Below are 115,343 nucleotides of genomic sequence, written 5' to 3' on the forward strand. Positions count from 1 at the left end.
CTGTACAATTATCTTCTTTATTTGCGCGGCGGGCGATGTCTTCGTTAAGTACCCGCATAAACCAACTAATATCTGCGAGCCTTTCTCTGTACTTATCAACTAGCTCATCGAGTATCAATTGCTCCGACTCGCTGAGAGGCTCTCTTTCAATAAATTTTTGGCTTATCCAATTACCTTTAAACAGCTTGTGCCACCGTATCACAACTGCTTTATCCGACAGGCGCCTAGCCTTTTTATCATCAACATATAAAACAATGTGGGTGTGATTACTCATCACGGCATAAGCACAAATATCAATACAAAACACGGAGCCCAACATCGAGAGCTTTTCCTCAACCCAATCCCGGCGGTGTTCGTATGATTTGCCTGTAAATTTATCTTCACCACAGAGAAAAGCACGCCTTACGCAACGGGAGATACAGTGGTAGTATTTGGTGTCGGTTAAACTGATTTGTCTTTTACGGGCAGTAGCCATAGTTTGGTTTCCTCAATCCATTGAGTGCAGAGCTAAAGCTTAGGTGGTATCTTAGGAAGGTGCAAATTAGAGGTGGGTGTCAGCGATTTGTATCATCAGCGATTTGTATCAGCGATTTGTAATTTGCTACCTCATCGATTTGCTACCTTAACAAGGCGTTATATTTTTAACCAAGATCGGGGAAGTGATGAAACTAGCGATTGAGCATCAATCTCAAAGAATAAATGATGAAAGCCAATATCTCTTCGAGCGAGGAGAGTTTGCACAAAACCTGACAAATATTTTCCTTAATACAAGCGAAGGTTTTGTATTAGCTATAGATGCCAGCTGGGGTGAGGGTAAAACATCATTTATCCATCAGCTCATTCGTGATCTAGAAAGTACGAGCAATTTGATTCCTATCTACTACGATGCTTTCGCAAATGATTTTTCTAGCGATACTTTCTTATCAATTGGGGCGACTATTGCTTTTGAAGTGGAGAAAAAGTTTGAGGCTAAAGGAAAAAGCCCCAAAGTACATAAGCAAATTGAACATTTAAAATCAGTGACTAAAAATACAGCCGTAGAGCTTGTAAAATTAGGAACGAACCTTGGTCTTAAAGCATTAACAGCAGGTGTTATTCAGAATTCAGACCTAGAAAAGCTAACAAACAAAGCTTTTCAATCAGCGACGTTCGGAACCTTGGAACTAGATTTAAACGAAAAATTTAAAGCTTACCAAAACGCAAAATCCAACATTGAATCATATGTTTCAGCTTTAGAAAGTGTCTGTGAAAACAACGAAAAAGTAGTGTTTTTCATCGATGAACTAGATCGTTGTAGACCTAATTTCGCAGTGGAAGTCTTGGAAAAGGTAAAACATCTTTTTCCTGCCAAAAATGTTATTTTTGTCGTTTCCTATAACAAAGCGCAGTTATCAAAAATAATATCTAGTGTTTACGGTGTCGATCCTGAGGATTCACTGAAGTACTTAGAGAAGTTTATTCATATTGAAGCTAAATTACCTTCAATTGATAGTACCTCTCGGTCTTATGAGATTTTGTTTGATAGTTTTATGTCTGAATTTGAGATTGCATTAGAATTCGACGAAAATAAGTCTTCTCGAGTAAAAGAAATGTTTGTTGAGTTGTGTCATACGAATCGTTTAACTATGAACAGCCGTGAAATCGAGCGAGCATTTAGCTATATCAGCTTTTGTTCCGCAGCTTTACCAGAAAGTAAGAGGGTGGAGCTATTTGAGTATTTCTTGCCTGCTGCGATGTTCAAGGTAAAGAGCAATAAACTCTTTAATCATGTATCAAATGGTAAGTTCAATTCTCACGGTGAAAATAAATGGATGTATGATTTTTTTAAGGACTACTATGGTCACTCATTGGAAAATCAGGCATCAAATGTCTTTTTTGTTCAAGGATTTAAAGATGCTTGTGAAATCGTCTCCATGTTTAAGCTTCCGGCAGATGATGGGTAAAAATATAACAAACGATTTCAGAGTGATTAAGCTCTAGCAATCAAATCTGATAGATACAGTTTAAATGCGCCAAATAAAAGCCAGCAATTTGCTGGCTTTTTGATATTTTCACATTTACATGGCGTCGTACTCGTCCTGCCAGAAGAATTTTTCTTCCCCAAATGCTGGCTTTAAGTCATCCAGCCAGTGGGCATTTTCGTCGAACTTGGCAAAGAACGGACGCTGTACCCAGTCTGGATTTCGTGCTTGAATAAAGCGCAGCACAAATACTTTTTCACCCGCGACTTCGGTTACGCCAGACACTTCAACTTTTCCAGGACCCGCACTCATTGATGGTCCTCTAACTGTACGACTCACACCGGAGACTTGCTTATAAGCTTCACGGAAAGTTTCCCACGTTTTATGTAACGGGATTTCAAAGTAACGCTTAGCGCCGGTATCTCGCTCGATAAACATGTAGTAGGGGATCATGCCAAGCTGTGTTTGCTCTTTCCACATGTCAGCCCACATATCAGCGTCTACGTTTATATTATTTAAAAGCGGTGCTTGTGTTCTGATCTGTGCACCAGTTTTGCGGATAAGTTTAATCGCTTCACGTGTGACTTCAGTACGCAGTTCTTGTTTGTGATTAACGTGCGCCATAATTGATACATGCTTTCCGGCATCAACCAACTCTTTTAATAAGGTTAACAACTCTTGCGCGTCCGGATCGGTGACGTATCTAAACGGCCAAAAAGTGAGAGATTTAGTTCCTATCCTGATGGTACGGATATGGTCAAACCTTGGTTCTTTTAGTGCCTCAAGGTATTTACGCAATTTAACGGTGCGCATTACCATAGGATCGCCACCAGTCATCAATAGATCGGTCACTTCAGTGTGTTCGGCTAGGTAATTGTGGAGTAGCTCGGCGTCGTTATTGTTAAATCGGGTAGCTTTGCCAACAAACTGCGCCCAGCGGAAGCAGAAAGTGCAATACGAGTGGCAGTATTGTCCTTGAGACGGGAAAAACAACACTGTTTCTTTATATTTGTGCTGGATGCCGTCTACGCGTTCACCTTCATACTCAGGAACATTTTTTTCCATTTGACCCGCGGGGTGCGGGTTTAACTTTAGACGAATTTTGGTGGCAAGGTTAAACACTTCTTCTGGTGTATGTTCGCGACTTAACAAGTTGGCCATTTGCTCGTATGACTCGTCATCTAGCATGCCACGCTGTGGGAAAGTTAATTGAAAAACGGGGTCGTTGGGCACTTTATCCCAATCGATGAGCTCTTCAATCACAAAGTTATTAACGCGAAAAGGGAATACATTGGCGACGACTTTCATTTGAAAGCGAAGGTGTTCAGGCAGTTTATCCAGTTGCTCTATCTTATCGATTTGGCGGTGTTGGTAAACTGTAAAACGAGGGGGCTGGTAAGCTTCAGCTGGCTGCAATTTGACGGTTTGCTGCATATCTAATTTGTCTCTTCTCTCACTTGCTAATAATAAAAACGACCATGGTAACATGCCATTGATATCATTTCAGGTACAAAGCGAGGAAAGTTCGAAATAGCGCAATTTTGTTGATTATGCGCCATCGTTTTAGGTTACATTGTCGGAATTAGGTCAAAAAACAGACCTAATTCCAAATTTAATGCATTTTAGAAGTGTTCGCCTTCAATGGCAGCGTAAATCGCGTCAATGAGTGATTCAATATCTTCATTTGAGGTGATATAAGGCGGCATAATATAAATTAGCTTGCCAAAAGGTCTAATCCATACACCTTGTTGAATGAAGAATTTTTGGATTTTTGCAACATCAACAACCCTTTCTACTTCCACCACGCCAATCGCACCAAGGACTCTAACATCTGTGACTGCACTTAGATCAAGACAGCGCTTGAGTGCGTTAAGCGAGCTCGCGACTCGTTCAATATTGGTCATTGTTTCTTGGCGCTTTAAGATTGTGAGACTAGCTACAGCGGCGGCACATGCCAGCGGATTTCCCATAAAAGTTGGTCCGTGCATTAACACTTTCGCTTCGCCTTGGCTAATACCCAAAGCCACTTCTTCTGTTGCTAAAGTGGCCGCGAGCGTCATATTTCCGCCAGTAAGTGCTTTACCAACACACATAATGTTCGGTGCGATATCTGCATGTTCACAGGCAAACATTTTACCTGTACGGCCAAATCCAGTCGCAATTTCATCTAAAATCAGTAGCACCTCATACTTATCGCATAGCGCTCGAAGCGCCTTGAGATATTCTGGGTGGTAGAAGTTCATGCCGCCCGCATTTTGTACTATCGGTTCGATGATAAATGCCGCGACCTTTTCATGATGAGCAGCAAATGCGGTTTCTAACGCGCTAAGTTCATCTTGACTTTGGCTGCCGTAAAACTCACTTCTAGGGGCATCGACAAACACCTGCTCAGGTAAAAAGCCTTGGTACATGGCATGCATCGAATTCACAGGATCGCAAACGCTCATCGCCGCGAATGTATCTCCGTGATAACCTTTTTTGGCTGTCATTATTTGCGTTTTATTCTTTTTGCCTTTACTCAACCAATATTGGATCGCCATTTTGATTGCAACCTCAACACTGACCGAGCCACCGTCGGCTAGGAATACTCGATTAAGTGGAGCTGGGGTTAGCTCCACGAGTAGTTTGCATAACTCCACGGCAGGCTGATGAGTTAGTCCTCCGAACATGACATGGCTCATCGTGTCCGCTTGATTTTTTATCGCAGCGATTATTTCTGGATTACCATAACCATGCACAGCACTCCACCAGGATGCCATACCGTCAATGAGAGTTTCGCCAGTTTCAAGCTCAATTTTGTTCTCGAATGTTCTTGCGGCTGGATAGACGGGCAGAGGGTCAATCATTGATGTATAGGGGTGCCATATATGCTTGCGATCAAATTCAATATCGATTGTTTGTTTATTGCTCATTTGTAAACCTTGTGGGCGCATGTAACGTTGACAATACTAAGCTAAGAAGTAGACTAAGCCAATCACCGTCAGTTTGACTGCGCTAAATTTAATCACTAGAAAATACTCGTGTTGTAAATTTAGGCAAGAATAAAAAGAGAATGAAAATATGGAATTAGGCGCGCTAAGACACGATTGGACACATGAAGAAGTAAAAACACTGTTCACCATGCCTTTTAACGACTTACTTTTTTATGCAGCAAGTATTCACCGCAAAAACTTCAATCCCAATGAAGTTCAAATCTCCACTTTGCTGTCTATCAAAACGGGTGCCTGTCCTGAAGATTGCAAATACTGCCCACAGTCAGGTCATTACAAAACGGATCTTGAACGTGAGCGTTTGATGGAAGTGGAAAAGGTTGTAACTCAAGCTAAGTTGGCGAAAGAAAAGGGCGCGACGCGTTTTTGTATGGGTGCCGCTTGGTCTGATCCAAAAGACAGAGATATGCCTTACATCGCCAAAATGGTGAAAGAAGTTAAAGAGCTAGGCCTAGAAACCTGTATGACTTTGGGTAAGCTGGATAATCAAAAAGCGCACACGCTAAGAGAAGCTGGCCTTGATTATTACAACCATAATTTGGACACCTCGCCTGAATACTACGAACAAATTATCACGACAAGAACTTACCAAGACAGACTCGATACCCTTGATCACGTCAGAGATGCAGGAATGAAAGTGTGTTCTGGTGGTATTGTGGGAATGGGAGAGCAGGCATCTGATCGTTATGGCTTGCTGATCCAATTAGCAAACCTGCCAAAACAACCAGAAAGTGTACCGATTAACATGCTTGTTAAAGTTAAAGGCACGCCACTTGAAAATGTTGATGACCTCGATCACTTTGAATTTATCCGTACTATCGCGGTTGCGCGTATCATGATGCCACACAGTTACGTGCGTTTATCTGCAGGTAGAACGGCAATGAATGAACAGATGCAGTCTATGTGTTTCTTCGCTGGCGCTAACTCAATTTTCTATGGTGATAAGCTATTAACCACGGAAAACCCAGAAGCAGACGCCGATATGAATCTCATCAGAAAACTTGGGATGAACCCTGAAAAACGTGAAGATTATTCGGATGAGGCCTATGAGGCATCGTTAAGCTCTGCAATTGCAGACAAAGCGACATCAGAGCTATTTTACGAAGCCAACTAATCAATGTCGTTTGAGTATATTCAATCTGCCTTAGCAGCTCGTCACGCTGAAGGGTTGCTAAGAAAACGCATTGTGGTTGAAAAGGCCTCTGCAAGTAGAATAAAAATTGCTGATCAGCAATATATTAACTTTGCCAGCAATGACTACCTGGGACTTGCAGACTCGTTGGAGTTTAACACGCTCGCATGCACTGAAGCCGGAAGCAGAAGTTCGGCGCTTGTTACGGGTTATCTTGATATTCACCGTCAGCTAGAAGATAAGCTTTGCAGCGTTTTGGGTTATGATGCAGCACTGTTATTTCCAAGCGGTTTTGCTGCAAATACCAGTGTGTTAAAAACATTGTTCACGCCTCAAGAAAAGCAATTAAGCGCTGCGGTATTTCAAGATAAGCTCAACCACGCCAGCCTGTTAGACGGTGGTTTAGCGGGCAGCGCTAAGTTTGTTCGCTTTAATCATAATGATTTGACGCACTTAAGGTCTCGATTAGAAAAAACCAAAGCCGACAGTAAACTCATCGTGACTGAAGGGGTGTTTTCTATGGATGGAGACAAAGCGCCAGTATCTGAAATCAGTGTGCTGGCTAAGTCTCATTCTGCGTGGCTCATGGTCGACGACGCTCATGCGTTTGGCGTTGTGGGAGCGCAAGGACTTGGTACGATTGAAAGCGGCATTAAACCTGAAATTTTGGTGATCACCTTTGGCAAAGCGATGGGCTGTCAAGGAGCTGCGGTATTAGCGAGTCATGATGTAATAAATTACATGACGCAATTTAATCGTGAGTTTATCTATACAACGGCGTTGTCGCCTATTATGGCAAGCGTTGCATTATGCCAACTGAATAAATTGCTTGCTGCATCTGAAGCGAGACACAAATTACAAGTAAACATCGACTATTTTAAGTCGTTAGTTGCACAAACCTGCTTATCTCCCATTCCAAGTGATACGGCCATACAGCCTCTTGTGTATGGTAGCAGTGAAAATGTATTAGCGGCGCAACATAAACTTAAGGAAAAGGGACTTTGGGTTGGGGCTATTAGGCCACCAACGGTGCCGCAAAATACTGCACGATTGCGAATAACAATAACGGCACAGCACAGTCACGAAGATCTAGATAAATTAGTTTCGGCCTTAGTGGAGGGAGCATGAGCAGAGCACAAAAGACGCAAACAGCAAAGTGCTTTTCAAAAGCCGCGCAATCATACTCTCAACACGCTAACGTGCAAAAACAGGCCGCAGATGTACTCTTTTCACGTTTAACACAGCAAAATAGCGAGCTAGGTGCTGTGCGTATGTTTCCTCGGTTGCTCGATTTAGGATGCGGGCCACATGAAAACTTTCATAGATTAAACGCCTTCACGAATCATTATGTTGGAGCGGATCTTAGCTTGGCGATGTTGGCAAGCGCTGAAAATACGACAAATAGTGTTTGCTGTGATATGGATAAACTCGCTATTCAGTCAAATTGTATCGACTTAGTCTTTAGTAATTTTGCAATTCAGTGGTCTAATTCCCCACAAGCGTTGTTTGCGCAATTGTATGAAGTACTAAAAAAAGAAGGACGAGTGTTGCTAAGCTCAGTGCTAGACGGCTCGTTAAACGAAATCGATAGCGCATGGCGAGCCATCGATCAGTGTGGCCATATCAATTCATTTTATTCGCTGTCTGCACTTAAATCCTTTGCGCTACAGGCCGGATTTGCTGTGACGTGGGCGGATGAAGCGTTATTGATTGATAGTTATGACACGCCATTAAAGGCGTTGCGCTCGGTAAAAAATATCGGTGCCAACGATGTAAAAACCGCTTCTCGTCGACAAGGTTTGTTAGGAAAATCAGCCTACGCTCAGCTGCTGAGCAGTTACCCTGAGAGTGAAACTGGTTTTGATGTAAGTTATCAAGTCGGATTTTTGGAGTTAAGGAAATGAATCAAGCATATTTTGTAACTGGGACCGACACTGAAGTAGGTAAAACTTATATTTCTACTCTATTACTGAAACTGTTAGCCAAGCACGGCAAAAAGGCTTTTGGCTTTAAGCCGATTGCGGCAGATGCTGAAGAGGCATTTGGTGAACTAGTGAACGTTGATGCTATCAGTTTAATGGAAGCTGCGACGGTGCACGGGACTTACGAGCAAGTTAACCCATTTTGTTTTGCACCACCAATTGCGCCGCATATTGCAGCCAAACAGGTGAATGTTGACATTACAGTCGATAAGCTACACGAGCGCTTTAGTGAAATTCAGCAACTGGGCGCTGAGTATATATTATGTGAAGGTGCAGGTGGCTGGGCACTGCCCATTAACGATAATGAATATCTGTATGATTGGGTCGCCAGAGAACAACTTCCCGTTATTTTAGTGGTTGGCATGAAGCTAGGCTGTTTGAATCATGCGTTTTTAACGGCAGAGTCTATCAAGCAAAAAGGGTTGAATTTGGTGGGGTGGATAGCAAATCAGATTGACCCTGAGATGTCTGTATTTGAAGAAAACCTTGAAAGTTTAAAGCTTCGCCTAGACTGTCCGCTGCTTGCAACAGCGCCTTACAGTGAGGGCACACCAAAGCTACAGCTTCGCTCAGCGTTACTAGAGTTGTTTGAGCTTAAATCAGGCACCAGTTAGAACTAAATAAAGCGGCTTCTAAAAGTAGTAAGCCGCGTTGAGTCTGTTAGTTACAACCTTTTTGAATCGTTTGCGTTGTCACACTGACCTCAAAGTCATTGTAATCATTATCGTTTTGATCTTCCCAACGTTGGTTGGTACCTGAGACTTGGTACTTGGTTGATAGTGTATTGCTGTTACCATCAATAGCGAGCACATAGGTAAAGGATTGTCCTTGAAGGATGTCATAGCTGCCGGCACTTCCGTATTCATCAAGCAATTTAATATACTGGCCATTTACTTTAATACCCCAGTCATTATTGAATAATGAGTCTTCTCTGACGAACGCGTAATTGATCCGCATGTAATTGTCAGGCACACATGCAGTTTCATTGTCGAGTATGTTTCCCGATAGGGTTTCACTGCCTGAGGTATTGCTCACGCCTGTTACGCTCAAAGAGAGTTCCCGATCGCCAGTGTACTCAGCATCGTCTATTGTTGCTATTTGAATGGTAGCAGTTGTGCTGCCCGCAGGTATTACCAATGAAGTAGATGGTGCTACGTAGTCATTTGATTGCGTTGTCACATCATTGACCGCTACTGAAAAGCTGACGTCCTGCTCGAAGGCCTTACTTAAGGTAATTTGATAGCTAAGGGTACTTCCTTCATAAACCGTGTTTTCAATACTCGTTAACGTAAAAGACGGTGGCGAAGGAGGGGTTGGTGTGCCGCCGCAACCAGAAACGGTATAGCATGTACTGCTACCATTTGGGTTATATGCGAGGTCATTTACTCGTATTGGTAATGTATTGATATAACAGGTGCTTCCTGTATCAGGGTTTAGCTTATAAATCGCGCTTTTGTTGGTGTGTCCGGCGTCATTAATGATAACGCGACTGATAATAAGCTCTCCGTTACTATTAAGGCTTGCCCCTGTAACGGCAGTTAAGTCGTGATCAGATAATTTAGTCACAGAAAAGTCATTGGTATTAACTTGGTAAACGGCTGCACTAGTGACTAGGATTAAGCGACCATTATAAAACTCAAGATCGCCGCGGTATTTTCCCGCCAATGAGGGGAGATCCGAGAGCTTAGTTGCGTCGCCTGTGTTTTTATCTATGCTGTAAATAGAATCGTAACTCGTTCCAATGAGTCTATCGTTTGTGCTGTCATATGCCAATCCCACCAAATAAGCCGTTCTACCGACAATGGTATGAGAGGTTCCATCAAAGTATGCTAGTTGAATATAGCGATGTTTTTTACCTTCAATGGGAATATCTGCGTCAGCTGGTAAGTTTAGATGACTGGTATCAACTTTATAGTCGATTGGCCTTGGTGCGGATGCATAGTACCAACGTGCACTGCTAGTATCATAGGCGAGTGCAGCCGAACTAAAAGCGGCTAAACTATTGGCGCTGGCTTGTCCTGCACCTTCATCTAGGCCAAACAAAATACCAATATCGCCGCGGCCAGCGTTAATACCAAAAACCTGACCTGGGCAACTATCTGCATAGGTGTATGTGGAAAGTAATGTTGAGATTAAACCAAGTGTTGTGAGTGATGCTTTTAACATAGCAGGAACCCTAAAAAGTTTACGTCCTGTAACTTAAAACAACACAAAGCAATGTCTTCGCAATTAAGTCCAACTCAATGCGATGACTTAATCCTTTAAGGCGGGCGCTTCCATTATTGACTTTGCAATCTAGCGCTATAATTGATCATAATTTACACTTTTACAACAGTAAAATAATTAAAAAGTATTAATTATTTGATTCTTGCCTATTTTTAAAGTTTGGTAATAATGACTCAACGATTTCTTTTGCTGAGATGGTATAGCGTACGCCAGAGAACATCACTGATGCGTTTTCATCGATCCCTGTAATGCCCGTTAACGTCCAGCCTTCACCTCTTTGTGGGCAGTAAACCTTTGTCGTTGGGGGGATAACGGTGAACTCTTGACTCATATTCATTCTCCAAAAATGCTAAATTATAAAGCAATGCAAGCGATCATAATATTGAAAGGTGTATTTGCTGCAATAAGTGCTACCATTGCGGCAGAAACATAGACCTGAGCATTTTATGGAATTTGAAACACCAAGGCTAGTCATCAGGCCTATAAGGCACAAAGATAATCCGCAGTTATTGGCGCTACTTAATTTACCGCAGGTAAAAGTGTATAACGATTACGGTGATAACCTCACTGAAGTAGACCTTAAATGCATGATCCAAATGGATATTGAGCGTCAATATGAAGGTAGAGGTGGACGCTTTTGTCTTGTGTGTAAAAACACTAAAGCGGTGATTGGTTGTATTGGTTTCTATCACGAAGACGGTGATATTGAGGGCCTACATATTGGCTATGAATTACTGCCTGATTATTGGGGTAAAGGCGTGATGTTTGAAGCTTTACGTTGTCTATTTGCAAACAAAAGCCAGATTGAATTTAGGCTCAATGTGATTCTGGCGCATGTATCGGCTGCTAATCACCGTTCATTAAACCTACTCAAGCGTTTAGGGTTTAGCGCTGTTGGAAATAATCTGTATAAAATTGAACTATAAAAAAGGGCAACTAATCGTTGCCCTAGTATGAATGTGAAAAGAGTTACGAAAGTGCTCGAATTCTTTCATCAAGTGGCGGGTGAGACGCAAAGAAGTCTGCAATAGACTTACCTGAAGCAATACCAAAAGCCATCATTGAGCCTTCTAATTGCGATTCATGGTTGTGCTTCAAACGCTCTAGTGCTGAACGCATTTTTTGCGCACCGACTAAATCCGCTGCACCTTTATCAGCTGCGAATTCTCGTTTACGGCTAAAGTAAGCGACAACAACAGAAGCCAAAATACCAAAGAGGATCTGGAATATCATATCAAAGATAAAATATGTCCAGCTTCCACCTGACTCTTCTTCATCGCTATTCAAGAAGTTGTCAACAATACCCGCCAATACTTTAGCGAAGAATATAACAAAGGTATTTACAACACCTTGGATCAAGGTAAGTGTAACCATGTCGCCATTTGCAACGTGCGACACTTCGTGCGCAAGAACTGCCTCTGCTTGATCCTGACTCATGTTGTGGAGTAGGCCAGTACTTACAGCAACTAAGCTGTTATTTTTACTCGGCCCGGTTGCAAACGCATTCATTTCAGGGCTGTCGTAAATCGCAACTTCTGGCATTGCAATTCCTGCCTTTTTAGCTTGCTCTGCGACAGTAGAAACTAACCAATGTTCAGTTTCGTTTCGTGGTTGCTCAATAACATGGGCTCCTGTAGATTTTTTTGCAATCCACTTAGACATGTAAAGAGAGATAAAAGAACCACCGAATCCAAATACGGCAGCAATAATCATAATGCCTGTATAGCTTCGGCTAGAAATACCAAATACAGACATTAAGATAGATAACACAATTCCTAACACAAGCATCACTGCTAAGTTAGTGATAAGGAATAAGATGACGCGTTTCATTTTGACCTCGTTAGACAAAAATAAGGAACTAAGTAACTTTTCCCAAGCACTTGCTTATTACACTAGTCCTAGATGCTTTATATGGTCAGAAGTTCAAAAGCACAAGTAAATTCGTATGAATATTCAATGAAGAACACATCATACAGATTATTGGCTAATAAGTTTCAGCTTCTGAGATAGGGAATGCAGCATCTGATCAACAGAGCTATGCTCATTGCTTAACCCTTCTAATAAGGTCATAAAGTAGCAATCCATCATAACGGTTGCTTTCAACTCATTGTATTCCTGCTCACTGAATAACAAGTGTTTGAACAAATTGAGTTGTCCAGTAAAGAATTCGCTATGCCAAATAATCCCACAAAGCAGCTCCTTACTGAAATCTCTATTGCTAAGATAAAAAGCAAATAAATACTTTGCATAGTGGCGTAACTTTAAGCTGGCACTATGTTGCTCATCTGATGTTTTCGCTTCATTAATTAGTTCATCTATTTGGTTATGCATTGCGACTTTGAGCATGTCGAGCTTAGTGGGGAAGTGAGAGAAAACCGTTCCCGTTGCCACGTTTGCTGCTTGGGCAATTTGCCGAGTAGTAGTGTTTTCAAAACCATTGTCTTGAAAAAGTTGCCAACTAGCACTGAGAATTTTATTGTACGTAATTTCTCTTTTTTTCATATGGTTACCTTTTTATTTGCGAAAAGAGTGTAGCACAATTCCAGATTATTTAAGAGATAAAGTTTGCAAAAAATGAGCGCGCTCACTATCATGATTGAGCGTGCTCATTAAATTTCAATAGGAGTTGTTATGCAATATTTGAGCTTATTCATCGGATACATTCTGTTCATCCCTTTTATCTTTTTTTACAGCTATATTCTTGGTCCAGCTTTAAAAATGGTGCTGATCCCAGGTGGTCTGGCGGTGTTATGTTTAATTATGGGTCCTAAAACGTTTTTCTCTCACTTTAAGCGTGCGAAAGCATTAAGTATTGAAGAATTGGTGGTGTCTAAATAACTCAGGACGCCATCGCGTGATAATTGCAATAAGTTGATTCTTCGCATTAAAGACGAACTCAGGTATAATGCCCGCAGCTAAGGTGTGAAGGACCTTAGCCCTGTATCGTTCAAAATTAGTCGAGGAATTATTATGACCGTTGGCATCATTATGGGCTCAAAATCAGATTGGCCTACAATGCAACATGCAGCTGAAATGTTAGATAAATTTGGTATTGATTATGAAACTAAAGTGGTTTCAGCTCACCGTACTCCACAGCTTTTAGCGGATTATGCTTCGACAGCAGCAGAACGTGGGATCAAAGTTATCATTGCCGGTGCTGGCGGTGCTGCACACCTACCAGGTATGGCGGCAGCATTTACAAGTCTGCCTGTACTTGGCGTTCCAGTAAAATCAAAAACGCTAAATGGCGTGGACTCATTGCTATCAATTTGCCAAATGCCTAAAGGTGTTGCGGTAGGTACGTTAGCGATTGGCGACGCTGGTGCTGCAAACGCAGGTTTGCTAGCAGCTCAAATTTTAGGTTGTCAGCAGCCAGAAATTTTTGCAAAAGTAGAAGCGTTCAGAAAAGAACAAACAGAAACTGTACTAGCTAATCCAGATCCTGCGAAATAACATGAATATTCTTGTTTTAGGGGCGGGACAATTAGCCCGTATGATGAGCTTATCGTCAACTCATCTTGATATAAAAGTGTTGGCTTATGATGTTGGCAGTCAAACGGTAATAAACCCCGTTACCTTTGCAACAACACCAGAGTCATTACAGCAGGCCATTGACAATGCTGATGCCATCACTGCCGAATTTGAACATATTCCACATGATGTTTTAGCGCTTTGCGAACAAAGCGGTAAGTTCTACCCTGGCGCAGAAGCAATCGCCACCGGTGGTGACCGCGCGAAAGAAAAAGCGCTACTAGATAAAACATCTGTTCCTTGTGCTCCTTTCAAAATCATTACGGATAAAGCGCATTTTCTCACAGCGATTGATGAATTAGGCATGCCGTTGGTCGTTAAAACCTGTCAGGCAGGCTATGATGGGAAAGGGCAATGGCGAGTAAAATCAGAGTCTGAAATAGATAGTACTTGGGACGAAATGTCCGAGTTTTTGCAAGCAGGCACTGAAGCACAGCCTCACTCTATCGTTGCTGAAAAAATGATACCGTTTGACCGTGAAGTGTCGATTATTGGTGTGCGCGCTAAAAATGGTGAATGTAAAATTTATCCGTTGACTGAAAACCAGCATACCAATGGTGTACTGACCCTATCAATTGCCGGGAAAGAGAAAGGCAATATTCAAGCGCAAGCGGAAGACGCATTTGCGAAACTTGCGAATGCACTCGATTATGTTGGTGTACTTGCTATTGAGTTTTTCGATGTTGAAGGTCAATTATTAGTTAATGAAATAGCACCTAGGGTACATAACTCAGGACATTGGTCTCAACAAGGTGCCCATGTAAGCCAGTTTGAAAACCATATTCGTGCCGTTGCCGGTTTACCGATTGGTGATACAAACCTGCTTCGCCCAACCGCGATGATAAATGTGTTAGGGCAAAGTCACATTCCATCGCAAGTTCTTGCTGTCTCAGGGACAACCAGTCACTGGTATGGCAAAGATGCGAAACCGGGCAGAAAAATGGGGCATATTAACGTGTCAGCTGACTCACTGCATAAGTTAGGTGAAGCACTGGCAGAGCTTGCTGACATCTTGCCTGAAGCAGACTACCCAGGGGTCATGGAAACCGCTCAGCAATTAATTTTGAATTAGTACTACTGTTTCTAGCTAAAAAGGTCCATTGTTAACTAAAAACCTAAGCTTCTGATAACTATTGAGTTAACTCATTCCTAGTAACAGAGCTCAGGGAAGATATAAAAAATTTAATTTTTTTACTGTTATTTTTGGAACTCTTTTCTGATAGTGCGGTCTACTATTGTGAGGCGCGGATAGGCCTCATTTCATACTCGTTGTCCATCAACGACTATGTGAGCGCAGAGAGTATTTGGCCAGCATCCCTATGCTGGCCTTTTTTTGTCCCACCCATCGTGCTTTTAATCTTAAATCTGTCGATATTCCGCTGGCTTTCTGCTTAAATTAAGCAAATTTAACTATTATAAGAAAGTCACATGTTGAAACTCTCTCTTATCTCGATGGCAGTCGCTTCAGGTTTATTCCTTTCCGGTTGTCAAACCACAGAAGTAAGCCCAAAACCACAACAAGTTGAATCCAACTCGCCAGTTCCACAAGTCGTTGCTACTCCCGTTGATTTTGGTGGTGAGCAGATCACCTTAAAACAAGCAATGGCGCATCCTGATTGGTTGGGAAGACAACCAGAAAGCGCGTACTGGGGAGCTGATAGCAAAGCCGTTTTCTATAAGCGTAAGCAAGCTGGTTCAGAGTTAAGAGATCTATTTAAAGTCAGTAGCGCACAAACAAGCGAAGCGGTTTCGCTGTCAGATTTGCATGCCGTTGGTGCTGCAAACGCGATTTATAATAAAGAGCGGACGCTACAATCTTATGAATTTAAAGGCAACATATTCGTTAAAAACCTGAAGTCTGGCGCTATGACACAAGTTACTCATTCTTCAAACTATGAGTATGCACCGCAATTCTTAAGTGATAACCGATTAGCTTACCGTTCAGGCAATGCGCTATTTGCATTCGATTTAGCCACTGGCTTAACTAAAGAACTGGTAAAGTTACATTTAGCGGATAAGCCTGAAGGGGTGAAAGAGCCAAATGGATATATCGCTGAGCAGCAACACAAACTGATTCAATTCGTCGCGCTAACGCTCAAAAACAGCAAAGATCGAGAAGCAAGAAATCAAGAGATAGAAGCAAATAACGCAAGCATCCAAGATAATCAGTTTTATCTAGGTAAAGGAAAAACGCTTATCTCAGTTAGCTTAGCACCGACAGGTGACAAGTTAATCGCCGTGATCACAGATGATAAACCAAGTCGTTCCGATTCTGACATCATGCCTAACTATGTGAGTCAAAACGGTGACATTGATCCGGTAAAAGCTCGCCGCCGTGTTGCAGACACTAAACCAATGAGTTCTGATGTTATTTTCATTGATTTAGCAAAGTCAGAACAAGTCACGCTGAGCTATGATACTTTGCCTGGCTTTGATGAAGATGTACTAGCCGAGGTGAAACGCGAAAATGCTAAGGCAAAAGGTGAATCATATAAGAGTGAAAAAACACCACGTGATATCAACTTGATCGACACATGGGGCTGGAGTCAATCCGCTATCCAATGGAATAGTGACGGTTCTCAAGTCGCAGTGATGCTTGGTGCTTGGGATAATAAAGACAGATGGTTAGCAACTGTTGATTTTGATAAACAACAATTCGTTTCTCAGCACCGCCTACATGACAATGCTTGGATCAATTACACCTACAATGATTTTGGCTGGTTAAACAACCAAGATGCTTTGTACTATCTTTCAGAGCAAACTGGATATAGCCAGCTTTATGTTAAGCCGCTTAACGGCAAAGCAAAAGCAATGACTTCAGGGAAGTTTGTGGTTTCTGAACCAACCTTAACCCAAGATAGTCAATTTGTTTATTACAAAGCCAATAAAGATCACCCAGGTTTATACGAAATTTATCGCGTCAATTTAGCAAGCGGTGAAGATGAGCAGTTAACTGATTTAGATGGCCTGACTGATTACCAGCTAAGCCCAGATGAGCAAAAGCTGTTGTTAACTCACTCAAAAATCATGATGCCTCCTGAGCTTTATGTGGCGGATGCAGCGCCAAAAGCAGCGGTGTCACGACTCACTAATACGGTCTCAGATGCGTTTTTAAATAAGAAGCTAATTGCACCTAAGATTGTCGCGGTTCCTTCAAGCCATCAAGATGAGCCTGTCTACGCAAAAGTATATTACCCGGCAGATTATCAAGAAGGCGAAACAGGTAAAAATCGTAAGGCTGTGATCTTTAACCATGGTGCGGGTTATTTGCAGAACTCTCATATGGGTTGGTCTAACTACTTTAGAGAGTTTATGTTCCATTCACTCCTCGCGAGCGAAGGCTATGTCGTCATGGATATGGACTATCGCGGCTCTAAGGGCTATGGCCGAGATTGGAGAACGGCAATCTATCGTCATATGGGTAAACCAGAAATCGAAGATTTGGCAGACGGTGTCGAGTGGATGGTGAACAACGCTAATGTTGATCGTGGCGCTGTAGGAACTTATGGTGGTTCATACGGCGGCTTTATGACATTTATGGCGCTATTTACTCAGCCAGATCTATTTCAAGCAGGCGCGGCTTTACGTCCAGTCACCGATTGGGCCTATTACAATGACCCGTACACCTCAAATATTCTTAATCGCCCAGATGTAGACCCAATTGCATACAAACGCAGTTCGCCTATCTATCATGCTGAAGGTTTGAAAAACAAGCTTCTGATCAATGCACCTATGGTTGATGATAACGTGTTTTTCCAAGACGTTGTACGTTTGGTGCAACGCCTGATTGAGCTAGAAAAGGAAGACTTTGAAACGGCGATTTATCCAGTTGAACCCCATGGCTTTAGACAGCCATCAAGTTGGTTAGATGAATACCGTCGTATATACAAGTTGTTCAAAGAAAACTTGTAATCAAATGAGTGGATAAAAAGCCAGCTTAAGCTGGCTTTTTTGTTTTAAAAAATAAATAGATAACAGCTAAAACCACACCACCAACCGCACCAAATAGATGTGCTTCAATGGCGACTCTCGAGTCTATCAGTTTGGCTACATCTGCGCTTGCACCCGCATATTGCTCCCAACATACCTTTGCCCACACACCAATAAACAACAGATATCCAGTTGTTAGCTTGCGCTTAATATCTTCAAGTGCTCCCCATACGATAAGCCCATGTAATAAGCCACTCAAGCCTGTATATACAACAATGTTTGGCGAAAATAGTAAAATCATGAGTCCAGTAAAGAGGCCAAGGAAAAGCACATTCAGCCAATATTTTCTTAGTGTTGTATACTCGGCATGTAATAGCCAAATAAATAAGATACCAAGCAGGTTTAGCATCAAGTGATACCAATTGCTATGGGTAAACTGGCCGCTCAAAATCCGCCATAATTCACCTTCAGCAATCGCATTTCTGTCAAAATCTAAGTGCGGGCCAAGCCCGAACAACATCAGTATTGTTGACAATATCGCCAAAGACACAGGGCCAATGAGATATTCTTTGTTCGTTGGAAGTTCAAACATACGATTTCACGTTATTATTTTTGCATATTGTGCCTAATTGCTTTTATGATGCCAAATATAAGACGTAAGCAAAGTGGGTATTATGAAACATACACTTGCATCACTAACCGTGATTGCCGCATTCAGCTTTTCAACCAACACCTTAGCTGAGCAACAAAAAATCGAAATTAGAGAGCCGGAAGCCGCAACCGGCTTCCAATCTAAAGAAGCACGCACCGCAGAAAAGTACATGGTCGTTGCTGCCAACCCCTATGCGAGTAAAGCAGGTCAATTAATGCTCTCAAAAGGGGGAAGTGCGGTTGATGCCATGATAGCGACTCAACTTGTGCTTACTTTGGTTGAGCCGCAATCTTCGGGCGTGGGTGGCGGGGCGTTTATCCTGCACTACGACAAGAAAAGCAATGAATTAATTAGTTTTGATGGAAGAGAAACTGCACCAAAACTTGCAGGTCCTGATCTATTTTTAGATGATACGGGTAATGCGGTTAGATGGATTGAGGCTGTGGTGGGCGGTCGCTCTGTTGGTGTGCCTGGTATTCTACACGCGTTTAAATCAGCACATGACAAATACGGTAAACTGCCATGGCAGGAATTATTCAAACCAGCGATTGAATTAGCTCGAGACGGATTTATCGTCTCTCCACGTTTAAATATGCTGCTTGAGAAAAAACTCAACCCAGGTTTGACAAAGCTCAGTCCCGCAAAAGAGTATTTTTATCCGGATGGTAAAGCACTACAACCAGGGGCCCTTAAAAAGAATCTGCCTTTGGCAAACCTATACTACAAAGTAGCAACACAAGGGATCCAAGCCTTTTATGAAGGGCAAAATGCCACCCAATTAGTAGAAGCTGTGCAAAAGTCTGAAATCGCACCTGGAAAATTGGCGCTGAGCGACTTAGAACATTATAAGAGCAAAACTCGAGACGCTATCTGTACGGAATATCGTGTATATAAAGTTTGCTCTATGGCACCGCCTAGCAGTGGTGGTATTGCCGTTTTGCAAATGATGAAGCTGCTGGAACCGTACAACCTAGGTAAGTATAAGGCAAATGACCCTGAAGCCTTGCACCTCTTTACTCAAGCATCTCGCCTAGCGTTTGCCGATAGAGATTTTTACGTTGCGGATCCTGATTTTGTTGAAGTGCCAGCAAAAGCATTGCTTAACGAACAATATCTATTAGGCCGTAGCAAACTTATCGGTGAAATGGATAATCACGACTTTCCAGTAGGCGATCCAACTTCGGGTACACTCGCTTATGCTATGGATGATAGTTATGAATTACCTTCGACTAGCCATGTATCGATTGTAGATGCAGAGGGTAATGCCATTTCTATGACAAGCTCGATTGAAATGGCATTTGGCTCAACGGTGATGGTCAACGGATATTTGCTCAATAACCAATTAACCGACTTTGCACTTTCTCCAAAAGTAGGGGATAAATGGGTCGCTAACCGGGTAGAAGCAAACAAACGCCCAAGAAGTTCTATGGCGCCTGTAATGGTGTTTAACAAAGATGGGTCGCTTAAATTGATAGTCGGCTCACCGGGTGGCAGCCGTATTATCAACTATGTTGCTCAAACCTTAGTTGGTGTACTGGACTGGGGATTATCTGTGCAGGCTGCGATTGATTTACCAAAAATCACCAACCGCAATAAGTATACAACGCTGGAAAAAGGCACTGAGCTGACAAAACAAGCGGCTTACTTAGAGAAAAAAGGCCATGAAGTACAGATCCGCGACTTAAACTCTGGACTACATGCCATTGAGGTTCGTGGAACACATTTAATCGGTGGTGCAGACCCAAGAAGAGAAGGTGTTGCACTTGGCGAAAGCAGCGAATAAGCCGTGGTTTCTTAAGTGCTTTTAGGCTATAATTTTGCGTTCCAGAAAAATGCGTTTAACGTGCTCTGGAGCGCGTTAATAATGGTCTGATGAGCACTAAATTCATTGTAATTTAATCCTTTTCGACAATAATGAACCCTTAGACTAAAAAATTAGTGTCAAGCTTGTAAATATGACTAAACAAACCGATCCAAATTATCTCTACATTCCCTATTCAGGTCCTACACTATTAGAAACACCACTGCTTAACAAAGGGAGTGCATTCTCTCAACGCGAGCGTGAAAATTTCAACTTAGCAGGACTACTACCTCCTCGTTATGAAACAATTGAAGAGCAAGTCGAGCGTTGTTATCAGCAATATTCAAGCTTTAGCGACAACCTAAACAAGCACATTTACCTGCGTGCCATTCAGGACAACAACGAAACGCTGTATTACCGCTTAGTACGCGATCATTTAGAAGAAATGATGCCAATCATCTACACCCCAACTGTAGGTGATGCATGTGAGAAGTTTTCTGATATCTATCGCAGCTCTCGTGGTTTGTTTATTTCTTATGAAGACCGTTATCAAATCGACGATATTTTACGAAATGCCACTAAAGGCAAAGTAAAAGTTATCGTGGTTACAGATGGTGAACGTATTTTAGGCCTTGGCGACCAGGGTATTGGTGGTATGGGTATTCCTATTGGTAAGCTGGCACTTTACACCGTATGTGGTGGGATCAGCCCAGCTTACACGCTGCCTGTAATGCTTGACGTAGGGACAAACAACGAGAAGCTACTCAATGACCCAATGTACATGGGCGCAAGACACCCACGTATCGGCCAAGCTGAATATGACGAATTCCTAGATCTATTCATTAAAGCGGTTAAACGCCGTTGGCCTAATGTGCTGTTACAGTTTGAAGATTTCGCACAACCTAACGCAATGCCACTATTGAAACGTTACCGCGATGAAATCTGTAGCTTTAACGATGATATCCAAGGTACCGCTGCGGTTACTGCGGGTTCGCTGTTAGCCGCTTGCCGTGTTAAAGGGGCAAAGCTCTCTGAACAAAAAGTGGTGTTTGTAGGCGCAGGTTCTGCTGGCTGTGGTATTGCAGAGCAAATTATTAGCCAAATGATTTCAGAAGGGATAACCGATGAGCAAGCGAGAAGCCAAGTGTTTATGGTGGACCGTTTTGGCCTTCTGACAGAAGGCATGGAAGGGCTAAGAGATTTCCAAGAAGCGCTAGTTCAACAACAAGCAAACCTCGCGGATTGGACATACAGTGGTGAATTTGCATCTTTATTAGATGTAATGCACTGTGCAAAACCAGACATTTTAATTGGTGTATCAGGTCAAGCGGGTCTATTCACTGAGCAAGTGATCCGTGCGATGCATGCAGGATGCGAGCAGCCAATTATTTTCCCATTGAGTAATCCATCACGCCAGGTTGAAGCGCATCCAAAAGATGTGATTGAGTGGACTGATGGTCAAGCAATTGTTGCTACGGGAAGCCCATTTGAACCGGTTGTACATGGTGAGCAAACAATCATCATACCGCAATGTAATAACAGTTATATCTTCCCTGGGATCGGTCTTGGTGTACTTGCCGCTAAAGCGAACCGTATTACAGATAGCATGTTGATGGTATCTAGCGAAATGCTTGCAGAATCATCACCACGTGCTAACACCGGCAAAGGTAGTCTACTACCAGCACTAACTGAAATTGAACCGTTGAGTAAACGTATTGCTTTTGCAGTTGCTAAAAAAGCAATGGAAGAGGGCGTTGCACTTGAAATGGAAGACGACGCAATTTGGGCAGCGATAGAGAAAAACTATTGGCTCCCTAAGTATAGAAACTACAAACGCTGTAGCGTCTAATTACTTTTACTTAGCTAAAACAGAAATCGCCGCCAACTCACATTGGCGGCGATTTTATTTATTAATCACTCGTAAGTCTAAGTTTGAGAGCGTTACATATGACTTCTCAAAGTGACAACCGCACATTTTGTTAAAGTTTGTTACCCTGAAATCCAATTCAGTAGTTGTTAATTGAAATATGCTTGAATATGCAGGTATCACATTTTAGGAGCAAAAGATGCGAATTTTAACTGGCTTACTGGCATTATGTTTATCTGGATTTAGCTTTGCAGGCGCATTGCCTGACTCGCCGCATTTATATGTTAAAGGCACATCATTTATTCAAGTACAACCCGATATTGCAACCATCCGCGTTGCCATTACCGAAAAGCAAAAGTCGTTGCCCACAGCTAAAGAAAACGTCGATAAGATTATGGCTAAGGCCATCGAAATCGCAAAACGCTTCGATATTAAAGAAGACGATATTCACGCAGAACAGCTGAATGTCTACAGACAGACACGCTACAATCGCGAATCAAATGAAGAAGAGTTTGATGGTTTTCGTGTGAGCCGAAGCTTGACTGTGAAGCTTAAAGACATCAAAAAATACCCAGAGTTACTTCAAGAGTTTGTAGACAGCGGCATCAATCAGTTCAATAACACGGAATTTGGTGTTGAAAATGAAGGCAAGTATTTGCAAAGCCTCAAAAAAGCCGCCATCAAAGATGCAAAGAAAGCAGCTAAAGAGCTAGCCGGCGAGTTTGATGTTGAATTGGCAAAACTGTACTCAGTTTCATTCCAACCAATGCAAGCGCCAGTTCAGCCTTACGTGCGCTCTGCGGCAATGGCGATGGAAGCAGATCAAGGCGCATACAAAAATGCGTATAACACAGGTGCAATTACATTAAACGCGGAAGTTTATGCTGTTTACTTAATTGAGTAATACTAGCTGTTAACTAATTAAACTTATACACTAAGCCCTCCATTGGAGGGCTTTTTATGATCACCGGTTTATATGCGGCATTGCTGGCACTAATCTATATTAAACTCAGTTTTAACATAATATCACTCAGACACAGACACAAAGTATCGCTAGGAGATGGCGGTATCGATGAACTGCAAAGTGCAGTACGGATCCACGGCAACTTTATTGAGTACACACCTTTCGTACTGTTAATGATGTTGTTACTCGAAACTCAACAAATCAACCCATACCTACTTCATGCTTTTGGCATTGCTTTTTTGTTTTCTCGAATTGCACACTATGTTGCGCTCGGTAAAACTAACTTTTCAATCAGAAAAGTAGCGATGGCGACAACATATGGAGTAATACTTATTTTAGCGTCATTTAACCTCGTGTATTACTTTATCTAACTATGACAAAACACAAATTTTTGGTAACGGGTTTACCACGAACGGGCACAACAAGTTTGTGTATTGCCGCATTAGGTGCTGGATACAAAACAGCACACACGGCATACACAAGGCAAGCATTAGACTGCGCTGAATTTATTGCTGACACACCCGTTTTCGCTGATTATGAAAAATTATATGCTTTATATCCTGAAGCCAAAATAATCCAGTTAACACGAGAATTTGAGCAATGGCTTCCCTCAATTAAGCGTTTGATGAGGGCAATGAAAGAAAACTTACTGTCACAAAGAGGGGGCTTTAACGACACCATTAAGCGTTGTTATTTGGAAACTTTTCCTGATTTTGACAAACATTTTGAAGATGATGGTTATTGGCAAGATTGTTATTACAAGCATCATGATAGGGTGCTTAGATTCGCCAAAATGAATGATATTCCTTTTATTACGGTCAACCTAACCGCCGCTGATGCCGAGCAAACGCTTGCCGAATTTATAGGCGTGACTCAAGAAAAAGTGATCATCCCGCATGTCAATATCGGTGGTAAAGTAACTGCATGGAAGTGGTTTTCACACTCCAATAAAGTGGAATCGACACGTAATGGCAAAGCAGATAAAGACACCGCGCTCTTTAGTATGCAAGTTCGCTCGAGCGCGTGAGTTTGTTATACTCACTACAAGCTGTATATACAAGATAGAATTATGTTTGAATTAAAATATCACACACCTTTTAGCTGGACTGAAAAAGTCCTAGCCGACTTTGATACCTTTCTTCAAGACCACGCCGCTGCAGAAAAAAAAGCAGCTGGAATGGCGATGGCAATGCTTGGTCATTACCCAGACAGGATCAAGCTAGTAAAAGCGATGGCTGATCTCGCAATAGAAGAAATGATCCATTTTAAACAGGTACTTAAGATCTTAACCGAGCGTGGTACACTACTTGGGAACGATCAAAAAGACCCCTATATAAAGCAAATGCGCGCATTGTTCCGCCAAGGCACTGACGAATATTTAATTGATAGATTACTGATTGGCGCAGTAATTGAGGCTAGGGGCCATGAACGTTTTTCTTTAGTTGCAGAAGCGCTTCCTGAAGGCAAAGAGAAAGATTTTTATGTTGCCATTGCCAAATCAGAAGAAAAACACAAAAATCTCTTTGTAGAGCTTGGCTACGAGTATTTCGACAAATTAACGATAGATAACCGCCTAGAAGAAATTCTCATTGCAGAAGCGGATATATGTAAGCGCATTCCATTTAGCGCAGCGCTTCATTAGCATGAAATAACTGGGATTAAATAATAACAACAAGGACATAAAAATATGAAATTAAATGTTTTTTTATGTGCTAGCTTCCTTCTAACGCCAAATTTTGCTGCAAGTGCTGAGGCTTTTAGCGCGTTGGATGCTTGGAAAGAGCTCGATCATAACTTGCAAACCCATTACGCGTATCTAGATGACTTTAAAGGTTACCAGCAAACCCGGCAACTATTTGAGAATAAGTTAAATAATTTAGATTCTAAGCAAGCCTTTATTGATTTAAGCCAAGCATATTTACGCCACTTCACAGATCCGCATCTCAATCTTGGTCCATTAAATGAAAAGGATTACAGCGTGTATCCAACGGGTGCAGATATGTATGTCGAATTTAACGATAACAGCGCACTTATCATTGACGTAAAACGTAGCAGCGATGCAGACGTTAAAGGACTAAAACCCGGAGATAAAGTGACAAGGGTAGATGGCAATACAATACCGGAGGCCATACAAGACGTAATGCAGGTGCCATTGAGTCAATTAAATAAGGCTCAGAAGAGTTACGCACTGAATATTGCGTTAGGAGGGAAACGTTATCAAAAACGAGAAATTGAATTCCAACGGGATACAAAATTAGTCACTGTCGAACTTGCCGCAAGTTACGATGCAATAAATGCGCTAGGCAATGGACCTAAAGTATCCTACGCAAAAATAGATGAATTTGGTCATATTCGATTTAATAACGCCATGGGCAACACCCAAACTGTTGATGAGTTTAAAGCAGCATTAAAATCCTTAGGTAAAGTGAAAGGTTATGTTATTGACCTTAGAAATACACCCAGCGGCGGGAATACAGGTGTCGCAGAACCCATACTTGGACATTTTACTGCTGCGCCAAGCGTGTATCAAAAGTACCGTACGCAAACGAAAGCTGTACAATTCAACAAAGCAGAGTTAAAAGACGCGTTCACTAAACCAGCAAAGCAACAAATAAAGGTACCGTTTGTTGTACTTGCTGGGCGCTGGACCGGCAGTATTGGAGAAGGCATGACAATTGGCTTTGATGCTTTGGGTGCGGACGCAGTAATTGGCGCACCGATGGCTGATTTGCTTGGCGGCATCAAACGTCTCGACCTTGCTCAAAGTGACGCTTGGGTTGAAGTTGGATTTGAACGCTTATATCACGTAAATGGTAATTTTCGTGAAGACTTCGAACCAAATATACTCGTAGCTGGCGACATGGACAAATATGGTGAGGACGTAGCATTAGAAACAGCAGTGTCAGTTCTACATTCGAAAACGGATAAACACGTCAAAAAGTAGCCCATAAGATCCAGCGAAATTTTGATTGTACAAGAGAGTAAGATAGTCTCTCTTTTAATTTACTTTATTTAACATAATATAAATTATGGGATGTAATTAATCCCAGTATTAGCAGTATCAAGGAGCTAAATAAATCACCTATTAATGTCCAATACTAGACGGTATCGGACATTAATGAAAGTTTACTGTATTTTCTATTGAGCTATGGTTTCGCTTTTTATAGTATGTGGTTGAATTTGTAATTTGAAGTATCGACATATGGAATTTGTAAGACCGCTAGAACCAATCTTGATAATTGATGACGCTGTTGAGATCAGAGATTTTCTGACACAGATTTTGGAGAACTTAGGGTTTGAAGAAGTTTATGGTTGTGAAGACTTTGATTCCGCAAAGCCGCTACTAAAGCATAAACAACCCAGTGTTGTCTTTTTAGATATTGAGCTTCCCGATACAGATGGCACCGAAATTCTTTCCTACATCAACGAAAATTTTCCTGTGGCCCATGTCATCATGTGCTCTGGCCATAATAGTATGGAGAATGTTCAAAATACTTGGGAACTTGGTGCTAAGGGCTTTATCGCTAAACCTTTCAATGCACATAAAGTGGATTCGGTAATGAAGCGTTTAGAGCTGGTTACATGAATGAAGAGATAAAGAAACTTACCGATGCGCTCTCTACCGTTATTTTAGAAAAGCCTGAACAAATAAAGCTCGCGATCTGCAGTCTTTTGTGTCGCGGCCATCTTCTAATCGAAGATTTACCAGGTATGGGTAAGACGACGCTATCTCATTCTCTTGCTGATGTGCTAGGTCTGACATATCGTCGAGTGCAATTTACGAGCGATCTGCTCCCAGCTGATATTACCGGTACTTCCATTTTTAACCGTGAACATCAAACTTTTGAATTCCATCCTGGTCCAATTTTCAGCCAAGTCTTACTGGCCGATGAAATCAACCGCGCAAGCCCAAAAACTCAAAGTGCCTTGTTGGAGTCCATGGAAGAACATCAAGTAACCGTCGATGGCGTGAGCCATGAGCTCCCTAGCCCATTTTTTGTGATTGCAACGCAAAATCCTCAGCATCAATCAGGCACGCATCCACTGCCTGAGTCACAACTCGACCGCTTTTTTATGCGTATAAGCTTGGGGTACCCCTCGGAAATGGCAGAAGCGCAGTTAATTAAATTAGCTGGAAAAGCGAGAAAACTGACTCAAGCACCACAAGTGATCGATGGCAAAACACTGTTGGCGTATCAACAAGTTGTGCCTAACATTGTGCTAAGTGACGCTATTATTGATTACATCCTTCGCTTAGTTAATTACACACGCAGCTCAGGTCAATTTAGCGATCCTTTGTCGCCAAGAGCTAGCATCGCGCTTGCAGCCGCAAGTCGTGCATATGCGTTTATTAGTGGTCGAGATTTCGTGATCCCCGATGATGTTCAAGCCGTTTTCACTTCAGTCTGTGCCCATCGACTTGGCGTTACCACGACTAATGAAGCAGAAGTTAAGACACAGGTCTTTCAAAACGTACCGGTACATTAAGCATGATTAACCGCTTGAAACGGAAAGTTAAGCAGCATATTTATAAACGACATCAACGCTCAGAAATACGATTATCTCATAATAATATCTACATACTGCCATCTAAGGATGGCGGTTTTTTTATCGCTGTGGCTTTGCTTAATTTTGTATTGGGGATCAACTATCAGAATAATCTAATCCTTGCAGTGTCCTACATTATGGCTGTGATGATGATAGCCGCCCTATTTTTAGGTTTTTTTAACTTGAACAATACAAATGTCCGATATTTGGGAAGCAATGCTAATTTTAGCCCATATAGTTCATCTATTAGACTCAGTATTTCATCTAGCGCAGAGATCCAATCACTCAGGCTTTCAAGTGAATACAACCAAACGGCTACCCATATTTCCAAAGTGAGTGATGAAAAAGTTCTCGAGCTAAGTGCCCCTGAATTACCTCGTGGCGTATATGATACGGGGGTAATTAAAATCCTCAGCTACTTCCCATTTGGCCTTATTCGTACCTGGTCGTATATAAAACCAAACGATGCTTTCTACGTGTACCCTACTCCATTGCCCGTTATAGACACAGAGTTTAGCTTCGGCAGTGCCTCGAATACTAGCCAAAGCATACAACAGAAAGAGCGTTCAGTTGAGTTCGACCATCTTTCGCAATATCAAAAAGGGATGAGTTTAAGCCGCGTTTCTTGGAAGCATTACGCCAAGACTGACCAAATGTTAATTAAACAGAATGCACCGGAGTCGGCCGATTTACACCGCATTATTTTCGATTATTCTAAGCTTTCAGGCAGCAAAGAAGAACGTCTGAGTAAACTTTGTACTATGGTGCTTGACGCCGACAAGCAACAAACAAGTTATGCCCTGTTATTGCAACAAAACAGGATCCCGTTCGGTCAAGGTGAAACCCATAAACTAAGTTGCTTGGAGGCATTAAGTGAATTCTAGCTTCCCAAAATGGTACTACAGCACATCACTATTTTTATGGCTGCTGAGCATTATTCTTGTCGATGATTTTGGTGTCGGTTTTGTTGGGTTATGTACCGTTTTAACGCTGTGGCAAGCATCAAGATTGGTGACTAAACCAAGCGTGTTAAGCATTCGTTTTATTAACTTGGTCACTTTACTCGGCGCCATTGCGACGGCCTCATTAATAGGTATAAAAAACAGCGTGAATGTTTTTGTGGCTTTGATGTTGGTTGCATCGCTGCTGAAACAAGTGCATGCCACGCAAGCTCGCCAATTTACACAAATATGTATTTTGAATTTTTTTACTTATCCGTGCTTATTTCTTTTTACACAAAGTATATTTGCAGCATTTCTAGTATTGATTTTGCTGGCTGTTAATTTAGCTATCATGCTTAATCTCGAGCAAAACCTAAGGTTCAAATCTGCGCTTAAGGTAAGCGCAAAGGGATTGATATTGGTGCTGCCTGTAGCTACCTTATTAGTCGTTTTTTTACCAAAACTCCCGGCATTTTGGCAGTTACCTGCACCGCAGAATCAAGCAAAAACAGGATTATCTGAGAATGTAGATCCTTTCAATATCGCAAACTTATCCCAGTCCAGCGACTTGGTGTTTAGGGCGTCATTTGAGAACACTCAACAAACTGGACCTTTCTATTGGCGTGCAATTATTCATGATGAATTTGACGGACGGCAATGGAAAGTCTCTGAGTATCAAGGTACCAATGTCAGAGCGTTGCCCAAAAACCCGAACGGTGCAGCAACCATTATTGCGCAGCCAAGCCAACTTCCCTGGTTGTACGGCCTGTCATACTCTTATTCGAAAAACGCTAAGTTGAATAGTAACGTGTTTGGCACGGTCTATTTGAAAAACCTATCAGCAAAACCTGTCGAGTATCAAATCGATTTCACTGACTTTGAACCCCAAGATTCGTTAAGGCCTTGGTATTATAGGCGTAACACCGCATTACCTGACGGCATTAATCAACAGGCAAGGCAGCTGGCCCGCGATTGGGATAGTCAATCAACAACAACGATCCAATTCATTGAATTAATGAAGCGCTATTTTTTGCAAAATGGTTTCGTCTATACCCTAACACCAACTACAGCGCAATCTGATGATAGGATTGATGACTTTTTATTTAGCTCGTTTAATGGATTTTGCGGTCACTACGCCTCTGCCGCGGCATTTCTACTGCGCAGCGCGGGTATCCCAGCTCGCTTGGTATCTGGTTATCTGGGCGGTGAAAAAAATGACGATCAAGGCTATTACAGCGTTTATCAATATGACGCACATGCTTGGGTTGAGTATTTTACGCCGGGAATTGGCTGGCAACGCTTAGACCCAACCGCCTGGATTGCCCCAGAGCGCATGACAGGGAGTCTTTCTCAGTTTGAACAATTATCGAGCGAGTTCAAAAGCGGTTTGGGCTACAGCTTAATTGGGTTGTCTAATTGGCAATCTATTAATTGGTTGCGATTGCAGCTCGAGGAGCTTGACTATCAGTGGACTCGCGTCGTCATTAATTTTGACAAAGAAAAGCAAGGCGCACTGTTTAAAGAGTGGTTTGGGAGTAATGGTCAGCTTTGGGCCGGAATATTTTCTCTGTTTATGCTGCTTTTGCTCTCAATTGCGCTATTTTACCTTAGCAAGCAGCTTACTCGGCATAAACGCCCTATCGAACTTGTCTATTACAATGCTATAGTGTCCGATTTCAAAGGGCAGCTAAGTGGCACTACGGCGAAACAACATATTGTTGAGTTATGTAAGTTATTTCCAGAGTTAGATGCGTCGCTTTGGCAGTTTTATCAATTAATTGAAAAATCACAGTATCAACAAAAACCACTTAATAAACTTGAGCTTGGTGAGTTGAAGAGGTTGTATAAATCAATAAAAAGAAAGGCAAGAAAATAGTATGAATGCTGTTATTTTGGGCGTCTTGCTCATGCTGGGGTTAACCCTCTTTAGAATAAATGTAATTGTCGCCATGACCGTCAGTGCAATAGCTGCGGGCTTAGTGGCCGGGTTAGATTTGAAGACAACCTTAAACGCCTTTAATGATGGGCTATCTGGCGGCGCAGAAATAGCCTTAAGCTATGCCATGTTAGGTGGGTTTGCAGTTGCTATTTCAAAGTCTGGCTTAACTCAAATCCTCGCGCAAAAGCTGCTCAAATTGGTTAATGCCAATGATAGCGAAGGTTCAACGTTTTTAAGCATGTTTATAATGGTCATCATCTTGGCTTGCTCGATTGCCTCGCAAAACCTTGTGCCTGTCCATATTGCGTTTATTCCGATCCTCATTCCGCCGCTATTAGTCGTACTGAACAAGCTGACGATAGACCGCCGTGCGATTGCGTGTATTTTAACGTTTGGCTTAGCGACCAGTTATATGGTGTTGCCATATGGATTCGGTGGCATTTATCTTTACTCTATTTTGCATAAAAACCTTGTAGATAATGGTTTAGAATTGGTTAAGTTCGACGTGCCATACGCTATGGTGATCCCTGCGCTTGGTATGCTGATTGGCCTGTTGATTGCCGTTTTCATTACTTATCGTAAAAAGCGAGTTTATGAGGTGAGTCAACAGCAAAGTACTCAGTCAAACACAGTACCTGAAGGCCAAGAAGCAACTAAAGTGATGATTGTCGGCGGCGCTGCGGTGCTGGCTTCTCTTATTGCACAAAATAACAGTGGCTCAATGATATTAGGTGGGCTCGTTGGCGTGATGATTTTTAGCCTCTTTGGTATTGTGAAATGGGAACAAAACTCCGATGTTTTCAGTAAAGGCGTGGCGATGATGGCAATGATAGGTTTTATCATGATCTCTGCTCAAGGCTTTGCCTCCGTCATGAAAGCAACGGGTGATGTGGCAAGTTTAGTAGCAAGTTGTGCCGATTTTGTTGGCGATAATAAACCACTTGCCGCTGCGATGATTTTGCTTGTTGGCTTACTTATTACCATGGGAATTGGCAGTTCATTTTCAACCGTGCCAATCATTGCCACGCTATTTGTACCTTTGTCTCTAGAAGTTGGCTTTTCTGCTATGGCTACCGCCGCCTTGGTGGGAACCGCAGGTGCACTAGGCGACGCGGGCTCTCCTGCATCAGATTCCACACTTGGACCCACTTCTGGCTTAAATGCCGACGGCCAGCACGATCACATATGGGATTCCGTGGTGCCTACATTTATTCACTTCAACGTCCCACTACTCTGCTTCGGCTGGATAGCCGCGATGGTGTTATAGGTTTATACATTCATGATGGTATCAAGGCTCCCCGCCTTGATACCTTTAGCTCATAAACATACTCTATTTTCTTTGTCTCTAATGTCGCTTTTGTCTTATTAGTTTTCTTGTGCTATACCAATAGGTAAGAGAATTAAAGCAAAAAGACTATGCAAACACTTAAACCAAGCGAAATCGCCAGTTACTGTAACGTACACCAACGCAGTGTGAGTCGTTGGATTGCCAATGGCGAATTAAAAGGTCATAAGCTTCCTGGACGCGGTAACTACCGTGTCTTACTTGAAGACTTTTTATCCTTTTTAAACAAGCACAAAATCCCCCTTTCGCAAGACTTTATTAGCGACTATCAAATCGCAGAAAGTGGACTACACTCTGATAAAGAACGGGATTTAGCTAAGGTGCTTATCATTGATGACGAGCCCCAGTATAGAAAAGCGATACGACGAGTGATAGGCAACGATTATTTGATACAAGAAGCTGGGGATGGCTTTATGGCTGGCATTGCCATCTCTGAGTTTAAACCAAGTTTAATCACGCTCGATCTTTCCATGCCGGGAATGGATGGCTTTGAAGTGATCTCATTTATCCGCGAAAAAGAAGAATTTAAAGCGATTAAGATTTTGGTGGTCTCTGCGTTAAATGATGTAGAACTTGAAAAGGCTAAAGCGATGGGCGCCAACGATGCCCTTTCTAAACCGTTTGATAACTCTATTCTGTTAGAAAAAATTAATGCGCTAATACAGGGGTAGCTATGAATGCACCTATCATGTTGGTTGATGATGAAATTGATATTCTAAAGTCGCTTAAACGCACTCTGCGTTTACAGCATTATGAAGTGGTATATACCGATGACCCGAGACAAGCGCTCAGTTTGATACAAGAGCACAAACCTCATGTGCTTATTACTGATTTCAGAATGCCCAACATGAATGGCCAAGAGCTTATCCAAGAAGTGAAAAAGCATGATCCCAGTATTGAATGCATCGTGCTCAGTGGGCAAGCTGATTATGACGATATGAAGTCGCTGATCAATGCGAATAATACCTTTAAGTTTTTATCCAAGCCTTGGAATAACGAAGAGCTGTACACAACGATAGAAGCGGCACTCACAAACCATCACAAAAACGAATTAAAAACCCAAATCCTGCGTAACAATAATGCGCCTTTAGTCGAAGTAAATACCATAGGTAATGTCATTGACTGTAATTACGCTTACACGGAGTTAGTGCTTAACGAGGCCAATAAAGGCAATTTCTTTCAGCTGTTTAATTTTGAAAGTGATAAATGCCTTGATGATTTTACCGAGCGCAGAATTGCAACACTAAAAAGCTCAGGGGTGTTATGCCAAGTTGAGCTCAAGCTAAAAACAGAATCCAGCTACTTACTTATCATTAAACCCCTCTCCAGCGAGCAGGATAAATATCCTAACTTCTATCAGAGCAAACTGGGCTTTCTCGAACATATCAATCGCACCGATAACTCTGTCATGATCTGCCTGAAAATTCGAGATTTGTTGGTTAAGAATATTATTTCCAATACCCCAATATATTCTGATACGTTTAAAAAAATCATAGATCATGCTCTATTGAGCGAAGCGACTCATTTTTCGATGCTTGAAATCAGCTTTGATCAAGCCATTTTCTGGCTAGATTCAGTACAAAGTGAAATTGAGGTACACAAGTTTTTAGATGAGTTAATCAACTCAATTAAACAATTTTTCATTCGCAAAAATATCCAAATCAAGTTCTCTGTCTCGTACACCATGATTGAGCCTGAGCAGCCACTCTCGGAAGCAATAGACAGCTTAGTTATCTATACCCAATTTGTTTGCGAGTCACGCACTGATTTCTATATGCGTTATTCGCAATCACTGCTTTCAGAAAAACTAAATGAGCATAAAGTCTCTGAAGCATTATTTAACGCCGTTGATAATGATGAGTTTTATCTAAGGTTCCAGCCTAAGCTTAATTTAAATGAACATTCAATCAATAGTTGTGAAGTGTTAATTCGCTGGAAGAACACCCAGTTTGGCGCTAACTCACCAGATTATTTTATTCCGTTAGCAGAAAAAGACGGACAAATAGTCAAAATAGGAACTTGGGTGCTTGAGCAGGCGTGTATCGCACTGTGCGAATGGCAAAAGGAAGAACTTGAGATCCAAAAAGTTGCAGTGAATGTTTCACCTTATCAACTTTCCGATCCCTGCTTTGTACAAACCATGTATTCGATTATTGAAAGGTATTCGCTCAAACCCGAACAATTCGAGTTAGAAATCACCGAGAACTTTGTTTTAGAAAATCTCGAGCAAGCTAAAACTAAATTACTACAATTAAAAGAAATCGGATTCTCCATTGCCATCGATGACTTCGGTACGGGCTATTCCTCATTGGGCTATATTTCAAAATTGCCAGTGGATGTTATCAAAATTGACAAAAGCCTGATTGAAAACATCGACAGTTCGAAATCAGCTCGAGATCTTGTCCAAAATGTTATTCGATTAGTTCACGACCTTGAATTAAAAGTTGTCGCTGAAGGTATAGAAACCGTGGAACAGCTTGAAATTCTAGAGCAGTTAAAATGCGATGAAGTACAAGGATATCTCATCGGAAAACCTGTTTTGCTTGAGGAGTTTACTCACTATGTCTATTAAAAGCCAAGTGCCACGGATTGTGCTCGTTGATGACGATGAGTTAATGTTGAAGTCGCTCCACCGCCACTTCAAAATCAGCATGGAAGGAGCTGAAATATTGACCTTTTCATCACCTAAACAATTCATAGAATCCCTAGATACGTTAGCAAGCATCGACATATTAGTGAGTGATTACCTTATGCCATCGATTAACGGTGTTGAATTAATCAATATCGTGAGGCGCCGTTATCCACAAGTCCTCACCGTGTTGTTAACCGGCGATACCACAGGCAAGGTACTGTGTAAGTCTTCAATTTCTGCTACCTTTATCGTCGCTAAGCCATTTAGAAGAGAAGAATTCGATGATGTGATCACCGCTTTTTATCGACTCAATGAGCTGCCATTAAGTGAAGCAATAAAGCGTGCCCTAAATGAAACTTTCATTGAAAACGAATTGCCTATCTTGCTAAGTAAAATTGAAGACATTGATTTAGATTTTCACAAGCTTGAAGCAATGCTGGAACAAGAGGTGCTCATTCAAGCTAAATTATTCCACCTGTGTAACAGTGCTTATGTGGGATTATCGACAAAGCAATACTCCCTCTCTACCGCAATTAAGACGCTCGGTGTGGATTTAGTGTCTGTAATTATTGTCTCTGTGTGTTATCACAATATGGTTGCAGCCAGATATGATATCGCGAACTGTGAGCAGTTAAGCGATATTAATTTTAGAAAGGTCAAATTACTTAAGGAATTGGTACATAAGCTACATGACGGCTCAATTGACTCTGAGCGCGTTGTTTTTGTTCAATCCTTATTATTTCTTGGCGAGCTCGGCTCAGAAATAGCTCAGCTTATTACCGAAAGTCAATGTCATTCCCCACAGAGTTGCTATATCGAGAAATTGCATATCGCCCTTTATACAGCCACATTAATTGGCTACGAGTCAGCCATCACAGATCAATTGTATGCGCTCATTAATGCCCTAGAAACGGGTAGCTCAGATTGCAATGCCACTAAGCTATTGTTGCTTATAGACACTATCACCAATAAAGAAGTCAATCAGACGGTGATCAACACCTTTTTTGATCAAAAGAGCCAAGATTGGTTGGAGCTTTTCTATGAACTCAGAAGCAAATACTTTAGTTAGTTACAAAGTACTGATATTAGACGATGAAACGTCAATACTTAAGGCGTTAAAACGAGTCATACGGCTGCCTTCGGTAGAGGTTGTCAGTTTTGATAATCCTTTTGAAGCTCTTGAGTACATAGACACGCACCCCGTTCAGGTTATTATCTCTGATTTTAGAATGCCGCTAATGAATGGTGGAGATTTTCTAAAACGAGCCAAAAAAATAAACCCTGGTGCAATTGGCCTAATTCTTAGCGGTTATACCGACTCCGATATGCTTATTGATATGATTAACAGCAAGGTTGCGCATAAGTTTTTGTGTAAACCATGGGAGAACGACAAATTACTCGAAGAAGTTAATGCAGCAATAGACGTATACAATAATAATTATTTTAAAACGGTTTTACAGGAACAACTAAAAAAGCGTGATTGCCCACGGGTATTAATCAATAATGAAGGCCAAGTTGTCGAGCATAATCTCAGCAAAGACATAGAATCTCAGATTCTTGCGGAGTTCTCGGCATGCTTTAGTGGTAATGGCATCTACCACACTCCTCTTGGTGTTTTGAGATGTGAGATCCGTAGCAATCCAAAAGACGAGGAGTTCTATCTGATCACGATAGAAAAAGTCGAAGTAACAGACGAAATTAACGTCTATGAAGTTATCACCGAGCTGCTATTATGTTACTCGATAAACCCCGTTCTCACTTACTATGCGTTGCCAACTTGCGAACTCACCACAGCGAAATTGGCAGCTGCGGCTCAAGACGTTTTCAGAAACTATAAAATATTACCGTCACCGACCCATAACTATCTGTTTGTACTGGATAACATTGAGCAATCCTTATTGCCAAGAAAGCAGATAGAGCTAGAAATTCAGTTGGAAAAGTTACTCGATACCGCACTACCTCACGAGATACAAAGTAATACCACTCAACTTGCTGCATTTTTAAATAATGGAGAGTAGGCGTGGATACTTTTGCAAAAGTTGAATTAACACAAGATTTAGTCGAATCAAGCTTTCCGCTCGCCGACCTCAATACGCTACTCACCTCTCTCTCTGATTATTTTGAGGTACCAATTACTTTAGTCACCGTAATTGAAGGGCAATGGCAACATCTGATCGCCAGACATGGGATCCTAGCCGACAAGACACCGGAGCAAGATGCTTTTTGTAAGAGCTTAATCAAACATAACAAGTCTTTACTTGTTCCAGATACCGCCTTGGATGAAAACTATGCCAATAACCCACTGGTTACTGGCGAGCCCTACATTCGCTCATACTTGGGTGTACCTTTTCGACTCGACGGCAAGCCTATCGGTGGCGTCTGTTTAATCGATACCAAACCGAAAAATTATGCCGAGCGAGATGTTCATTTACTCGAGACGATTAGCGGTCTTATCACCAATATTTTAGAGCTACAAAAGAACTATTCGTTATACCTCGAAGATCAAGAGTTAATCCGTTTTTCACCGATCGTGTTAATTAAGTGGAAGTATAATAATGGGCTGCGCATTCGTACGGTTTCTCCGAATATTGAACGCGTAATTGGTATTGACGCTTTCCACTTATGCTCCGGAGAATTGCATTTTGAAGACTTACTCACCGAGCCAAGTGTTGAGAAATTTCATTTTAACTTACAAAACCACTTGGATGGTTTAGAGGCGTCTGAAATTTTGCTAGAGATGGCATTAGACTCAAAACAGATCTGGATCCGTATGATCACCGTGGCGCACTTTAACCACGACGGCAGAATGACAAGCATTCAGGCTTTTATTACCGAAAATACTGCGCAAAAGTACACCGAAGACAAACTCAATGAGACAAACCGACAGATGCGCCTGTTACTAGAAGCCTCGGAGCTAGGTACATGGGATTGGAATATTCCAGCAGATATCAACAAAGTTAATAAAAAGTGGTGTGATATGCTTGGAATTGAATTTGAATACGTTGAGACCAGCGTTAATTACTTCCGCCAACTTATTCATCCAGCCGATCGTAGTCACGTAGAAAGAGACCTAGCCAAGCACCTACAAGGGTTAACCGACGCCTACACCACTTCCTATAGAATGAAACATGCCGATGGCCACTGGGTATGGATTGAAACCTATGGCAAAGTGGTTGAACGCGATAATAGCGGCAGAGCACTGCGCCTTGCTGGTACTCACCGGGATATTACCTACCGGATGGAAGCACAGTTGCAAGAGCGTAAACAAAAACAATTACTGTCTTTTATCAGTAAAGCACAGTCAGCCTATTTAAAGACAGGTGATCTGTCTAAATCATGCCGTGAAATTCTAGAAGAGCTCATCGACATTGCGGATAGCCAATTTGCGCTGATCGGCGAGCTTGAGCATACCGCCGGTGTGCCAAGGCTCTTTATCCATGCAATTTCAGAAATGCAGTGGAATGATCTAAGCTCTCAATTGGTACAGCGGTATTATGATAACGATCTTTATTTTACTGATTTTAATAATCTGTTCGGGTCGGTTATCCTGACAGGGAAAACCGTCATTAGTAATGAACGAGGCAAGCACCCTGCGTCGAAAGGCACGCCAAAAGGACACCCAAGGATCTCTAAGTTTTTGGGGCTGCCGATAAAGCTCAATGGCGAATTGGTCGGTATGATAGGACTTGCAAATAAGTTTTTTGACTATACCGAAGAAGATGCAAAATTCTTACAACCACTGGTCGATTCTCTAGCGGGTTTATACTATGCGGTTAAACTCGATAAAGAGCGCCAAGAAGCAGAAAACAAACTGCTTGAACTCGCAATGACCGACACCTTATCAGGCCTGCCCAACCGACGTGCCTTTATGGAAAAAGCCGCCGAAGTTGGTGAGATATCCTTCCCCTATTTAATTGGTATGGTAGATATCGATAACTTTAAGTCTATTAATGATACCTACGGTCATGATGCTGGTGACAAAGCCATTAAGCTGATTGCTTACACCATAAAGGATGCGCTACGCAGTGATGATTTTACCGCGCGAATGGGAGGTGAGGAGTTTGCATTTGTGTTACTTGATGCCACACATGGATCATCTAGCGCATTGATTGAGACCATCAGAGAATCTATATCCAACTTGGAAATTACACTGTCAGAAGAAGAGAAAATACATCTCACGGTCAGCATTGGTGTAAAAGCGGTACTTCCCGAGATGGAAAAAATGTCTATTACAGCACATTTAAATGATGCTGATAAAGCTTTGTATGAGGCTAAACATACTGGCAAAAATAAAGTAGTTTGGTTCGAATAACAAAATATTTCATATTGCTTGATATACTTCAATTTCGCGTCAGAAATAAAAATGGAAAAATGATGAAACAGCTCTCACTTAACCTAGCTGCACTTGGATTTTTAGTCACCTCATCTGTAGCTTATGCCGATTATACTGCTGAGTTAGAAATTGACCGAATGCAGGACACACCGTTTAAAGAGTGTAGCGACTACACTTTTCGCCAAGTTATGAATAATTTTTTTACCGAACTCACTTGGGATTATCTCACAAGCGATTGGGGCAGAAACTACATAAATATTGATGGTTATGTAGAAGAAGAAGGCGAAAAGTTTGATTTTCTTCTTCAATACGAAGTCAAATCTGATGGGACGTTTGAATTTAATGCAATGGAGTTCTTAGGAAAAGCAAAAGACGACTCGTTTATTATCATGATGCTCGACAAGATTTGCTATCATTCAACCGGTGATTAGCGCTTCAACTCGAAGCGCTAATCTGCTTCTAAATTTAGTCTACTGTAACTTTGCACTGGATGGGCTGTTGATAATAACCCCAAGTTAATATTGCTACATTACTTTGTACTTTAAGGTGATAATCGCCATCGCGGTAATGAGTATCACTGGCGGAGTTATCAATGAACATCAGCTTTTCACTGTCATTAAATTCTGCGATCATGCTTAGTGGCTGAGTATCATAGTAAAAAACGGATAATAACTTATCGTTACAGAGATACGACGTATGCCCGGAGCTAGTTACTAATGCAAAACGAGCCTGAAGCTCGGCGATACGATGAATATACGATTGCTTCAAACAATCCGTTTTATCGCTAGATTTCCAACACGCATTGCGCCCTTTTATCCACCCTCTTTGCTCGGCTTTAAGCTGCTTCGAATGCGGCTCTTTTACAATTTTTTCATACACAGAATTGAGCTTGCGATCTAGTCGAGACAACGCCGCACTGTTACAAATAACGGCTTCCATACTTCCTGCTCTCACCTCGTTACAAGCGAATGAAGGTGTATGTAGGGTATGTTGTTTTATGTGCTCGTCAATATAGCGACACCAATCCTGCGTGCTACGGTCGGGCTTATCCGAGTAACTTCTTACACCAAGTTTAAACTCAATGACCGATTGCCATTCTTGACTGCCAAGATCAGGACCATGCCCGCTACCATCGCCACTTGTTAAAAGATCATCGACCTCTGTCATCCACAGCTCGCCACAGTGAAACGCTTCAACGTTAAATTGCTCGGTGGGTGTTAAAACCGTCCTTTTTTGTGGCGCACATCCAAATAGCGTGATGGCTATAACGCCACCCAATACATGATAAAAAGTTCGGGTTAATATGGTCGCTTTCAAGCTAATTTCCTTTTAATCGCATAATCAAGAGTTGCGCTTATCAAAACAGTAACATTATGAAAAGCATTGAGTTATCGTCATCGGCACGTCCGCTAGAGTCACTTCTTTACTGTGAGCGTTTAACTTAATGGCCTCTTTTGGCATTCCAAATACAATGCTGGAGCTCTCATCTTGTGCATAAGTCTTCGCTCCTGATTTCTTCATTTCTAACAAACCAAATGCACCATCTGCGCCCATTCCAGTTAATATAAATCCGACAGCATTGCTTCTAACTTGCTTCGCAACAGATTGAAATAATACATTGACCGAAGGCTTATGGCGCTGCACTGGCGGCCCATCTTTGAGCTGAGTGTAATAGAATGCGCCACGACGAACAAGCTGAAGGTGGTGGCTGCCTGGCGCGATGTACACATGGTTAGCCAATACGCGTTCGTTATGCTCAGCCTCTTTAATCTTTAATTTTGAAATATCATTTAGCCTTTGAGCAAAGGCTTTAGTGAAGTTGGCTGGCATATGTTGCACCACCACAATACCAGGCAATTCGGGTTCTAATTGACTAAATATGTACTCAAGCGCTTGCGTCCCCCCTGTCGAAGTGCCGATGGCTACCACTTTATCAGTGGTATTAATGGAAAGGTTGGTATTGCTCATTGCAACATTGATAGCAGGCGCGCGGCTTATGTCTTCCGTAGAGGACTTTGGTCTGTAGAATCTCGCTTGCTTAACCACTTTAATCAATTGCTCGCGTTTAGACTCAAGAAATGATTTTAAGCCACACTCAGGTTTAGTTAAGATTTCAAATGCGCCAAGAGAGAGTGCCTCTACCGACAATTGAGCACCTGTGGTTGTTAGCGATGAACAAATGATCACGGGGATAGGTTTATTGGCCATGAGCCAGCGTAAAAAGGTAATACCATCCATCTGTGGCATTTCTATATCAAGAATAATTACATCTGGCGGCTCTGCCAACACGCTGGGCTGCGCCAAGACAGGGTTGCTAAACACCTTAGTCACGCAGATTTCAGGCGAATACTCCAACATCGCAGTGACCGTTTGCCTTACCACAGCAGAGTCATCGATAATATAGACAGAAATTTTATTCGACATCAGGTTGCTCTCCTGCTCGATAACGCAACATGAAAACGGTCTACCCGGCAAGAGCCATCCTTGAGATCCACTTGAATTCTCCGATAATAAGGGCCACCAACATCACGCGCAATAAGCCTAAATCCATAATCGTCAATCAGCTTATGACTCATTTCGATGTTTCGCATACCGACAGTCTCTGAACAAGACGTTTTGAACATCTCTCCACCACCAAAAAGCTTAATCTCCACACAATCCTCAGCGATACTAAACCGCTTTAAATATTGGCGAACCAACGAAAAAGTCTTATCGACATATTTAGCGGGCTCATCGTCATTCGGCTTTTCTGTGGTTGGCAATAGCATATGACTGACAACAACTAGTTGGTGCTGCTTAGACACTAAAACAAATGAAACACAGGACCCCAGCAAGGTATTGAGCGTTGCTGGACGAAATGACTCAATTGCCAAACTACCCGGCTGCAAAAATATTGATTCAACGTCTCTGTTTGGCATCAACATTTTGCATACACCGCAGGGGCGATTGACTCAAATTTGTCATACACGCCATTTAAGCTCTCGGAGTGTCCTAAAAACAAAAAACCTTGCTTCGGCATCGCCCTATAAATATTCTCGAGGATTTTTACCTTTTCGTCTTTTTCAAAATAAATCAGTGCATTACGGAGGAATATTATGTCAGCTTTACCACCGATATAAGGCACAAGTAGATTATTTTTGAAAAAGTTAACCTTATGATAGAGCTCATCATTCACCATAATATAGCCGGTCTTCTCTCCGACGCCATTTAGACAGTATTTCCTTAGGTATTCATCAGGAATGTTTTTAGCACGATGTAAGGGGTAAATTGCCTTTTTCGCTAAATCTAGCATCCGCTCAGAAATATCGCTGGCACGCACCACCCAATTCCCGTGGCCATAATGCTCCTGTGTGCACATGGCCAAGGTGTATGCCTCTTCGCCAGACGAGCAAGCCGCACACCAAATATCTGGTGCAGACTTTTGGTAGTACGTGGTAAACAGCTCTGCTAACTTCTCAAAGTGTTTACGTTCTCTGAAGAAATAGGTTTCATTGGTAGTCAGCAAGTCGATGCACATGTTTCGCTCACCTTTGTTATTGGGTATTTTTAGATACTCAATGTACTCGCCATAACTACTTAATCCTAAAATCCTCAGTCTTTGATTTAGCCGTCCACAGACTAAGTTCTTTTTATGATCCCTAAGATGTATTCCTGATTCAGCTTTGAAGAAGTCAGCAATACAGGTAAGTTCTTGATCGCTAATAAAGTCCCCAATCATGTGGCACCTCCTTAGAACTGTTCAAAGTGCTCTTTTGAGCGAGCTTGCCCAGCACTAACTTCTTTTTGCTCGGCGACAGGTTTTGCTTCTGTTTGCGGTTTTCCTCCTTCTAATACTCGCATTTTGCTTTGGCTTTCAATGTCTCCGATTTTAAAATAGGCGACGAGTTGGGTAAGCGTCTCTGCTTGACTGGACATTTCTTCCGCGGTAGCTGCTAGTTCTTCTGACGATGACGCATTTTGCTGCGTTAGCTGGGTGATTTGATTCATCGAGTCGTTGATTTGGCCAACACCTGCCGCTTGTTCGTCTGACGCTGCGGAGATCTCTTGTACTAAATCAGAGGTTTTACCAATCGCAGGTACGATTTCAGCAAGTAGACTGCCAGCTCGCTCGGCTTTGCTAACCGAGCCAGATGCCAGCTGAGATATTTCCTGCGCTGCAAATTGAGATCGCTCAGCAAGCTTTCTGACTTCAGCTGCCACCACTGCAAACCCTTTACCATGCTCTCCAGCTCGAGCCGCTTCTATGGCAGCGTTGAGTGCCAACAGATTCGTTTGATAAGCAATGTCATCGACAATACCTATCTTAGAAGCAATTTGTTTCATGGCCGATACGGTCTCTTCCACGGCGCTACCGCCTTCTTGTGCTTCACCTGCCGCTTTAGATGCCATACCGTCAGTGATTTTAGAGTTTTCTGCATTTTGTGCAATGGATGCCGTCATTTGCTCTACAGAGGCTGATGTCTCTTCAACTGATGAGGCTTGTTCGCTTGCACTTTGTGCCAGTGACTGGGCTGTAGAGGAGACTTCGGTCGATGCCTGTGCTAGCGATTCTGAGTTAGAACGAACATCACAAATAATGCGACTTAAACTGGAGATTGTACTATTTACGCTTTGTTTCAACTCGTCATAGACACCTGAATAGCTTCCTGCAATCTCAACATCAAGGCGGCCTTCTTTTAACCCCTCCATGACATTAGCAATTTCTTGAATTGGCTTTTCAGTCGCTTCCAATACCTCGTTAAGACCATCAGTCATGGTTTTAAATGCGCCGGCATAGTTTGAGGTATCGGCGCGATTTTGGATGTTTCCTTTGACCGCTTGTGAAACCAACTCGACGATATCGTTCGCTAAGGTATCTAACACATCGGTGAGATTGGCTGTACGTTGCGCCAGCTCACCTAAAAGCCCTTGTGCTTGTACTTTGGGCTTTAATGATAAGTTACCTTCACTCACTGCGTTTAGCACGGCAAAATTGTCCTCAAGTACCGATTCCAGCACTTCCATCGACTTATTATATGCCTCTGCAATTCTGCCTATCGATCCCTCTAATTCATTGGCTTCAATGCGTCTGTCAAATTCCCCGCAAGCTACCGCTTGGAAGGCAACACCAAACTCTTCTTCTAACAAGCGCTCTTTACGCTTTTCATCAGTTACGTCTTTCCACTCAACCGTAGTAGAAATACGCTTATTGTCTTCATCAAATACAGGGGTGATCATGAGCTCCAAGCTGTGCTCACCAACCCCTAGTCTCGCAACGTGCGTTGAGGTTAAACTCGCTAACATAGTACGCTGGTGGCTTGGATTACGGTGGAACTGGTCAATACTTCCTCCCACCAGTTTGTCAACGCAAAAGGTAGGTAACGTGCTTTGGATCGCACTTTCTAACCTGAGTAACATGTCTCGCATAGCACGATTTATATAAACAATGTCGTAATTTTCATCAGCCAGCATAATGCAAGCGGTACTGTAATCCATGGCTTGTTTATAAAAATCGCTATTACTTCCAGCGCTCAAACTCGCTTGGCTGATTAATTTAGCCACGAAGCTACAGTTAGCAATGGGCTGTTCTAATTTCATGACTTCTAATTGATAAGATCCGCTTGACATATTAACTATGGTGGCCTTGTCTATCAGCTCGGAAAAATTATTGTGCAATGACAGCATATCAGTAATATATCTACCATCACTTTGTGCGTTATTTGCAATAAGCTGGGTAAATTTATTACTTTGATGAACAATCCGACCAGCACCATCTAAGAGTGCAGCAAATGTGCCTGTGGTTTCGATAGCCGCTAACTCTGCGTTACTTTTAAGCAAACTTAACACATTGGTCGCAAGTGTTTTGGCTTCCCCTTCATATAAAGCGGGGTTTACTTGGGTAAGATCTGAGTGTTCAATCGCGTTTACGACTGCCTTTGACAACTGATTAACTTGTTTGTCAAAGATTGCTGGTAAAATTCCCATTATGTATCCCCTTATTAAGAGTTAGCTAATTTTCTAGATTCAGGTTCATGAGCAAAATCATGAATAAGCTTTGGTACATCAAGAGTGAGCGCAATGTCTCCTGACCCTAAAATACTTGAGCCACTTATCCCCGACATCTTTTCAAATAACGCACCGAGTGGTTTAATGACCGTTTGAAACTCACCTAACAGCTGATCGACGACGATGCCTGCTCGCAACTGGCCGTACTTCACAACGACAATACTTGGTCTGATCTTAGGGTTCGTCGGTAAGTCGAAAATACGACTCAAATGAATAAATGGCAGCACCGTACCGCGCAGATTAATGTAATCGGTTTGACGAGTTGCTCCATTGCCAAGCGGAAGTTCAATACACTCTGTAACCATATCGAGTGGAATGACGAACTTAGCATCAGCAACACTCACCATAAAACCATCAATAATAGCCATGGTTAACGGCAACCTGAGTTGGAAACACGTACCTTGGTGCTCGACAGATTCAACACTCACCGTTCCACGTACCGCTTCAATGTTTTTCCTCACCACATCCATGCCAACGCCGCGTCCCGAGATATTTGATATTTTTTCGGCTGTGGAAAAGCCTGGTTCGAAGATTAAGTTAGCAATTTCTTTGTCGGTAAGCTCAGTATCAGGTGAGATCAGATTACGCTGAATTGCCTTTTCCTTAATTTTTTCTTTGTCTAGCCCGCGCCCATCGTCACTGATCTCAATTACGATACTGCCCGAATCATGAAAGGCTTTGAGCGATAAAGTACCGTATTCAGGCTTTCCACTGGCCGCTCGTTGTGCAGGTGGCTCCATACCATGGTCAATGGCATTGCGAACTAAGTGCGTGAGGGGGTCGACTATCTTTTCAACCATTGATTTATCTAGTTCGGTTTCTGCACCCACGATTTCTAAAGAAACCTGTTTTTCTAACTCCTTTGAGGTGTCGCGCACCACACGGCTAAAGCGATTAAACGTTTCGCCTATCTGTACCATTCTGAGTTGCAGTGTACTGCTTTGCACATCACTAACGAGTTGTTGAATATGCTCAACAATTTCAGTAAGAGCCGAGTCGCGTATTGTTTTGGTGTGATCTTCGAGTGCCGCAGACACGATAACCAGCTCGCCAAGTTCATTGACTAACTCATCTAGCTTCTGCGCTGGTATTTTCATCATCCGCTCGGGATTCTTTGGTTTGATTTTGTTATTTTTGGTGGGCTGTTGGTCAGTTTTGACAAGTGTTGGTGTTGGCTTATCATCTTCAATTGGGGCTATCTCAATATTTGATTCTGCAGCAATAAACTCAAATGCTTCATCAATATCTTCTCGCGTAGAGTGATGTATCTCTAGCTGCATTCTAAAATGGCATAATTCTAGTTCATCTGGTGTGACCGCGTTAAGCGCAGGTACCTCATCAATTAGCCAATCTACTTCTACCGTACTACCTTTACTTTCGATGTAGCGAATAATCGAGAGTGGATCAAAACCATCCACCATGCAGGCCTTATAAAACTGCGCTGAGACTCGAAAGCTCTGCGTTGCTTCTTGATTTCCGACAACGGTTTGCTCACTTGAGGCTTGGTCTTGCAAACCACTATATGACTTTAAACTTTCTAGCAGCCCAGCTTCAGCATCGGTCAACGCCTGAGGAAAATCTTCGTTTGACTCTAAGCACTTAATTAACGCACTTATATGGTCATTACATTCGAGCAGAGTCGAAATCAGTTTTTCGCAAGGATTTAGCGCGTGATTACGAAGAAGCTCCATAGTGGCTTCAACAAAATGCGTAAAATCGACAATATGGTCATAACCAACAACACCGGCAGAGCCCTTTATGGTATGTGCAGCACGAAACGCCTCGTTTATGATCTCGTCGTCACTATTTGGCAGTATAGACTCCATTGCCAAGAGGCTTTCTTCAAATTGAAGTACCAACTCCTTGGCTTCTTCAATAAAGACCGCTTGAATTTCGGATAAATCAACCATCTTACCTCCTTAGCGCGCAGTTTGATGCAACTAAGGTATTGAGTAGCCATAAGGCACAAGGTGAGTGATGCTCATCAACCCCTATCACTGATAACGGCTTTTCCGTACAACACTGTGCAAGCGCAACAACTAATTGAAAGCCTGCAGCGTCCACCTCCAGCAGCTCGCTAAGGTCAATCGCAACCGCCGTCGTGTCATCGCTTAACATGAGCTGCCATTTTGCTGCCACTTTGCTCACTTCATAAATGGTCAATACTTCTGGCAGCACAATGGTTAAGTTGCTCATATTTATGCTCCTAAGCCAAAATACGTGAAACGGTATTAATCAGCTTTTCGGGTTTAAACGGCTTTATCATCCAAGCCTTTGCTCCCGCTTGCTTGCCTTGATTCACGAAATCCGAGCCCGATTCTGTGGTAAGCATCAAAAAAGGCGTAAAACGATATTGACCCATTTCTTTCACCTTCTTCAACAAGCTCAGCCCGTCCATGTTTGGCATATTCAAGTCACTAATGATCAGGTTGATTTTACCATCATCTAGCTTGTTGATTGCGTCAAGACCATCACAGGCATCAATGACCTCATAACCTTCAGCGAGTAGTGTCATTTTTGCCACCTGACGAATTGAAGCCGAATCATCTACAATCATAATTTTCTTAGTCATAAGACCTCCTAGAAAAATGTTACTTCATCTTCAACATGGTCGTGTTGAGACGTATTTTCAGTGGTTGAAACATGACATTCCCTTTCTTCTTTCATAGTGTAAGAGTTGAACATTTCTTGCTGTAATGCAGCCAACCCTTCCTCGCCTAGCTCACCTTCTGTCCTGTATAGCGAGACTAATGAAGTGAGCCCTTTGCAAATGTGTTCTAGCTTTTGGCTCACTCTATCTTGAAATTGAAAATCGGTTATCGCGTCGTCGACGTTCGCTTTTATCTTGCTTGCGGTATCATCTAATCCATGTACCGATTGCGTCAGCTCATTAGCGACCGTCGCCATCTCATTGAGCACTTTTCGGATATGTAATTCAGCGTCATCCATAAGCGTAACGTCTTGTGCCTGTGATTCGGTGAGCTTCTCAGTGTTGTCAGAAACGGCATTGGTTAAGCCATTCATCTTTTCAATAATAAGCTCTGCAGCTTCTGAGGTAATATCCGAAAGCTCACGCACCCTTTCCGCTACCACGGCAAACCCCCGACCGGCTTCCCCCGCTCTTGCAGCTTCAATTGATGCGTTGAGTGACAATAAAGTGATCTCTTTTGAGATTTTTTGAATGGATTTTGTTTGCTCAGTTAATTCCTTGGCAGCATGGCTTACAGCTTGATTGGAATTAACAACCTCGAGTTTTGAACCAAGAGCCACGCGCAAGCTGTGCAGGACTTCATTGAGTTCTTCTTGGCTGTGTTTGGCAAAACAATGTTCATCATCACCAAAATTTTCTACAGAACCTCGTGCCGATTCGATAGTGTTATTTAGTGCCTGTCTTAGCTCTGAAAACTGCAGGGTAAGCCCTGAAACCGAGTCATTACCCAAGGTCTTAATACTGTAGACCTGATTAATAACGGTTTCTAAAATCGCGGCAACAGATTCCGTATTGTGCTGCTCTACCTCGCAATGCTCTTGCATCTCACTCGAATAACTAGCAAATGCCTCACAATCGAGAATGACTTTTGCAGTTAAATGACGCTGCCTTAACGTTACCGCTAAGAGTGCACTGGTGATGAGCACAGAAGATAGCGATAAAATATCAACGCGAACACTGAGTAATAGCGTGAGAGACAATACTAGGCTTAGCAACACCGCAGCGCTAATGTAGTACTTGTAGATTGCCTTTAGCTCATTAATTGGAAGTATCTGCATTATGCTGACTCCCCAAGGTGACTACTACGCTCACTTAACTCTATTAGCTCAGCCATCTCTTCAACTGATAGAACTTTTTCAAGGTCTAGCGCGATAAGTAGCTCATCGCCGCGCCTTACCATGGAAGCGATGAAGTCAGCTCTGATTTGCGCGCCAAACTGAGGTGAGTTGGTTAAATCTTTTGCGTCAACTTCTATGACTTCATTGACGCCGTCAACAATGACACCCATCTCAATGAGGTTGTCAGCAATACTGAATTCACAAATGATGATGCAAGTTCGTCTGCCAACTTCTATTACTTCTCCACAAAGCCGAGCTGACAGATCGATAACGGGTACAACTGAGCCTCTTAAATTAATCACTCCTTTAATGAACTCGGGCATCAAGGGGACTTTTGTCACGGAGCCCAGTTCAATGATCTCTTTTATTGACAGGATCTCAATTGCATAGCAATCCTGTCTTGACTGAAAAGTGAGATATTGCAATGACTGTGTGTTTTCTGTGATCGCTTGCATATTTCGCCTCGTCTCATTTGTCCTATATGTTACTTTAGTCTCACACTTCTTATCTGTCAAAATTTGAACAATAATTTATTTTAACTATTTCTTATCTGCACAAATTAATTTAAAAACAGATAGTTATAAATAATCTCCGGTGTTAAGTCTTATCGATGTGACGGTTTTACAGTGGATTTTTTGATGATGAAAGCTGTGTCAGAAAGCTAAACCCAGCTGATTGAGAACTGGATAATCAGAAAAAAGGAGTACATGAATTGCAAAAAAACGCTAACCTAATGAAGGCTAACTTTATTTATGAACTGGGTTTGATTAATTAATTATCCGTAAATTCGTCAGAGAAATCTGCTTCGCTGAGCTTAGGAAAGGATACCGTAAACGTCGTGCCGACACCGACTTGTGAGTCAACTTGAATGCGACCCTTGTGCTTGGCGACAATGCTATATGATAGAGACAACCCAAGGCCAGTGCCTTGACCAACAGGTTTGGTGGTAAAAAATGGATTAAAAATTTTATTAATGTCCTCAGCTGGGATCCCTTTGCCTGTGTCTTGGATGGCAATAATCACCTCGCTTTGTTTATCTTCAATAGAGATAGTTACCGTACCGCTTGACTCTATAGACTGTGCAGCATTGATGATTAAGTTTAAAAATACCTGATTAATCTGCATCGGCTGACAATATAGCAACACTTCATCATCAAGGGAGTAAGTTTTGTTGATAACCGCATGGTACTTAATTGAGTTGTTTGCTATTTTCAGTGTGCTTTCAATCCCTTTAATGAGATCTGCCTCTTGCCACTCCTGGTTATCAACATGAGAAAAGGATTTTAAACTCTCAACTATCTTGGATACTCGGTCCAGCCCTTCTAAACACTCTTGCAGTAATTCAGGTACGTCCTCTTTTAAAAAGTCGATACTATGCTGATTTTGGAGCTGCTGCTCCTGCTGTGCTAGGTCACTGTCGGCAAATTTACTAAAATTCGATTCATAAAAAGCGAGCATCGCAAACAGTCCGCTAGCCTGGCCTTCTAAACTTTGAATATTGGAATTCACAAAACCAATTGGATTATTGATTTCATGCGCCACGCCAGCAGCTAATTGGCCAATTGCAGCCATTTTCTCAGACTGTAGTAATTGGTTTTGTGCAGCTTCCAACTTAAGGTTGAGTGTTTTTAACTCCTGCTTTTCTATCTCTAATGCTTCGGTTAGACGTTTTTGCTCTTGATAATAGCTCGCCAGCTCCGTCACATCTTGTATGATCACGCATACCTTTTTCACTTCTTCAGAATGCTCAAAAATCGGCACATATTGAATGTTCTGATACATTGAAGTTTCATCGCCAGTAACAGGACGGCTGCTGCTAAGCTCAAACACATGAGGACGATGCTCCCAGTAGCTAAAACTTGCTGCTTTTAAAGCAAAAACACTCTTCAATTTCCGCTTAATGATTTTTGCAGCTTCAGGAAATACCTCGTCGATGGACATGCCCTCAATATTTTTGGGAGTGTTATCCGGTAGCCGGTTTTTCAAAAAATCATTTGCAAAAACCACCGTATGTGCTTGGTCTAGGACACAAATTCCAACCGGAATGTAACGCTGCAATTCGCTAAACACAGTCAGTCCTCTATTCCAAGCATGGCATTAAGTTTTTGGATCACTGTTTTAATGGAGTTTTCATCCAGACAGATAATCACTCTCGAATCAAAAGCAATAGACTCGATTATAAATGCGATTTTCATCACCAGTGTGGTTTTCCACTCAGCAATATCGTCGGATAGCTGATGTTTATAAATAGTCGGCATAGTTAATGAGGTTTTAAGCTCTAACTGACTAGAAAAGCCGTTTAAACATGCACCAGCCAAAATGTTAGACAAGTCTAATAAGACTTCATTAAGATCAGAGTCATCGAGCGGACTATCGTAGTCCATAAGTTCGGCTATTTCTTGTAAGCCTTGCGGTGACAATAGATTAATGACTTCACCTTTAATTTCCCCTAAAAATGACTGCCTCGTTCTATAAACATGTGCGGTATTACAGATCTCATTGAGTTGATTTGGGCTTACCGAAGTAATTTCAGGGATAGATAAACTAATTTTAGTTTCGATTAATCGAGCTAGAGAGTTGGCTGCCTGACCCATGGATATATTCATTAGCTCTTGCAAGCCATCCCTTTGCTCTTCACTGAGTGGCATATTCATAATAAACCTAGCTCTTGTAGCGTGTTATGTAGCTCTTCTTTTTGTAGTGGCTTTTGCAAAAAGCGAAACGCGCCGAGTTTATCTACCAACTTTTTCGCTTCGGGCTGAATATCAGCGGAAATAACGATTACCACGGTTTTTGCATGGTGCTCGTGAAGATGCGTAAGAACTTCAAAACCATCCATTTCAGGCATGGTTAGATCCAAAAATAACACCTCAGCTTTGCCCTGCTCAACCATCACCAATGCTTCTTTGCCATTTTTTGCCTCACTGACCTCGACATCCCAGTCTTCAGGTATTGCCCTAAGCACAGCCTTTCTCGACATCATAGAATCGTCTGCAACGGTTACTGGAATTGCCATGAGCACCACTCCTATTTCACTTTATTGGTAAAAAGTATGGTCTTTGGCTTTTTGACTGTCAAAAAATTATGAGTAAAAAGTGACTCATTTGTCCTCTGAATGAAAGAAACTCGACTCGAATAACAAATGATGGCTGGATTAATTATCATAAAAGGGCTTTAGCCGTTCCTGACAAGTAGCAATTTTACAAGTTTTTGTATGATGTGTTCTTTATATTATATTAAATATAGGGCTTAGCCCTATATTTGTTTTAGAGATTTAAAAAAATAAAATCTGAGCGAAAAACTAGCTGTCAAAGCCATTTAGCATTTTGTCACAAACCACAGGAGTTGGCCTATGATTGTCATCCACGGCAACAAAGGTAAAACTACCTGTAATTGCTAAGTGTTTATCATCTTTGTGCATTCTTTCAAGATAGATTTCAACATCAACCTTTAAGCTGGTATTACCAACATGCACTACTTTTGATACTAATTCAGCAAAAGTACCAGCAGGAATTGCCTCTTTGAAATCGACTCGGTCTGACGAAATCGTTACCAAAGGTTTGCGACAAAAACGCGTTGCAGCAATAAAGGCAACTTCGTCCATCCAAGCCAGTGCGTCACCACCAAATAAGGTGTTGTGATGGTTTGTACGGCCTGGGAATACGGTTTTTGTTACGTGTGTGATTGAGCTTTTAATGCGTTGCTCAACAATGGCTTGTCTTTGTTCGTCTGTCATTTTTTTACTGCTTTATCCGCTAGTGTATCTTTCATAAGTAGAGCTGGGTCGAGTCGTTCCCCGAACCAATTAAAGCGCCAATCCAAATGCGGGCCAGTTACCCTGCCCGTTGCGCCAATTTCAGCGATTTTATCGCCTGTTTTTACCGTATCGCCAGCCTTAACATCCAGTTTACTAAGGTGGATATACGTAGAGGTAATGCCGTGACCGTGATCGATAATCAAAGTGCCGCCACTGTAATAAAGATCTGGATTTGCAAACACCACCTTACCCGATACCGGCGCTAAGACCGGCTCACCCGTTTTGTTTGCGATATCCAATCCAAAATGTGGTCGTTTTGGCTCACCATTAAAATATCTTTGGCTACCATAAACACCTGAAATACGGCCCTTCGCAGGTCTGAAAACGGGGTCTTTAAAGAATAATAAATCCGAATTGCCTTGTCTTGCTTTTGACACTGCTTGTGCTTCTTCACGTATGCGCTTTAGCACCGACTCTGGTGGCGAAACATACTTTTTCGCCACCCCCGTGATCTTGTCTATATCGTAATCTCGTTTCGTGATCACTATCGCCTGGCGATGCTTTTGACCATCATCAGATTGCCAACTCAAGATGTGGTTAAGTTCAGCATCACGACCAAAACCAAACACGAAATAGCCATCTTTCGAGCGTTTTAATTTTGTCTCGTTTAGCTTTATCTCAGTTGCATTTTCAAGCTTGCCGACGACCAAGCCACCTTGTGTCAGGTGACCTTTTAATTCAAGCGCCTCAGCAAATAATGTGGTGCTCGCAAGCAATATGACAATTGCACGTTTAAGCATACGCAATCGCTCCTTTTCCAACCCCTTCGTACGCTCTTACTTCAACCTTATCATGTGGGTTTTGCAGCTTTATTTGGCCAGCAAGATACTCCGCAATACATTCAACTGTTGTATCACAAGGTAATATATCGCAACGTGATTTGCTGATCGCCAACTCAAAATATCCCTGCGACGAGGTATATGCGAACGCATAATCTTTATCATGCGCGGTTACGTACTGAAGCAAACTAGGATCAATCAAGTCTTCTTCACTGCCAAGATAAATATCTTGCCATTTATCCGCCCATTGTTTTTGTAATCTAGGCATGCTGATATCATTTAGCTTCACACCAATCAATGAACGATGACCATGAATAATACGCTGACAGTTACCATCGTGTTTCTTTAAGCCATGGCTATAGTGATAATAGAAGCCAGTTGCGGCCTCTGGACGCAGTGTTATATCTAAATCTTTCACGTTTTCAGGCATATGCGGCATAATAACAGACTTAAGGTAAGCGATTGCATTGGCTTCATTGATTTCATCCCCTTCCACTACACACACCGCTTCTTCCGGTGCATTCATGGCTAAGTGATTCCCATCAAATTGCATATCAAATTCAAACCGGCCTTCACTGTGTTTTGCATTACACGCAAGCGCGCTGGGTACCGCTAATTTGTGGTCCAGCTTTTCGTCGATAATACGTTTGATTTGCTTTTTAACTTTTGCAAAGTCTAACACCATAGACTCTTCGTTTAGCTCACCATGCAACACAATATCGGTGATCCAGCTTTCACCTACCGCACCACGACGTGGGCAAAGGTATGAAAAATCAATTACGGTCAAAGAGTCAACAAAAAGGAGCATAGATCACCTAAAATAGCCTGCTAAAAAATCATCCCCGATTATAATGATTTTCACATTATAAATCGCCCTTAATTGGAACTGATTTGCATTTAATCTCTTCAATTTTTTGAAATTTAATCAAATAGACATATCTTTAGCGCAAAATTTACAAGTCTCCGTACGCTTTTTAACTGTTCGGAGTTGTTTAGCGTACATCTGTACGCTAAAGTAGCGTCAATTTGCAAGTTAAGAAGAAGATTTATGGAACCGAAGAACAGCTATACAAAAGAAGAACTTATTTTATGTGGTCGCGGAGAAATGTTTGGTGAAGGCAACTGCCGCCTACCTAGCGACAACATGCTGATGATGGATCGCATCGTTCAAATTAATGATGACGGTGGTGAGCATGGTAAAGGTCAAATTATTGCTGAACTCGACATCAACCCTGATCTGTGGTTCTTCGACTGCCACTTCAAAGGTGATCCAGTAATGCCTGGTTGTTTAGGTTTGGATGCGATGTGGCAATTGGTAGGCTTCTTCCTTGGTTGGTCTGGTGGTCCTGGTCTTGGTCGTGCACTCGGTGTGGGCGAAGTGAAGTTTACGGGTCAAATCTTACCGACTGCTAAAAAAGTAACTTATCGCATTGAAATGAAGCGCGTTATCAAACGTAAGCTATTTATGGGTCTAGCAGATGGTATCGTCGAAGTTGATGGTCGCGTGATTTATGAAGCAAAAGATTTGAAAGTAGGTCTTTTCCAAGATACCAGCGCATTTTAATATTTTCGCTGTTATCGCTTTAAAAACACACAAAGCCCCGTCTGGGGCTTTGCTCTCCTAAAATTCGGTATCAGGTTTTAAAGATGTTGCGATTATCCATCGCTTCTCGCCATCCGCCTAACCATTCTGATCTGTGTTCTACTTGTTGATAGGGACAATTTTCTTTCGACCGACCGGCTAATCCTGCCTTAAATCCTTGTGAATGTGCTCTTTCTAAACGGTCTCTTTTCTGTCTCTTCATAGGTAATATCCTCACCTTTTTCTCGATCAGCATTAGCGTTTCTAATACTGTGTAGTTCAAACTTGAGCGAACGTCATTCAAAACGAAGATAGTGACTTACGGTATAATGACAATTCGTACTAACAATTTAAATTAAAGATTTTATTGAGAAAAGTTAAACACGAGCGACATCGTATTTCATATAGATGTGCTACTTACCGATGAGATTTGGCCAAACCCATACCTTCAATAAATCACATCTCAGCGAGTCATGCAACGATCAGAAATGTAATTCTTGTACAGCTAAGCACAAAAAGCATAATTATTTTACTTTTATATAGATACCTAGATATTCAAGACGCAAATTATTGGTTGATGATCTTGTTTTTCTATATTTCCCTGTAAAAAAACATTCATAATATAGTAATAAAAAGAGGCTGGACGAATCCAACCTCTTTTCAATAACTTGAGTTTTTAAATCGAGCAAAGCTCAATTAAGCAGTACTATCTTAGCTTGCTTTAATAACCTCTACACCACCCATATATGGTTTTAGTGCATCAGGTACAATAATTGATCCATCTGCCTGCTGGTAGTTTTCTAAAATCGCAACTAGAGTACGACCTACCGCTAAACCAGAACCATTAAGGGTATGAAGTAGCTCAGGCTTCTTTTCACCACTACGGCGGAAACGCGCTTGCATACGGCGCGCTTGGAAATCCCACATGTTTGAACAAGAAGAAATTTCTCTGTAGGTATTTTGCGCTGGTAACCAAACTTCCAAATCGTACGTTTTCGTCGCACCGAACCCCATGTCTCCAGTACAAAGCACCACTTTTCTATAAGGTAAGCCAAGTGCTTGTAAAATTTGTTCTGCATGACCTGTTAACTCTTCAAGCGCTGCCATTGAATCTTCAGGTTTAACCAATTGAACAAGTTCAACCTTATCAAACTGATGTTGACGAATAAGTCCGCGCGTATCACGCCCGTAGCTACCTGCTTCGCTTCTAAAACAAGGCGTGTGCGCCGTCATCTTAATCGGCAGCTCTTTTTCGTCATAAATAACGTCACGAGCGCAGTTAGTTAACGGTACTTCTGCTGTCGGAATTAGACTAAAGCCATCTTGGTCTTCAGATAATGCTTCTGTATGGAATAAATCTTCTGCAAACTTAGGAAGCTGACCTGTACCAAACAAGCTCGCTTTATTCACAAGATATGGTACATACATTTCTGTATAACCATTTTGCTCAGTGTGGGTATCCAGCATTAGTTGTACAAGCGCTCTATGCATACGCGCAACGCCACCGCGCATCACTGTAAAGCGAGAACCACTTAGCTTAACACCAGTTTCGAAATCGAGACCCTTATCAAGCGCTTCACCTAGGTCAACATGGTCTTTAACTTCAAAATCAAACTGCTTTGGCTCACCCCAAGTGCTTATTTCAACATTCTCAGACTCATCGGCACCTGCAGGTACCTCATCAGCAGGGAGGTTTGGCAACGACATTGCGTAGTCATTAAGTTCAGCAAGAATTTTGTCTTGCTCTTCTTTTGCCGCACTTAATTGGTCACCCAAGTTTGCAACAGCATCTAGTAAAGGTTGAACATCTTCCCCTTTCGCTTTAGCTTGACCAATCGCTTTGGAGGAACTGTTACGCTCACTCTGTAATTCCTGAGTTTTGGTTTGTAGCGCTTTGCGCTTTTCTTCTAATTCGGTGATCTTAGCAACATCGAGTTCAAAACCACGCTTTTTCAAACGCGCAGCGGCTTCCTCGATGTCTTGACGAAAGTATTTAGAATCTAACATTGTTTTTTTAACCTTTTTGCATGATGAGGCAGAGACCAACCCAGGCCATAAAGATACACGCCACCACGTTTAATGTGACGTTAAACGCCATTTTCACATATTGCCCTTGTTGAAGTAACAACAAGGAATCCATTGAGAATGTAGAAAAAGTAGTCAACGCACCTAAAAAGCCAATACCTATCAACGTTTTAGATGGAGAAACTGAAATAACTTCTTTTTCAATTAAACCGTAAAGCACACCCATCAATAATGAACCAAGAATATTAACGATCAACGTCCCAAAAGGGAATCCCTTACCTAAGAGTTTTATCGACATATCGCTGATAAAAAAGCGTAACATTGCACCAAACGCTCCACCTAGCGCAATTGTGAGATAATTTATCAGCATCGCTACTTGTACCTCTTGGTGCTACTTTGCGCATTTTGCGTCTGTAGATAGTTAAGCTTGTCAGCGATTTGTTTCTCAAGTCCCCTGTCTGTGGGTTGATAATATTTTCGCTCTTGAATGGCTTCAGGGAAGTAATTTTCTCCAGCAGCAAAGGCGCCGGGTTCATTATGTGCGTAACGGTATTCTTCGCCAAAACCCAGCTCTTTCATTAGTTTTGTCGGTGCATTTCTGAGATGTTCTGGTACGGGGTAATTTGGATCACTAGCAGCATCGCGTTTAGCTTGATTGAACGCCATGTAGACCGCATTACTTTTTGGCGCACTCGCGAGATAAAGCGTTGCCTGTGCTATTGCACGCTCTCCTTCACTTGGCCCTACACGATGAAATATATCCCAAGCATGTAACGCAACTTGCATCGCTCTTGGGTCTGCATTGCCGATATCTTCAGTGGCGATCGCCAGCAATCGCCGTGCAACATATAGCGGATCGCCACCGCCTGCTAATATCTTGCAATACCAATAAAGTGCCGCATCTGGCGCGCTGCCGCGAACTGACTTATGAAACGCTGAGATTAGGTCATAGTATAAGTCGCCCTTATTGTCATAACTTGATAATTGGCTGGGCAACACTTGTTTTAGTACCAGTTCATTCACCAAATAAGTGTTTGAGTTTGGCTCAAAACTTAAGTCAACAGCCTGCTCCAGCAGATTAAGCGCCTTTCTCGCATCTCCCGAAGCTGCTTTGGCGATGAGTTCAAGTGCGCTGTCATCAATGGTGATAGCTAATTTCGACAGCTGTTCATCGCGTAACAACGCATCTTTGAGTACTTGACCTAATTCATCCTCTACAAGCGATTGTAAAGTATAGACGCGCGCGCGAGACAAGATCGCGTTATTCAGTGCAAAAGAAGGGTTTTCAGTGGTCGCGCCAATAAAAATAAAGGTGCCATCTTCAATGTGAGGTAAAAATCCGTCTTGCTGGGATTTATTAAAGCGATGTACTTCGTCAACAAATAACAGCGTACGTCTGCCAAACTGAGCTAATCGGTTTTTAGCATCGACTACTGCGTCACGAACCTCTTTAATGCCCGCGCTAACAGCGGAAAGTTTGATAAGCTCTGCATCTGCATAGTTGGCTATGATCTCAGCAAGGGTGGTTTTACCCACTCCGGGTGGCCCCCAAAGGATCAGGCTATGACAGCGTCCAGATTCAATCGCACGATAAAGTACAGATCCTTTGGACAAAATATGGCTCTGCCCAACATAATGCTCTAACGAGGTTGGCCGCATTCTTGCGGCCAACGGTCGTACATCTGGTGTAAAATCAAACCCTAAACTAGTCACTGCCTCTTTGGTCGTCTACGACCACTCCTTGTGGAATAGTAAACTCAAACAAACTCTCTTTTACTGGTGCATTGACTTTGCTTTCCTTAAAGCTAAACGTAGAGACTTGACCTGAAATATCGTTCACTTTCAATAGTGCCAAGCCATCGTTTTTGTCATCAAAACGCAGTGTCAGTTGCTCTACCTGCGAGTCTACTTTGTTTTTAGGCGTGATCAGATATTCTTGACCGTTAAGTGCTACGTCGTACTTCAACCATTGGCTGTCCTCTTGGGTCGTAAGTAGCACAAACGGCGTGGTATCAATAAGTTTAGTCGTATCTAGGATAGTCACTTGCTCAGCAAACGTATCGTAGTAATAGGTTGTAGCTCCGCTTGATACAAATAAAGTGTCATCCGGCATCTCTTGTTGCCAGCGGATTTTTAGTGGCTGGGCTAAGGTTATCGCCCCTTCGCCGGTTTGCAACTCATTGCCTTCTTGATCTTTAACGATTTGCTCAAACTTACCTTGAAAACTGGTTAATTCAGCCAGTCTTCCTTTTAGACTTTGCATCGCAGCCTCATCAGCCCACACAGGCTGAATAAAGAGGTTTGATAATACCGTTAGCAACGCAATTTGCTTAAATTTTTTCATTAATTGGCTCCACCTTTTACCAATACATCTCGTGCACCATTATGACCAGGAGCACTTACCACCCCAGACATTTCCATCTGCTCAACTAATCGAGCTGCACGGTTATAACCAACCCTTAACTTACGTTGTACACTCGAAACAGACACTTTGCCTGTTTCAATAACAAACCCAACGGCTTCATCGTAAAGTGGATCAGACTCCTCATCCCCACCTTCCGGTGCTTCGCCAGGTAGTAAAATATCCTCGGTTGCTTCACCGCATAGAATTTCTTCGACGTAGTTTGGTTTGCCTCTTGCTTTCCAGTCACTCACTACGGCATGTACTTCATGATCGTCAACAAACGCGCCATGTACACGAACCGGAACACTCGTTCCAGGCGGCAGATAGAGCATGTCACCCATACCCAGCAGGTTTTCTGCACCTTGCTGGTCTAAGATTGTACGCGAATCAATCTTACTTGATACTTGGAACGCCATTCGCGTTGGTATATTCGCTTTGATCAAACCCGTAATAACATCCACAGATGGACGCTGTGTAGCAAGCACTAAGTGTATGCCTGCCGCTCGCGCTTTTTGCGCAATACGTGCAATTAACTCTTCTACCTTTTTACCAACAATCATCATCATGTCGGCAAATTCGTCTATAACGACCACGATACTCGGTAATTTATCTAGCTCTTGTGGTTCATCCGCCATACCGTCTGTATCTTTAAAGAGTGGATCTAAAATTGGGTGACCCGCTTCTTTGGCGTCTTTAATCTTCTGATTGTAACCTTTGAGGTTACGAACACCGAGTGCCGACATCAGTTTATAACGGCGTTCCATTTCCCCCACACACCAGCGTAGCGCGTTTGCTGCCTCTTTCATATCGGTAACCACTTCGCATAATAAATGTGGGATACCTTCGTAAACTGAAAGCTCAAGCATTTTCGGATCTATCATGATCATTCGCACATCTTCTGGCGGCGACTTATATAACAAGCTTAAGATCATGACATTAACGCCCACTGACTTACCAGAACCAGTGGTACCGGCCACCAGCAGGTGAGGCATTTTACCTAAATCAGCAACAACTGGTTGGCCCGCGATATCTTTACCAAGCACCATGGTCAAAGGTGATGGGTTTTGTTCAAACTTAGGGGCACCTATCACTTCAGACAAACGCACGATTTCACGGTGTTTGTTAGGCAGCTCTAAACCCACATACGTTTTGCCAGGGATAACCTCAACTACACGCACACTGACTGCAGATAATGAACGCGCTAAGTCTTTTGCTAAACCTGTGATCTTAGCCACTTTAATGCCCGGTGCGAGATCTAACTCAAAACGCGTAACGACAGGGCCAGGATAGACACCAACTACCTGCGCCTGGACATTGAAGTCTAATAGTTTAGTTTCAACTAACCGCGAGACCTGATCTAACTCTTCTTGCGAAATTGGATTTTTAGCCTTGTCAGGTCTATCCAAGAGATCTAATGAAGGCAATGGATCCGCAGGTGGCTGAGCTTCTAGAAGCGCTTCAAATTGCTCTTTGGCGCTTGGTGGAGGCTGATAACCATTGGCCGCCTTTTCAGGTGCTTTAGGCTTAAGAGGCCTTGCCGGAGAAACCACTTTGGTTTCGTGCACTGGCGCTTCATCCAAGGCATTTAAAGCCGCGACAGTATCTAGTGGCTCATCCTCTATCGCGGAAAAGTTGATTTCTTGCTCTAGAATATCATCTAGCTCATCGAACACCGACGGCTCTTTCTTCTCTTGTAGATCAGAGTGCGGTGCAGACGAAGTTTGAGGTGTAGATTCAGTGTTAGTTTTGCGGAACAATTTATCTTTTAATTTACCAAGTCCACTGGGTTCTTCTTCAGCATCGAAATCTATATTAATTTCAGTATCGGTTTGCTGCTGGAGAGCCTGCTCATGATCATCGTTTCGCTCGGTAGCTATTATTGGTGCCTCACTTTCTACTCTATCCGTTTTGGTGCTAGCGCCCGCAGATTTCTGTGAAACTGACTCCGTTTGCTCTACATTGCGCTCTGCTGTCAGTCTATCGCGTACCCATCTAAAGCCGGCGAGTACCTTTTCACCTAAATAATCAACGAATTCAACCCAAGATACACCGGTAAGTAGTGTCATTCCGGCGAAGAAAAAACACAGTAACAGTATAGAAGTGCCGGTAAAGTTAAAGGCAGGCATCATTGCACCAGCAACCACATCCCCTACTACCCCACCAGATGAGAAATTATAGATATCATCGAAGTTGATGCTGCTAATTGCACTTGCAGAGGTAATAAACAGCGTCGCGCCAATAAGGCGCAAACCTAGCGTGGTGTAATCTAGTTGCAGAAGCTTATGTGGTTTTTTAAACACTAAATAGCCAAGAAACTGCAGCGCCGCTGGGATCAAAAACGCCAGCCAACCGAAACTCAGCAGCATAATGTCTGCCAGCCAAGCTCCGGCAGCACCAGTTATATTGTTTACTTTTACGTACTCACCGGATTGAGTCCAAGCAGGATCGGCTGGGTCGAAACTTATCAACGCACACAACATAAATATTGCTGCAGCCGTGCTTACAATCAAACCTGTCTCTAAGAGGCGTTGCACACCATTTAAGCGCATTGTAATTAAACCTTTTTTCTGTTTCTTTTCTGGACTATAAAAGCCCAAAACGTCAGCAAATTAGTGATTTGCGTTAGTATTGCTGTATATACTTACACCTTACCAAGAAATACCTCAAGGTGCACAAGGTTTTATTACTTCTCCTTCTTCTCCTTTTACTTCTTCCATGACCACAAAAGTGCGACTTTCACTGATGTTTGGCAGTTTAAGTAAAATTTCTCCTAAAACTCCGCGATATTCAGACATGTCGGTCACTCGTGTCTTTAATAAATAGTCGAAACTACCGGACACAAGGTGACATTCAATAATTTCGTCATGCTGCTTTACTGCTTGATTAAATCTATCGAACACATCAGGCGAGTTTTTATTCACTGTTACTTCAACAAACACTAAAAGTCCCTGCCCAAGCTTAGCAGGATCGACTACGGCTTTATAACCTCGAATAAATCCTTCTCGCTCCAGCTTTTTAACGCGCTCCAAGCAAGGCGTAGCGCTCAATCCTATACGTTTGGCTAATTCTACGTTGGAAATTCTGCCATCTTTCTGAAGTTCGACTAAAATCTTTCTGTCGATCCTGTCTAGTTGTTGATACATAGTGTAGTTTTTTATCCTGAATGATTCATTAATTCAGAGTATATCACTACATTTAAATATTAAAACAGTGAGACACACTGGCTATAGGTAAATATAATAGTCAAAAATTTTACTCCGTTCTTATTTTGAGGCGAATATTATGATTATTGGTGTACCTAAAGAGATAAAAAACCACGAATACCGCGTTGGTATGGTTCCTGCGAGCGTTCGTGAACTAATCAATCACGGTCACGAAGTCGTTGTTGAAACAAATGCTGGTATCGGCATTGGTTTTACTGACGAAGATTATGTTCAAGTTGGTGCTAAAGTTTTAGACACAGCGGCAGAAGTTTTTGCTACTGCTGATATGATTGTTAAAGTAAAAGAGCCTCAAGCTGTTGAGCGCGCAATGCTACGTGAAGATCAAATCCTATTTACTTACCTTCACCTAGCACCAGATCTTCCACAGACAGAAGATCTAATCAAGAGCGGTGCTATCTGTATCGCATACGAAACGGTAACTGATGCGCGTGGTGGTCTTCCACTGCTAGCACCAATGTCAGAAGTTGCTGGTCGTATGTCAATTCAGGCAGGTGCTCAAGCGCTTGAAAAGTCACGTGAAGGCCGTGGTATGCTACTTGGTGGTGTGCCGGGCGTTGAACCAGCTAAAGTTGTTGTGATCGGCGGTGGTATGGTTGGCCGTAACGCAGCACAAATGGCGGTAGGTCTAGGTGCAGACGTTACTATCCTTGACCGTAGCATTGATGTATTACGTTCTTTGAATGCACAGTTTGGTAGCCAAGCTAAAGTTATCTACTCAACGGCTGATGCACTTGAAAAGCACGTACTAGAAGCAGATCTTGTGATCGGCGGCGTACTAATTCCTGGTGCAGCGGCGCCTAAGCTTGTAACTGCAGAACACATCAAAGCGATGAAGCCAGGTGCTGCCATTGTTGACGTTGCAATCGACCAAGGTGGTTGTATCGCGACTTCTAAAGCGACTACACACGCAGAGCCAACATACATTGTTGACGATGTAGTTCACTACTGTGTAGCTAACATGCCTGGTGCTGTACCACGTACTTCAACGTTTGCACTTAACAATGCAACGCTTCCGTACATCATCAAGCTTGCAAACTTAGGCTACAAACAAGCGCTATTAAATGACAAACACTTCATGGACGGCTTAAACGTTCTGAAAGGTCAAGTAACGTGTAAAGAAGTGGCTGAAGGCTTCAACATGGAATATGTTGACCCGCGCGCTGCACTAGAAAATGCTTAATTTTGAATTTAAGTAGTAAAAAGGGCTTCAATTGAAGCCCTTTTTGTTTTGCTGTTATACCAATTCGCTTAAAAGACTAAATGAAATTAGTTTGTCTCGAAATTCACTTCTGTATCTTGCGTTAACGAAACGTCTTTTGTTTGATATAAACTAAAATCTGCATCTATCGTTTCGGCATCATCTAAATGACCTAAGCAAGAATACCCTACTTTGTAATCTCCAGAACCAATAAATGCTATCTCATATTCACTCTCGGCATCTAAGTTTGCGGTGGCTACAGGCGCTGAATCTTCATCACTGATGTCGCTTGGCACTTCAACATCCGCTTTATAAAGATAAACAACATGTTTGTACTCTCCGACTAGAGGAGCTAAGTCCGCGTTGTCTGCTATACATGCATTTTTCACAGACTCGCTAACAATGCCCTCAATCTCGAAACTAGTTAACAGATTTTCCAAACGGACAGCTGTTGGTTTTAGATAAACGGTGTCATCATCTCCGCGCTTCAACAGCGCCTTATTGAAGTCAAACTCCAGTACGATTTGGTTCTCACCTTCATTTAACGAGAAGTTATTGAGTTGGATTTCACCTACACCATCGTTACCTTTACGGGTTACGGCTAATGGTGCTTGACTACCATCTAAAAAACGCACGCTGGAGGTTAAGTCAAAATTAGACCCCGCACTACCGTTTACAACATCGGCTCTGATCCACTCATAATCACCTTCATCGATCTCTTGGTCATTTACAACCAAATAGATATCATCCCCCGTATATTCAAGCAGATTGATTTTCATTGGATTACCCTGCGCATCCAAGGTATCAAATGTGACATCTTCTTTTCCAGATGCTCTAAATGTCAGCCTTTGAATAACAAGGTTTACCTCTGCAAGATTATTCACAGCAGCATCTGACACACCAACACTTACGGTGGTTTTTTGGGTTGGTTGCGTGGTGTTGTTGTCGTTTGAGTCAGAACCTGAACCGCCACCGCATGCAGCGAGTATCATTGCCGAGGCAATTGCTGTTAAAGCTGGTTTATACATGAAGTTTTCTCCTCTTCTAAGTTTTAGAGAATAGGAATTGCACCATGAATAAATAATTAATATAAATGCAATAATTTGAAATACCTTCAAATGCTGTGTAGAAGGTTTGGCATTTTCTTATTAAATGTCATAAGTTTAATGTATCAAACTTATTGGAGTGTGGCCGTGAAGTTTAAACACAAAGTTGTATCCGTCTCAGCGCTTGTACTGCTTGCAGCATTACTGATCTTATCTGTTATTCAATACATTTCCGTGCAATCAGCAATCAAAGCGCAAACCGAACAAAGTGTGAATGAAATAATTCAAGGAATTGGTAACACTGTCACTGCGCAAATGAAAGGAGCAACCGATCTCGCCGCTCTTGCTACCAATCTCGTTGCTTCCACTGACACCTTAGACGCAGCCTTTCCTATCCTCTCGCAGCCACAGCTCACAACCTCTTTCCTACTGATAGGTTATGGCGAAGAGCAAACAGGAAAGTATGTCGCAAGCGATCCAAATTGGAACCCTGGTGCAAACTGGGACCCAAGAAAGCGGCCTTGGTATACCGACGCAAAAACTGCACGAAAGCTCATTATCACAGCACCTTACGCTGATGCAGTAAGCAACGAAATTGTGGTATCAATCGGTGCACCAGTGTTTAAACGAGGTCAATTTAACGGCGCGATTTTTTACGACGTTAGTTTGGCAAAACTCGGCGAAATGATTAACTCGTTTAACCTGCTAGACGCGGGTTTTGCCTTTATGGTGAGTAAAGACGGGTCGACTATCTCACACCCTGATGTAAAACTAAATGGTAAGTCTTCTCGTACATTTCTCGGTGACATAAGTATCTCAGAAAATATTCAATACGTTGAAGTGAACGGCGAAGACAAATTAGTGCAGTTTAAAGAAGTCGAAGGCTTAGATTGGTATTTAGGGGTGATGCTGGATGAAGACACCGTTTTTGCCGCACTTTCACGACTGCAAAGAGATGCAGCCATATTTGCCTTTATTTCTGTGGCGCTCGCGACTGTGCTACTTTCTTTTGTGATTAGCTTATTATTAAAGCCGCTGGATGAAATCAACACCGCCATGGCTGCTATCGCACGCGGTAATGCGGACTTAACCGTACGATTAAATACCGAGCATGAACCCGAATTTGCAGCACTGGCGCAAAATTTTAATGCCTTTACCAGCAGCTTACAGTCTCTAATAGCGAATATTCAGGGCTTAGGCCATGAAGTTTTAAACGATGCTCAACAAACATCTCAGGTTGCAAATAAAGCCAAACTTTCCATTCAAGAGCAATTAGCGAGTATCAAAGTCCTTGATGAAGCAACAACACACATGTCTGCAACTGAGCATCAAGTAACTCAATCTGCCCATGAAGCCGCTGAAGCAATTAAAACAACCGATCAAGTTGCTCGCCAAGGAGAAAAAATCGTTGCAGAAACAACGGAGACAATTCAAGAGCTGTCTAATCAAATCAGTTCGGCAATGACCGTAGTTACGGAATTAGAAAGCTCGTCTACTGCTATTGAACAAATATTATCGGTTATCAATAGCATCGCTGAGCAAACCAACCTCCTAGCGCTCAATGCTGCCATTGAAGCCGCAAGAGCTGGTGAGTCTGGCCGCGGCTTTGCCGTCGTTGCAGACGAAGTGAGATCGCTTGCACAAAGAACACAAGAAGCCACAACTGAAATTCGTGGAATGATAAGTCAACTACAGTCAGGTTCAGAAAGCGCGGTTACTGTAATGAAGCAAAGCCAACATTATGTCGATAAAACGGTTGAAAAGGCAGAGCAAACTCGAGCCGCGCTTGAAGATATGCGTAGTGCTATTCGCCATATTGTCGATTTGAATTCACGTATTGCTGATATGCTGAATGAGCAAAATGACATTGTAAATAACGTGAATAGCAGTAGCTCATCAATTCGTGGTATTTCAGAGTCGGTGTATAGCGAAGCTAAGAGCGTTGATGCCACGATGCAGTCTCAAGTAGAAAAGATAACAACCCAAGAACAACTACTTGAGCAATTCAAAGTTTGATTATCGGTAAGCTAAACCGTTACTATAGAGACAGTTGTAAAGCGGCGCGATGCCAAGAGATAAAACATGAAAGCGAATTTGCAGGAATTATTTGAACAGTATTTTCAGATAGCTGAACAGGTTCAGATCAACCTCTACCCGGTTGATGACAATATGGTTCCAGAAAACGAATATCAATTAGAAGCTACAATTCCGCCGCTATTTAAACTCGCGAACGAAATTAATGAGTTAGATCTTAATGCGCTGCGACCACTTCGTAATCTGGGTGATATTGCCAATGAGTTAGCAGCTTATTTGCAGGCGCAATCACGTAAGATTGATTTAATTATCAGCCATATTCTCGCAACTGAAGAGCCTGACGACAGTCATTTATTTTGTGACAGCTACGGCGGCGGCGGCCTGACCGCAACGTTAGAAGCAGATTATGAGGTCGGGCAATCGTTACGAACTAAAATATTTTTGCGCAATGAAGCCAGTGCTATCTTTTGCTACTCAGAAGTCATTGCCAAGCAAGATGGTAAATTCACCCTCGCTTTTACCGCTATTAGAGAAGCGGATCAAGAGTTGCTTGTACGGGCAAGCCTACACGCCCAGACCAGACAACTTAAGCTAAAGCAGCAAAAAGACCAATAAGGTATTTAACGCATTAAGTGCCTTCTTTAAATGCTCAATTATCTTCACAAAACTTACTGACACACCTGAGGTTAATGATAAACTATAGGCTTATTATTATATGGTGATGATTTAATGAGTTTTACTTTACTCCCAGAATGGGCACCACAAGACGCAATCATGCTTACATGGCCGCATTCTGATACCGATTGGAGCGACATTCTCAGTGACGTTGAACCTGTGTACGTTGCACTTTGCCAACATATTACCCAAGTTCAAGAAGTCGTTATCGTGGCGCATAATGAAGCGTTAAAACAGCATATCGAGAACCTACTCTGCGAAGCTGAGGTTAGCTTAAGCAAGTGTCACTTTGTTGTTACGCCTTGCAATGACACATGGGCCCGTGATCATGGTCCACTTACGACGCAAACAAGTTCAGGAAATCTATGTATCAAAGATTTCACCTTTACGGGTTGGGGTAACAAATTTGCTGCGGATTTAGACAATAACATCAATCAGCAGCTAGCAAAACAGGTCCTCAACCCAAACTGTACCTTTGAAAAGGTTGACGTGGTGCTCGAAGGCGGCGGCATTGAGATTAACGAGTCCAATGTTTTATTGACTACTTCAGAGTGTCTGTTGAACCCAAATCGCAATCCACATCTAAGTAAAACTGAATTAGAACTATTGTTGCAAAAAGAGTTGGGTGCTGAGTCATTCTTGTGGGTAGATCATGGATACTTAGCCGGTGATGATACGGATAGTCATATCGACACGTTAGTGCGTTTTGCACCGGATAACACCTTGGTATATGTAAAGTGCGACGACAAATCAGACGAGCACTATGATGCCCTCAACAAAATGGAACAGCAGCTACGCACATTTCGCACCCCAAATGGCGATCCATACCGTTTGATTAGTTTACCTTGGCCTAGCGCTAAGTTTGATAACGAGGGTGAGAGATTACCAGCAACCTATGCAAACTATCTGATCTTGAATAAAACGGTGTTAGTACCTATCTATGGCGACGACAAAGATCAAGAAGCGCTAGACAAGGTCTCTCTTGCTCACCCAGAAAGAACGGTAATTGGCGTAAACTGCCTACCAATCATCCATCAGTTCGGTAGCCTGCACTGTATTACGATGCAGTTACCAAAAGGTTTTTTAAGGTAAGTACCATGACTGAAAAAAACATCAAAGTTGGTATTGTTCAACATAGTAACTCTACAGATCTCGTAAACAACTTTGCGAAAACCTGTGACGGTATCCGAAAAGCCGCTAGTCAGGGTGCTAAGCTTATCGTTTTACAAGAATTGCACCGCAGCTTGTATTTTTGCCAGACAGAAGACACCGATCTCTTCGACTTAGCGGAAACCATTCCAGGCCCAAGCACCGACTCACTAGGCGCACTTGCAAAAGAGCTTAATGTTGTCATCGTTGCGTCGTTATTTGAAAAGCGTGCAACAGGGCTTTATCACAACACCGCGGTTGTACTTGAGTCTGACGGTACGATTGCCGGCAAATACCGTAAAATGCACATTCCTGATGACCCAGGTTTTTATGAAAAGTTTTACTTCACCCCTGGTGACATGGGCTTTACTCCAATTCAGACTTCTGTAGGCAAATTAGGCGTACTGGTGTGTTGGGATCAATGGTTCCCAGAGGGTGCACGCCTGATGGCAATGGCGGGCGCTGAGTTTTTAATTTACCCAACTGCAATTGGCTGGGATCCTCGCGATGATAAAGCAGAACAAATCCGTCAACGAGATGCTTGGATAATTGCACAGCGTGCACATGCAGTCTCTAACGGAGTACCTGTGATTAGCGTTAACCGTGTTGGCCATGAATCAGACCCTTCGGGTCAAAGTGAAGGTATTCAATTCTGGGGCAATTCTTTTGTTACCGGTCCGCAAGGTGAAATGTTATTGCATGCATCTGAAGAAGCTGAGGAAATCTCGGTTGTTGATGTTGATCTTGCACGCAGTGAATCTGTTCGTCGCATCTGGCCGTATTTAAGAGACAGACGAATCGATCACTATCAGGATCTTTGCAAAATTTATCGCGATTAATAAATAGGAGTAATCAATGGCGAATGTGCAATGGAACAATTTACCTTGGGTAAAATCAAACAAGGATAAAATTTCGTGGGGTAATTTGGTTGGCAGTAGCTTGTCACTGTGTTTGAGTGAGCACATCCAACAACATGACAACTTAGTTGTACTCGTCACCCCCGATACACCCTCTGCACTTCGCCTTGAGCATGAACTGGCGTATCTTTTAAAAGACACGCCTGTCATGATGTTTCCTGACTGGGAAACATTACCCTATGATCACTTTTCACCACATCAAGACATTATCTCCCAGCGTCTTGCAACGCTAAATACACTCAAACAGGAAAAGCAATCCGTACTCATCATTCCTGTTTCAACACTCATGCTACGTACCGCACCACCTAGCTTTATCCACGGCATGAGTCTTCAGGTAAAAAAAGGTGACACAGTAGACGCACAAAGCTTGCGTGATACCTTAACTCAAGCGGGTTATCGTCATGTTCAGCAGGTAATGGAGCATGGTGAGTTTGCTGTTCGAGGCTCCATTATTGATTTATATCCCATGGGTAGCCCACTCCCCTTTAGACTAGATTTCTTTGATGATGAGTTAGACTCAATTCGTCATTTTGATATCGAAAGCCAACGCTCAAATGATGAGATTGATGCTATCGATTTATTACCGGCGCACGAATTCCCAACCAATGCAGAAGACATTGAACGCTTTAGAATTAATTACCGCGAAGCGTTCGGCGCAAGTAGTGAAAAAGACAGCATCTATATGCAAGTCAGTAAAGGGAACTGGCCAGCGGGTATAGAGTATTATTTACCGCTCTTTTTTGATTCGTTAGCGACGGTGTTTGACTATTTACCTGAAGATACCGTATTTATGCCTTTTGGCGACATTGAATCTGCGGCCCAAACCTTTTGGCAAGACGTATCTAAACGCTACGAAAGTCGCCGGGTTGACCCTCTTCGTCCACTACTTTCACCAGCCAAGCTATATCAGCCAATAGAGACCTTATTTGAAGGCCTTAACGGCTTCTCTCGAATAAAGCTTAGTCAAGCGATACTGGGAACCAAAGCGGGCAATAACAATATCGCAGCAGAATTAATCGACGATGTCCGCATTGAGCATAAACAAGCTAATCCATATCAAAAAATCCTCGATTACATCGCTGCTGAGAAAAAACAAAAGTCTCGGGTGTTATTCAGTGTTGAATCAGAGGGCAGAAGAGAGTCACTGCTTACCTTATTAAAACCAACAGGTCTAAAGCTTAAGCCTTATAAGCGCATTGCAGAGTTTGTCTCTAGCGACTCAGATGTTGGTGTGGTCGTCACTCCACTTGCGACCAGTGTTAAGCTACTGGATAAACAATCGCTGTCTATCATCACCGAGCAAGAGCTGTTAGGTGTTAAGATTTCCCAAAAGCGCCGCCGTAAACATAAATACGAGCAAGGGCAAGATGCGCTGATCCGAAACCTCGCTGAGTTGAAAGAAGGTCAACCTATTGTTCATTTAGATCATGGTGTAGGCCGCTATTTAGGGCTAGAAACCATAGATGCAGCGGGTATTGCTACCGAGTTTGTGACTATCATCTATGCCAATGACGCTAAACTTTATGTGCCTGTTTCTTCGCTTCATATGCTCAGTCGTTACTCAGGAGGTGAAGAAGCTTGTGCACCACTTCATAAATTGGGTAACGACGCCTGGGAAAAAGCAAAACGCAAAGCGGCTGAAAAAGTCAGAGATGTTGCAGCTGAACTCCTAGATATATACGCAAAACGCCAAAGTAAACCGGGATATGCATTTAAGCTAGATGCGAGTGCCTATCGAGACTTTTCTGATAGCTTCCCATTTGAAGAAACAGACGATCAACGCAATGCAATCACAGCCGTACTTGCAGACATGCAATCAAGCCTAGCAATGGACAGGCTAGTTTGTGGTGATGTTGGCTTTGGTAAAACCGAAGTGGCCATGCGTGCTGCATTTGTTGCCGTCAACGATAGCAAACAAGTGGCCGTCTTAGTGCCAACTACACTCCTTGCCCAACAACACTTCGAGAACTTTAAAGACCGTTTTGCCGATCTGCCTGTTGAAGTTGGTGTGCTTTCGCGCTTTAACTCAGCGAAAGAACAAAAAGAAACGTTACAAAAACTTGAAGAAGGCAAAATTGATATTGTGATAGGCACCCATAAGCTTATCCAAGAAAACATCAAATTCGCCGATTTGGGTTTGTTGATTGTTGACGAAGAACATCGCTTTGGTGTGAGGCAAAAAGAAAAGATTAAGCAGCTTAGAGCGGATGTCGACATTCTTACCCTTACCGCTACCCCAATCCCGCGTACACTGAATATGGCAATGAGTGGTATGCGTGATCTCTCTATTATCGCGACACCTCCAGCCAAACGATTAGCAGTAAAGACCTTTGTGCGAGAGCGCAACGACGAGCTTATCCGCGAAGCAATTTTGCGTGAAATCAAGCGCGGTGGACAGGTTTACTTCCTCCACAATAATGTCGAGACGATAGACAAAATCACCGCTGATATCTCAGCGCTCGTGCCAGAAGCCAATGTCACCACCGCCCACGGGCAAATGCGTGAAAAAGAACTTGAGCACTTGATGGGTGAATTCTATCACCAAAAGTATAATGTGCTTGTGTGTACGACCATTATTGAAACCGGTATCGATATTCCCTCTGCTAATACCATCATAATGGATAGAGCCGATAAACTCGGATTGGCACAGTTACATCAGCTTCGCGGCCGTGTAGGACGAAGCCATCACCAAGCATACGCATACCTACTCACGAAGAATAGCCAAGCCTTAACTAAAGACGCGGTCAAGCGCTTACAGGCCATTGAGCAACTCGAAGACTTAGGCGCAGGTTTTGCCCTTGCCACCCACGATTTAGAGATCCGTGGTGCAGGTGAGTTACTGGGAGACGACCAAAGCGGGCAAATTCAAACCGTTGGCTTTACACTGTATATGGAAATGCTGGAACAAGCAGTTGAAGCTTTAAAAAATGGTAAAGAGCCGACTCTCGATAACCTACTTCAGCAGCAAAGCGAGGTTGACCTTAAGTTCCCAGCACTGCTACCAGATGATTACATTCATGATGTAAATATTCGTCTTAGTATGTATAAACGCATTGCTAGTACAAAGTCGCTGGCGGAGCTTGATGAGCTGCAAATCGAATTAATCGACCGCTTTGGGCTGCTGCCAGATGCAGCGAAAAACCTCTTTGCGGTGCAGTCTGTTAAGCTAAAAGCAACCCAATTAGGCATTAACAAGGTCGAAGCAAACCCCAAAGGTGGCTTCTTTGAGTTCAGTAGTCATACAAAAGTTAACCCAACATTCATCATAGGATTGATACAAAGTAGCCCGTCAACCTATAGAATGGAAGGCGCGAATAAACTGAAGTTCCTGATCGAAGAAAAAAATGGCCAAGAGAGATTAAAACTGGTGAATGCGATGATTGATGACTTTGAGAAAAAGGCTGTAGCATGAAAACAATAAAAAGTCTGGCCATCCTAGCGGCTTTGGCAAGTAGCGCGTCTGCACATGCCACCCGTTGGTTTGAAGTAGAAATGATAGCATTTGAGCAAGAGCCTAGTTTCTCTTTGCGAGAAGACTTTAGTATTGAACCCGAACCACTCAATCGGAAAAACATCAAGTCACTATTATTCGACGGTTTTAATACCACCGGCTATAAACTATGCTTGGAAGGCAGCGAGCAGTTTGCTGAGCAAGATTTTATTCGAGGATTAACGTCGGGCGCACGCTCTAGTTCTTGCGATCCAGATGCAAACTATGTTGAAAAATTTGGCACTTTGCCTCTTTCACCGCAAGTTGAGTCACAAGAACATATGGACTCAATTTATTTGTTGGATAAGTCCCAGCTTAATTTTTCTAACAAAATTGCTGAATTAAAACGTAAAGGACTCAAGCCACTGTTACACACAGGTTGGCGATTCCCGGAACAAAGTAACAAGCGTGCTCCCAATATCGAAATTATTGCTGGCAAACAGTTTGCGTCACCATCCAGTTATAGCGTAACTGAAAATGACGATCAGTTTTCGTCACTATCGAAGCGCTTTAATATTCAAGAATCAAAAGAGCAAGTGCATTGGCAACTTGAAGGCCTGATTAAAATTCACGTGAGACATTACCTTTACGTGACCACAGATTTAGATTTAAAGTACGATGACGGTAACGATATTCGTACTGCTCGTATGTCTCAATATACACGCGTGTATAGCGGCGACATACATTACTTAGATCACCCCAAACTTGGGGTCATCTTTCAAATAAGAAAATACAAACATTAGACGGGCAACCCTATGAAAAAATTACTAACTGCTGCTGCGCTACTGACCCTAGTCGGCTGTTCTAAAGTAAGTTTAGAAAACTACAACAAGCTAGAAGTAGGCATGGACAAAGCTGAAGTTGAGAACATTCTTGGCTCCGCTGATAAATGTGAAGAGAAAACGCTACACACCAATTGCATTTGGGGAAGCGAAGACAAGCACATTAAAGTAACGCTGCTTTCTGATAAAGTCACTTTGTATTCTAAAAAAGGATTAGAGTAAGTTTTACTCAATGCCTTTTCCATCATAGGTGAAGGCATTTAACTCCCCCCTAACGATGCAACAATGTAAATACTAAAAACTAGTTTCCCCCTAAAATCTATATTCATTTCTAATACCGTTTTAACTAAGTTTATGATCTAATAACCTCATTGAAAAATGAAGCGACCAAGTTGAACTTTGAAAAACCACTTAGAAGAGAAGTGACAATCACTTAAAATATTGCACTTCAGCTCTTTTTACTTTGCTGATGGCTTTTTCTTACTAAAAAAATAGTGCCAACGATTGAAAGGTTTGTTTGAGAACCACACTACGATCGTCCACCACCTATATTGGATAGGTACTCAAGGTTTCACTGTATACTCTGTAGATATTCGATATGGTATTTCAGCTGCCTACCCTTCGGTTTTCTCGGATACAACCAGTTAATACACCCTAGCTATAAGCTTTTACGCAATATTAACCTGCTGAAATGATACCTCAAGTCCCATTATGCCGAGTGGATATTTAGTTCTAGAAGAAGTGCACTTGGTCAGAAATAGGGATACTCGCTTGGCCTAGAACAGCCTTATCCCTATTCGCTTAATTAAGTGTATATGCCGTAAATGCTAGATTGAGATGAACAGTTTATAGATAAAAATGGTTTAAAAATGACAATTAAATATCCATAGAGCCGTAAAGTAAAAAGGCCACCCAAAGGTGGCCCTATTCAATTTCAAATGTTAGAAATTATAGGTTAGATTAACAAACGCTCTGCGTCCCCAAGGGTCGTAGATCGCTGATGACGTACCTGCGCCACCAACATAATCAGGTATAAGTTTATCGAAAATATTACGAACACCCAATTCAACCGAAAGGTCTTCAGTTGCTAAGTAGCGAGCCGATAAGTCATGATACACCATGCTCGGAGCATATGGATATGCGGTATCTTCAGGTGTATCACCTTCTTTCTTACCATCTGCGCTGTACGTTTCTTTCAAATTGATAATAGCGGATCTGTCTATGAAACGGCTACTCCAAGTGACAGATAAGTCATCTAAGTTATACGTTGCTCTGAAAGTCGCTTGCCATGTTGGATCACCGATTTCGCCGTCTTGACGGTCAGGCTTATCAGGATTGTTCTGGAACTCATACGTATCGTACTCGATAACATGGTTAACAAATAGGTTAATCTTTGCACTACCAGGTAGCGAGAAATCAGCAAGATCAAGGTTATAGTTAAAGTCAGCCTCTACACCTGATAACACACGTTTAGCGGTATTTTGGTAGCCAGACTCAACAAACGTAACTGATTTGTTGTTTGGATCGCGCGTAATTTGCGAGCAATAAATAGGATCAAGCTCAGGGCCATCTACACAGTTATTCACTACTGTCTGTGGCGTAATTGACTGAATAGCATCTTCAATTTCAATATCATAGTAATCGATACTAAATGAGAAATCCTCAAACGCAGTAGTAACGAAGCCAAGTGTGAAAGAAGTTGATTCTTCAGGCGTCAAGTTTGGATTTCCGCCGATGATTACCCGTTTACTAGCATTATCTTGACCAACATGGTCAGCTGGAATACCCAATGCGGCACAGTTTGCAGCGCGATTAGGATTGTTAGCCAATCTTGTTACATCGCATGGATCCCATACACGTGCAAAGTCAGGACTACGAGGAGAGAATGCTTCGGTTACGTTAGGAGCTCGTACCGCTTCACTATAAGTACCACGAAGACTATAACCTTCCACTGGAGACCACATGAAACCAGCTTTCCAAGCATCTACTTCACCAGCATGTGAATAATCCGCTCTACGAAATGCACCGTCAATACTTAACTCATGTGCTAAGAAAACGTCAGACAAAATAGGTAAATTAACTTCGAAGAACCATTCTGACACATCATATTCGCCATATGTATCTGGCGTCGCTACCTCGTTTAGAGCCCCTGATTTAGTTAACTCATCAGTAATCGAGCCCGACGACTCCCAGCGCTTTTCGTAGCCGAGTGCCATTCCCATAGCACCACCAGGTAGTTCAAACCACTCAGAACTATCAAACGACACCGAGCCACCAAAATACCTTTGTTTAATCGTATCTTGGCGAGTGACATTAGCACTAACCCACGCCTTTGCTTCTTCAGACGCTTGATCATAGCCAAACGGGTTGTAAGCCACACAGCTATTCACATCTACTGTAGCGGGGTTCGAGTAGCCTTCCCCTTGCATAGATGGAACATTAGCACGACAATCAGCTTGACCTGTTTCAGGGTTAATGACTGCATCTAGTGCAGCAACCCAGTTGCCAATAATGAGGTCATTAGCCTGAACACGATCATTTTCGGTACGTCCGTATGAATAATAAACATCATAATCGAATAGCGTTTCACTCAGTGTGAAATCACCTTTGATCCCGGAAACCAATCTAAATGTCTCACGCTTGTTACGTGCCTCTCGGTTACCTATCTCATCAAAGAACTTATGTATACCTATTTTTTCTAAGTCAATACTATCGTCTTGTGCAGCCTTAGCCGTGAAGAAGTCAAGCGTCTCTTGCGACACGAAAGGGTTTTCTAATAAGTTAACGGTATCACCATCACCAAAACGATACGCAGGCTGAGCCTGTTGAATGATATCCGAACGTACATATTTTACGTCTGAGTAAAATTTAACATTATCATTGATTTCGTAATTAAAGAATGATCCTACCGTAACTTTGTCACGCTCAGGAAGAAAGTTTTCGTATCTTGTTGTAGAAAAGCATAGCTCACAGCCATCAGGGAAGCTACCGAAAGCTGAAGAGTTAGACAAATCTCGCGTCGGCATTAATTGGCCATTACCTGCATTATCAAAAGTGTAGTTTGTTCTACTGTAATCTAAAACAGAAGTTTGACTGATCCACTCAGATAAAATATTTGGCGCCCACAGCTTATCAGGAATACCATCATCTTCACCTGTATCTGCTGGGTTATTAACAGTACCACTTTCACTGTAATGACGCATGTCACGTTCCATTACTTCCGCAACAGAGTCTTTGGTGATATAAACCGTCGCGTTGCCTTTCCCGTCAGCGGTTGATGTGCCACCGACTAAGCTGAAAGTTTTATTTTTGTTACCAATGCCATGAAGTGAGTCACTATAACCTACTTTCAATTCAAGGCCTTCAAAGTCATCTCTGGTAATAATGTTAACTACACCAGATACCGCGTCAGAACCGTAAATCGCTGATGCACCGCCAGTAATCACTTCAACACGTTTAATCATTGAAGTTGGAATAGTCGATAGATCAACAACCGCTGAGCCTTGCTGACCAGCTACGTGTCGTTTGCCGTTTACCAATACTAGTGTTCTGTCTGTTCCTAAACGACGTAAATCTATCGTACTTGAACCTGCATTTTCATTGCTTCCAGTATTCGCTCTTAACGTGCCTGTTGCACCAATCGCAGGTAATTCTGAAAGTACCTGCGCAAGGTCTGGGATGCCAGCTTGCTCTATTTGTTCACCCGTTAACGTGATAGTTGGAGACGGTTGACTAAGTTCATATCGCGCAATACGTGAACCCGTCACTTGAATTTTTTCAATTTCTTTTACTGAGCCGTCTTGCTGTTCTTCTGCTAGAGCTGAACCGGATATAGTTGCAGCTGCTAGAAAAGACATTTGAATGGAGCTAAGTATTTTATTTTTAGCAAACATTGAAATTTCCCTTGTTGATATTCTTTTTTATTTTTAGCTAACACTTCATATTAAGTTAAGGTTTGATAGCAAACCAAATTAACAACTCATTTCTACCTTTTTTAACAAAAAAATAAAAGCTTTCTTTCTAAACTCATGAACTAACAAAACAACACAATGTAAACATATCAAAACAAATTACGAAAAAACAAAAGGTTAATCCTTAAAGAGAACACCCTTTAAATTCCAAAAAAATGCACAATAAACCAATAAAAAAAATCAAAAATTTACAAATAAGAAACAAAATAACGACTACCTTAATGATTACAACATTATTTTTTATGTCACTTTACTTTAATAAAGCTGGGGTACACTGATAGGCATTTTAATTTTTGAGCTGAAATTAAAGTGGATTAAAAAAGTGAAAAAACCATTTATTGATTTTTTTAAATTAATCTACGAACGCTAAGGATTCGATAGTTATCTTTTAGACAAAAAGCCAATTAGTTAGTGATTCCAAAGACACATAACTTGCGGCTAAGCTTAAGATGAATTGAAATGCACCGATAAAATCTGTATTTAACCAGAGGTTTGGATAAGAAACTAGCTACCCCATTGTTTTTAAGCTCACATTAAATTATCTAGCCAGAGAGTTTTGGGGATAACACCGCTTCTGTGTCCTGCTCTCGCTAAGGTACCTACATCCTGTAGGCAAGGTGAATTTACGCCCCAATAGCTGGCTGTTAGAGTTAAATTGGCTGCTAGAAAGGTATTAATTATCCACAGCTCGGGTTATTTAGTAAAGACGCTAATTTTTAGGAAGGAATAAGTTTACTTACGATTTGTCTGAATGGGGCTAAGTTTGAAAATTACAGGCCAATACCACGTAAATAGATTCCCTAACTTTTGAGGCAATCAAAAAAGGGCCGTAAAGGCCCTTTACAACAAGTAGAAACTAGCAAAAACAAGGATTAGCGCATTGCCATCATCATTTTAGCCGGTTCCTCTAGGAAGGTTTTCCATAAATTATTGAAACGTGCGATCGTGCCACCATCAATAATACGATGGTCGCCAGACCAACTTACTTGCATGATAGAGCGCGCAACCACATTACCTTGTGCATCGAAGCGTGGTAACTGCTGCACTTTGCCAAGTGCAACGATAGCAACTTCAGGTTTATTGATAATCGGTGTCGCAACAGTACCGCCAATCGCCCCTATGTTTGAGATTGAGATAGTACCACCTTTCAGAGAATCAGGAGATACACGCCCTTCTCTCGCCGCTTCTGTCAGTTCAGTCACAGACTGGGCAACTTCCACAATCGATTTGCTTTGGCATGACTTAATATTTGGCACTAGAAGACCCAGCTTGCTGTCCACCGCCATACCAATATTGTGATCATCAAAATAAGTGATTTCCGTACAGTCATCATTTACTTTTGCATTCAAAATTGGGAATTCGTTGATAGCAAGTGACAACGCCTTGATAAAGAATGGCATCATCGTCAGCTTCACGCCTTGTTTGGCATATTGCTCTTTCAAGGCACCACGAAGCGCAATTAAATCGGTTAAGTCAATCTCGTCGCAGTAAGTGAAATGTGGGATCGTCGAAACAGAAGCCGCCATCTGTTTGGCCATCGCCGCTTTCATACCACGCAGAGGCTCAACTCTTTTCCCACCTTCTGAGGTAGGAGTCGGCTTTTGCGTTTGAGACTGTACCGTTGTGCTAGCTTCATTCGTGGTCGAAGCGTCAGTTACACCGTGCTCAAGGAAATGTTCGATGTCTTCTTTATAAACGCGCCCATTTTTACCAGAGCCAGGTACTTCAGAGAGGTCAATACCAACTTCGCGCGCCTTGCGGCGTACTGCAGGAGAGGCAATTGCTTTACCATTTTTTGGCAAACTACGCGTAGCCTCATCGTTTGCAGTAGCAGCCTGTGCTGTACTTTCTTTAGGTTTGTGGACATCAGCGATTGGATCGTCTGATTTTCCGGCGTGAGATGACGCCAACTTCATTTGAAATAGCGGACTATGCACCTGTGCTATCTCGCCTTTTTGATAATAGAGTTTTTCAACAATACCATCGTACTTGGCTGGAATTTGCACTAGCGCCTTGTCAGTCATTACATCACATACGGCCTGATCTTCTTTGATTTCATCACCTTCAGCGACAAGCCATTCAACAATTTCGCACTCAACAATGCCTTCGCCAATATCAGGTAAGATAAAGTCTTCAAGTACAGTACTGGTTGAAGTAGTTGGCGAGGACTGAGGTGCCGATTGCTCCGGCTGAGCAGCTTGCTCGCCAGCAACATCCATTGCAAACAAAGGCTCATGCACCTTCGCAATTTCACCTTTTTCGTAATGCAGCTTAGTGATCACACCGTCATGTACCGCAGGGATCTGAACTAGTGCCTTATCAGTCATTACATCACAAATAGGTTGATCTTCTTTTACTTCGTCACCAACAGCCACCAACCACTCGACGATTTCGCACTCTACGATGCCTTCACCAATATCTGGTAAGATAAATTCTTTAGCCATAACTTATCCTTAAAATTCCATAGAACGTTTGATAGCGGCAAACACTTTAAGTGCATCTGGCACATATTCTTTTTCAAGTGCTAAAGGATATGGCGTGTCTAATCCACAAACTCGCTCAATTGGAGATTCTAAATGCAGGAAACACTCTTTTTGTATGGTTGCTGCAATCTCAGCGCCAAAACCATTCGTGATTGGCGCTTCATGGCTCACGACCAAACGACCCGTTTTAACCACTGACTTGGCTACCGTGTCCATATCCCAAGGAAGAATACTTCTTAAGTCGATTATTTCACAGCTAATACCTGCTTCTTCAGCTTTTTGTGCCGCTTGTTCGATGATTTCCATCTGCGCGCCCCAAGCCAATAGCGTTATGTCGGTACCTTCTTTAATCACTTCGGCTTTACCAAGCTCGATGCTGTAATCTTCTTCTGGCACTTCACCAACAGAAGCACGATATAAGCGCTTTGGTTCAAAGAAAATAACCGGGTTATCATCTTTAATGGCAGCACGCAGTAGACCTTTTGCTTGATATGGGTTACGCGGTACAACAATTTTAAGACCAGGTGTATGTGCAAAGTAAGCTTCTGGTGATTGTGAATGATATAGACCACCTGCAATACCGCCACCGTATGGCGTACGAATTGTTAAGTTACCCACATCAAACTCATTACCCGAGCGATAACGGAACTTGGCCGACTCGTTCACGATTTGGTCAAATGCTGGGAAGATATAATCCGCAAATTGAATTTCAGCAAGCGCAGGGGCACCAAACGCAGCAAGGCCATTGGCAAAACCCAAAATACCTTGTTCAGTCAGTGGTGTATTAAATACGCGGTGTTTACCATATTTTTCTTGAAGGCCTGAAGTTGCACGGAATACACCACCAAAGTAGCCTACGTCTTCACCAAAAATACAAGCCTGCGGATGCTCTGCCATCGTGATATCTAGCGCCGAATTAATGGCGTGTAGCATGTTCATTTTAGCCATTATTTAATTCTCCCTGCGGTGACTGGGTATGCGTCTGGATAAGCTTTAATATGCGCTTTCAATTCATCATATTGCTTTTGCAGCGATGGAATTGGCGTATCATAAACGTCCGAGACCAGATCTTCTAAAGCAGGCTTCTGTACTTTCTCTGCAACCTTCAATGCAGCCAAGATATCTTCACGGATTTTTTCTTTTTCCGCATCATCTTGGGCTTCATCCAGCCAACCTTGTTTTAAAAGCCATTGCTTAAATCGATTTACCGGGCAACTATTTTTAAATTCAGCTTCTTCGTCTTTAGTACGGTAACCAGACGGATCATCAGAAGTTGAATGTGCACCCAAACGGTATGCAATAGATTCAATCATCACAGGCTCACCGTTTTCAACTGCGATTTTACGCGCGGCTTGTGTCGCGGCGTAAACGGCAAGCGCATCGGCACCATCCACACGGATAGTTTTTATACCATAGCCTACACCGCGAGCGGCAATACCATCACCTTTGAACTGTTCATCCGCAGGTGTTGAAATCGCATAACCATTATTACGTGCATAAAAGATGACCGGTGAACCATGCACTGCGGCCATGTTTAGACCGGCGTGGAAATCACCTTCTGACGCAGCACCTTCGCCAAAATAGCAAATCGTGACATTATCGATTTCAGACGTTAGCTCGCCGGTTTCTTTATCAATATGTTTTAGCTTTTGGCCGTACGCATAGCCCGTTGCTTGAGGAATTTGCGTTCCTAGCGGCGACGAAATAGTCAAGTAATGTAATTCTTTAGAACCATAGTGCACAGGCATTTGGCGGCCTTTGCCTAAGTCCTTCTCATTCGAGAATAGCTGATTCATGAACTGCTCAAGCGAAAAACCACGATAGTGAATTGCAGCTTGTTCACGGTACTGAGCCATGATCATGTCATCTTCTTTAAGCGCTGCGGCACTTGCCGTAACAGCAGCTTCTTCGCCAAGACATTGCATATAGAAGCTAATACGCCCTTGACGCTGAGCACCTTGCATACGCTCGTCAAGTAAACGAATAAACCGCATTGTAGAGTAAATTCTTAATGCAGTTTCTTTATCAATATCTGGTGCTGTTGCACCGTCTAGAACATCGCCTTGGTCACTTAAAATCTTTAATGTAGGGATATTGAGTGCATGACCATCTATAAATTCCAGCGCGTGGCTGATATTTAAGGATATATTATTGGGGTTAGTCATAACCTACCTTCTCTTGTTGTCATAACAAACTTACGGAGTTCAAACCCGACTTCCTCATACGAGATCTGGCTTCAGATAGCGCAAGACGAAAAGAGTCTTAACTCACCTCGCATTTATGATTGTGTTAATTGGTCTTGATCACATTTGTGGTTAGTATGAATAACTGGTCTAACAACTTATCAAAGACTGAATAATATTTGCGATTTAAGTAAGTAAATTAAATTAAAGCGTTTCAACTTTACGTTAACGTAAACGGTTATTCAACTAATCCTAGATGAATAACCGTGAAAATGCATCAATGTTTTTGGAAAGATTTTGATACGAAGGCAAGTAGAATTTTACATCTATGATTTATATAAAGTTTTCATCAACCTCTAACGGTACAACGGTTAGTAATGCACGTTGCCCCAAAGCAACATTGGCATTTGGGAAGATAATAGCTTCGCCTTCAACCTCAGCGAAATACTGCTTATCTCCGTCCGTCGCTAGTAATTCACCTTCCGCAAAGCCTGTAAAATTCTCTGCAGAATCAGCGAATGGAAAAGAAAATTCGGCTTGAGTACGATTGATAGTACGATGAACGGTAAATAGCTCGAACTCATCTGCATTAAATTCTTTATATTCCACTTTTTCTTGGCTAATTAATGCTTTTAGAGTTTCCTTGGTTTTTGCAAAGCTCGCCATGTTATTTTCACCAAATGGCTTCACCTGCCCAAGTTCGATAGTGAAAGCATCAGCCCCAAACTGGTAAGAAGAAAAGTAACTAAATGTTGTCGCCGCCGAGCGCATCATTAATACGGTATTGACACCGCATGACAATAAAAACTGTAGCTGTGATTTCTTCCACGGCTTACCATGTAAAAACGGATAAACTGCAAACTTTTCGTTTTTAGACCCTCTAATAGCAGTATGAAGGTCATAGTGACAACGATAGCGCTCACCGCTCCCCTGTTCAAAGAAAGCCTTAACATAACCTTCTAGCTTTTGAGCTCTGACCTTTTCAGGGTTATCTGTTTCTTGATTATGTGCGCCGTTAAATAGGCGGTTTAGATTTTCATCGACAAAACGCTGGCCAATATTAATGGATTTCGGGTTGCCAAAAATAAACAACACCCGCTGCGCCAATGCCAATCTGCCAGTAATAATATGTTGGATAAGCTCATCACATATTTCAATTGGCGCGGTTTCATTGCCGTGCACAGCGCTCGATAGCACAATATCTTTCGTTGTTTCACCTGCAGGCGTAAACTGGATCACACCAGTATCATGGACTTCCACCAAGGTACCGTTGTCTAAAGTGAAGTTTACGGGTTCAAGTGTAAATTCGTTATTTCTTGTGATAGTAAGAAAGTCACCGCTTTGTTTTAATTCTGCTAAGTACGTCATAATTCCAAATTGATGTTGTTGAATAATCCGCATTGGGATACAAAAAAGCCATACGAGGAGTATGGCTTGTAGAAGCTTTTTGTTAACTAATCACTGAGTCAACCAATGTCTTTGCCTCATGTTCAAGTTCAGCTAAATGCGCTTCACCTTTAAATGATTCAAGATAAATTTTGTAGATATCTTCAGTGCCCGATGGACGCGCCGCAAACCAACCGTTTTCGGTAACGACTTTAAGACCACCAATAGCAGCACCATTACCTGGGGCATTGGTTAATATCTGAGTAATTTTATCACCTGCTAGGGTGTCAGCCTTGATATTATCTGCACTTAATGCCTTGAGCTTTGCTTTTTGCTCAGTATTTGCGGGTGCATCGATACGTTTGTATACAGGCGCGCCAAATGCTTGTTCAAAAGCGTGGTAATGTTGAGATGGCGATTTACCTGTAACAGCTAGGATCTCAGCGGCAAGTAACCCCATGATAAAACCGTCTTTGTCTGTACACCATGTGCTGCCGTCTTTTCTTAAAAACGCAGCGCCAGCACTCTCTTCACCGCCAAATGCGAGCTCTCCTGCCGCTAACCCGTCTACAAACCATTTAAAGCCAACTGGCACTTCGTAAACGTCTCGACCATTTGCGCCACACACTTTGTCAATCATGGCACTAGATACCAGTGTTTTACCGATTTTTACTGAACTCTTCCAGCTCCGGTGTTTAATGAGATAGTCAATTGCAACGGCTAAAAAGTGATTCGGATTCATCAGGCCGTCTGGCGTAACAATACCATGTCTGTCGAAATCCGGGTCATTACCAATACCGATATCGTAGTCATCTTTCAGTGCTATCAAATTAGCCATTGCAAAAGGTGATGAACAATCCATGCGCACCTTACCGTCTTTATCAAGTGGCATAAAGGCAAAACTTGGGTCGACAACGTCATTTACAACCGTTAGCTTCAAGTCATAGTGTTCGGCTATCACAGGCCAGAAATTAACACCTGAACCACCAAGTGGATCCACGCCAATGTTAACACCAGCTCGAGCAATGGCTTCCATATCAATGATATTACCCAAGTCTTGAACGTATGGTGTGATCAGATCTTCATACTTGATAAATCCAGATCTTCTCGCTTTCGCAAACGGGAATAACTCAACTTCAACCAAATCTTCGAGTAGTAGCTGATTCGCCCTATCTTCAATCCATTTGGTGACATCGGTATCGGCCGGTCCACCATTTGGTGGGTTATATTTGAACCCGCCATCTTCTGGCGGGTTATGTGATGGCGTAACTACAATACCATCTGCAAGCTCGTGTGGATTGTTTAAATTGTGCGAGACAATCGCATGGCTGATCACTGGGGTTGGTGTGTAGTCATCATTTTCTTGTGTGATGACTTGCACTTCATTGGCAACCAAGACCTCAATAGCCGAGTTAAAAGCGGCTTCCGACAACGCATGAGTGTCTTTACCAAGAAAAAGCGGACCGTAAATATTGTTGTTTTTACGGTAATCGCAGATCGCTTGAGTGATGGCCAGAATATGCGACTCATTAAACTTAAAATTAAGTGAGCAACCTCGGTGGCCACTTGTGCCAAAGGCGACACAATGTTCCGGATGCGCTTCTAAATCAGGCTCATTTAAATAGTACGATGAAACCAGCTTAGGTACATTTACCAATAATTCTTTCGATACCTTTTTGCCAGCTTGCGGATGGATCGCCATAAGATTTCCTTACTTATAGGTAGTCTCTAATTTTCTCGGCAGCTTCATCTGTGTAACCTAACACCTTAGCTACTTCATGAAGCATCATTTTCTTTCTAGTCGTATTTGAATTTGTCATCACCCAATATTCGCTATCTGCGATATTTTTCGGGTTCATACTGCTACCACTTTCGAGTAGTGCATTTTTACTCGTAGCGAAATAAATTCTATCGCGGCCCTTAATTTCAAGCACACTATTAAATTCGGATTTATGTGTACGATGGAGCGCCGATAGGATAAACAAAAAGCGCCCGACTACACCCTTTTGCATAGCAAGCTCTTCTTTATTAAGAATATTAAAGACATTCGCCGCTGGCTTTACCGGTTGGCTTGGTGTTTTTGTTTGTGACTCAGCTGCCATTTCTTGTACTTGTTTTTCTTCCTGCTGTGCGACGGGTTTAGATTCGGTCCCAGGAGTGAGTTTTAATAAACGACGTAAAATCTCAGAAGCACTTTCTCCAATACTTTGTGTGTTACTTGCAATGTATTGATATAGCTCGTCATCTATTTCTATCTTTTTCATGCGTTTCCTGTCATCTATGCTAATTAGGAGCAACTCATTTCAATTGTCACTTAGTATATCCAAATTTAACTTATTACTCTATGGCTTTGCATTTTTACTCTTCAATGTCACAATTAGCGCCAAATTTGGAGGATTTATGCAGTTAAACTATCAACAAATTGGCGACCAAGCCAAACCTAGTGTATTTGTAATGCACGGACTCTTTGGTTCTTTGGAAAATGTAAATGTCGTGGCAAAAGCACTTGCTGAACATTTCAATGTGATTAACGTCGATTTAAGAAATCACGGTCGCTCTTTTCATGATGAGCAAATGTCCTATCCAATAATGGCAAAAGACATCAAAGCACTAATGGATGAGTTAAAACTGGAAAAAATACACCTCGTTGGTCACTCGATGGGTGGTAAAGTGGCAATGCAATTCGCCCAGTTATTCCCAGAAAGCATCAACAAACTTGTCGTATTAGATATTGCACCTGTTGATTATCACTCAAGACATGATGCAATAATTGCTGCACTGAACGAAGTGCAAAAAAGTGATGTTTCAAGTCGTAGTGAAGCAGATTCCATCATGTCGCAGTATATTGAAACCGTCGGCGTGCGTCAGTTTTTGCTCAAAAGTTTAGCAAAGAATGAAGAAGGCAAACTTGCTTGGCGTTTCAATTTAGATGTAATTACTGAAAAATACGATACAATCACATCAAATATTAATGAAACTCATTCCTGTTTGTGCGATACTTTGTTCATTAAAGGGAATAATTCTGACTACATCCTGCCTGAGCATAGGGATGCCATCGCTCGTTTTTTCCCAAATGCGCGAGCAAAAATAATACAAGGTGCGGGCCATTGGCTACATGCTGAAAAGCCCGAAGCGGTAAATCGCTCAATTATTGATTTTCTTCAATAAAACGAATCGAATTTACCGTTATAAACTTAATTTATGCATTTAGGTTATGTTATAGTAGCCGCCGTTTAAGTATTGAGTAGAGCTCAGATGGTCAGTCAATTTATAAATGAATTTGAAACGCTAGGGCTGTGGTTTGCGCTAGCTGGTATATTCTTTTTCATCGGTATGGCGATTCAGGACGTACTGAAAAAAGGTGACGTGCCAAAGTTCGGACGCTATATCGTTTGGCTGGTGTTGTTTCTTGGTTGCTCTGGATTTATAGCAAAAGGCTTGATCCAAGTGTTTTGGCAAGGCGCAGGTGTTGGATAATGGCCAAGGCTGAAACAGATAGAACGACTATCGACCTATTTGAAAATGAAAAACGTCCCGGACGTCCTAAGACGAATCCACTGCCACGAGAAGTGCAGTTAAAGGTTAACAAGCGCAATCAAATCAAGAGAGATCGTGCTCGTGGCCTAAAAAGGGTAGAATTTAAGGTTTCATCAGAGTTGTATCAAGCGCTAAGTGATATGGCAGAGTCGCAAAACATTAGTCGAAGTGCACTCATAGAGACCATCTTACAAGAAAAGTTAGCGGTTAATAGATAGAAGGTAAGCAATTAATGGCAAGCGTAGGTATTTTTTTCGGCAGTGATACTGGTAATACAGAGCACGTTGCTAAAATGATTCAAAAAGAGCTAGGTAAAAAGCTCGTTGACGTAAAAGACATTGCTAAAAGTAGTAAAGAAGAGATTGCTGAATTCGATTTACTATTGTTCGGTATTCCAACATGGTACTACGGTGAAGCGCAATGTGACTGGGATGATTTTTTCCCTGAACTTGAAGAAGTCGATTTCGAAGGCAAGCTAGTTGCTATCTTCGGTTGTGGCGATCAGGAAGATTATGCTGAATACTTCCTCGATGCGATGGGCATGATCAACGATATCGTCACTGAGCGCGGCGCTATTGTTGTTGGCCATTGGTCTACCGATGGTTATGACTTTGAAGCGTCAAAAGCTGTCGTCGAAGATGGTAAATTTGTTGGCCTTGGTATTGATGAAGACCGTCAGCCAGAGCTAACAGAACAACGTGTTAAACAATGGTGCGCACAAGTATATGATGAAATGTGCTTAAGCGAGCTGGAAGATTAATTCCATTTGCTTTGCACTTGCTGCCCGAGCAAGTTATTCTTAGGTATAGCGTCGTGAATATTGACCTAAGACAAATTATAACTAACAGATTGAGACAGATTTAATGACTGATCACAACTTAGAGCTTAAAAAGGCTGGTTTAAAAGTAACGCTTCCACGCATCAAAATTTTAGAGATCCTTCAGTCTCCTGATAATCAACACATCAGCGCAGAAGATGTGTACAAGATCTTATTAGACAAAGGTGAAGAAATTGGTCTAGCTACGGTATATCGCGTACTAAACCAATTTGATGATGCTGGTATTGTAACACGTCACCACTTTGAAGGCGGTAAATCTGTTTTCGAGCTGTCTGGCAGCACGCACCATGATCACTTGGTATGTTTAAAATGTGGTAAAGTTGTCGAGTTTGAAGATGACGTTATTGAAACACGCCAAGAAGAAATCGCGAACAGCAATGGCATCAAACTGACTAATCACTCACTATATCTATACGGTGAGTGTGAAGATAAAGAAGCGTGCAAAAAGTACGCTGAGGAAAATGGTAACTAAGCTACCACTTCGCCAATTTAAGCATTAAGCCAGCAAATTGCTGGCTTTTTAGTTCGCTAAATTTAGCTGCCAAGACACACCAAACCTGTCATTTAACCAAGCAAAAGTTTGGCTAAACCCATAGCTGCCAAGTGGCATCAGCACTTTTCCACCTTCAGCTAGCGTACTGTAAGCTTTTTCGATTTCTTGCTGTGATTCACAGTCAACATAAATTGACATCGCAGGAGTAAATCCAAATTTATGGTGGAGATAACTGTCCATCGCCAAAAACTCAACATCCTTTAACGCAAATTTTAAAAGTTTCACAGCACCTTCAGGCTCATTGTCGTCGGCTCCATAAAGTTCGATATCCAAAATTTCGGACCTCGGAAATAGCTCGATGTAAGATTCTACAGCTGACTTCGCATTACCCGCATGTTGGCCTACAAATAGTAATGTTGTTTTAATTTGTTGCATAAACACCTCCTTCCATTTATTTGGTTACCTCACTGTAGAGTACAATTCCAGCTGATCTTTGTATGCTTTTTTAAAAGCAGCTCTAGAAACGCATTGCTCTAGATACTTTCGGCAATAACTATATTGTTTTAGCCCATCAAACCTATCGACCAAACGAAGTACATCAGCCATCGCAATGTCTGCAACAGAAAATTGCTCAGCCAACCAGTTTCTCTCCCTAAGATATTCATTCATGTGTTTCAAGCGGCTATGTAAAAATTGCTCTATCGCTTTGCTACCATGATTCTCAAAAGTATCTCCAGAAAATTTCAAAATTGTCCATGGAAGACTCGCCATTTCTACAGAGTTGAGCGCGGCGAATAGCCACTGTATTACCGATGAGCTATTTTCTGTCGATATTAATTCATCGCTATGCTCAGCGATGTATAACAGACCAGCACCACTTTCGAATATCTCCTTATCTTCATGGCTAAGCCAAGGAACTTGGCCAAATGGTTGATGTAAATAATGCGTATTTTCTCGTTCATTGAAAGCGGTAAGCTCTATATCATAGGGTATTCCCGCCTCTTCTAGCGCCCAGCGCAAGCGAATATCCCGGACATAACCTCTTGGCAGCTCAGGCACCCAATCAAACGTGGTAATGGTAAAGTTCGACATATATCATCTCCATGTCAATTGGACTGATAACTCAGCCCAATTTAATAACTAAGGTTAATACTCTACTATTGTCTTAAAGCCACCATAGATAAGCCTTTTGCCATCAAACGGCATTGGATTAGCTTCTTGATCGCAAATAGGATCTTTAAATACTTCTGCCATTCCAGCATCACGGACTTCTTTTGAAGGCCAAGTGATCCAGGAAAACACCACAGTTTCATCAGGCTTACATTTTACAGCCAGTGGAAAAGAGGTAAGCGTTCCATCAGGAACATCATCCCCCCATGCCTCGACAACGCGTTCTGCTCCAAACTTTTTAAACACTTTTGCCGCTTTACTGGCGTGCGCCCGATATTCTTCGCGCTTATTGGTGGGTACAGCGCATACAAAACCATCAATATAACTCATCTTTGACCCCTCTCTTATTCACGTCTTTGTGCTTCATAGCTGACATTATTCTCGTCTTGCAACTCGCGAACAGGCCGAATTTCGATGCTGCCATAGCGTGCAGGCGGAATTTTGCTAGCCGCTTGGATAGCCTCATTTAAGTCTTTAACATCAAGTAAATAGAAGCCCGCAAGCTGCTCTTTAGTCTCTGCAAAAGGACCATCGGTAATATCAACTTTACCCGCTCGTACCCGCAATGTTGTCGCACTTTGAGTTGAGAGCAACGCGTTACCCCCTATCATCTGCTCGCGGTCTTTTAATGATTCCCCGCACGCGATGCATTCACGGTTAAGTGCGTCCCATTCATCTTGTGAGAGCTTTTCCATTGCTTGTTCATCGTAATAAACCAAAGCGACATATTTCATAGTGTGTCCAGCTCCTTATTAATTGGTATCTGAATAGCGAGCATCTTTTGCTGCTCGCTTTGACTTAGCTACTCCGTACTCGTGGTCAATTAGCGGCGTTACTAGGTAGCATCACCATCCACGCCACACCGAATTTATCAACGACTTGACCGTAAAGGGGGGACCAAAATGTTTCTTGTAATGGCATTCTGACCGTGCCACCATCGGCTAGAGCATTGAATGCACGGTGAGCTTCTTGTTCAGAATCAATTGTTATAGACAGGCTAAATCCTGCAAACGAAGCATCATCACCACAGCCGTCAGATGCAAAAATCTTCATATCGCCAATACTAAACTCACAGTGCATTACTTTATCTGAAAAGTTTTCTGGTATCGCACCATCTGGGATAGGATCTGGACTTTCGTTAAAGCGCATAAGTAGACCGACTTTGGCATATAGATGCTGTTGATAGTATTCAAGTGCCTCTTCGGTACGCCCTGCAAAAAACAAATAATTGCAAACATGTGCAGTTTGCATCGCAATCTTTTGTCTTAATTGTTCTTCGTCTGCGAGGATTTCGCCGCTGGGATCAATATCTGCAAAGTCAGCCATTTCATAAAACGGTCGAACTTCAATATCTGATTCCTCATTCATGGGATTAGGGCAGCGCTTAACCCATTCTAGCGCCTCTTCCATCGATGTTACTTCCCAAACCCAATAACCCGCAATTAACTCATTAGTCTCTGCAAAAGGCCCTTTAGTTACAATCCGCTCTTCGCCTTTAAAACGAACGCGAACTCCCTCTTTACTCGGCTTTAAACCATCACCAGAAGTCATAATTCCAGCATCAACTAATGCATTATTGAATTCCCCCATCGCAGCCATTAATTCCGCGGTTGGTAACTCCCCTGCTTCAGACCCTTCACTTGCTTTTACAATCACCATTACTTTCATCGTCAATTCTCCTGTTGTCTTTCGTAAATAGAGCTGAATAACCAAAGATCACCTGCGGTTTTGATAAATAAAGTGCTCTATACAATCTAGTCGAATGCATTCTCTAGAGATCGACAAAGTAAGGAAAATTTTCTTAATTAATTTTCACCAAGCTTGAGAAGCTTTTGTTTGAGAAGCTTTTGTTTGAGAAGCTTTTGTTTGAGAACCCTTTGCTCTGGTAATTGCGTAGTTAAATTAAGAGCCGTTTTAAATGCATTAATCGCACTTGCGGTTCTGCCAGCACGAGATAATAGTTCGCCATAAGCCGCATGAGCCAAGTGATACCTTTGCATTTCTTTGTGCTCTAGTAGCCGCTCTATAATGGTAATACCCGCATCTGGTCCCTCTTTCATAGCGATTGCGACCGCTTGGTTGAGCTCAATAACAGGAGATGGGCTCACTTGGTGTAGCTGAGTATATAACTCGACAATCTGTGACCAATCTGTCGCCGCTGCAGTTATCGCAACTGCATGGGTCGCAGAGATAGCCGCCTGAATGGTGTAAAAGCCATATTCACCGGCGCGCATTATTTCAGCGACCAACTGCGTACCTTCGGCGATCATACCTTTACTCCAAAGGCTTCGGTCTTGATCTTCCAGTAAAATAATGTCACCGCAGGCATTGGTGCGCGCCGCCCTTCTTGCATCATTCAAGAGCATCAAGGCGAGTAACCCCGCCACTTCTGGATCTGGCGTCAGAGAATAAAGTAAACGAGTTAAGCGGATAGCCTCCGAAGTCAGTTCACTGCGTATTGCAAGTTCGCCTTGTGTTGCTGAATACCCTTCATTAAAGACCAGATAGATAACCGTGAGCACCGCATCAAGTCGGTTGTTAAAGTCAGTGTCGTCTGGCAGCTCGAACGGAATACGGGCATCACGGATCTTCGCTTTACCGCGCACAATTCGTTGTGCCATTGTTGTGTTAGACACCAAAAATGCACTGGCAATTTCTTCTGTTGTTAGTCCACAGACCTCCCGCAGAGTAAGCGCAACTTGTACTTTTGGATCAATAGCCGGATGGCAGCAAGTAAAAATTAATCGCAATTGGTCGTCTTCAATTGCATTGGCGTTTTGCTCTTGAGCGTGGCCTGCGATGTCAGAAATCTCATCCATTTCAGTAGCAGCAACTTCTAGCTTTTCTCTTTGACGTTGCTGTTTACGTATTGCATCAATGGCTTTAAAGCGACCAGTAGAAATTAACCAAGGGACTGGGTTTTCTGGCATACCTTGAGTAGGCCAGTGTTTTAACGCCATATTAAACGCGTCTTGCAATGCTTCTTCCGCTAACTCAAAGTCACCTAGAAGGCGGATCAGTGTAGCGTAAATTTTCCGGCTTTCTTGCTTGTACAGCACTTCTATAGACTTACGAATAGCATTGCTATCGCAAGCAAGTTGATTGCTCATCACTTTCCTTCGTCAGCTAGGTTATCGCCATTTGAATTGGTATAGTCACTATTTCATAAATCGACAAGCGCCTCAACTTGACACCATCAACTCTGAAAGACTCAGCAGATTGGTTTTAGCCTGGGCAGATCCACCTTCTTTTTCCTATACTCTGCACGCTATGCAATTAAAGCAACCGGGGTTTGCATTGTGAATATGCACATATTCGATTTTATGGTCGTCAAATAAGGTATGGAGGCAGTCTTTAATTTCTATTCCTTTTACGATTTGCGCCTCTATCATTACACCTAAGCTGTCGTAGGCCCTGATGGACAGTAATCTGGTTTGCAAGATTTCTGGCACTTCATTTACTTTTGGGTCTGCCAATACTGCATTTTCCCTCACAAAGATAGGCCCAGAAGAGCGATATGGCGATAAAGTAGTATGGTGCTGATAATGTAATAACAACACCACCTCCCCAATCTCAGCTTCTTGTAGGGAAACGCGACAAGGATAGCCGGGTTTAGCGTCAACAGCGAGCTTCTTGGCATGTAATGCCGCTAGTTCTTCATCGCTTAAAGAAAATAAATGCTTAAATTGTTTGTAGTCAATCGCGTTAATTTGAAATTGTGTTGTCATGTTTACTACTCCTGCTTCACTATAATGAGTGTAAAGAACTAGCAGTTAATGACTGGCCAGAAGTGGTACTAACACCTAAGTAGCACCTAAGTGTTAACAACAAATGTTTTGGGGTTTTTGGGAAAGAAAAAGTCAGGCTGACGGTCGCATAAAGCAAACTCACGTGTATTTTTATAGGGCAACTTCATAAACCCTGCTACGCCATAATCTTGAATACTCACCGCGTATTGCATGATCCGAGTCAGTAGCGCCTTAAATTGCGCTTCTTTATTAGCATCAAGTAGCCGGTAGTAATAGTGGATTTTCATCCTATCTTGTAACGATTCAAAAATGATGCAACCTGTATGATGGATTTGGTTTAACTCGAACACACATTGAATTATCTGTCTTGGCAGCTGCAGCTGCTCGTCTGGATCTTTGCCGTCTTCAAAGTATGAATGCGGACGTGTAATTTCATTACTCGAAATATCGCTAACGCTAAATTCTAGTTCTGGCAGATGGTCAAATTGGAATGCACCGGTGCCGTCACGAGTCAATTGAATAGTTTGCCGCGCGTCGAACAAACAGCATTTAAACAAACCTTTTTGTTTGATCCCCTGCGCAATCATTACGGTGGCGTTCAACGCGTCTTTAAATGCAAGACTCAATGTTTCATCGTGTAAAATAAGACTCGACTCAACAAATACCTGCGCGTCTTTCCAGTGAAAACTGAGACCACCAACGACCGGATATTTTGCCAGTCTGCTGATTGAGGCCAAAAAGGCTTTCTCGGTATCGCCGGTATCAAACAAAAACTCTTTATAATATCTATCTAATTGCGCGTCGTTTACGTCTCTTAGATTGTGTTTATCGTCAGCACGACGCAAAAACTGCTTGCGTGAGCTGTAGACGACCGTTTCAGGCTTAACTGTGGTTTCGTAGGTCCAAAAAGGAATGCGGGATTTTTTCTCTGACAGTGTTAAATCAGGTAAATACATTTTTGCCATTGCTGGCATATTACGAACAAAGTAATCCCCTGCGCTGTCCCTCGTTGCTTTGTCTTTGCTAAGCATGCCATCTAGCACCTGCGCAAATACTTTTGGCAGCCCCAAAGCGCTAGCAGGAATTACCTGAGCACCAAAACGACATGATTGTGCACTAGCCAGCGCATAAATCGTTGATGCAACGCCTTGCTCATCGAAGCGAGGAGAAGATTGTGCACCCGACATTTGCTCATCGCCAATAAAGTACACATCTCCCATCCGAGCGTTAGTCGTACTTACATCAGATGACATCAAGTCCATGATATTGCTCGCGATAGGCTCGCCATACACGTCCACCTGAGCATAGACTGAGCTTCCCCAATCAACCAAAGAGAAGCCATCTGAGGCTTCATCCCAAACGATATTGGATGGCTTGATATCTCCATGAACGATAGGCTGAGGAGACATACCATTGCGACGCTCACGCAAATCAACCAACACATTTCTGAGTTTTAACGCAAGGCTTACCAACTCATTCGCTTTAAAACGGCCCTTTTTGAGCGAGATCTTTTCTAAGTCTTCACCAGGAGCACGCTCCATCATTAAAATGCCTTGCTTCTTTACTCGCTCAAAGGCATAGAAGTTTGGCACCATCGGATTGTCAATTTGCGACAACATATAGCCTTCATCTTCAAGCCTATCACGCACACTTTGGGCAAGCGTGATCCGAGAAAATTTAAACACCCAGTCTTTCCCCATATCACTTGTACCAGCAAATACGAAGCCAAATGCACCGGAGCCAATTACCTCAACATGTTTATAGCCAAGTAGGCTCAATTGTTTTTTACAGATATTCAGCCATTGACGGTGCTTTTTTGCATCATGATGAGACAGTAAGTAGATGGACTGCTGTTCGTTGATATAGAAGTGTTGGATGGATTTTTCAGACATAATTGTACGCAGAAAAAGCAATAAAAAAGGTCGACATAAGCCGACCTCATTTAGTATTAACCTTGCTGTTCTATCTTAGCCCACGAATCACGTAGACCAACAGTTTGGTTAAACATTAGCGCTTCTGACTTGTTATCACGACAGAAGTAACCTAAACGCTCAAACTGATAACCTTGCTCAGGCTTAGCGTTTGCAAGCGCTGGCTCAAGTTTGGCATTCGCAATGGTTACCAAAGAGTCTGGGTTTAACACTTCCGTGAAATCTTCAGCAGCCGCTGGGTTTGGCACAGTAAATAGGCGGTCATACTGACGTACTGGCGCTTCAATACAATGTGAAGCCGATACCCAGTGAATTACGCCTTTCACCTTGCGACCATCTTCTGGGTTTTTACCCAAAGTATCAGGGTCGTAACTACAGTAGATTGTCGTAATATTACCGTTTTCGTCTTCTTCAATGCGCTCAGCTTTAATCACATAAGCATTACGAAGACGCACTTCTTTACCTAGCACCAAACGTTTGAATTTTTTGTTCGCTTCTACGCGGAAATCTTCTTGTTCAATGTAGACTTCGCGCGTAAACGGTAGCTCACGCTCGCCCATGTCTAATGTTGGGTGATTAGGCGCTTGCAGCATTTCAACTTTATCTGCATCAAAGTTTTCAATGACCAGCTTAACAGGGTCAAGTACTGCCATTGCGCGTGGTGCATTTTCGTTTAAGTCGTCACGGATACACGCTTCAAGCATGCCCATTTCAACCATGTTGTCCATTTTGGTTACACCAATGCGCTTACAAAATTCGCGAATTGCAGCTGGTGTATAACCTCGACGACGAAGGCCTGCAATTGTCGGCATGCGCGGGTCATCCCACCCTTCAACATGGTTATTAACAACCAAGTCGTTGAGCTTACGCTTCGACATCACTGTGTATTCAAGATTTAAACGAGAAAACTCGATTTGCTGTGGATGACACTCGATGCTGATGTTATCTAGCACCCAGTCGTACAAACGGCGGTTATCTTGGAACTCTAATGTACAAAGTGAATGCGTGATCCCTTCAAGCGCATCGGAAATACAATGCGTAAAGTCATACATCGGATAGATGCACCACTTATCACCAGTTTGATGATGGTGTGCAAAACGTACACGATAGATAATAGGGTCGCGAAGCACCATAAATGAGCTTGCCATGTCAATCTTAGCGCGAAGTACACATTCCCCTTCTTTGAACTCGCCATTTCTCATTTTTTCGAATAAGGCTAAGTTCTCTTCAGGTGAAGTGTCACGATAAGGGCTATTTTTGCCAGGTTCAGTCAGCGTGCCACGATATTCACGCGCCTGCTCAGGCGACAGGAAGCAAACGTACGCTTTGCCATTTTCGATTAGCTCAACTGCGTAGTTATAGAGCTTGTCAAAGTAGTTTGATGAGTAGCAAATTTCGCCATCCCATTCAAAACCTAACCACTGTACGTCTTCTTGGATCGACTTAACGTAGTTGATGTCTTCTTTTTCTGGGTTGGTATCGTCAAAGCGTAAGTTGCATTTACCTTGATAATCTTGGGCAATACCAAAATTTAAGCAAATTGATTTAGCATGGCCAATGTGTAAAAAGCCATTTGGCTCAGGTGGAAAACGTGTGTGCGTAGACGCATGTTTGCCACTGGCAAGATCCGCATCAATAATGTTGCGAATAAAGTTTGATGGGCGATTTTCAGTTTCCGCCATAGGAAATCTTTCCTCTGAATTATGCTCTTAGTTAACCTCGGCATTATTACAAAAACTCAGCCGAACTTACAGCAATTATCTGCGCTGTATCAGGATTTATTCATTTGGTTAAATGTTCATCAGGTTTTTGTGACAAATTTTGTTCTAGCGCAATATTTCCGTCACAACTTCATCCTATAGTTGCGCCATCTCAGTGTTTATACCACAAACACTGCTTAAGTCACGTTACCGAGGAAAGGACAAAAGTAATGGCTTCAATGAATTTGAATCGTGTTTATATATCAACTAAGGCTAGGAACAACCACTATATTCTTGCTGAGTTTAAACCGGACGATGCATTCTATGCATGTTTTGACTCCAGCAGCGCGTGTTACGAGCGTTTGTCTCGCCAGCTATTCGCACTGTGTGACGAATATGAACTGCATAATGTACATGTAATTGCGAACGATAAATTGCCTGTGGTGCGTTACCACGACGAAGCCTATACCATGCAAACAGAAAAGCAGATTTTGTTTTTCTACAATCCTAAGTTCCACGAAGCGCACCAAACTTATCTCAATGATGGATACCAAGCGCGTAAAATCCGCTTATTATTTTTAGCCACGGGAAATGAATTACGCGCCAATGCAGCGACCTTCCACAGCAAAGTAAAAAAGGTGCTTGATGCACTTAAAGAAGGGTTTTCTTCGGTAGAACCTCAGTTTAGAGTGCGAGACCATCAACATTTAACCTATGACCTATTTGCCAAAGCGAAAGGCGACAAAGAGTCGTATGGCTATAAGTTGCGTGCACTTTACCCACGTTATCAAGCCAGAAACTGCACGTTACCAGAAGAATATAGCGAAATGACTTATGCGACCTTTAACATTCCAGTGTCACGTGCAATAAAAACAGAGTTCCAAAGCCAAATGCGCCCTGGTGATTACGGACAATTCTATCGCACAATAGAAGATGCATTTCTTTCTTCTTGCGCCGATAAACAGCTCAATATGGTAGCAATGGTAGCCGATGGCCGTCTGCCTATCGTCAGAAGCGCCAAAATCGATAAGTCCGATACTAACCGAGAGCTACAAAAGCTGAGTTTTGATACCGGCTCCGGTGACAATCAAATTTACTCACTGTTTAACGAAGCAAACCTAGTGGACACCATTCGCTTTGTCATCGTTGCCAATGACAAAGACAAAAAAGACATGGGCTATGGTCGCTTTATGAATCACGTAGAAACGGCGATTAAACGCTTTGTTGCGCAACTTCCTGTTAATGTTGAAAAGCAAGACATCAACGTACGCTTCTTCCAGCATATTAGTTACGACTATTAATAGATAAAAGAGAGCATGTTCTATTTGGGTGTACTTTTATCACCCTAAGGCAAAGGAATATGCTCCAATTTATCACCGGGGATCTTATCGAACTTGCCCTCTCGCCAATCTTGCTTCGCTTGTTCAATACGGGGTTTACTAAAAGAAACAAAGTTCCAATCAATATAAGGGACTTTTTTAAACGCCTCTCCACCAAGCAATACCACTCTGCTATTCTCATTGAAATGTAATTGCGCGTCGTCGTCTTCAAGTAATACAAATGAGCCTGCACTATATAAGTTATTCGACACCACCACTTCGCCGTAAATCACATATACGCCAACCTCTTGTGTCTGTTCAGGCCTTTCAATATGTCCGCCAGCTTTTGCCATCACATCAACATAAAACATAGGTGAAAATGTTGGTACAGGAGAATGCAAGCCATACGCACTGCCGATAATGACCCTAGCCATCACCCCTTCTAGCTGCCTAGTCGGCAAGTCAAAACGGTTTATATGTGAGAAACTGGGTTCAACGTCAGCATTTTCTTCCGGTAGCGCCACCCAGCATTGCAAACCATGAATAGTATGTGATTGCCCTTTGGTTTCAAACGATTCTCTCTCCGAGTGTACAATGCCGCTCCCTGCCACCATCCAATTTACATCCCCTGGGTGGATCTCAAGTTGATTACCAAGAGAGTCACGATGGAGCAAGTTACCTTCAAACAAATAAGTCAGAGTTGCAAGCCCAATATGTGGATGTGGCCTTACATCGATCCCATCACCAGCACTGAAGTTACCGGGGCCCATTTGATCAAAAAAGATAAAAGGACCTACCATACGTTTCGCACGCTGCGGAAGTACGCGGTTTACTGAAAGACCACCGATGTCATGTGCTTTGCCATTTAGTTGAATTGCCATTACTTTGCTCCATCATGTTTTGTTTTATTATGGAGCTCAGTAACCAGAAGTAAAATGCGCAATTAAAGATACAAGCATTCTAGAAAATAGAATCACACCGCTTTGTACCAAGTGAGGCCTGAATACGGTTGCTGCTGCAAACTTTTTAACCGACTTTGCAAACTACCACTATGGATCTCGAGTTTGTGATGATCGGGGTCATAAATATAGAGCGAGTCTCCTTCGCTGCTATTTTGCTGCCATAAGCCAATCCCGTTTTCCAATATCGTTTTAGAAAAAGTTGTAAAGTCTTCGGCAGCAACACGAAACGCTATATGGCTGTAATCTGAGCTTGGAGATACCTCACCTAAAGATAAGCAAAGCCATATCTCACCAAGCGTTAAATATGCCCCTTTGTCCCAAGTTACCCAAAGCTCGAACCCTAGCAAGCCGCAGTAAAAATCAAGTGACGTGTTTAAGTTAGATACTGCTATTGTGATGTGATTTAAGCCTGATAACATATTTATTCCTACCGTTTTTTATCCCAGACACGAAAAAAGCCGTGACCAAAGGTACAACGGCTTTAACAACCAGAATTATTTTTCTTGATGTAGGCTAGCTACAAAAAGAAGCGTTACAGTGCCTGTTCAAGCTCTGGTAACGCATCAAATAGGTCTGCAACAAGGCCATAATCAGCCACTTGGAAAATGGGAGCTTCTGGGTCTTTGTTGATAGCGACAATGACCTTAGAATCTTTCATACCTGCAAGATGTTGAATAGCGCCGCTGATCCCAACTGCAATATATAAGTTAGGCGCCACAATCTTACCGGTTTGGCCCACCTGCATATCGTTAGGCACAAAGCCCGCGTCAACAGCAGCACGCGACGCACCAATTGCGGCCCCTAGTTTGTCAGCAATACCATTTAGCAAGGCAAAGTTTTCACCGTTTTGCATACCACGGCCACCTGAAATAACAACCGGTGCGGCAGTTAATTCAGGGCGCTCAGATTCAGTTTGTTCAATGCTCACAAACTCACTCACTTGAGAGGCAATACTTTGCGAGCGATCCTCAATGTCACATGCTGCCTGAGTCTCTACGGCATCAAATGCTGATGCACGCACAGTGATAACTTTTTGTGAGTCTAATGATTTTACAGTCGCAATTGCATTACCCGCATAGATTGGACGTTTAAAGGTGTCTGCATCAATCACATCGATAATTTCTGAGATCTGTGATTTATCGAGTAACGCCGCAACACGTGGCGCGATATTTTTACCTGTGGTAGATGCTGAAAACAAAATGTGTGAAAAATCACTTGCTAACTCAACAACTAGCTCAGATGTGTTTTCTGCCAATTGATGTTCGAATGAAGCATCGTCAACCGCGACCACCTTTTGTACGCCAGCGATCTGAGCAGAGTGATTGGCAGCCTCAGCAATGTTGTGACCTGCAACTAATACGGTAATGTCGCTTGCGATTTTTGTTGCAGCAGCAACCACCTTAGCGGTTTCAGGTTTCAATACACCATTTTCGTGCTCAGCAATAACTAATACGCTCATGAGATCACCTTTGCTTCTGTTTTTAACTTGTTTACTAACTCTTCAACGCTCTCAACCATCACGCCACCAGAGCGCTTAGCTGGCTCTTCAACTTTCACCAATTCAATACGAGGAGCTAAATCAACGCCTAACGAATCCGCTGCGATTACATCTAGTGGTTTACGCTTAGCTTTCATGATATTTGGCAAAGAAGCATAACGAGGTTCATTCAAACGCAAATCCGTTGTCACGACAGCAGGAAGTGATAGCGATACCGTTTGCAAACCACCATCAACTTCACGCGTCACTTGCACTTTATCGCCTTCAACTACAACTTTAGAGGCAAAAGTGCCCTGAGCACGTTTAGTTAACGCCGCTAGCATTTGTCCTGTTTGGTTATTATCAGAATCGATAGACTGTTTACCTAGAATTACCAGCTCTGGACTTTCTTGTTCCACTACCTTAGCCAGTAGTTTTGCAATGTGCAGAGATTCAAGCTTTGCGTCTGTTTCAATGTGGATCGCTTTATCTGCACCCAGTGCAAGCGCCGTTCTTAGCTGCTCTTGACAAGCTTTATCGCCAATTGATATGGCAATAACTTCCGTTGCTGTGCCCGCTTCTTTTAAACGAACTGCCTCTTCTACTGCGATTTCACAAAATGGGTTGATCGCCATTTTAACATTGCTCAAATCAACATCACTGTTGTCAGATTTGACTCTTGCCTTTACGTTGTAATCAATCACGCGTTTGATTGGCACAAGTACTTTCATGGTTACTCCATCATCTGGTTATTCTCTAAGCTGACGTCTACGTCAACAAATTATTTTATTGGTTTCAGACTACTTCCTGTTGACGTAAACGTCAACCTCAAATAACCTTAGTTTAACGAAAATCAAACTAAAGCCTCTCTTTAGTTAATCTACCGTCAAATAGTGTGAGGTTAATAATGGTCGAACGCGAAACCATGGAGTTTGATGTTGTGATAGTTGGTGCAGGTCCTGCGGGCCTGTCTTGCGCTATCCGACTCGCTCAACAGGCTCAAGAAAAACAACAAGAATTAATGATCTGTGTAGTCGAAAAAGGCTCAGAAGTAGGTGCACATATTTTGTCTGGTGCAGTATTTGAAACCAAAGCACTAGACGAACTTATCCCTGATTGGGCTGCAAAAGGCGCTCCTGTGACAACGAAAGTGACGGGTGACGACATTTATTTATTCAAAAATGAAACCAATGCCACCAAACTGCCTCATCTAGTGGTACCAAAAACATTTAAAAATGACGGCAACTATATTGTTTCCATGGGGAATGTTTGTCGTTGGCTCGCTGAACAAGCAGAGCAACTTGGTGTTGAAATTTTCCCAGGCTTTAGCGCCCACTCTCTAATTGTTGAAGAGCAACAAGTTAAAGGTATTATTACCGGTGATATGGGCTTAGATAGAGATGCCCAACCTAAAGACAGCTACATGCCTGGAATGGAGCTTAGAGCGAAATATACCGTATTTGCTGAAGGTTGCCGTGGCCACTTAGGCAAACAACTTATAGCTGAATTTAAACTGGATAAAGACGCTTCTCCTCAACACTATGGCATCGGCTTTAAGGAAATTTGGCAAGTAGACCCAAGCAAGCATAAAGAAGGTCTTGTTGTACACGGCACAGGCTGGCCGCTCGACAATGATACCCATGGCGGCTCATTTATGTATCACGCTGAAAACAATCAAGTCGTGGTCGGGTTAATCATCGACTTAAATTACACTAACCCACACCTAAGCCCATTTGATGAGTTTCAGCGTATGAAGCATCACCACACCTTTGCGAGTGTACTGGAAGGTGGTGAGCGCATTGCCTATGGTGCTCGAGCAATCGCCAAAGGTGGCTTTCACAGCCTACCTAAAATGCATTTCCCAGGTGGTTTACTGATTGGCTGTGGCGCAGGTACCCTCAACTTTGCCAAAATTAAAGGCAACCATACAGCAATGAAGTCCGGTATGCTTGCAGCCGATGCCATCATTGAGGCACTCGGCCAAGAAAGCGCTCCGTTAGACTTGGTAAGCTTTGCCGACAAATTTAAGGCAAGCTGGCTTTATGATGAGCTTTATCAATCTCGCAACTTTGGCCCAGCAATGCATAAGTTAGGTCGTATTATGGGTGGCGCCTACAATATGATCGACCAAAACATTTTCTCAGGTTCGCTACCATTTACCATTAAGGACGAACATCAGGATCACGCACAGCTTAAGCTTGCATCTGAGTCGCAAACTATAAGTTACCCAAAGCCGGATGGTAAATTAAGTTTTGACAAACTTTCTTCCGTATTTTTATCGAATACTAACCATGAAGAAGTGCAACCATGTCATTTACAGTTAAAAGATTCTGATATACCAATCAAAGTGAATTTAGCTAAGTTTGATGAGCCTGCACAGCGCTACTGCCCCGCAGGCGTGTATGAAGTAAACGAAAACGAGCAAGGTGAGAAGCTGTTTGTCATCAATTCGCAAAACTGTATTCATTGCAAAACCTGCGATATTAAAGATCCGAGCCAAAATATTACCTGGGTCACACCAGAAGGGGCTGGTGGTCCGAACTATCCAAACATGTAATACCAATAAATCCTAAATTGCTGGGGCGAAATGCCCCTTTCTTTCCTATACTTAGCGTATATTTTTAAAATAGAGTTGAGTCTATGCCACAACAATCCGTCACCTTTCGATTTTTAGCAGAGCCCACCGACGTCAACTTTGGCGGTAAAGTACACGGTGGTATGGTCATGAAATGGATTGATCAAGCTGGGTATGCTTGCGCCGCGGGTTGGAGCGGTAGCTACTGCGTTACCGTTTCAGTAGCGGGCATGCGCTTCCACCGCCCTATTCTTGTGGGTCAGATTGTTGAAGTTTCCGCGCGCATTGCCCATACCGGAAATACCAGTATGCAGATTTTTATTCAGGTGCGCTGTGGCGACCCAAAAACGCAGCGACTTGTCGAAACCAATCACTGTATTATCAGCTTTATCGCCATGGACCAAGCTGGGTATCCAATTCAAATTCCTCAGTTTAAAGCGAAAACCGAAGAGGAGAAAAAATTGGAAGCCTATGCGGTGAAAATGAAGGAAATAGCGATCCAGACCGAATCGCTATTAGAAGAAACTTTGTCCGATAGTAAATAACATGAAGGTCTGATAACAAAAATTGAAGTGTAGAAGTTCAGCTACGATTGAACTTCTATCAGTTTAAAGGAGCTATTCGGCTCACCAAAAACCACGACATTACACTCACCCCAACTTTTCGGTATATTCCACTGCATATTTTCGGCAAATTTAAATTGTGAAAACTGGTTATCACATCGTACTTCAAGGGTATGAAGTGCGCCTGAAACCTCAGCGATAGCGAAATTGGGTCTGGCTAATGTGTGTGTCCAGACATCATCATTTTTGATTTCAGCGGCAATAACAAGCATCTTGTTCTTATCCGCTATCAAAGCAACGATTTCATCTATGACAGGTTGCACTGCTGACTTATAAGTGTCTTGTCCATCTAATTCCATTAGTTTTTTATGGTTTTTCAGCGCTCCTTTATATTCCTGCAGCTGGGTTTGGAGCTTAATTGCATTGATAAGGGCGTTGGCGTAGAGTTCAGATTTAACAATATCCTTGCCGTGCCAGATGATCCCTTTATGCGCCTCAAGTTCTTGTCTAGGCTCCGCTGTTAGTTGAAAGTATCGCGCTTTTACTAAGTTAAAATAGGCTTCTTCATATCGATTCCAACGACCTTTTTTTGCCAGTTTATCAATATGTTCTTTAGCTTCTATTAGCTTACTTTCATCAAGGAGGTTATTGATGTTGCGATAACTTCTCACAAAACCTCGAGATGCTCCTTCTTCCGCATCTGACATATTGAATGAAAACATCACACTATTTTTGCACTGTTTAATCGGCTTACCATCTTTTGTTGCTGGAGAATATTGCCAACGTTTGATTGCTCGCAGTGCAGCGCGTTCGAAGCCTTTCTGTCCAGATGAATTCTCCACTATCGGAGACGCCACCGAACCATCCTCATTGATGATATAACTCAGCGTAACCCAGCCTTCCCCGCCGACTAACGCAACATTACGTGGATACTGAGGAGCAACTCTTTCAACAGCCGATGCATTTACGATTGTAGATAAATGTATGTTTGGCTCGCTTTTCGCAAATGCGCCTGTTGTGAGTGAAACGAATAAAACAGAGGTCATTAAAGTAGATTTAATAAAATTTTCCATATCAAATTGTCCGTTATTGGTAGCAGCTAAAATATAGCACAGACTTTATATTCCCAACAACGACCCTTAAATGGGGACCTTGTTTTTATTTACAATCTAGCGCTGATAAGAGCCGTATGTCCATTGAAAAACGCGTGCCTTGCTGGCCTGCACTTTAATGTAAGCTAGATAATGTATTGGCCGTAGAGCCTATGGAAACTGAAACTGAAGATAAAAAATCATTCGGGGATATTGATAGATTTGGCTAGTTAAGCCGCGCTAAAGCAAATTCCTTGCTAATGTAAATATGGCTTTTTCACTTGCAGCGAGCGCGTCGCGTTTACTTAAGTTGCCTTCTTTTAATAATTGTAAGCTTACTTTTTCCGCTTCTTGACTGAGTAGTACATCCATTTTAGTTGGACTTACCGCCCCTTCTGTTAAATCATTAATTATTGCTTGCAACGCAGCTCTACGCTCAGATATCGCGCGGATCAAAATAGGTTTTAAAGGGGATGATTTACAGAGCGCTTCTTGACAGCTTTGGTCAACCTTTCTATGAAACTCCATTATTTACACTCATCTCGTTTCAGGCGATTAAATGCTTGTAATTTTTCTCGTAAGCCTTGAATTGGTTTAATGTCTTCGACCAATTGCTTGTACTCGTATGCTCTAGTGCCAATGATTTGTTCGTTATCTGTGCGTAAACTCGAACGTAAGCTATTTTGGGCCGAAAAAGTATACCGATTCATGTTGCGACTTCCATCAATATTCCATTGTTTACAAGGTTATGCGAAAAATTTGAATAAATGAATTACATGACATTACAGGGCTGATTGCGAGCAGGATTTTGTGAAAGTCGGGATCAATAGTAAACTTCACTCATCTTAATTCAGACAGAGACCATAGTGGAACAAATCACTATCGAGCCCATCGGCTTTATCCAATCTCCTTATAAACAGAAGTTCGCTATCCCGAGACAACCAAGGCTTGTCCCAGAGGCAAAAGCCAAGCTTAGATTTGTTGGTGAATTCAATCGCGAAGAATTTGTTCGTGGTATTGAAGCGTTCACGCATATTTGGTTGTTGTTTCGTTTTCATGAAACCGCTGATAAAGGCTACTCTGCGCTTGTACGCCCTCCGAGACTCGGTGGCAATGAACGTAAAGGCGTGTTTGCGACTAGAGCGACTTTTCGACCCAACGGGATTGGCATGAGTGCAGTAAAGCTCGAGGGCGTAGAATATAAAAATGGTCAGCTGGATCTGTTGCTCTCCGGTGTAGATTTATTGGACGGTACACCAATCATTGATATAAAGCCGTATCTCCCCTATTCAGATGCCTTGGTGGATGCCACAGCAGGCTTTGCTGATACTCGGCCAGAAACGCAAATGTCTGTTAGTTTCTCAGACGAGGCTATTGTTTTTATTGAAAAACAAAAAAGCTATCCTGAACTTCAGCAATTCATTGCTAATGTACTGAAGCAAGATCCTCGTCCAGCTTATAAAAAGAAACGCACATCACAGCAGGACTATGGTATGAGTTTGTATGATTTTAATATCCGCTGGACAGTAGATGGTGAGCATAACCATGTCACTGAAATTTCGTTAGCAAAATAGCAAATTCAGCGGCTTGCCAATAAACTTATAAATTATGAAGATGTTTAGGTATTAAAGCTTTTTAAGCGGCTACTGCACTGCTAGAATAGCCGCCAATAAGAGAACAATAAGTAACTTATACTGGAATAAGAATGCGTACGAGTGAATATATATTAGCGACTCTAAAAGAGACGCCGTCTGATGCAGAGGTGGTAAGCCACCAGCTAATGCTTAGAGCGGGTATGATCCGTAAATTGGCTTCAGGTCTTTATACTTGGCTACCATCAGGCCTAAAAGTTTTCCGCAAAGTAGAGAGAATTGTCCGTGAAGAAATGGACAAAGCGGGAGCGATTGAGCTGCTAATGCCAGTGATCCAGCCTGCAGAGCTATGGGAAGAGTCAGGCCGTTGGGAACAGTTTGGTCCTGAACTACTTCGTATTAATGACCGTCATGGCCGTCCATTTGCACTTGGTCCAACGCATGAAGAAGTGATCACTGATCTTGTACGTCGCGAAATCAACAGCTATAAGCAACTGCCGATCACACTTTATCAAGTCAGTACGAAAGTACGTGATGAAGTTCGTCCACGTTTTGGTGTGATGCGCGCACGTGAATTTACCATGAAAGATGCCTATTCATTCCATATGACTGATGAGTGTCTTGAAAAAACGTATCACAAGATGTTCCAAGCTTACTGTAACATTTTTGATCGTTTAGGCGTTGACTACCGTCCTGTTATTGCTGACAGTGGTTCAATTGGCGGTAACCTATCGCATGAGTTCCATGTACTTGCAGAATCTGGTGAAGATGCAATCGCATTCAGTGATGAAAGTGACTACGCTGCAAACATTGAAAAGGCAGAGGCACTTGCACCAACTGAAGCTCGCCCAGCGCCAAGTAAAGAACTTAATACGTTTGACACACCTGAAGCTTTCACCATCGCTGAGCTAAAAGCAAAACATGGCGTTAAACCACACCGTGGTGTGAAAACACTCATCGTGTATGGCACACCAGACGAAGACGGTAAACGTGGTCTTGTCGCGCTTATCGTTCGTGGCGATCATGACTTAAATGAGCTGAAAGCTGAGAAATTAGCACTAGTGGATTCACCGCTAGAGATGGCGAGCGAAGAAGACATTGTTAACGCTATTGGTGCAAAACCTGGCTCTTTGGGGCCTGTTGGTCTTTCAATGCCTGTTATTGTCGATCGCAGCGCAGCTATCATGGCTGATTTTGTTGCCGGTGCAAACAAAGATGGTGTTCATTACAGTGGGATCAACTGGGACAGAGACGTAAGCGCTTATACAGTTGAAGATATCCGTAACGTGGTTGAAGGCGATCCAAGCCCTTGTGGTAAAGGTAAAATCCTTATCAAACGTGGTATCGAAGTAGGTCACGTGTTCCAACTTGGTACTAAGTACTCTGAAGCAATGAAAGCTGGTGTACTTGGCGAAGAAGGGAAAAACCAAACATTAACCATGGGTTGTTATGGTATTGGTGTTTCTCGTATCGTTGCCGCAGCAATCGAGCAAAATAACGATGATTACGGTATTAAATGGCCTGTTGCTATTGCGCCATTTGAGTTGGCTATCGTGCCAATGAATATGCATAAGTCTCACCGTATCCCAGAGATCGCAGAAAAGTTCTATGCAGATCTACAAAATGCAGGAATTGATGTGTTATTCGACGACCGTAAAGAGCGTCCGGGCGTTATGTTTAACGATATGGAACTTATCGGTATTCCATACACCCTCGTGATTGGCGAGCGTAACCTTGATGAAAATAAGGTTGAGCTTAAAAATCGTCAAACTGGCGAAAAACTGATTCTGGATATTGGATCTGCGGTTGAAACAATCGTTAATGCAATTAAAAGCAAATAAGCCTACGTAAATTACATAATAAAAGAGCATACAGGTGTATGCTCTTTTGTCATATTAGCTTCTCCTAACTGCCCCGCCACTGTCATCTTTGCCTCTTAGCATTGTCATTATTACGCTAAAGAGCCAAGCCATGAAAACAACATACTATCCGAGTATTTGGATCTCAGACGTACACTTGGGCTACAAGGACTGTAAAGCGAAGTTCTTGCTAGATTTTCTCAACAAAACCGAATGTGATGTACTCTATCTGGTCGGTGATATCGTTGATCTATGGTCAATGAAACGCCAGTTTTTTTGGGATCCATCCCACTATCAGGTATTAGAATGCATACAAAAAAAAGCGGGATCTGGTACACGCGTTATCTACATTCCGGGTAATCACGACGAAACCTTCAGAAACTACGTTGGGCAAACGCTTTTTAAAGTCGAAGTGCATAAAACCTTTATTCATACCACTTCCGTAGGTAAGCGGTTTTTATTACTACACGGTGATGATTTTGACTCGGCAACAAGATACAACAAACTGATCAGTATCATTGGGGATGCCGCTTATGATTTTCTACTATTCTTAAATCGCTGGACCAATCGCGTACGACGTTTATATGGTGGTCATTATTGGTCGCTTGCATCTTGGCTGAAAAAGCGCGTGCATAAAGCCAGAGAGGCCATTGCCGCATTCGAGAACGCAGCAATTCATGAAGCGAAGAAGCAAGGTGTCGACGGCATTATCTGCGGGCATATCCACCAACCGGAGATCCGTGTCGTTGATGGTATTGTTTACTGTAATGATGGTGATTGGATAGAAAACTGCACGGCACTGGTTGAAAACCAAGAAGGTCGTATTGAATTGCTGCATTGGTCAGATGTTCAATCCGTCCTCAACGTAGTTGAAATTGACGATATTAAAACCGACAATGTTGAAGCCGCTTAGTCAGCGGCTTCATTTCTTCAAGTATCAGCTAGTCACTATTCTTTTAATAGCTTATGCAGTAAATCGATGCGTTTATTGATACGCTTGTTTTGCACGTACGACTCTGCGCTTACGCTCATCATTAAAATCAAAAAGATGTATAAAACGGGTTGTTCAATAATTTCTGGATAGCGATAGATTAAAAATACTATTGCCACTAGCATACCGATATTCTGGTAGAATCGCCGCTTTTGTCAGGTGTGTTATATCACAAATGTGGTCATTGCCCAGACAATAATACCGATAATAAATACTAGAATACCGTATTGAAAGTGCCTCACCATTGGGAACACCGCTTTATCCGTTCGTTCGATAGACAAAGGATATTGCCAATGCGTTAACGCAAGTAAGAGTGGCTCGGCTTCTACGCTCATGCCAGAGAGTGAAACCGTCGCACCATACTCAGTATCAAAGACCAAATCAACAATATGATTACGACGAGTCGAAGAGGTTAACCTATCCAAGTCGCTGACTATAAACGTATTCCAATGTACCTTAATATCGTTAACTTCATCCTTTTTTACCTCTCGTGCTTGTTTATCTGTAAACAGTAACGCAGGTAGCAGCAAACTATTTTCCTCAACCTTAATTTGGTTACAGGGTGAGTGATAAACAAAATAGTGTTTATTACTGATAAGTACAGACGTCAACCAATAGCTCAAATACGTGAGCACCAAAAATACCAAACCCGCTATGTAATTTTGTGACGAGTAAAGAATGAAGCAGGTCATTAGAGCAAAAGCCCCTACCACCATCCAAACAATATGCAGCTTATGCTTAGGCGTCGGTAGTGCACATCGTAACACGGAGAATCGCGCTTCAATATCGCGATTGCTATTCATAAATAAAGGAAATAATCTTGCAAGGCTAGTGGGAGTTGAACGCGTAGCTGAACTCGCATCCGCGACTGCCGTTGGTTGAACGTTATGGTCAAAACCTGATGCAGACAAAAGCGCGTTGAATTTATCAGCTTGCCGTAAACACGAAAATGAATAGACCGCAGGTTCTTCACTTTCTGAGAGATAACTTATACCAATATAATTGAGTTGCTTGTTACAACCCGTAGATACATCAGTCACAGTTGAAAGCGGTATCACACACTCGTCTATTTGCCGAATACGTACATTCAATAACGATAGTTGTTTAGTGATTACAAACTGCTTTTGTGCAGGGTCAAACATTAAACGATTACGGTATGCAAATAGTAACAAAGAAATCACTAAGTAGATCAGAGCTTCCAAAAAACTTGACCCGGCTAAGTGAAAAACCGACGAAAACAAGAATAAAATGGCAATGCCGTTAGTAACAGATTCACTGACTGACTTAAGTACCGTGGTTGATGTCATCCTACATTCCTTGAGTGACTAATATTGAAACCTACTACTTGCACAAGCTACCTAAACAGGTAGAAGACTAAATTACAAAAAGTTAAACGCTGAATAAGGCGTTTATCGTACAGAAAAACGCCATAATTCTCAATGACTCACACCTAACTGAAGCTTTACCTAAACAATACGGTTTCTTTATTAAACCATTTAACGCAGCACACGAGTAACCCTGCTGCTAAAACGGCAGAAGCGCCAAAAATTAACGCGACGTAGCCATAATCGACCGTACCTTTGATGATTTCTTTAATCGCTAATGCCACATTGGTAATTGGGATCAATGCGGTTTTAGCGGTTAACTCCATATTTGGCATTAAGGACATCACAATGGGAATGAAAATACCCATGCTGAGTGGCCCCATGTAGTTTTGTGCTTCTTTAAAGGTTCTGGCGTAAATTGAAATGGCAAGTGTTAGCGACGAAAGCATCACAGCAACAGGAAGCAACAACGCAAAAATCAACACAAAGTCTATTAATGCAACCGACGAGAAGGCGTTTTTAATAACGTCTAGTTCGACAAAGCTACTGGCAATTCCTATCCACAGCGCCATGCTGGAGACCGTGATAAGCGCACAGAATATTGAACTACTCAATACGGTTAAAAATTTACCCAACACTAACTCTGTGCGAGAAATTGGCGTTAACAACAGCGTCTCTAAAGTGCCACGCTCTTTCTCTCCAGCGCCTAAATCAATAGCTGGATAGCTTGCCCCCATCAATACCAGCGGAATCAACATATAAGGGATAAATGCACCTAACTTCTCGCCTAAATTCTCGCGTTTGTCAGCGGTATCCACTTTAGTAATCGATATAGGTTGCAGCACTGCCGCTTGCTCCGCTTGCGACAATCCTAGTGAGGTTAACTTCGCCGCTCTGAGTTCATCAGAAAACTTCTTAGCAAGTTTAGATAATCGGTCGTATATAAAGTTGATAGATTGAGCATCGTTAAACACGATTTTCCATTCACTTTTTACGCCAGACTCCAGATTTTCAACCGGATCGGATGGAATAAAAACCCCAACATCGATCACGCCACTTCGTACCGCATCACTCAATGCTTCGACGCTATCAAGCTTGAGCTCACCTGCATATTTCTTAAAACTTTTATGATAAAAAACCTGCTCTGAGAACTTTTCAGCATAGGCTTCATTTGCGATGTAATACGTATGAACTTCTTGCTTCGCTTCCATGGCGGCCTGTGAAGCCATAAAGCCGACTAAAGCCATAATCACAGGAAATACTAACATTGGCAGTGCAATCACAAAAAACAGTGTTTTGCGGTCGCGCAGCAGCTCTCTAATTTCTTTTAAAAATACCTCAAACATGCCGTGCTCCCGTTAACAAATTCAAAAATGCCTGATTTAGCTCTTCACTTTGCCCCTTTGCTTTAAACTCAGCCAAGCTGCCATCAAAACAGGTGATCCCTTTATCGATAACAGACACCCTATCGCACAATAATGCAACTTCATCTAAGTGATGGGTAGAAAATATAACGGGTGTACCACGCGCTTTGAGGTCGCGAATAAAAGAGATAACCGTTTGTGTGGTCATAATATCAAGGCCAGTCGTAGGCTCATCTAGTACCACGACTTTAGGGCTATGTACCACCGCCCTTGCTATATTGGTCTTTTGTTTCATACCGGTCGATAGGTGTTCAGCCCTTTTATCTAAAAAGGTCTCCATCTCTAAGCGCTGAAACAGCTCATCACATTTCGCTTTTAATGCTTTGCCTTTTAAACCATGAAGTCGTGCAAAGTATTCAACATTTTCTTTGGCAGTAAGACGTCCATATAACCCTGTTGATCCTGATAGAAAACCGATGGCTTTGCGTGCAACAACTGGCTTTTTCACAATATCCTGGCCATCCACTAAGATAGTGCCGGCATCCGGCGTCAGCGCAGTTGATAGCATACGCAAAGTGGTGGTTTTTCCCGCCCCATTGGGACCGAGCAATCCAAGTACTTCACCTTGCCCACAGTGCAGGTTAACCTCTTCTACACTATGAAAAAAACCCTCACGCTCGCGAGGATCCGTTTGACTCTTTTTCTTTTTATGTTCGCGAGTCAGGGCGAAGCGCTTTTTTAATCCATTGATAGCTATCATGCTACTTCCTTCTTTTCGGCCTGAAATAGTCCGTATTTTGATAAAATTCTAAATCTTGTGGCTCATGCCAGTTTGGGATCCCAAGCAGCGGAATGGGTGACATTTTGGTATTGTCTTCAAGCAGCCCATCATTGATCAGTGCGACCAATTTATCATCTAACCAACGATATTGTTCGCTTAATGAAAGTTGCCAAAATGCAGCGTCAACATTGATACACACCAGTTTTCCCGTTAGCCCAATAAAGGGATTGGTTAGCATCTCGTAGTTTGCATGGCCAAATACAAAAGGCTTTAGGTTTTGCTGCCATTCTGAGCGATTATCGTAAAATACATTCTGCCATTGGTGTGATTTAAGGGCATCACGCCACTTATCATCATCGATTGCCAACACCAAACCACACTCATCAAAGAGTGTTAACGCATTGCGCTTTTTACTCCGCTGCTTTAAACCAAACTGTGCTATTTCTTCGATATGTAGGGCATTTAACAAAGCTTTTGTTTTTGGGAATAAACACCAAATCAACGCGCCAAATAAGTCGTGCCAATTTTGACTACGCGTCGGTACCTGATGGGTTTCAAAGATAATCTCTTCATAGTATTTATCGCCAAAGTCTATCGTTTCATCGGCCACAAAGCGGGTATCATACTGTTGCAAGCTAATGCTGTTTACGTGCGAAGACAACCACTCGGGGCTTGGCCAATCTTGCTGGCTTTTTAAGTCAAAAAGCTGATTTAAATGGGAAAACGGCTCAGCATGTAAACATGCAACCTGCCACGCCTCAGGCGCTGTAAACTTTTTCATTTGATTGAGATACTTATCATGCAATTAGCCGACTATTTTACTGAAGCACCTGATACTTGGCAAAAGCCAATTGTAAATGAGCGTAACAGGCTACGTCACACGCTAAAATGAGGATAGCGATTAAAAACAATGCAATGATCTGTTCCACAACGGTTGTTTCATTAATTTCTATCTCCTCTAGCCGTCTTGTCCCGCTCGAACTTTTACGCATTTTATGTTACTACTTATGGGTTCCTAACAAGTAAAAGAAAGGCAATTATGAAACTTAAACTGACGCTCAGCGCTTTATCTATGGCGATGCTGGCGGGCTGTGTTAGCACTAGCAATAGCCCCCAAGACATCGATACTGCATATAATAGTATTAACGATGCTCAACTCAGAGCCCATATTAAAACCCTTGCCTCTGACGAATTTGGCGGCCGTGCTCCGTCAACAAAAGGTGAAGAGCTAACGCTTGCCTATTTAACCAAACATTTTAAAGCGCTTGGCTATCAGCCAGGAAATGGCAACAGCTTCCTACAAGAAGTGCCGCTTGTTTCGCTTGAAGCCGATCCTAATATGACGTTAACAATCGGTGGCAAAAACTACGAATATAAAAAAGACATGGTGATGGGCTCAGCCCGTATCAGTGAACTCGAATCAATCAAAGATTCAGAGCTGGTTTTTGTTGGCTATGGCGTAAATGCTCCAGAGTACGACTGGAATGATTACGAAGGCCTAGACGTGAAAGGCAAGACAGTGGTGATGCTAGTAAACGATCCTGGCTTTGCTAATCCTGACTCGGGTAAATTTACCGGTGAAGCTATGACCTATTATGGTCGTTGGACGTATAAATACGAAGAAGCTTCACGCCAAGGCGCAGCAGGTGCGATCATTATTCATGAAACAGCGCCAGCTTCTTATCCTTGGAGCGTAGTAGAAAACTCTTGGAGTGGCCCACAGTTTGGCTTCCAAAAAGAAAATAACAATATGGACCGCGTTGCGGTTGAAGGTTGGGTAACAGTAGACGTTGCTAAAGAGCTATTTCAAAAGGCTGGACTTGATTTTGACACAGCAAAGAAAAAAGCTGCTGAAGGCGCATACCACGTTGACATGGGCAACCTAAGCGCGTCAGTTACCGTCAAAAACACCATCAAAAAATCAACTTCGTATAACTTTATCGCCACCCTACCAGGTAGCAAAAAGTCTGACGAGCACATCATCTACTCAGCACATTGGGATCATTTAGGTACCGATCCAAATCGTAAAGGCGATCAGATCTATAACGGCGCACATGATAATGCTAGCGGTACAGGCGGTATGATTGAGGTAGCTGAAGCCTTTACTAAACTGCCAACTCGCCCTAGCCGTTCAATTACGTTTTTGGCTGTGACGGCTGAAGAGCAAGGTCTATTAGGCTCAAAATTTTATGCTGCAAACCCTGTTATTCCAGCAGAGAAAACCGTTGCTAACA

At 42.4% G+C, this 115,343-nt stretch carries 108 protein-coding genes and 1 pseudogene (1 of these 109 running past the window's edge); 49 read left to right on the plus strand and 60 right to left on the minus strand.

Annotated elements, in window-relative coordinates:
* Positions 1 to 475 (minus strand): annotated as a pseudogene (locus tag NH462_RS15900) (transposase); the annotation flags it as partial.
* A gap of 187 nt (positions 476 to 662) precedes the next feature.
* Between NH462_RS15900 and NH462_RS15905 the strand changes: the two are divergent.
* Positions 663 to 1,943 (plus strand): P-loop NTPase fold protein, encoded by a 1,281-nt coding sequence (locus NH462_RS15905; protein WP_253106584.1) that lies wholly within the window; start codon positions 663 to 665, stop codon positions 1,941 to 1,943.
* A gap of 114 nt (positions 1,944 to 2,057) precedes the next feature.
* On the opposite strand, the gene NH462_RS15910 is transcribed toward NH462_RS15905, so the two are convergent.
* Both NH462_RS15910 and bioA read right to left on the minus strand, forming a co-directional pair.
* The gene (locus NH462_RS15910; RefSeq protein ID WP_253106586.1) at positions 2,058 to 3,395 is read right to left on the minus strand and encodes a lysine 2,3-aminomutase; all 1,338 of its coding nucleotides are present in this window, start codon (positions 3,393 to 3,395) and stop codon (positions 2,058 to 2,060) included.
* 188 nt (positions 3,396 to 3,583) lie between these two features.
* Positions 3,584 to 4,873 (minus strand): adenosylmethionine--8-amino-7-oxononanoate transaminase, encoded by a 1,290-nt coding sequence (gene bioA / locus NH462_RS15915; protein ID WP_253106589.1) that lies wholly within the window; start codon positions 4,871 to 4,873, stop codon positions 3,584 to 3,586.
* A 148-nt stretch (positions 4,874 to 5,021) separates the two neighbouring features.
* Here bioA and bioB point away from each other — a divergent pair, with 148 nt between their 5' ends.
* Genes bioB through bioD form a run of 4 tightly spaced genes read left to right on the plus strand, consistent with a single transcriptional unit; the run spans position 5,022 to position 8,679 of the window.
* Positions 5,022 to 6,065 (plus strand): biotin synthase BioB, encoded by a 1,044-nt coding sequence (gene bioB, locus NH462_RS15920; RefSeq protein WP_010379433.1) that lies wholly within the window; start codon positions 5,022 to 5,024, stop codon positions 6,063 to 6,065.
* A gap of 3 nt (positions 6,066 to 6,068) precedes the next feature.
* On the plus strand, positions 6,069 to 7,211 hold the full coding sequence (locus tag NH462_RS15925; RefSeq protein ID WP_253106590.1) for an 8-amino-7-oxononanoate synthase: 1,143 nt from the start codon (positions 6,069 to 6,071) through the stop codon (positions 7,209 to 7,211).
* Complete coding sequence (locus NH462_RS15930; protein ID WP_253106591.1) at positions 7,208 to 7,987, plus strand: methyltransferase domain-containing protein; 780 nt, start codon at positions 7,208 to 7,210, stop codon at positions 7,985 to 7,987. The genes NH462_RS15925 and NH462_RS15930 overlap by 4 nt, the downstream gene beginning before the upstream one ends.
* Complete coding sequence (gene bioD / locus NH462_RS15935) at positions 7,984 to 8,679, plus strand: dethiobiotin synthase (RefSeq protein WP_253106592.1); 696 nt, start codon at positions 7,984 to 7,986, stop codon at positions 8,677 to 8,679. Before NH462_RS15930 ends, bioD begins: the two co-directional genes overlap by 4 nt.
* Positions 8,680 to 8,725: 46 nt before the next feature.
* Here the strand turns inward: bioD and NH462_RS15940 are convergent, their stop codons facing one another.
* The gene (locus NH462_RS15940) at positions 8,726 to 10,231 is read right to left on the minus strand and encodes a hemolysin (protein WP_253106594.1); all 1,506 of its coding nucleotides are present in this window, start codon (positions 10,229 to 10,231) and stop codon (positions 8,726 to 8,728) included.
* A gap of 187 nt (positions 10,232 to 10,418) precedes the next feature.
* Positions 10,419 to 10,622, minus strand: coding sequence for a hypothetical protein (locus NH462_RS15945; RefSeq protein WP_130164073.1), 204 nt, complete (start codon positions 10,620 to 10,622; stop codon positions 10,419 to 10,421).
* Positions 10,623 to 10,737: 115 nt separating this feature from the next.
* On the opposite strand from NH462_RS15945, the gene NH462_RS15950 reads away from it, so the two are divergent.
* Positions 10,738 to 11,217: a GNAT family N-acetyltransferase gene (locus tag NH462_RS15950; protein ID WP_253106596.1), complete on the plus strand. Its 480-nt coding sequence runs from the start codon at positions 10,738 to 10,740 to the stop codon at positions 11,215 to 11,217.
* 43 nt (positions 11,218 to 11,260) lie between these two features.
* Here NH462_RS15950 and htpX read toward each other — a convergent pair whose 3' ends face one another.
* Positions 11,261 to 12,121 (minus strand): protease HtpX, encoded by an 861-nt coding sequence (htpX, locus tag NH462_RS15955; protein ID WP_253106599.1) that lies wholly within the window; start codon positions 12,119 to 12,121, stop codon positions 11,261 to 11,263.
* Between the two features lie 147 nt (positions 12,122 to 12,268).
* Positions 12,269 to 12,793, minus strand: a complete 525-nt coding sequence (locus tag NH462_RS15960; RefSeq protein ID WP_253106601.1) for a TetR/AcrR family transcriptional regulator — start codon at positions 12,791 to 12,793, stop codon at positions 12,269 to 12,271.
* Between the two features lie 129 nt (positions 12,794 to 12,922).
* Here NH462_RS15960 and NH462_RS15965 point away from each other — a divergent pair, with 129 nt between their 5' ends.
* From NH462_RS15965 to NH462_RS15980, 4 genes are all read left to right on the plus strand, one after another.
* Positions 12,923 to 13,129 carry a hypothetical protein gene (locus NH462_RS15965; RefSeq protein ID WP_039495859.1) on the plus strand — a complete coding sequence of 69 codons (207 nt, stop codon included), beginning with the start codon at positions 12,923 to 12,925 and terminating at the stop codon, positions 13,127 to 13,129.
* Between the two features lie 132 nt (positions 13,130 to 13,261).
* Complete coding sequence (gene purE, locus NH462_RS15970) at positions 13,262 to 13,744, plus strand: 5-(carboxyamino)imidazole ribonucleotide mutase (RefSeq protein ID WP_010372883.1); 483 nt, start codon at positions 13,262 to 13,264, stop codon at positions 13,742 to 13,744.
* A gap of 1 nt (position 13,745) precedes the next feature.
* Entirely contained in the window at positions 13,746 to 14,894 is a 1,149-nt protein-coding gene (locus tag NH462_RS15975; RefSeq protein WP_253106603.1) for a 5-(carboxyamino)imidazole ribonucleotide synthase, read from the plus strand.
* A 356-nt stretch (positions 14,895 to 15,250) separates the two neighbouring features.
* Positions 15,251 to 17,734, plus strand: coding sequence for a prolyl oligopeptidase family serine peptidase (locus NH462_RS15980; protein WP_253106605.1), 2,484 nt, complete (start codon positions 15,251 to 15,253; stop codon positions 17,732 to 17,734).
* Between the two features lie 25 nt (positions 17,735 to 17,759).
* On the opposite strand, the gene rrtA is transcribed toward NH462_RS15980, so the two are convergent.
* Positions 17,760 to 18,344, minus strand: a complete 585-nt coding sequence (gene rrtA / locus NH462_RS15985) for a rhombosortase (protein WP_253106606.1) — start codon at positions 18,342 to 18,344, stop codon at positions 17,760 to 17,762.
* A gap of 82 nt (positions 18,345 to 18,426) precedes the next feature.
* Here rrtA and ggt point away from each other — a divergent pair, with 82 nt between their 5' ends.
* From ggt to NH462_RS16075, 18 genes are all read left to right on the plus strand, one after another.
* Positions 18,427 to 20,187 carry a gamma-glutamyltransferase gene (ggt, locus tag NH462_RS15990; RefSeq protein WP_253106609.1) on the plus strand — a complete coding sequence of 587 codons (1,761 nt, stop codon included), beginning with the start codon at positions 18,427 to 18,429 and terminating at the stop codon, positions 20,185 to 20,187.
* Between the two features lie 172 nt (positions 20,188 to 20,359).
* Complete coding sequence (locus NH462_RS15995) at positions 20,360 to 22,054, plus strand: NAD-dependent malic enzyme (protein WP_039495863.1); 1,695 nt, start codon at positions 20,360 to 20,362, stop codon at positions 22,052 to 22,054.
* A 217-nt stretch (positions 22,055 to 22,271) separates the two neighbouring features.
* Positions 22,272 to 22,976, plus strand: coding sequence for an SIMPL domain-containing protein (locus NH462_RS16000; protein ID WP_010372871.1), 705 nt, complete (start codon positions 22,272 to 22,274; stop codon positions 22,974 to 22,976).
* 56 nt (positions 22,977 to 23,032) lie between these two features.
* Positions 23,033 to 23,407 (plus strand): MAPEG family protein, encoded by a 375-nt coding sequence (locus NH462_RS16005; RefSeq protein WP_010372867.1) that lies wholly within the window; start codon positions 23,033 to 23,035, stop codon positions 23,405 to 23,407.
* 2 nt (positions 23,408 to 23,409) lie between these two features.
* Positions 23,410 to 24,063 carry a sulfotransferase family protein gene (locus NH462_RS16010; protein ID WP_010372865.1) on the plus strand — a complete coding sequence of 218 codons (654 nt, stop codon included), beginning with the start codon at positions 23,410 to 23,412 and terminating at the stop codon, positions 24,061 to 24,063.
* A gap of 42 nt (positions 24,064 to 24,105) precedes the next feature.
* Positions 24,106 to 24,678: a tRNA-(ms[2]io[6]A)-hydroxylase gene (locus tag NH462_RS16015; RefSeq protein WP_010372863.1), complete on the plus strand. Its 573-nt coding sequence runs from the start codon at positions 24,106 to 24,108 to the stop codon at positions 24,676 to 24,678.
* A 45-nt stretch (positions 24,679 to 24,723) separates the two neighbouring features.
* Positions 24,724 to 25,980: a S41 family peptidase gene (locus NH462_RS16020; protein WP_253106611.1), complete on the plus strand. Its 1,257-nt coding sequence runs from the start codon at positions 24,724 to 24,726 to the stop codon at positions 25,978 to 25,980.
* 258 nt (positions 25,981 to 26,238) lie between these two features.
* Positions 26,239 to 26,622: a response regulator gene (locus NH462_RS16025; RefSeq protein ID WP_010372856.1), complete on the plus strand. Its 384-nt coding sequence runs from the start codon at positions 26,239 to 26,241 to the stop codon at positions 26,620 to 26,622.
* Positions 26,619 to 27,524 (plus strand): AAA family ATPase, encoded by a 906-nt coding sequence (locus NH462_RS16030; protein ID WP_253106613.1) that lies wholly within the window; start codon positions 26,619 to 26,621, stop codon positions 27,522 to 27,524. Before NH462_RS16025 ends, NH462_RS16030 begins: the two co-directional genes overlap by 4 nt.
* A gap of 14 nt (positions 27,525 to 27,538) precedes the next feature.
* The gene (locus NH462_RS16035; protein ID WP_253106614.1) at positions 27,539 to 28,468 is read left to right on the plus strand and encodes a DUF58 domain-containing protein; all 930 of its coding nucleotides are present in this window, start codon (positions 27,539 to 27,541) and stop codon (positions 28,466 to 28,468) included.
* The gene (locus NH462_RS16040) at positions 28,458 to 30,401 is read left to right on the plus strand and encodes a DUF3488 and transglutaminase-like domain-containing protein (protein WP_253106616.1); all 1,944 of its coding nucleotides are present in this window, start codon (positions 28,458 to 28,460) and stop codon (positions 30,399 to 30,401) included. The genes NH462_RS16035 and NH462_RS16040 overlap by 11 nt, the downstream gene beginning before the upstream one ends.
* A 1-nt stretch (position 30,402) precedes the next feature.
* On the plus strand, positions 30,403 to 31,731 hold the full coding sequence (locus NH462_RS16045) for a Na+/H+ antiporter family protein (protein WP_253106619.1): 1,329 nt from the start codon (positions 30,403 to 30,405) through the stop codon (positions 31,729 to 31,731).
* Positions 31,732 to 31,880: 149 nt separating this feature from the next.
* On the plus strand, positions 31,881 to 32,480 hold the full coding sequence (locus NH462_RS16050) for a response regulator (protein WP_010372839.1): 600 nt from the start codon (positions 31,881 to 31,883) through the stop codon (positions 32,478 to 32,480).
* Positions 32,481 to 32,482: 2 nt separating this feature from the next.
* Positions 32,483 to 34,381, plus strand: a complete 1,899-nt coding sequence (locus NH462_RS16055) for an EAL domain-containing protein (RefSeq protein WP_253106621.1) — start codon at positions 32,483 to 32,485, stop codon at positions 34,379 to 34,381.
* Positions 34,371 to 35,510 (plus strand): response regulator, encoded by a 1,140-nt coding sequence (locus NH462_RS16060; RefSeq protein WP_010372833.1) that lies wholly within the window; start codon positions 34,371 to 34,373, stop codon positions 35,508 to 35,510. Before NH462_RS16055 ends, NH462_RS16060 begins: the two co-directional genes overlap by 11 nt.
* Positions 35,482 to 36,459, plus strand: coding sequence for a response regulator (locus NH462_RS16065; protein WP_253106623.1), 978 nt, complete (start codon positions 35,482 to 35,484; stop codon positions 36,457 to 36,459). Before NH462_RS16060 ends, NH462_RS16065 begins: the two co-directional genes overlap by 29 nt.
* Positions 36,460 to 36,461: 2 nt before the next feature.
* Complete coding sequence (locus NH462_RS16070; protein WP_253106625.1) at positions 36,462 to 38,753, plus strand: diguanylate cyclase; 2,292 nt, start codon at positions 36,462 to 36,464, stop codon at positions 38,751 to 38,753.
* 62 nt (positions 38,754 to 38,815) lie between these two features.
* Positions 38,816 to 39,205, plus strand: a complete 390-nt coding sequence (locus NH462_RS16075) for a hypothetical protein (protein WP_010604750.1) — start codon at positions 38,816 to 38,818, stop codon at positions 39,203 to 39,205.
* A gap of 34 nt (positions 39,206 to 39,239) precedes the next feature.
* Here the strand turns inward: NH462_RS16075 and NH462_RS16080 are convergent, their stop codons facing one another.
* The 16 genes from NH462_RS16080 to NH462_RS16155 all read right to left on the minus strand — a co-directional run bounded on the left by NH462_RS16080 (position 39,240) and on the right by NH462_RS16155 (position 54,051).
* On the minus strand, positions 39,240 to 40,091 hold the full coding sequence (locus NH462_RS16080) for a lysozyme inhibitor LprI family protein (RefSeq protein ID WP_253106627.1): 852 nt from the start codon (positions 40,089 to 40,091) through the stop codon (positions 39,240 to 39,242).
* 54 nt (positions 40,092 to 40,145) lie between these two features.
* Entirely contained in the window at positions 40,146 to 41,198 is a 1,053-nt protein-coding gene (locus NH462_RS16085) for a chemotaxis response regulator protein-glutamate methylesterase (RefSeq protein ID WP_253106629.1), read from the minus strand.
* Positions 41,198 to 41,698, minus strand: a complete 501-nt coding sequence (locus NH462_RS16090; RefSeq protein ID WP_232288046.1) for a chemotaxis protein CheD — start codon at positions 41,696 to 41,698, stop codon at positions 41,198 to 41,200. Before NH462_RS16090 ends, NH462_RS16085 begins: the two co-directional genes overlap by 1 nt.
* Positions 41,692 to 42,492: a CheR family methyltransferase gene (locus NH462_RS16095; RefSeq protein WP_253106631.1), complete on the minus strand. Its 801-nt coding sequence runs from the start codon at positions 42,490 to 42,492 to the stop codon at positions 41,692 to 41,694. Before NH462_RS16095 ends, NH462_RS16090 begins: the two co-directional genes overlap by 7 nt.
* Before the next feature lie 11 nt (positions 42,493 to 42,503).
* Positions 42,504 to 44,738: a methyl-accepting chemotaxis protein gene (locus NH462_RS16100; protein ID WP_253106633.1), complete on the minus strand. Its 2,235-nt coding sequence runs from the start codon at positions 44,736 to 44,738 to the stop codon at positions 42,504 to 42,506.
* A 14-nt stretch (positions 44,739 to 44,752) separates the two neighbouring features.
* Entirely contained in the window at positions 44,753 to 46,729 is a 1,977-nt protein-coding gene (locus NH462_RS16105) for a chemotaxis protein CheA (protein WP_253106635.1), read from the minus strand.
* Between the two features lies 1 nt (position 46,730).
* Complete coding sequence (locus NH462_RS16110) at positions 46,731 to 47,015, minus strand: STAS domain-containing protein (RefSeq protein WP_253106637.1); 285 nt, start codon at positions 47,013 to 47,015, stop codon at positions 46,731 to 46,733.
* Between the two features lie 10 nt (positions 47,016 to 47,025).
* Positions 47,026 to 47,391, minus strand: coding sequence for a response regulator (locus tag NH462_RS16115; RefSeq protein ID WP_253106639.1), 366 nt, complete (start codon positions 47,389 to 47,391; stop codon positions 47,026 to 47,028).
* Between the two features lie 8 nt (positions 47,392 to 47,399).
* The gene (locus NH462_RS16120) at positions 47,400 to 48,587 is read right to left on the minus strand and encodes a methyl-accepting chemotaxis protein (RefSeq protein ID WP_253106641.1); all 1,188 of its coding nucleotides are present in this window, start codon (positions 48,585 to 48,587) and stop codon (positions 47,400 to 47,402) included.
* Entirely contained in the window at positions 48,587 to 49,102 is a 516-nt protein-coding gene (locus NH462_RS16125) for a chemotaxis protein CheW (protein ID WP_253106643.1), read from the minus strand. Before NH462_RS16125 ends, NH462_RS16120 begins: the two co-directional genes overlap by 1 nt.
* Before the next feature lie 316 nt (positions 49,103 to 49,418).
* Complete coding sequence (locus tag NH462_RS16130; protein WP_253106645.1) at positions 49,419 to 50,717, minus strand: ATP-binding protein; 1,299 nt, start codon at positions 50,715 to 50,717, stop codon at positions 49,419 to 49,421.
* Positions 50,718 to 50,719: 2 nt separating this feature from the next.
* A complete protein-coding gene (locus NH462_RS16135) occupies positions 50,720 to 51,301 on the minus strand; it encodes a chemotaxis protein CheX (RefSeq protein ID WP_010372790.1) in 582 nt (193 codons plus the stop codon).
* On the minus strand, positions 51,298 to 51,663 hold the full coding sequence (locus NH462_RS16140; protein ID WP_010372787.1) for a response regulator: 366 nt from the start codon (positions 51,661 to 51,663) through the stop codon (positions 51,298 to 51,300). Before NH462_RS16140 ends, NH462_RS16135 begins: the two co-directional genes overlap by 4 nt.
* Before the next feature lie 285 nt (positions 51,664 to 51,948).
* Positions 51,949 to 52,383 carry an acyl-CoA thioesterase gene (locus tag NH462_RS16145; RefSeq protein WP_010372783.1) on the minus strand — a complete coding sequence of 145 codons (435 nt, stop codon included), beginning with the start codon at positions 52,381 to 52,383 and terminating at the stop codon, positions 51,949 to 51,951.
* Positions 52,380 to 53,204 (minus strand): M23 family metallopeptidase, encoded by an 825-nt coding sequence (locus NH462_RS16150; RefSeq protein WP_253106648.1) that lies wholly within the window; start codon positions 53,202 to 53,204, stop codon positions 52,380 to 52,382. The genes NH462_RS16145 and NH462_RS16150 overlap by 4 nt, the downstream gene beginning before the upstream one ends.
* Entirely contained in the window at positions 53,197 to 54,051 is an 855-nt protein-coding gene (locus NH462_RS16155; RefSeq protein WP_253106649.1) for a 6-carboxytetrahydropterin synthase, read from the minus strand. Before NH462_RS16155 ends, NH462_RS16150 begins: the two co-directional genes overlap by 8 nt.
* A gap of 240 nt (positions 54,052 to 54,291) precedes the next feature.
* Here NH462_RS16155 and fabA point away from each other — a divergent pair, with 240 nt between their 5' ends.
* Positions 54,292 to 54,807, plus strand: a complete 516-nt coding sequence (fabA, locus tag NH462_RS16160) for a 3-hydroxyacyl-[acyl-carrier-protein] dehydratase FabA (protein WP_010372774.1) — start codon at positions 54,292 to 54,294, stop codon at positions 54,805 to 54,807.
* A gap of 70 nt (positions 54,808 to 54,877) precedes the next feature.
* Here fabA and rmf read toward each other — a convergent pair whose 3' ends face one another.
* The 7 genes from rmf to lrp all read right to left on the minus strand — a co-directional run bounded on the left by rmf (position 54,878) and on the right by lrp (position 62,397).
* Complete coding sequence (gene rmf, locus NH462_RS16165) at positions 54,878 to 55,048, minus strand: ribosome modulation factor (protein WP_010372771.1); 171 nt, start codon at positions 55,046 to 55,048, stop codon at positions 54,878 to 54,880.
* A 488-nt stretch (positions 55,049 to 55,536) separates the two neighbouring features.
* Complete coding sequence (gene serS / locus NH462_RS16170; protein WP_017217428.1) at positions 55,537 to 56,832, minus strand: serine--tRNA ligase; 1,296 nt, start codon at positions 56,830 to 56,832, stop codon at positions 55,537 to 55,539.
* Between the two features lie 7 nt (positions 56,833 to 56,839).
* The gene (crcB, locus tag NH462_RS16175; protein WP_010604733.1) at positions 56,840 to 57,220 is read right to left on the minus strand and encodes a fluoride efflux transporter CrcB; all 381 of its coding nucleotides are present in this window, start codon (positions 57,218 to 57,220) and stop codon (positions 56,840 to 56,842) included.
* 2 nt (positions 57,221 to 57,222) lie between these two features.
* A complete protein-coding gene (locus NH462_RS16180) occupies positions 57,223 to 58,563 on the minus strand; it encodes a replication-associated recombination protein A (RefSeq protein WP_253106651.1) in 1,341 nt (446 codons plus the stop codon).
* Positions 58,556 to 59,194, minus strand: coding sequence for an outer membrane lipoprotein chaperone LolA (lolA, locus tag NH462_RS16185; RefSeq protein ID WP_010372760.1), 639 nt, complete (start codon positions 59,192 to 59,194; stop codon positions 58,556 to 58,558). Before lolA ends, NH462_RS16180 begins: the two co-directional genes overlap by 8 nt.
* Entirely contained in the window at positions 59,194 to 61,803 is a 2,610-nt protein-coding gene (locus NH462_RS16190) for a DNA translocase FtsK (RefSeq protein WP_253106652.1), read from the minus strand. The genes lolA and NH462_RS16190 overlap by 1 nt, the downstream gene beginning before the upstream one ends.
* A 114-nt stretch (positions 61,804 to 61,917) precedes the next feature.
* The gene (gene lrp / locus NH462_RS16195; RefSeq protein WP_010372754.1) at positions 61,918 to 62,397 is read right to left on the minus strand and encodes a leucine-responsive transcriptional regulator Lrp; all 480 of its coding nucleotides are present in this window, start codon (positions 62,395 to 62,397) and stop codon (positions 61,918 to 61,920) included.
* Positions 62,398 to 62,536: 139 nt separating this feature from the next.
* Here lrp and ald point away from each other — a divergent pair, with 139 nt between their 5' ends.
* On the plus strand, positions 62,537 to 63,658 hold the full coding sequence (gene ald, locus NH462_RS16200; protein ID WP_010372751.1) for an alanine dehydrogenase: 1,122 nt from the start codon (positions 62,537 to 62,539) through the stop codon (positions 63,656 to 63,658).
* Positions 63,659 to 63,744: 86 nt separating this feature from the next.
* On the opposite strand, the gene NH462_RS16205 is transcribed toward ald, so the two are convergent.
* A complete protein-coding gene (locus tag NH462_RS16205) occupies positions 63,745 to 64,704 on the minus strand; it encodes a DUF4382 domain-containing protein (protein WP_253106653.1) in 960 nt (319 codons plus the stop codon).
* A gap of 165 nt (positions 64,705 to 64,869) precedes the next feature.
* On the opposite strand from NH462_RS16205, the gene NH462_RS16210 reads away from it, so the two are divergent.
* The 7 genes from NH462_RS16210 to NH462_RS16240 all read left to right on the plus strand — a co-directional run bounded on the left by NH462_RS16210 (position 64,870) and on the right by NH462_RS16240 (position 73,991).
* The gene (locus NH462_RS16210; RefSeq protein WP_253106654.1) at positions 64,870 to 66,738 is read left to right on the plus strand and encodes a methyl-accepting chemotaxis protein; all 1,869 of its coding nucleotides are present in this window, start codon (positions 64,870 to 64,872) and stop codon (positions 66,736 to 66,738) included.
* Positions 66,739 to 66,804: 66 nt separating this feature from the next.
* A complete protein-coding gene (locus NH462_RS16215) occupies positions 66,805 to 67,371 on the plus strand; it encodes a PilZ domain-containing protein (protein WP_253106655.1) in 567 nt (188 codons plus the stop codon).
* A 114-nt stretch (positions 67,372 to 67,485) separates the two neighbouring features.
* Entirely contained in the window at positions 67,486 to 68,523 is a 1,038-nt protein-coding gene (locus NH462_RS16220; protein ID WP_253106656.1) for an agmatine deiminase family protein, read from the plus strand.
* 5 nt (positions 68,524 to 68,528) lie between these two features.
* A complete protein-coding gene (locus NH462_RS16225) occupies positions 68,529 to 69,419 on the plus strand; it encodes a carbon-nitrogen hydrolase (protein ID WP_017217436.1) in 891 nt (296 codons plus the stop codon).
* A gap of 16 nt (positions 69,420 to 69,435) precedes the next feature.
* Positions 69,436 to 72,909, plus strand: coding sequence for a transcription-repair coupling factor (gene mfd / locus NH462_RS16230; RefSeq protein WP_253106657.1), 3,474 nt, complete (start codon positions 69,436 to 69,438; stop codon positions 72,907 to 72,909).
* Positions 72,906 to 73,730: a CsiV family protein gene (locus tag NH462_RS16235; protein WP_253106658.1), complete on the plus strand. Its 825-nt coding sequence runs from the start codon at positions 72,906 to 72,908 to the stop codon at positions 73,728 to 73,730. The genes mfd and NH462_RS16235 overlap by 4 nt, the downstream gene beginning before the upstream one ends.
* 12 nt (positions 73,731 to 73,742) lie before the next feature.
* Entirely contained in the window at positions 73,743 to 73,991 is a 249-nt protein-coding gene (locus tag NH462_RS16240; RefSeq protein WP_045988508.1) for a lipoprotein, read from the plus strand.
* A 719-nt stretch (positions 73,992 to 74,710) separates the two neighbouring features.
* On the opposite strand, the gene NH462_RS16245 is transcribed toward NH462_RS16240, so the two are convergent.
* From NH462_RS16245 to seqA, 7 genes are all read right to left on the minus strand, one after another.
* Positions 74,711 to 77,662, minus strand: coding sequence for a TonB-dependent receptor (locus tag NH462_RS16245; RefSeq protein ID WP_253106660.1), 2,952 nt, complete (start codon positions 77,660 to 77,662; stop codon positions 74,711 to 74,713).
* Positions 77,663 to 78,612: 950 nt separating this feature from the next.
* Entirely contained in the window at positions 78,613 to 80,184 is a 1,572-nt protein-coding gene (locus tag NH462_RS16250) for a dihydrolipoyllysine-residue acetyltransferase (protein WP_253106662.1), read from the minus strand.
* A gap of 9 nt (positions 80,185 to 80,193) precedes the next feature.
* Positions 80,194 to 81,171, minus strand: coding sequence for an alpha-ketoacid dehydrogenase subunit beta (locus tag NH462_RS16255; protein ID WP_010604720.1), 978 nt, complete (start codon positions 81,169 to 81,171; stop codon positions 80,194 to 80,196).
* Positions 81,171 to 82,388 (minus strand): thiamine pyrophosphate-dependent dehydrogenase E1 component subunit alpha, encoded by a 1,218-nt coding sequence (locus NH462_RS16260; protein ID WP_010372716.1) that lies wholly within the window; start codon positions 82,386 to 82,388, stop codon positions 81,171 to 81,173. The genes NH462_RS16255 and NH462_RS16260 overlap by 1 nt, the downstream gene beginning before the upstream one ends.
* A gap of 351 nt (positions 82,389 to 82,739) precedes the next feature.
* Positions 82,740 to 83,774 carry a succinylglutamate desuccinylase gene (astE, locus tag NH462_RS16265; RefSeq protein WP_253106664.1) on the minus strand — a complete coding sequence of 345 codons (1,035 nt, stop codon included), beginning with the start codon at positions 83,772 to 83,774 and terminating at the stop codon, positions 82,740 to 82,742.
* Positions 83,775 to 83,856: 82 nt separating this feature from the next.
* The gene (pgm, locus tag NH462_RS16270; protein WP_253106667.1) at positions 83,857 to 85,494 is read right to left on the minus strand and encodes a phosphoglucomutase (alpha-D-glucose-1,6-bisphosphate-dependent); all 1,638 of its coding nucleotides are present in this window, start codon (positions 85,492 to 85,494) and stop codon (positions 83,857 to 83,859) included.
* Positions 85,495 to 85,507: 13 nt separating this feature from the next.
* Positions 85,508 to 86,056 (minus strand): replication initiation negative regulator SeqA, encoded by a 549-nt coding sequence (gene seqA, locus NH462_RS16275; RefSeq protein WP_253106669.1) that lies wholly within the window; start codon positions 86,054 to 86,056, stop codon positions 85,508 to 85,510.
* Positions 86,057 to 86,192: 136 nt separating this feature from the next.
* Here seqA and NH462_RS16280 point away from each other — a divergent pair, with 136 nt between their 5' ends.
* The 5 genes from NH462_RS16280 (at position 86,193) to fur (ending at position 88,639) form a co-directional block, all read left to right on the plus strand.
* Positions 86,193 to 86,960 (plus strand): alpha/beta fold hydrolase, encoded by a 768-nt coding sequence (locus NH462_RS16280; RefSeq protein ID WP_253106671.1) that lies wholly within the window; start codon positions 86,193 to 86,195, stop codon positions 86,958 to 86,960.
* Positions 86,961 to 87,047: 87 nt separating this feature from the next.
* Positions 87,048 to 87,269, plus strand: coding sequence for a DUF2788 domain-containing protein (locus NH462_RS16285; RefSeq protein WP_010372701.1), 222 nt, complete (start codon positions 87,048 to 87,050; stop codon positions 87,267 to 87,269).
* Positions 87,269 to 87,547, plus strand: a complete 279-nt coding sequence (gene ybfE / locus NH462_RS16290; protein ID WP_010372698.1) for a LexA regulated protein — start codon at positions 87,269 to 87,271, stop codon at positions 87,545 to 87,547. Before NH462_RS16285 ends, ybfE begins: the two co-directional genes overlap by 1 nt.
* Positions 87,548 to 87,561: 14 nt before the next feature.
* Entirely contained in the window at positions 87,562 to 88,089 is a 528-nt protein-coding gene (gene fldA / locus NH462_RS16295; RefSeq protein WP_010372695.1) for a flavodoxin FldA, read from the plus strand.
* 103 nt (positions 88,090 to 88,192) lie between these two features.
* Positions 88,193 to 88,639: a ferric iron uptake transcriptional regulator gene (gene fur / locus NH462_RS16300; protein ID WP_010372691.1), complete on the plus strand. Its 447-nt coding sequence runs from the start codon at positions 88,193 to 88,195 to the stop codon at positions 88,637 to 88,639.
* 48 nt (positions 88,640 to 88,687) lie between these two features.
* Here the strand turns inward: fur and NH462_RS16305 are convergent, their stop codons facing one another.
* The 9 genes from NH462_RS16305 to glnS form a co-directional block, all read right to left on the minus strand.
* Positions 88,688 to 89,095, minus strand: a complete 408-nt coding sequence (locus NH462_RS16305) for a VOC family protein (RefSeq protein WP_017217446.1) — start codon at positions 89,093 to 89,095, stop codon at positions 88,688 to 88,690.
* Between the two features lie 24 nt (positions 89,096 to 89,119).
* Entirely contained in the window at positions 89,120 to 89,752 is a 633-nt protein-coding gene (locus NH462_RS16310; protein WP_253106673.1) for a glutathione S-transferase family protein, read from the minus strand.
* Positions 89,753 to 89,806: 54 nt separating this feature from the next.
* Positions 89,807 to 90,160, minus strand: a complete 354-nt coding sequence (locus tag NH462_RS16315; RefSeq protein WP_017217448.1) for a DUF1428 domain-containing protein — start codon at positions 90,158 to 90,160, stop codon at positions 89,807 to 89,809.
* 14 nt (positions 90,161 to 90,174) lie between these two features.
* Positions 90,175 to 90,564: a YciI family protein gene (locus NH462_RS16320; RefSeq protein WP_017217449.1), complete on the minus strand. Its 390-nt coding sequence runs from the start codon at positions 90,562 to 90,564 to the stop codon at positions 90,175 to 90,177.
* An 85-nt stretch (positions 90,565 to 90,649) separates the two neighbouring features.
* Positions 90,650 to 91,498 carry a YciI family protein gene (locus NH462_RS16325; RefSeq protein WP_253106675.1) on the minus strand — a complete coding sequence of 283 codons (849 nt, stop codon included), beginning with the start codon at positions 91,496 to 91,498 and terminating at the stop codon, positions 90,650 to 90,652.
* A 137-nt stretch (positions 91,499 to 91,635) separates the two neighbouring features.
* Positions 91,636 to 92,940 carry an RNA polymerase sigma factor gene (locus NH462_RS16330; RefSeq protein ID WP_253106677.1) on the minus strand — a complete coding sequence of 435 codons (1,305 nt, stop codon included), beginning with the start codon at positions 92,938 to 92,940 and terminating at the stop codon, positions 91,636 to 91,638.
* A 144-nt stretch (positions 92,941 to 93,084) separates the two neighbouring features.
* Positions 93,085 to 93,558, minus strand: a complete 474-nt coding sequence (locus tag NH462_RS16335) for a DUF1203 domain-containing protein (RefSeq protein WP_010372673.1) — start codon at positions 93,556 to 93,558, stop codon at positions 93,085 to 93,087.
* Positions 93,559 to 93,644: 86 nt separating this feature from the next.
* Positions 93,645 to 95,471 carry a serine/threonine protein kinase gene (locus NH462_RS16340; RefSeq protein WP_253106678.1) on the minus strand — a complete coding sequence of 609 codons (1,827 nt, stop codon included), beginning with the start codon at positions 95,469 to 95,471 and terminating at the stop codon, positions 93,645 to 93,647.
* Between the two features lie 56 nt (positions 95,472 to 95,527).
* Positions 95,528 to 97,192 carry a glutamine--tRNA ligase gene (gene glnS, locus NH462_RS16345; protein ID WP_253106680.1) on the minus strand — a complete coding sequence of 555 codons (1,665 nt, stop codon included), beginning with the start codon at positions 97,190 to 97,192 and terminating at the stop codon, positions 95,528 to 95,530.
* 248 nt (positions 97,193 to 97,440) lie between these two features.
* On the opposite strand from glnS, the gene NH462_RS16350 reads away from it, so the two are divergent.
* Entirely contained in the window at positions 97,441 to 98,511 is a 1,071-nt protein-coding gene (locus NH462_RS16350) for a DUF3083 family protein (RefSeq protein ID WP_010372664.1), read from the plus strand.
* A gap of 44 nt (positions 98,512 to 98,555) precedes the next feature.
* Here the strand turns inward: NH462_RS16350 and NH462_RS16355 are convergent, their stop codons facing one another.
* From NH462_RS16355 to NH462_RS16370, 4 genes are all read right to left on the minus strand, one after another.
* Complete coding sequence (locus NH462_RS16355) at positions 98,556 to 99,410, minus strand: pirin family protein (RefSeq protein WP_253106682.1); 855 nt, start codon at positions 99,408 to 99,410, stop codon at positions 98,556 to 98,558.
* A gap of 92 nt (positions 99,411 to 99,502) precedes the next feature.
* A complete protein-coding gene (gene fos, locus NH462_RS16360) occupies positions 99,503 to 99,910 on the minus strand; it encodes a fosfomycin resistance glutathione transferase (RefSeq protein ID WP_253106684.1) in 408 nt (135 codons plus the stop codon).
* 113 nt (positions 99,911 to 100,023) lie between these two features.
* Positions 100,024 to 100,950 carry an FAD-binding protein gene (locus NH462_RS16365; RefSeq protein ID WP_045963837.1) on the minus strand — a complete coding sequence of 309 codons (927 nt, stop codon included), beginning with the start codon at positions 100,948 to 100,950 and terminating at the stop codon, positions 100,024 to 100,026.
* A complete protein-coding gene (locus tag NH462_RS16370) occupies positions 100,947 to 101,699 on the minus strand; it encodes an electron transfer flavoprotein subunit beta/FixA family protein (RefSeq protein ID WP_010372654.1) in 753 nt (250 codons plus the stop codon). The genes NH462_RS16365 and NH462_RS16370 overlap by 4 nt, the downstream gene beginning before the upstream one ends.
* Positions 101,700 to 101,875: 176 nt before the next feature.
* Between NH462_RS16370 and NH462_RS16375 the strand changes: the two genes are divergently transcribed.
* Positions 101,876 to 103,525, plus strand: coding sequence for an electron transfer flavoprotein-ubiquinone oxidoreductase (locus NH462_RS16375; protein ID WP_253106686.1), 1,650 nt, complete (start codon positions 101,876 to 101,878; stop codon positions 103,523 to 103,525).
* A gap of 83 nt (positions 103,526 to 103,608) precedes the next feature.
* The gene (locus tag NH462_RS16380; RefSeq protein ID WP_010372647.1) at positions 103,609 to 104,088 is read left to right on the plus strand and encodes an acyl-CoA thioesterase; all 480 of its coding nucleotides are present in this window, start codon (positions 103,609 to 103,611) and stop codon (positions 104,086 to 104,088) included.
* A gap of 41 nt (positions 104,089 to 104,129) precedes the next feature.
* Here NH462_RS16380 and NH462_RS16385 read toward each other — a convergent pair whose 3' ends face one another.
* The 3 genes from NH462_RS16385 to NH462_RS16395 form a co-directional block, all read right to left on the minus strand.
* Positions 104,130 to 105,179, minus strand: a complete 1,050-nt coding sequence (locus tag NH462_RS16385) for an energy transducer TonB (protein ID WP_253106687.1) — start codon at positions 105,177 to 105,179, stop codon at positions 104,130 to 104,132.
* A gap of 258 nt (positions 105,180 to 105,437) precedes the next feature.
* Entirely contained in the window at positions 105,438 to 105,725 is a 288-nt protein-coding gene (locus tag NH462_RS16390; protein WP_010372642.1) for a hypothetical protein, read from the minus strand.
* Positions 105,725 to 105,907, minus strand: coding sequence for a hypothetical protein (locus NH462_RS16395; RefSeq protein WP_010372639.1), 183 nt, complete (start codon positions 105,905 to 105,907; stop codon positions 105,725 to 105,727). The genes NH462_RS16390 and NH462_RS16395 overlap by 1 nt, the downstream gene beginning before the upstream one ends.
* A gap of 156 nt (positions 105,908 to 106,063) precedes the next feature.
* Here NH462_RS16395 and tsaA point away from each other — a divergent pair, with 156 nt between their 5' ends.
* The 3 genes from tsaA (at position 106,064) to NH462_RS16410 (ending at position 109,561) form a co-directional block, all read left to right on the plus strand.
* A complete protein-coding gene (gene tsaA, locus NH462_RS16400) occupies positions 106,064 to 106,771 on the plus strand; it encodes a tRNA (N6-threonylcarbamoyladenosine(37)-N6)-methyltransferase TrmO (protein WP_010372636.1) in 708 nt (235 codons plus the stop codon).
* Positions 106,772 to 106,902: 131 nt separating this feature from the next.
* Entirely contained in the window at positions 106,903 to 108,630 is a 1,728-nt protein-coding gene (locus NH462_RS16405; protein ID WP_253106688.1) for a proline--tRNA ligase, read from the plus strand.
* 130 nt (positions 108,631 to 108,760) lie between these two features.
* Complete coding sequence (locus NH462_RS16410; protein ID WP_017217465.1) at positions 108,761 to 109,561, plus strand: UDP-2,3-diacylglucosamine diphosphatase; 801 nt, start codon at positions 108,761 to 108,763, stop codon at positions 109,559 to 109,561.
* Between the two features lie 35 nt (positions 109,562 to 109,596).
* Here the strand turns inward: NH462_RS16410 and NH462_RS16415 are convergent, their stop codons facing one another.
* The 5 genes from NH462_RS16415 to NH462_RS16435 form a co-directional block, all read right to left on the minus strand.
* Complete coding sequence (locus NH462_RS16415; protein WP_253106689.1) at positions 109,597 to 109,764, minus strand: hypothetical protein; 168 nt, start codon at positions 109,762 to 109,764, stop codon at positions 109,597 to 109,599.
* A gap of 39 nt (positions 109,765 to 109,803) precedes the next feature.
* On the minus strand, positions 109,804 to 110,946 hold the full coding sequence (locus NH462_RS16420; RefSeq protein ID WP_253106690.1) for a hypothetical protein: 1,143 nt from the start codon (positions 110,944 to 110,946) through the stop codon (positions 109,804 to 109,806).
* Positions 110,947 to 111,101: 155 nt separating this feature from the next.
* Positions 111,102 to 112,310 carry an ABC transporter permease gene (locus tag NH462_RS16425; RefSeq protein ID WP_010372620.1) on the minus strand — a complete coding sequence of 403 codons (1,209 nt, stop codon included), beginning with the start codon at positions 112,308 to 112,310 and terminating at the stop codon, positions 111,102 to 111,104.
* Positions 112,303 to 113,088, minus strand: coding sequence for an ATP-binding cassette domain-containing protein (locus tag NH462_RS16430; RefSeq protein ID WP_010372617.1), 786 nt, complete (start codon positions 113,086 to 113,088; stop codon positions 112,303 to 112,305). The genes NH462_RS16425 and NH462_RS16430 overlap by 8 nt, the downstream gene beginning before the upstream one ends.
* A gap of 1 nt (position 113,089) precedes the next feature.
* Positions 113,090 to 113,890, minus strand: a complete 801-nt coding sequence (locus NH462_RS16435) for a DUF3025 domain-containing protein (RefSeq protein WP_010372614.1) — start codon at positions 113,888 to 113,890, stop codon at positions 113,090 to 113,092.
* A 258-nt stretch (positions 113,891 to 114,148) separates the two neighbouring features.
* Between NH462_RS16435 and NH462_RS16440 the strand changes: the two genes are divergently transcribed.
* Positions 114,149 to 115,343, plus strand: the 5' portion of a protein-coding gene (locus NH462_RS16440; RefSeq protein WP_010372611.1) for a M28 family metallopeptidase. Its footprint extends 431 nt past the window's final position; 1,195 of the gene's 1,626 nt are visible here — the first part of the coding sequence; the start codon lies at positions 114,149 to 114,151; its stop codon lies beyond the right edge, outside the window.

Source organism: Pseudoalteromonas sp. OANN1 (assembly GCF_024124685.1).
Classification (GTDB): domain Bacteria; phylum Pseudomonadota; class Gammaproteobacteria; order Enterobacterales; family Alteromonadaceae; genus Pseudoalteromonas; species Pseudoalteromonas piscicida.

Coding starts and splice junctions, on each gene's coding strand:
- fur (WP_010372691.1), top strand. CDS start 88,193: ATGACTGATCACAACTTAGAGCTTAAAAAGGCTGGTTTAAAAGTAACG.
- NH462_RS16315 (WP_017217448.1), bottom strand. CDS start 90,160: ATGAGTTATATTGATGGTTTTGTATGCGCTGTACCCACCAATAAGCGC.
- NH462_RS16015 (WP_010372863.1), top strand. CDS start 24,106: ATGTTTGAATTAAAATATCACACACCTTTTAGCTGGACTGAAAAAGTC.
- NH462_RS16050 (WP_010372839.1), top strand. CDS start 31,881: ATGCAAACACTTAAACCAAGCGAAATCGCCAGTTACTGTAACGTACAC.
- fos (WP_253106684.1), bottom strand. CDS start 99,910: ATGTTATCAGGCTTAAATCACATCACAATAGCAGTATCTAACTTAAAC.
- NH462_RS16355 (WP_253106682.1), bottom strand. CDS start 99,410: ATGGCAATTCAACTAAATGGCAAAGCACATGACATCGGTGGTCTTTCA.
- rrtA (WP_253106606.1), bottom strand. CDS start 18,344: ATGTTTGAACTTCCAACGAACAAAGAATATCTCATTGGCCCTGTGTCT.
- NH462_RS16100 (WP_253106633.1), bottom strand. CDS start 44,738: ATGGGAATTTTACCAGCAATCTTTGACAAACAAGTTAATCAGTTGTCA.
- fldA (WP_010372695.1), top strand. CDS start 87,562: ATGGCAAGCGTAGGTATTTTTTTCGGCAGTGATACTGGTAATACAGAG.
- NH462_RS16105 (WP_253106635.1), bottom strand. CDS start 46,729: ATGGTTGATTTATCCGAAATTCAAGCGGTCTTTATTGAAGAAGCCAAG.
- NH462_RS15965 (WP_039495859.1), top strand. CDS start 12,923: ATGCAATATTTGAGCTTATTCATCGGATACATTCTGTTCATCCCTTTT.
- NH462_RS16410 (WP_017217465.1), top strand. CDS start 108,761: ATGAAAACAACATACTATCCGAGTATTTGGATCTCAGACGTACACTTG.
- NH462_RS16420 (WP_253106690.1), bottom strand. CDS start 110,946: ATGACATCAACCACGGTACTTAAGTCAGTCAGTGAATCTGTTACTAAC.
- NH462_RS16380 (WP_010372647.1), top strand. CDS start 103,609: ATGCCACAACAATCCGTCACCTTTCGATTTTTAGCAGAGCCCACCGAC.
- NH462_RS16045 (WP_253106619.1), top strand. CDS start 30,403: ATGAATGCTGTTATTTTGGGCGTCTTGCTCATGCTGGGGTTAACCCTC.
- NH462_RS15995 (WP_039495863.1), top strand. CDS start 20,360: ATGACTAAACAAACCGATCCAAATTATCTCTACATTCCCTATTCAGGT.
- bioD (WP_253106592.1), top strand. CDS start 7,984: ATGAATCAAGCATATTTTGTAACTGGGACCGACACTGAAGTAGGTAAA.
- NH462_RS16095 (WP_253106631.1), bottom strand. CDS start 42,492: ATGATTGGGGACTTTATTAGCGATCAAGAACTTACCTGTATTGCTGAC.
- NH462_RS16020 (WP_253106611.1), top strand. CDS start 24,724: ATGAAATTAAATGTTTTTTTATGTGCTAGCTTCCTTCTAACGCCAAAT.
- NH462_RS16390 (WP_010372642.1), bottom strand. CDS start 105,725: ATGGAGTTTCATAGAAAGGTTGACCAAAGCTGTCAAGAAGCGCTCTGT.
- NH462_RS16205 (WP_253106653.1), bottom strand. CDS start 64,704: ATGTATAAACCAGCTTTAACAGCAATTGCCTCGGCAATGATACTCGCT.
- lolA (WP_010372760.1), bottom strand. CDS start 59,194: ATGAAAAAATTTAAGCAAATTGCGTTGCTAACGGTATTATCAAACCTC.
- NH462_RS16000 (WP_010372871.1), top strand. CDS start 22,272: ATGCGAATTTTAACTGGCTTACTGGCATTATGTTTATCTGGATTTAGC.
- NH462_RS16320 (WP_017217449.1), bottom strand. CDS start 90,564: ATGAAATATGTCGCTTTGGTTTATTACGATGAACAAGCAATGGAAAAG.
- crcB (WP_010604733.1), bottom strand. CDS start 57,220: ATGCTGATAAATTATCTCACAATTGCGCTAGGTGGAGCGTTTGGTGCA.
- NH462_RS16280 (WP_253106671.1), top strand. CDS start 86,193: ATGCAGTTAAACTATCAACAAATTGGCGACCAAGCCAAACCTAGTGTA.
- NH462_RS16055 (WP_253106621.1), top strand. CDS start 32,483: ATGAATGCACCTATCATGTTGGTTGATGATGAAATTGATATTCTAAAG.
- NH462_RS16405 (WP_253106688.1), top strand. CDS start 106,903: ATGCGTACGAGTGAATATATATTAGCGACTCTAAAAGAGACGCCGTCT.
- NH462_RS16115 (WP_253106639.1), bottom strand. CDS start 47,391: ATGACTAAGAAAATTATGATTGTAGATGATTCGGCTTCAATTCGTCAG.
- astE (WP_253106664.1), bottom strand. CDS start 83,774: ATGACGTACTTAGCAGAATTAAAACAAAGCGGTGACTTTCTTACTATC.
- NH462_RS16310 (WP_253106673.1), bottom strand. CDS start 89,752: ATGTCGAACTTTACCATTACCACGTTTGATTGGGTGCCTGAGCTGCCA.
- NH462_RS15945 (WP_130164073.1), bottom strand. CDS start 10,622: ATGAGTCAAGAGTTCACCGTTATCCCCCCAACGACAAAGGTTTACTGC.
- NH462_RS16075 (WP_010604750.1), top strand. CDS start 38,816: ATGAAACAGCTCTCACTTAACCTAGCTGCACTTGGATTTTTAGTCACC.
- bioB (WP_010379433.1), top strand. CDS start 5,022: ATGGAATTAGGCGCGCTAAGACACGATTGGACACATGAAGAAGTAAAA.
- NH462_RS16155 (WP_253106649.1), bottom strand. CDS start 54,051: ATGCTCCTTTTTGTTGACTCTTTGACCGTAATTGATTTTTCATACCTT.
- NH462_RS16260 (WP_010372716.1), bottom strand. CDS start 82,388: ATGACTAACCCCAATAATATATCCTTAAATATCAGCCACGCGCTGGAA.
- serS (WP_017217428.1), bottom strand. CDS start 56,832: ATGTTAGATTCTAAATACTTTCGTCAAGACATCGAGGAAGCCGCTGCG.
- NH462_RS15910 (WP_253106586.1), bottom strand. CDS start 3,395: ATGCAGCAAACCGTCAAATTGCAGCCAGCTGAAGCTTACCAGCCCCCT.
- NH462_RS16415 (WP_253106689.1), bottom strand. CDS start 109,764: ATGCTAGTGGCAATAGTATTTTTAATCTATCGCTATCCAGAAATTATT.
- htpX (WP_253106599.1), bottom strand. CDS start 12,121: ATGAAACGCGTCATCTTATTCCTTATCACTAACTTAGCAGTGATGCTT.
- NH462_RS16340 (WP_253106678.1), bottom strand. CDS start 95,471: ATGTCTGAAAAATCCATCCAACACTTCTATATCAACGAACAGCAGTCC.
- NH462_RS15925 (WP_253106590.1), top strand. CDS start 6,069: ATGTCGTTTGAGTATATTCAATCTGCCTTAGCAGCTCGTCACGCTGAA.
- NH462_RS16085 (WP_253106629.1), bottom strand. CDS start 41,198: ATGTCGAATAAAATTTCTGTCTATATTATCGATGACTCTGCTGTGGTA.
- NH462_RS16385 (WP_253106687.1), bottom strand. CDS start 105,179: ATGGAAAATTTTATTAAATCTACTTTAATGACCTCTGTTTTATTCGTT.
- NH462_RS16335 (WP_010372673.1), bottom strand. CDS start 93,558: ATGACAACACAATTTCAAATTAACGCGATTGACTACAAACAATTTAAG.
- fabA (WP_010372774.1), top strand. CDS start 54,292: ATGGAACCGAAGAACAGCTATACAAAAGAAGAACTTATTTTATGTGGT.
- NH462_RS16435 (WP_010372614.1), bottom strand. CDS start 113,890: ATGAAAAAGTTTACAGCGCCTGAGGCGTGGCAGGTTGCATGTTTACAT.
- NH462_RS16395 (WP_010372639.1), bottom strand. CDS start 105,907: ATGAATCGGTATACTTTTTCGGCCCAAAATAGCTTACGTTCGAGTTTA.
- NH462_RS16090 (WP_232288046.1), bottom strand. CDS start 41,698: ATGTTGATGCCAAACAGAGACGTTGAATCAATATTTTTGCAGCCGGGT.
- NH462_RS15905 (WP_253106584.1), top strand. CDS start 663: ATGAAACTAGCGATTGAGCATCAATCTCAAAGAATAAATGATGAAAGC.
- NH462_RS16225 (WP_017217436.1), top strand. CDS start 68,529: ATGACTGAAAAAAACATCAAAGTTGGTATTGTTCAACATAGTAACTCT.
- NH462_RS16245 (WP_253106660.1), bottom strand. CDS start 77,662: ATGTTTGCTAAAAATAAAATACTTAGCTCCATTCAAATGTCTTTTCTA.
- NH462_RS16215 (WP_253106655.1), top strand. CDS start 66,805: ATGAAAGCGAATTTGCAGGAATTATTTGAACAGTATTTTCAGATAGCT.
- NH462_RS16140 (WP_010372787.1), bottom strand. CDS start 51,663: ATGGCAATTCCAGTAACCGTTGCAGACGATTCTATGATGTCGAGAAAG.
- NH462_RS16190 (WP_253106652.1), bottom strand. CDS start 61,803: ATGCGCTTAAATGGTGTGCAACGCCTCTTAGAGACAGGTTTGATTGTA.
- NH462_RS16010 (WP_010372865.1), top strand. CDS start 23,410: ATGACAAAACACAAATTTTTGGTAACGGGTTTACCACGAACGGGCACA.
- ybfE (WP_010372698.1), top strand. CDS start 87,269: ATGGCCAAGGCTGAAACAGATAGAACGACTATCGACCTATTTGAAAAT.
- NH462_RS16425 (WP_010372620.1), bottom strand. CDS start 112,310: ATGTTTGAGGTATTTTTAAAAGAAATTAGAGAGCTGCTGCGCGACCGC.
- bioA (WP_253106589.1), bottom strand. CDS start 4,873: ATGAGCAATAAACAAACAATCGATATTGAATTTGATCGCAAGCATATA.
- NH462_RS16370 (WP_010372654.1), bottom strand. CDS start 101,699: ATGAAAGTACTTGTGCCAATCAAACGCGTGATTGATTACAACGTAAAG.
- NH462_RS16240 (WP_045988508.1), top strand. CDS start 73,743: ATGAAAAAATTACTAACTGCTGCTGCGCTACTGACCCTAGTCGGCTGT.
- NH462_RS16120 (WP_253106641.1), bottom strand. CDS start 48,587: ATGCAGATACTTCCAATTAATGAGCTAAAGGCAATCTACAAGTACTAC.
- NH462_RS16025 (WP_010372856.1), top strand. CDS start 26,239: ATGGAATTTGTAAGACCGCTAGAACCAATCTTGATAATTGATGACGCT.
- ggt (WP_253106609.1), top strand. CDS start 18,427: ATGAAACATACACTTGCATCACTAACCGTGATTGCCGCATTCAGCTTT.
- NH462_RS16135 (WP_010372790.1), bottom strand. CDS start 51,301: ATGAATATGCCACTCAGTGAAGAGCAAAGGGATGGCTTGCAAGAGCTA.
- NH462_RS15930 (WP_253106591.1), top strand. CDS start 7,208: ATGAGCAGAGCACAAAAGACGCAAACAGCAAAGTGCTTTTCAAAAGCC.
- NH462_RS16255 (WP_010604720.1), bottom strand. CDS start 81,171: ATGGCTAAAATGAACATGCTACACGCCATTAATTCGGCGCTAGATATC.
- ald (WP_010372751.1), top strand. CDS start 62,537: ATGATTATTGGTGTACCTAAAGAGATAAAAAACCACGAATACCGCGTT.
- NH462_RS16330 (WP_253106677.1), bottom strand. CDS start 92,940: ATGAGCAATCAACTTGCTTGCGATAGCAATGCTATTCGTAAGTCTATA.
- lrp (WP_010372754.1), bottom strand. CDS start 62,397: ATGTATCAACAACTAGACAGGATCGACAGAAAGATTTTAGTCGAACTT.
- NH462_RS16145 (WP_010372783.1), bottom strand. CDS start 52,383: ATGACAGACGAACAAAGACAAGCCATTGTTGAGCAACGCATTAAAAGC.
- NH462_RS16235 (WP_253106658.1), top strand. CDS start 72,906: ATGAAAACAATAAAAAGTCTGGCCATCCTAGCGGCTTTGGCAAGTAGC.
- NH462_RS16065 (WP_253106623.1), top strand. CDS start 35,482: ATGAACTCAGAAGCAAATACTTTAGTTAGTTACAAAGTACTGATATTA.
- NH462_RS15940 (WP_253106594.1), bottom strand. CDS start 10,231: ATGTTAAAAGCATCACTCACAACACTTGGTTTAATCTCAACATTACTT.
- NH462_RS16430 (WP_010372617.1), bottom strand. CDS start 113,088: ATGATAGCTATCAATGGATTAAAAAAGCGCTTCGCCCTGACTCGCGAA.
- NH462_RS15950 (WP_253106596.1), top strand. CDS start 10,738: ATGGAATTTGAAACACCAAGGCTAGTCATCAGGCCTATAAGGCACAAA.
- NH462_RS16005 (WP_010372867.1), top strand. CDS start 23,033: ATGATCACCGGTTTATATGCGGCATTGCTGGCACTAATCTATATTAAA.
- rmf (WP_010372771.1), bottom strand. CDS start 55,048: ATGAAGAGACAGAAAAGAGACCGTTTAGAAAGAGCACATTCACAAGGA.
- NH462_RS15960 (WP_253106601.1), bottom strand. CDS start 12,793: ATGAAAAAAAGAGAAATTACGTACAATAAAATTCTCAGTGCTAGTTGG.
- NH462_RS15980 (WP_253106605.1), top strand. CDS start 15,251: ATGTTGAAACTCTCTCTTATCTCGATGGCAGTCGCTTCAGGTTTATTC.
- NH462_RS16150 (WP_253106648.1), bottom strand. CDS start 53,204: ATGCTTAAACGTGCAATTGTCATATTGCTTGCGAGCACCACATTATTT.
- NH462_RS16365 (WP_045963837.1), bottom strand. CDS start 100,950: ATGAGCGTATTAGTTATTGCTGAGCACGAAAATGGTGTATTGAAACCT.
- pgm (WP_253106667.1), bottom strand. CDS start 85,494: ATGGCGATCCATCCGCAAGCTGGCAAAAAGGTATCGAAAGAATTATTG.
- NH462_RS16220 (WP_253106656.1), top strand. CDS start 67,486: ATGAGTTTTACTTTACTCCCAGAATGGGCACCACAAGACGCAATCATG.
- purE (WP_010372883.1), top strand. CDS start 13,262: ATGACCGTTGGCATCATTATGGGCTCAAAATCAGATTGGCCTACAATG.
- NH462_RS16285 (WP_010372701.1), top strand. CDS start 87,048: ATGGTCAGTCAATTTATAAATGAATTTGAAACGCTAGGGCTGTGGTTT.
- NH462_RS16350 (WP_010372664.1), top strand. CDS start 97,441: ATGGCTTCAATGAATTTGAATCGTGTTTATATATCAACTAAGGCTAGG.
- NH462_RS15975 (WP_253106603.1), top strand. CDS start 13,746: ATGAATATTCTTGTTTTAGGGGCGGGACAATTAGCCCGTATGATGAGC.
- NH462_RS16375 (WP_253106686.1), top strand. CDS start 101,876: ATGGTCGAACGCGAAACCATGGAGTTTGATGTTGTGATAGTTGGTGCA.
- NH462_RS16305 (WP_017217446.1), bottom strand. CDS start 89,095: ATGCAACAAATTAAAACAACATTACTATTTGTAGGCCAACATGCGGGT.
- NH462_RS16110 (WP_253106637.1), bottom strand. CDS start 47,015: ATGAGCAACTTAACCATTGTGCTGCCAGAAGTATTGACCATTTATGAA.
- glnS (WP_253106680.1), bottom strand. CDS start 97,192: ATGGCGGAAACTGAAAATCGCCCATCAAACTTTATTCGCAACATTATT.
- seqA (WP_253106669.1), bottom strand. CDS start 86,056: ATGAAAAAGATAGAAATAGATGACGAGCTATATCAATACATTGCAAGT.
- NH462_RS16125 (WP_253106643.1), bottom strand. CDS start 49,102: ATGCAAGCGATCACAGAAAACACACAGTCATTGCAATATCTCACTTTT.
- NH462_RS16250 (WP_253106662.1), bottom strand. CDS start 80,184: ATGGCTAAAGAATTTATCTTACCAGATATTGGTGAAGGCATCGTAGAG.
- mfd (WP_253106657.1), top strand. CDS start 69,436: ATGGCGAATGTGCAATGGAACAATTTACCTTGGGTAAAATCAAACAAG.
- NH462_RS16030 (WP_253106613.1), top strand. CDS start 26,619: ATGAATGAAGAGATAAAGAAACTTACCGATGCGCTCTCTACCGTTATT.
- NH462_RS16325 (WP_253106675.1), bottom strand. CDS start 91,498: ATGAAAGTAATGGTGATTGTAAAAGCAAGTGAAGGGTCTGAAGCAGGG.
- NH462_RS16060 (WP_010372833.1), top strand. CDS start 34,371: ATGTCTATTAAAAGCCAAGTGCCACGGATTGTGCTCGTTGATGACGAT.